This is a genomic window from Rhodoflexus caldus, assembly GCF_021206925.1.
GTDB lineage: Bacteria > Bacteroidota > Bacteroidia > Cytophagales > Thermoflexibacteraceae > Rhodoflexus > Rhodoflexus caldus.
This window is the reverse complement of sequence record NZ_JAJPRF010000009.1, coordinates 1-115343: the sequence shown is the minus strand read 5'-3', so window position 1 is coordinate 115343 and position 115343 is coordinate 1. Positions and strand designations below refer to the sequence as shown.

Below are 115343 nucleotides of genomic sequence, written 5' to 3'. Positions count from 1 at the left end.
TACCTGTTTTCAGGATGCTGTTCCAAATGCGATTGGCGCTGTCTAACAACTGCAAAGCCTGTGTGGGCTGATTGCCTTCGGTGTAAATCAGCGCAAGGTCTTTCAGCGCATCGGCATAAATGGGGTTGCGGCTGCCCAAATTGCGGGCGATAATTTGCCGCGATTCGTTAAAAAGCCGCTCCACGGTTTGCGGAGGTTCTTTGCTGAAATAGCGAATGAGGGCTTCCTGCCGCAACAAATTGGCTACGGCAATGTTGTTACGTCCGAAATTGCGCTCTTTTATCTGTCGCACACGCAGAATTTCGGCAATTGCTTTTTCGTAGTCGCCAATGGCGGTGTAAATAAGCACCTGTGTTTCAGCTATTTCGGAAGTTATAGCCGAACTGTCGCCAAAAGTTTCAGAAGCCAGTTTGAAGGCTTTGGCTGCGAAGTCATCGGCTTTTACGTAGTCGCCTGTTGCCAGATAGAGCCTTGCCAATTGGTTGTACGGATTTATCAGGAAACGACTGTTTTCACCGTAGCGGGTGCGGCGCACCTCAATGGCATCATTCAGCAGGCGTTCGGTTTGGGTAAAGCGCTCCATGGCAATGTAAAGCCCTGCCAAATCGTCAATGGCAGTAGAACTTGCAATGGAACTGTTGGAACGCTGAAACAGGCGGTCGGCCCGCAGCAGGGCAGCTCGCGCATCGTTGAAAAGCCCCATTGTGGCGTAATAAGATGCTGCCGTTTCTAATGCCTGCGAGTATTCCAGATTCAGCGTGCGGTTATAGGCCTTTTTGAAAATATCCAGAATGTGGGTGATGTTTTTGTCTGCGTCGGCAAAGCGCCCTTGCTGCATCTGCACTTTAACCAATTTCTGCAATTCAACCGCATAGCTGACATTGTTCTCACCAAAGCGTTTTTTGGCAATTGCCACTGCCTGATTGAGTTGTACCAAAGCCGAATCGTAACGGCCTGTCATTTGGTAATACGTAGCAATGTCGTTCAGAAAATCTACCCTGTCTTTGTGCTCCGGTGCAATTTTTTTGCTGATAAAGCCGTGATAGCTCTCGCGGATAATGCTATCGGTGGTGCTGAAGCGATTGGTAAAAGCGGCATAATAATTAGCCAGCTTCATGCGGGCATAATGATACGGCAGCGAATTTTTTCCCAATGCCTTTTCCGCACTTGCCACCTGTGCCTGCAAGTAAGTCTCTGCCTTGCCCAAATTGTCGGTTGCGAGGGCAAGTTCATAGGCCTGTTGCGTTAGTTTGCGGTATTCCTGATGCTCCACAGGTACTTTTTCGGGCAATTTCAGTGCATCGTTCAGCAGTTCTTGTGCTTCGCGGTAATTCTGAAACTTATAAGCGGTGCGCGCGTCCAATCGCTGCGAGATGGCATAGGGCATTTTGTTGCGCCCGTAGTATTTGAGCGTATTTTGCCGCAACTCCCAGCGCTGTTTGCTGCTTCGGCGGATAAATTTGCTTTCTATGTAGTTGTCTATCAGGGTTTCATGAATCGCCAGATAGGTTTTATGCACAGGGGTAAAACGCTTTTCGGCCGTGAAAATATGGCGGTCTAACTGCTTTTGCAGCGACTCTTTATTGTTGCCTCCCATATCTAAATTGAGCAGATTCTGAAAATGTTTGTTGGTAATCATTGCCGCATCGCGCGTGCTGAGATTGCTGCGAATCCAGTTTTCGGCTTCCGACAATTTATTGCCTGCATCGCCATATCGGCCTGCCTGCCGCAGCATGTCCCCCCAAGTGTTCAGCAGTTCGGCATATTGATTTTTGCGGCGGCGGAGTTCTATGGCACTTACCACTCTTGTTTTTTCCGCACGTTCAATTTCGTCAAAGTAGGTTTCCTCATTGACCAGTACTGCCTCTTGTGCTTTCAGCGCATTACCGATTTGCTGCTGAAATGCTGCAAAGTCTTGCCTAAGCACGGCAATGCGAATACCGGTATGCAACATCTCTGCCCTGATGAGCGGACTTTTCTCATTGGCCAATAATGCCTGTGCTTTGCCGAGATATTCTTCTGCCCGATTGGCATAGCTGTACTCGGCGTAAGCAGTGGCGGCATGGAGCAACCCAAGCCCGTAGCTACGGCTTTTATCGCTGTTAATCAGTCGCAGGTTCAGCATTTCCTGAATGGAGCGCTCAAAGTTCAGATACTGTCCCATTGCCTCCTGATACTTTGCCAAATACGGCAACGAGTAGGCTACTGCTTGCCCGTAAGAACCTTGTTTGAGGTTTCTTATCAGTTTCTCACACTTTTCAAGCGCTTTTTCGTAGTCGCCGTCGTCGTAATATTGCTCGCATACGGCAAGAGTGGCATAGGTTTTCTCGGCGGATTGAGCAAAAAGCATGGCACAGCAACTCGCTCCAAAGAGGAACGCTGCCAAGCAGTAGCGTAAGTAAACGTACATAGGTAGCACAAATAAAGTATGTCAAAGTTACGTAAATCAGGCCATCAGAATGTAGTATTCTTTGCCCGATTTGCAAAATCGTACTACTTTTGAACATGCAAACTGTTACCCATCGGCTTCAATCGCTGTTCGCTGCTAAGCGCAACATTTTGAATATTTATTTTACAGCCGGTTTTCCTCAATTGCAAGACACCGTGCGCATCATCCGAGCGCTTTCGGCTGCGGGAGCAGATATGATTGAAATTGGTATGCCTTTTTCCGACCCGCTGGCCGACGGCCCTACCATTCAGCAAAGCAGCCAGCAGGCACTTGACAATGGGATGAGCCTGCGACTGCTTTTTGAGCAACTGAAAGACATCCGCCAATATACGGACGTACCGTTGCTGCTGATGGGCTACCTGAATCCCGTGATTCAGTTTGGTGTTGAAAATTTCTGCCGTGCTGCACAGGAAGTCGGCATTGACGGGCTCATTTTGCCCGACTTGCCCATGCACGAATATCTGAGCGAGTACAAACCCGTATTTGAGCGCTACGGCCTGTTTAATATCTTTCTCATTACGCCGCAAACAGCAGAGGAGCGTATCCGCCAAATAGACGAACTTTCGCAAGAAAGTTTTATTTACATGGTGTCGTCTGCCAGCACAACCGGTGCTAAACAAGGCTTTTCGGACGAGCAACGCCGCTATTTTGAGCGCATAGCCGCCATGCAACTCAAAAGCCCCAAACTCATCGGTTTTGGCATTTCGGACAGAGCGACCTTTGAGGGAGCTTGTCGCTACGCAGAAGGTGCAATTATCGGCAGTGCCTTTATCAATCTGCTGAGCCAAAGCACCGACTTGGAGACAGATATACAGCAATTTGTGGCTGCTTTGCGGTAGTTTGTCTCTACTTGTATTTTTCCGCTATGCGGCGAATGGTTGCCAAGTCTTCCTCGTTGATATTCTTTGGCGAGTGAATTTGCAACGTTACGTAAAGGTCGCCGCGCTGTTCGGGGGTGTCGTACACAGGCATACCCTTGCCTTTCAGGCGGAAAACCTTGCCGCTGTCGCTGTTTTTAGGGATAGGAAAGGCTACTTGCGTACCCAGTACATCTATGGAAACCTTATCGCCCAGCAAGGCCGTAAAACTATTGACAGGCAAGGTGTAGTACAGGTCATTGCCCTTGCGCTCAATATTTTTGTGCGGCTTTATCTTGATTTTTACGAATAAATCGCCTTTGGTGCCGCCGGGAACATTGCTGTCGCCGCCATGCCCTGCCAGTTTGAGCACCTGTCCGTCTGCTACGCCGGGCTTGATTTTGATACGCAACTTTTTATCCATCACTGCCAAAATGCGTGATGCACCATGGGCGGCATCTTCCAATGAAATTTCCATTTCGGTTTCATAGTCCTGTCCGCGCATACCTGCGGCACGCCGCGAAGAGGTGCGTTCTTCACCGCCGAAAAACTGCCTGAAAAAATCGGAAAAGCCGCCTTCGCCGAAAATATCGCCGAAATTAAACCCGCCTTCTTCCTGTGGGCGGTATTGCTGTTGCCACGAACGACCGCCGCCGTAGCTTTGGCCGCGCATAAAGTCTTCGGGGTTACCGCCGTATTGGCTGTATTTTGCCCAATCGGCTCCCAATTTATCGTAATACTTGCGTTTTTCGGGGTCGCTCAGTACCTCGTTGGCTTCTGTGATTTCTTTGAATTTAGCCTCCGCGGCCTTATCGCCCGGATTTTTGTCGGGGTGATATTGTTTGGCCAATTTGCGGTAAGCCTTTTTGATATCGTCAGCTGTGGCATTTTTAGGTACGCCCAAAATTTTGTAATAGTCTTTGTAGTCCATGTTGTTTTAGTTAAAAAAATAGGCTTCGTTGTATTAACGAAGCCCGTGGGTTTTGGGTTCACTACAATCGCAGGATTTTCATTTCTACCCGTCGGTTTTTCTGTCGGCCGGCTTCCGTGCTATTGTCGGCAATTGGCATAGAGCCACCGAAGGCAGCGGTTTCAATTCGCTCTTCGCTGATGCCGCGCTGGGTCAGGTAGTTTTTAACTGCCGTTACGCGCCTTTCGGAAAGGGTCTGGTTTTTTTGCGGGTCGCCTACGTTATCGGTATGGCCGCGCAGTTCAATGGAAACGTTAGGGTTCTCTTTCAAGAAAGCCACCAATTTATCCAGCTCAGGGTACGACTCGCGGCGCAACAGGAAACTGCTCTGCTCAAACAAGATGTTGGAAAGTTGGATGGTTTTCCCGACTTCTACTTTTTCGTCTTTGAAAGTAATGCCACTCTCTTTACCGCCCGCATTGCCGCTGTTGGCTGTGTTGCCACTGCTGTTGCTGTTGGAAGAGTTATTAGTGGGGCGTTCGCCTTCGTTGTTGGGCTTAGGTTCGGGCTTTGCGGCTACTATCGGCTCTTCGGGTTCAGGCTTTTTGAGCCGCCAGAGTTTAATGCTGCCATCGTAGCTGCCCGAAGCAATCAAATCATCGGTAGGGCTGAAGCGCGACATGCGCACTATTTGCCTATGACCGCCCAGAGTGGCAATCAGTTTGCCGTTGTTCAAATCCCATATCCTTACCGATGTGCCATAGGCCGCAGTTACCATCAGTTTGCCGTCGCGGCTGAAAGATGCCCCGCTGTAATTTTCCGGGTCTGACACTTGGTAGCTGTTTAGAATGCGCCCGTTGGTGGCATTCCAGAAAGTAACTTTGCCGTCATAACTCCACGTAGCAATGCTGTTGGGGAAAGGCCCGTTTACCACATCGTTCAGGTAGTTGCCCTCGTAGCGGAAATAGCGCACCATCAGCCCGTCATTGAGGTCTATGAATTTTACCAAGTTGCCAACCGTAACCACCAAATATTTTTCGTCTTGCGATACCGTACCGCCTGTTACGGTGCTGTACCACCTGCCGCTGGGTTCGTTGGTAGAGTGAATTACCTCGGCGGGCTGCACCTTACCCGAAACCGCTGTTTTGATGTCGGCTTTCATAATGTAGCCATTGTCGCCGCTGAAGTAGATATGGCGGCTGTTAGGCGAAAACACAACAAAGGAAACCGATACTAAATCTTGTTTAAAAATGCCTGAGAACGTAGGGAAAGGCTTGTTTTGAAAGCACCCGATATTTTTTCCGGTGGCTACTTCCCATACGCAGGCTGTTCCTTCTTCGCCCGCACTGGCCAATAAGGAGCCGTCTTTATTGAACGTTACCTCATAAACTGTTTTGGCATGTCCTTTCATCTTGCGGATGATTCGCCCCGTGGCCACATCCCAGAGAATGATTTGCCCATCGGAGCCGCCGCTGGCAATCATTTTGCCGTTGGGACTGAACCGAATGTTTTGTACCTGCCCTTCGTGCCCTTGCAGGGTGCGCTCCAACTGAAATTCTTGCGCAAGGCTGCCATATGCCCCAAAAACAATCAAGGCCACTCGGAGAAGTAATTTGCTGAAGAATGTTGTTCTCATCACAATACAATCAAAATAATGCTATGTAAAAGACGTGCTTTTTTGGTGAAGGTTGAAATAACGCAATGACGCACGCAGTCATTAAGTAACTTTTAACAAATTTCCTGCCTAATAATAGCTATCTTCGTACAAGCAGGCAGCCGATACAATACATTACACAAGCACACTGAACGCGCCACGGATTTTGTCAGATAACATGGGAAAATGCGATGGAGATATTTGAATAAAAGAAAAATCTGCAAAAAATGCTGCATTTGCCCAAAAATGCCTGTACAAATATCCCAAGGCATACTGAATGGATGTCCGACTACCGTATATAAGCATATTCGCAAAAACAAATGATTTGATAATCAGTGCCTTATACGGGTTGCTTCTCTGCCGCAAATATGCGAACTTTGTGGTATGGAGATGTCTGTCAAACCCAAAATAGCCTCGTCTGTCGGTGTGGCTAAACCTGCTGCCAAAAAAGACCTTCGCAAAACGGCAGTGGCTGATTTACAGGCTTTTATGACTGCACAAGGTCAGCCTGCTTTTCGTGCCAAACAAATTCAGGAGTGGCTTTGGAAAAAATCCGTAACCGACGTGGCAGCAATGAGCAATCTGCCGCAAACGCTCCGCGAACAGTTAGCCGAACAGTTTGACATTCTTCCCGTAACTATTGCCCAGCAGCAAAAAAGCAATGACGGTACAATTAAACTCGGGCTGCAACTCCACGACAAGCATCTGGTAGAAGGTGTCCTCATCCCGACAGAAACGCGGATGACTGCCTGTGTATCTTCGCAAGTGGGTTGTTCGCTCACCTGTAAGTTTTGCGCAACGGGCTACATGGACAGGGTACGCAACTTGGATGCAGCAGAAATTTACGACCAAGTAGTTTTGATTGACCGTTTGGCAAAGCAAAACTACAATATGCCGCTGACCAACATCGTGTACATGGGCATGGGCGAGCCACTGCTGAACTATGCTAACGTGTTGGAATCTATTCGCCTGATTACTTCGCCCGAGGGCTTGGGTTGGTCGCCTAAGCGCATTACGGTTTCTACGGCAGGTATTGCCAAAATGATTCGCAAATTGGGCGACGACAAAGTGAAGTTCAATTTGGCACTTTCGCTCCACGCCGCCAACGACGAGAAGCGCAACCAAATTATGCCCATCAACGAAAGCAACAGTTTGGTAGCCCTGCGCGATGCGTTGAAGTACTTTTATGCCAAGACCAAAGGCGAAATCACGTTTGAGTATATCGTTTTCTACAAGTTTAACGACACTTTGCAGGATGCGGAAGAATTGTACCAATTCACCAAGCATGTGCCTGTAAAGGTCAATATCATTGAGTACAACCCCATTTCAGAGGCACAGTACGTCAATACCGACCCGCAAACGCTGGATAAATTTGCAGCTTATTTGGAAAAACGCGGTGTTGTTGTCAATGTACGCCGCAGTCGTGGCAAAGATATTGACGCAGCCTGCGGGCAATTAGCGATTCGGAATAAAAATTAATCGCTCAAAAACTGCAATAATTCTTTCAGTCCCGCATCTGTTATACTTGCTTTGGCTGGCTTATCGTAAATGGGAAGCAAGTAAACCAACTTAATTAAACCTGACGGGTTTCTCTCAGCCCCGTCAGGTTTGTGTGAAAGGATGCACCCACTCAAACAGAAATCATTTTCGTCCGAATAGCAGCGTTAAAACCAGCACGGCGACAAAATCCACTACCAATCCTACAATACCCCAAACTATCAGAAACAGGAGAAAGAGAAGAATGAGTGTGGCTCTACCCATTCATAGGCGATTTTGACGGATAAGAGCCAACAGGCAATTTTAACGATGATAGCCACTAAAGGCGGTGTTTGTTCAATAGACATACTTTTAATTAGTTTTTACGTTTGTTAATACCGCTTACCGCCAAACGTTCCCTCTGTTTCTAAAAAATAGCATGATTATTTACGCCGTAGGTGTTGCATATTTGTAAAAAAACAGGAATATGCAGCGCCTGACGAGGCAAAAAAAGGGGATGGGGTATCATTGTCCTGCCGATATACAGTGCCTATGGCATATAAGCGACTTGCAAACGGCACAGTATCATAGCGTGTAATGTGCTTGAGATAATGCATTTATACTCAAACCTGATAGGTTTTGAAAACCTGTCAGGTTTAAATAGCTGTTTTTCAAGAACTTACAAAAAGCATTTTGCAAACCACTTGCGCTTTTGTATAAAAACTGCTCAGTTACTTAAGTGCAGTGCTTTGTCATCGCGAATATCCGGCAACACTTTCATAAAATAACGCGAATTTTGCGGCAGAGTCTTGGAAAAATTTAATTCGGTTTTGTGTTGTACCCGTAGGGACAGGGCGCGATTTATCTCTACAAATTTACCTATATCGGAAAAATACAATTCGCGAAATCGCATTTTCGTGCAAGTGATGTTGTTTTGATTTTTTTCGTGCCAAACACGCTGATTTTCAATTAAATAGCAAATAATTCGCGTTAAAATATCAAAAGAAATTTAAGTTCGGCGTATAGAATTAGCCTGTTTCACCCTAATATACAACCCAAATTTCAGACACACACTCATGCGATTAGCTAATCATACACACCTGACCTACTGCACCAATATCCACCCGGGCGAAAGTTGGGCGGAGGTTTGGGCTGCCCTGCAACAACACATACCCGCCGTGCGCCAACAGGTTTGCTCCAATCAACCCTTTGGTATCGGTTTGCGCCTTTCCGATTTGGCAAGCAGGCAAATACTTGAAAATGAACACCTTGAACTATTCAAAGCATGGCTGCAAGCGCAAAATGCCTATGTGTTTACGATGAACGGCTTTCCGTTTGGCGGCTTTCATTATCAGCGGGTCAAAGATGCGGTGCACACGCCCGACTGGACAAGCAGGCAGCGGCTGGATTATACCGTCAGGTTGGCAAATATTTTAGCAGCGTTGTTGCCCGCCGGTATTGCAGGAGGAATTTCTACTTCACCGCTCAGTTATGCACCATGGCATCGTTCGGCAGCAGATTTGACAGCAACAACGCAAGAGGCAGCCAAGCAACTTGCGCGGGCAGCATTGGCAATGTTCAGAATTTTTGAGCAAACAGGTCAAATGATTCACATAGACCTTGAACCCGAGCCTGATGGCATTATGGAAGACCTTGCCACAACGCTGCAAACGTTCCGACAGTTTATCTTTCCCGCATCGGACAGGCTGGCGGCTGCCGAGGGTATCCCGCCCGAATTGCTGCGGGCACATCTGCAACTGTGCTACGATGTTTGCCATTTTGCCGTTGCTTTTGAGCCGCACGCCGAGGCACTGAAACAACTCTCTGCCGAGGGTATCCGCATCGGTAAGTTTCAGTTGAGTGCTGCGCTACGGGTGCAGTGGCAAGACACTCAACGCGAAGCCCAACGAAAAGTCCTTACAGCCTTTGACGAGCCTACGTACTTGCATCAGGTAGTGGCACGCAGTTATGAAGGCAGTTTGCTGCACTTCTCCGATTTGCCGCAGGCACTTGCTTCGGCAGAGGCTTCGGCAGCCGCAGAGTGGCGCACGCATTTCCACGTGCCGATTTTTTTGGACAACTACGGACTGATTCAATCCACGCAGCAAGATATTGTTGAGGTACTGCAATTGCAGCAACAGTACGACTATTCCCGACATTTGGAAGTGGAAACCTACACATGGACGGTACTGCCCGCCGATATGCAACTGCCTGTTGCCGAATCCATTGCGAGGGAATTGCAGTGGGTAAAAAATATTGTGGAACAGATGCCTTAGCGTGCACCTTTTTTTCGCTTCGTGGGTTTTTCCTCCCAAAAAACAGCACTGTGTGCCGTAGGGTAGGGGGCAGGCGGTTTATTTTCTGCCTGATTTTTTTGTTGCAACGATTTAATTTTTCGGTAAACTTCTTCCGACATATGCCCTGCTGCCTGCTGTTTGACGATGTGCGAGATAGAGTCTGCCCATTGGAATTTGGGTGCATAATAGATTTGCAACAGCGAATCTTGCGACAGAAAGCCCATCGGGCGCGGCTGTGCAAAACCAAGAGCGGAAACGAATAAAAAAACGACAAACAGTAATTTCATCAATTGATTTTGCGCAAAATCTGTGCACAACTTTACGTAAAAACGCTACATTTACGACCCATAACATCTGCAAACAAACCATTGCCCATGCGCCCCGAAACTGCTGCTATCCACGCCGGCTCACACATTGACCCCCAAACAGGTGCTGTTATTGCACCTATGGTGCTTTCTACCACTTTTGCCCGCAACGAGCAAAACGAACTTATCAGCGAATTTCATTATGCGCGGGCAGGCAACCCGAACCGCCGCGCACTTGAAGAGCGACTGGCGGCAGTGGAACAAGCCGCCGAAGCAGTTACTTTCTCATCGGGGCTGGCCGCTGCAATGGCTATTTTACACAGCCTTTCCCCGGGCGACCATATTGTCGTCTCTCCCGATATGTATTTTGGCATACGAGTTCAGTTGGAGGCGCTTTACAGCCGATGGGGGCTGCAATTCAGTATGGCCGATATGACTGACCTTGCGCAAGTAGAGGCCGCTATTCGCCCCAATACCCGCCTGATATGGACGGAAACACCCTCAAATCCATTGGTTAAGATTACGGATTTAAAACAGGTGGCCGATTTGGCACATCGTGTCGGTGCGCTGTGTGTGTGCGATAATACATGGTCGCCGCTGATTCAAAAACCGCTGGATTTAGGCGTTGATTTGGTGATGTATTCCACAACAAAATACATAGGTGGACACAGCGACTTGCTGGGCGGCGCAGTGATAGCACGCACCGACAGCGAAACGATGCAGCGTATTCGCTTCTTTCAACGCATGGGTGGCGCAGTGCCTTCGCCTTTTGAGTGCTGGCTGATGTTGCGCAGCATATCAACCCTGCCGCAGCGGATGGAGGCACACTGCCGCAATGCCATGCGTTTGGCAGAGTTTTTGGCACAGCATCCTGCCATAGAAAAAGTACACTATGCGGGTTTGCCTACCCATCCGCAACACGCTCTTGCAGCTGCGCAGATGTCGGCATTTGGAGGGATGCTTTCCATCGAGTTAAAAGGCGGTAAGGCGGCTGCCCTGAAAACCATTGCAGGGCTAAAACTTTTTGCGCGTGCCACAAGTTTGGGCGGCGTAGAAAGCCTAATCGAGCATCGGGCAACGGTAGAGGCTGCCCATGCCAATTTTTCTGACTCATTGCTGCGCGTATCGGTAGGTTTGGAGCATCCCGACGATTTAATTGAAGATTTTAGCAACGCACTTGCGGAACTTGTTGCACACTAAAATTGTATTTGATTCGTTTAGCATATAGCTTTGTAATACCAAATCCCATTTGCTTTGCGTCTCTTTATCATTATTTCTACATGGTTTCTGCTTGTATGGTCGATGCATACCGACCGTCAGGAATACAGACCTGTTTATGAAATACCTGATTATGAGGATTTTACAATTCAGGAAGACAACTTGCCGTCCTCGCTGATTTCATGGTTAGACAATAATCAGCCTAACACCACCGCAAGCAAACGGCAGCGTTTGCAGCAAGACGACGAGCGCCGTGCCGATGCTGCGCTTTCCGATGTTTTCGGCCGTTTGTTTGATGCTCTTCTAAATGCCGACAAGTCAAGCACATTGGCGGCAGGTGAACGCATCCATGACAATTTTTCTGTTAAAATCTTTATCCGTATTTGTAGGCTGAGATTGTAGCTCTTCTCCTGTTCATTCCTTGAACAATCCCAACCAAAAGTTCCGCTTACAGCGCCTGTATGTTCCCATGGGCAGTAATAGGTAAGTGAGCAGCTTAGCGCGCTCTTTTTTACCGCAAAGTGCGCAAAGGTTCAATCGCAAAGTGTGCAAAGGAAAGATTCATCATAAAAAACACTTAGCGCGTTCTTAGCGTAACACTTGGCGGTAGAAAATTTGAAAGGTCGTTTTAAACTACTCGCTTACTTAGGTGCTGACGGTAGGCCGTTTGTGAATGTTTTTTTCTTTGCTATTAGGCCTGCATTCTGAAAGCATTCGGAGTGGTTTTTTATTTTCAAAATTATCCCTAACAATTTTTATCAATCCAAAATGATTGACAAAATCATTGCATTTAGCGTACGCAATCCGCTAATGATTGGCGCTATGACGCTTATCATGGCAATAGCCGGCGGATATTCCCTAAAAAATCTGCCGATTGATGCAGTCCCCGATGTTACCAATAATCAGGTGGACGTAATTACTTACACGCCAAGTCTGGCATCGTTGGAAATGGAAATGTTCGTAACCTCGCCTATTGAAATGGCGATGTCGAACATTCCGGGGCTGCTGCAAACGCGGTCTATTTCCAAATTCGGGTTATCGGTAGTAAAACTCGTATTCAGCGATGATACTGATATCTACTGGGCACGGCAGCAGGTATTTGAACGCCTGCAACAAATCAAAAATGAGATTCCGGAAGCGGCAGGCGAACCGTACATGGGGCCTGTTTCAACCGGTTTGGGCGAGGTGTACCAGTATGTCATTCGCCCCCGCAACCTGACCGATAAGTCCTTTTCTCCGATGGAACTGCGCACCATGCAAGACTGGTTCATCCGCAAGCAATTGCTGGGCGTGCCGGGAGTGGCAGAGGTAAGCGGCTTCGGCGGCTTTAAAAAGGAATATCAGGCCAAACTCAAATTAGACCAAATGCGCTCGCTGGGCGTAACCATCGACGATGTGTACGATGCGCTTTCGCAAGGCAACAGCAACACAGGTGGTGCTTATATAGAGAAAGAAAACAAAGCATTTACTATTCGCGGCATTGGTTTGGCAACCAGTCTGGACGATATTGCCAACACTGTTGTCAAAAATAAAGGCACTGTACCGGTATTGGTAAAAGATGTGGCTGTGGTTGAGTTTGGTAATGCCATCCGCTACGGTGCAATGACCATGAACGGCGAAGGCGAAGTGGTAGGCGGCATCATTATGATGGTGAAAGGCGGAAACGGCAATGAAGTAATTACCCGCGTGAAGAAAAAAATGGCGGAAATTGAAAAACAATTGCCCTCATCGCTGGTGATTGAGCCTTTTGTTGACCGTTCTAAAATTGTAAACAATGCCATCAAGACAGTTGCTACGAATTTGATTGAGGGGGCGCTGATTGTGGTAGTGGTGATTCTGGTTTTCTTGGGCAACTGGCGGGCAAGTTTGCTGGCGGCTTCCGTTATTCCGCTGGCAATGTTGTTTGCTTTTATCTGGATGCAATATTTCGGGGTGGTGGGCAATATCATGAGCCTTGGAGCCATAGACTTCGGGTTATTAGTTGACCCTGCCATTATTGTAGTGGAATCGGTCGTGCTGTTTTTGGCGCTGGCCTTTCAGCGGCATCTGGAATTTAGCGGCAAAGGCGACAATGCCTCGCTTACTTACCGTGAGCGGCAGGAAATAGTCATACAGTCGGCCGTAGAAGTGAAAAAATCCGTGGTATTCGGTGGCGCAATCATCCTGATTGTATATTTCCCGATTATGACTTTGCAGGGCATTGAAGGTAAAATGTTTACGCCAATGGCGCAAACGGTGAGTTTTGCTATTTTGGGTGCGTTGCTGCTGGCCATTACCTATGTGCCGATGATGAGCGCGCTCGTGTTGCAGCCCCCCAAAGACCCGCATGACCACGGCTTTTCCGAAAAAATCGTACAGGCCGTTTTCAGCGTTTTCAAACCACTTATCAAACTCGGGTTAAGGTTTAAAACAGGTACAATTGCCGTGGCACTTTTTGTGTTGGCGGCCGGTATTTGGGGCTTCAAAATCATCGGGGGCGAATTTGTACCCAAGTTGCAGGAAGGCGACCTTGTGGTAGAAATGAACCTGCCCGTAGGTACATCCATGACCGAATCCATGAAACTTTCCGGCAAAGTAGAGAAAATGCTGTTGGAAAAATTCCCCGACGAGGTGGAGCGCGTTGTGTCTAAAATAGGTACGTCGGAAGTGCCTACCGACCCGCAGGCAATGGAGGCTATGGAAACCATCGTGGTGTTGAAACCCAAAGAGGTGTGGAAAAAGGCCAAAAAGCAGGAAGACCTCGCCGATTTAGTAGCCGATGAGATGAAAGCCTTCCCGGGTTTGGTGCTGTCTATCCAGCAACCGATTGAAAACCGCGTTAATGAGTTGATGGCCGGCTCACGTACCGACATTGTGGTAAAACTCTACGGCTACGATTTGGATACGCTGGTGAAGAAATCCAACGAAATTATCAGTATTCTTCGTACCGTACCCGGGGCGGTAGATGTGCAGGAAAGTAAAATTTTCGGTTTGCCGCAAATCAATATCCAATACGACCGCCGCCAAATGGCAACCTACGGCATCACCGTAGAGCAAATGAACCGCGCTTTGCAAATCGCTTTTGCAGGAGCGGCCACCGGACTTGTTTATGAGAAAGACAAGCGGTTCGATTTAACGCTCCGCCTGTCGGATGCTGACCGAGTACGCCCCGAAAACATCAAAAACCTGCTGATTGAAAGCAAAGACGGGAATCCGATACCGCTGAAAGAACTCGCTGACATTCAGGAAAGTATAGGCCCTTCCGAAATCGGGCATGAAAACTTAGGCAGGCGTGCCAATATCGGCTTTAACGTGCGCGGCCGCGATGTGGAATCGCTCGTATACGAGGCAATGGATTTGGTAGGCAAAAATGTGATATTGCCTGCCGGCTATCGGTTGGAGTTTGGCGGAGAGTTTGAAAACCTGCGCCGCGCTAAGCAACGCCTTGGAATCGTTGTGCCTATTGCACTGGCTATTATTTTCGGGTTGCTGTTTGCATCTTTCGGCAATATCCGCGACAGTTTGCTAATTTACGCCGTCGTTCCGCTTTCGGCAGTAGGCGGTGTGTTTTCATTGCTGCTGCGCGATATGAATTTCAGTATTTCGGCAGGTGTCGGGTTTATTGCACTTTTTGGTATTGCCGTGCTGAACGGTATTTTGTTGGTCAGCCACTTCAACGAACTGATGAAACGAGGCATGAGTGCCGATGATGCCGTGATGCAAGGGCTGAACGAGCGATTCCGCCCTGTACTGATGACCTCCGCCGTGGCTGCATTGGGCTTCCTGCCGATGGCACTTTCCACCAGTGTGGGGGCTGAGGTGCAAAAGCCATTGGCAACTGTGGTTATTGGCGGACTTTTTACGGCTACTGTACTCACTTTAATTGTCCTTCCTGTTATGTATGCTCTTGTAAACAAAAATCGCACATTCAGCAATCCGGCGGCAGCCGATGAAGAGGTAGAATATAACCACAGCCATATGATTGTGAAGACTTTGGCACTGCTGTTCTTGTTTGCAGCCACAGGTACGGTTGTGCAGGCACAAAATCAGCAGCCGCTGACTAAAAATGCGGTTACTATCAGCTTGGAGGAGGCCGTGCAGGTGGCAACTTCCAAAAACCCCGAAATGCGGCTGGCCGACCAGCGGATAGAGCAACAGCAACTGCTGAAACCGGCAGCTTACAATATTCCCAATTTGGACTTGCTATTTGAAGCCCCCACAGGCGAAGATTTACGCCCGGGCTTGTTGCAAACCTTTGAGTTCCCTACGGTATATGCCGCACAGGCACAGGCACAGCAAAAGCGGGTAGAGTTGGCGCAAGCCGAGAAGGATATTACCACCAACGGACTGATTTTCAGAACAAAAGCTGCTTTCAACGACTTGCAGTTTATGGTAGCCAAATATCTGCTGCTCATCCGTCAGGATACGATTTACGATGATATCATCCGCGTGAACGAGGTGCGTTACAGAGTGGGGCAAATCAGCAACTTGGAGCGCATCAACGGCGAAAGTCAGTACAAGCGCATTCAGTACAACCTCAAACAGGCACAGGCAGAACTGAAAGGTGGTCGGGCGCTGCTGGCATCTTTGCTGGGGCGTTCCGGCGATACAACCTTGCTGCCCGATAAGCCGCTTGCCAAACTGCCCGATATGGGGATATTGTACGCAACCGATACGCTGGCCTTCTCTGCCAACCCGATTGTAGGCTTTAATATGCGCAATGTGAGCCTGCAAAAGAGCCTGCTCAAAGTAGAGCGCAACAAAATGCTGCCCGGCCTGCAAATCGGCTTCCTCAATCAGGGAACTCCCGGCAGCGAGGCCTCCGGCGGTACGCCCTTAGGTTCGCGTATGCGATTCGGGCTTACGCTGCCGATTTGGGCATGGAGCTATAAGGCCAACATCGGCGCGGCCAAAAAAGGACTTGCCATCTCTCAAACACAGGCACAAATCACCAATTTGCAGTTGAGTGCAGAGTATGCCAAGGCCATAGCCATGTATCGGCAAGCCAATGAAAACCTGCAATACTTTGAAACTGTAGGCCTGCGCGAAGCACAGGAAATCGTTCGCGATGCCCGTACCAGCTATCGTTTAGGCAGCATTACCTACTACCAGTACTTGCAAAACCTCGAGCTTGCTTTCCAGTTGGAGATGAACTATCTCAATACACTGCGAGACTATAATTATTCCATCATTTACTTGAAATACCTGCGTGGCGAGCGATAAGCCGTCGCCCTGTTATGAATTTTAAATTCCCAATCGCAAATCACTGTATGAACCGTTTCATTTGCTATATTCTTTGTGGCATAGCCTTGCTGTTTACTGCTTGTACAGACAGCAAAGAAAAAGCCGCCACTGAACCCGAAATCCGTCAAGTGGACTTTGTGGAGCTCACTCCGCAAGAGCTCAAAACAATGGAAATTCAATTGACCGCACCCGGCACACAGCCCATTGTTTCCAATATCTACCTGAACGGCAAAGTAACTTCCCTGCCCAATTTGAGTGCCAGCGTCAGCAGCAATATTGAGGGGAAAGTAGAAAAAGTATTTGTTACCAAAGGAAGCCTTGTTCGCAAAGGGCAGCCGCTGATGGTATTGAGCAGTATGCAACTCATTGAGTTACAGAATGAATATTTGGCAGCCAAGTCTGAGATAGATTTCTACGCCGTTGAGTTTAGGCGGCAGGAAGAACTCCTCAAAAATAATGTAGGAGCATTGGCCGACTTTCAGGTTACAGAAGCCAAATACAATGCTGCCATCAGCCGCGAAAAGGCACTGCGTGCCAAATTACAACTCTTGGACATAGATGCCGACCAATTTAAGAACCCCAAAATATCGGTTATTACCCCATCGGTAACTATCAAGTCGCCGATTGACGGTTACATTACCGAACTGCCCGTTACGATTGGTATGTTGGCATCGGTGCAAACCAAATTGGCCGAAATAGTAGATAATAACCAGTTATACGCCGAAATTTTCGTCTATGAAAAAGACCTTGACCTCATCACGGAAGGTCAGGAAGTGGAAATAGACTTCATCAATTCGGCTTTTGAAAATGTGATGGGCAAAGTGATGAGCATTTCGCGGGCTATTAATACGGAAACCCGCGCCATTACGGCCTTTGTACAATTTTCAGCCCGCAAAGGCGATTTGGTATTGCCCGGTATGAACGTGCGCGCGGTTGTGCTCAACAAAGAAGGAACGAAGGGCGCCGTTACCGTACCTGTTTCGGCACTGATGAAAGAGGATGACCAAACCTATGTTTTTGCCGGTGAGAACAAACCCAACCCGCAAGGCAAGCTCAAAATTGTTAAGTACAAAGTAGAAGTAGGCAGCACCAGCGATACACTTGCCGAAATTATTTTCCCTAACGGCACACCACCCAACATTGTGGTTGCCAAAAGCAATGTGATGGTATTGGAAACGCAACGCCGCCAAATGAGCGGTATGAACGTTGGGGGAGAGTAGGAGAGAAAGTGTCCTTTGCGGCGCAAATAGTTGCCGCAAAGGACACCTATTCTGAACAATGACACAGCGCATATATGCAGCAACGGGTCATCGTTTCGGCTGTTTAGTATTTCAGCCCTACTTTGTTGTAGATAAAACTCAACAGCCACGCAGGGCCAATCATCAGGAACTGCAAATCCTTAAAGAACGAGGGTTTTTTACCTTCTACCTTGTGTCCCCAAAACTGCCCAATCCATGCCACCACAAAAATCGTCAGCGAAATCATCCACAAGGGCGCAATTTGTGCTGCTTCCAGTGCTTTTACGCCTATAACAACCGCTATGGAAACCAACAGCATCCCGATAAACATCCCGAATGAGAGTCGGAGGTAGAAAATCAGCCCCAGCAGCAGCACGATGGTTGCAAAATTGACATAGGGAGCAATTGCTGCGGGAAACAAACTGCTCAAAAACTCACTTGGAATGCTCCAAAGCAAACCGATAACGCTAAAAAAGATAGATGGCACACAAATCCAGTGCATCATTTTGTTAAAGCTGTTTTGATGACTTTCTCCGTACTCATCAAACCATTGTTGCATTGTTTTCATATTTACGCGGGTTTTAAATCTGATTGGCTAATTTAATCTATTTTTGATTGTTCCACATATCGCTTTTTGAAATATGTCATTTACCAACCGTCTGGCACAGGCCACCAGCCCTTATTTGCTGCAACATGCCCACAATCCTGTGGACTGGTACCCTTGGGGCGAAGAGGCACTTGCCAAAGCCCGCGCAGAAGACAAACCGATTATTGTCAGCATCGGCTACTCTGCCTGTCACTGGTGCCACGTAATGGAGCGCGAATGTTTTGAAAATGAGGCACTTGCCGAACTGATGAACCGCTACTATGTGTGCATCAAAGTGGACAGGGAAGAGCGCCCCGACATAGACCAGATTTATATGGATGCGTTGCACGCCATGGGGTTGAACGGCGGCTGGCCGCTCAATGTGTTCCTTACGCCCGATGCCAAGCCCTTCTATGGCGGCACGTACTTCCCGCCAAGAGCATGGGCAAATTTGTTGCAACAGGTCGCCAATGCCTTTGCCAATGAGCGCGAGAAAATCAGCGAATCTGCCGAGCAGTTCAACCGCGTACTGAACCGCAACGAAGAAGAGCAATACGGCCTGTCTGCCGCCATGATACAGGCAAAGGAAGCCGTTACTCTCGCACAGGCCGACGGTATGTTTGAACGCCTCAGCAAACAGTTTGACACCGAACTGGGCGGCATGAACCGCGCCCCCAAGTTCCCCATGCCGAGCATTTACCTGTTCCTGCTGCGCTATTGGCACATAAGCAGCAACGAGGCAGCCTTGAAACACGTGCACCTCACATTAGAAAAAATGGCACGCGGCGGCATTTATGACCAAGCAGGCGGAGGTTTTGCCCGCTATTCGGTAGATGAAAAATGGTTGGTGCCGCACTTTGAAAAAATGCTTTACGACAATGCGCAACTCATCAGCCTGTATGCAGAAGCCTATACCGCCACTCGGCGCCCGCTTTACAAGCAAATAATTGATGAAACCATTGCCTTTGCCCGCCGCGAATTGCTTTCGCCCGAAGGCGGCTTCTACTCTGCACTGGATGCCGACAGCGAAGGTATAGAAGGGCGTTTTTACATCTGGAAAGATGAAGAATTGGACGCAGCGTTTCAGGCAGCGGGACTTTCTGCCGATGAGGCGCGACTTTGCAAAGACTACTACGACTGCTACCCCGACGGCAACTGGGAGCACGGATACAATATCCTCAACTGCCCCGTGAGCGATGAGGAATTTTGCCGCACCCACCAACTCAGCCCCGAAACTTTACAGGAAAAAATCGGCCACTGGAAGAACTTGCTGTTAGAAGCCCGTGCGCCGCGCATCCGCCCCGGCTTGGACGATAAAATTCTTTCCGGCTGGAACGGCCTCATGCTCAAAGGTTTAGCCGATGCCTACGCAGCAACGGGCATTGCCGACTACCTGCAACAGGCCGTACAAACCGCCCGATTCATCCAAGAAAAAATGATAGCCGAAAATCAACTTTTCCGAAACTATAAAAACGGCAAAGCCGATATTCCGGCCTATTTGGAAGATTATGCGGCTGTGATTCAAGGGTTTGCAGCGCTGTATCAAGTAAGCGGCGATGCCTTCTGGCTGCAGCGCGCCGAGCAACTCACCGACCACGTGCTGGCAAACTTTGCCGATGAAACGGGCGAGTTGTTCTACTTCGTCGGCAAAGCACAGGCAGAAGAGCTCATTGCCCGCAAAAAAGAACTGTTTGACAATGTGATTCCTGCCTCCAACTCCATGATGGCGCACAACCTGTTTGCCCTGTCGCTGCTGTTGCCCAACCGAAGGGACTATGAACAAAAAGCCAAGCGCATGTTACTTTCCGTAGTGCCGCTGCTGCAAAAAGACGTGCGCTTTATGGCAAATTGGGCGGCACTTTTCCTACAATATGTTGCTCCGCCCGTAGAGGTAGCCATCACGGGCGCACAGGCAGAAACCTTTGCCCGCGACCTGCACGCAAAAGCCTACTTCCCGCACAAAGTAGTTGCTTTCAGTACAGTCGCAAGTACACTTCCGCTGTTGGAAAATCGCTTTTTTGAGGGGCAAACCAAAATTTTTATTTGTCGCCGACAAGCCTGCCAACGCCCCGTGGATAGTGTAGAAGAGGCTTTTGAGCAAATAAAAGCGCTTTAAAAAAGTTTCCAAAAATTTTTTTTGGGAAAAAATGAAAAAAAGCGAAAACCAAATCACATCTTTGCGTGTTATTGATTTGAAGTTTGTTTGTTAGTTTAGTTTATTAAAGTGGAATGGGACTCCTGACCTTCGGGAGTTTCATTTTTTTTTGACCTATCCGCACAAACGTTAGATAGCATGCAAGTCGTGCGCAGCATTTACTATGCTCACGCCGCCTGTTTCTTACCGTTAAGCACGCTTCTCAGGGAGGATAAACATAACCTGAAACAACAACCATATGCACAATTATCAAATCCTTGAAAAAGGAAAGCCGCTCCATCAGGCAGCAAAGGCTATTGTTTTATTGCATGGACGCGGCGCTTCTGCTAAGGACATCATCGGTCTTGCCGATGCGTTTTGCGACGATAGTTTCTACATAGCAGCACCACAAGCTACTAACCACACATGGTATCCTTACAGCTTTCTGGCACCCGAATCGCAGAATGAGCCTTGGTTGTCATCAGCAGTGGCAACGGTTAAGCGGCTGATAGACGAAATAAGCGTACGAATTCCTGCCGAAAACATCTACATTATGGGCTTTTCGCAAGGGGCTTGCCTGAGTTTGGAAGTAGCCACCCGATTTGCGCAACAATATGCAGGCGTGGCAGCCTTCACAGGCGGTTTGATTGGTGAGGTGCTGAAACCCGAGAAATACAGCGGCAACTTCAACGGCACACCTGTTTTCATCGGCAACAGCGATCGCGACCCGCACGTACCTGCCGAGCGCTCCGAAGCCTCAGCTCGGCTGATGGAAAGCATGGGGTCATTGGTTACGCATGTTGTTTATCCTGCCATGCCGCATACTATTACTACGGAGGAAATCAAAACCGTACAACGCCTTATGTTTTAGCAATTTTCTGCTTGTATATTTTTTACTTTTTCTTATTTTTATCTCAAAAAAACAATTTTAACATAGTTTTAAAAGTACTCAACAAACATATGCAACCTCTTTACAAGAATCAGTTTGTTAAAATCTCACTTGACAAAGCGCACGGCATTATTGAAATGGCATGGCTGCCCGCTGCTACTCATATGAGCGATGATGATTTTAAGCAGGTGTTTACCCGCTATGCCGAACTGACCGAGCAATATCATCCCACTTTTTATCTGACATACAGTGAAGGCGGGACTTACGTTATTATGCCACATTTGCAGGAATGGCTGGCAGAAAATATTATTCCGCGCACTTATCAGGCCGGTGTGGCTTTTACGGCAATTGTAGTCAGCGAAGATATATTCGCACAGGTGGCTGCCGAGCAACTGTTGGATGAAAAGAATGCGCAGGTGCTAACCTCGCGTTTTTTTGATAACCGCGAGCGTGCAATAGCTTGGCTGATGAAGATGTATGAAAGCAGAAAAGTAGGCCTGACTTCTTAACAATTTTTAATCGCCTGTTCAACGGGTAACCCCTCAAATCCGTCATATCTTTGTTAATATTTTGCAAATGGAATCAGGTTTGAACCTGAAAGGGTAGAGCCTTTGTTTGGAAATTATGAAAAAGATTTGGACGCGCCTGTTGGCATTATCGGTTTTAAGCCCTCTGTTATTTGCTTTTACGCCCGATGAGGGGTATCGCTCTTTGCCTAATAACAAGTTCAGTACCGGTGAAAAGCTGACCTACTTGGTGCACTACGGCTTTGTCAATGTAGGCGAGGCAACAGTTACGTTAGACCAGAAAATTCATACCATCAACAATCGCCCTTGCTACAAAGTGGACATTCAGGGAAAAACCATCGGTGTTTTTGGTATGACTATGAAGGTGGACGACCTGTGGCGTTCCTATATTGATACGGCTGCCATTGTGCCGCACAAGTTTTTCCGCGACATCAAGGAAAACAACTACAAAAAGGTTGAAACTATTTTCTTTGACCACCTGAAAGGTACGGCGCAAGTGCGACAAATTACCGGACAAGACCCCGAAAAGATTGACAATCATAAAATTCCGAAAAATGTGCAGGATATTGTCAGCGGCTATTACTACCTGCGCACATTGGATTTTACCAATATTAAAGAAAAAGATACGCTGACTATTCAGGGCTTTTTTGAAGACAAGGTATATGACTTACAGGTGGTTTACCTTGGCAAAGAGCGCCTGCAAACGCAATTCGGAAAAATTAAAGCTGCCATTATTTCCCCTGTAATGCCCGAAAACCAATTGTTCGACGGCAGAGATGCTATCAAAATGTGGATTTCGGACGATGAAAACCGCGTACCGCTGCGCGTAGAAGTGGCCATGTTTGTTGGTGCATTCGAGCTGGATTTGATTGAACATAAGGGATTGAAACACAAGTTCAATAAAAAATAGGCGGAGTGCCGTAAATTTGCCCCTTAGCATTTTATCGCATGTATAAAAATATTCGCGCTGTTGCCAAAACCGTGTACGGTGCAGGCAGTTTCAATCAGTTAGATGAAATCCTTGCCGAAAAACGTCGGCAGCCTTCCGATTTCATGGTGTTTATTGTAGATAACTACTTCAAAGGCAAGGAGTTGGAAAACCGCGTGCCTGCTCATGCGCAGGATATGGTTTTCTTTGTGGATGTAGACCCGCATGAGCCTACCACGCATCAGGTGGATGCCCTGCGCGATGAAATTCTGCAAACCAAAGGCTTGCCCGCCGGAGTAGTAGGTATTGGCGGCGGCAGTATCATGGACATTGCCAAGGCCGTTGCCCTGATGCTGACCAACGAAGGCTCATCGCAACTTTATCAGGGGCTGAACCTGATTAAAAAGCCGGGGGTATATCACGTAGGCGTACCGACTATTTCAGGAACGGGCGCGGAGGTAAGTACTACGGCCGTTCTGACAGGCCCTGAAAAGAAACTGGGTCTCAAATGCGAGTGGACAGTTTTTGACCAGATTGTATTAGACCCCACACTGACGGCTACCGTGCCGCGCAACCAGTGGTTCTACACAGGCATGGATACCTACATCCATTGCGTAGAGTCCATGACAGGACATCTGAAAAACGCATACAGCGAGGCCTACGGCTACAAAGCCTTAGACCTTTGCCGCGAGGTATATTTAGGCCCTAACAGCGGCCAAAACCCCGAAACAGATGAAAAACTAATGGTAGCCTCACTCTTTGGCGGCCTTAGCCTTACCTATTCGGAAGTGGGTGTTTGTCATGCGCTTTCTTACGGACTCTCTTACGTATTCGGTACGCGACACTGTTACGCTAACTGCATTATTTTCAACCAGTTGGAAGATTTCTACCCCGACGGTGTGCGCGAGTTCAAGGAGATGGTTGCCAAACATGACATCTACCTGCCGCAGAATTTGGCCAAAGACTGGACTAACGAGCAGATTGAGAAAATGGTAGATGTTACGCTGGCGCTTCATCACATGTGGAACCACGCCGTAGGGCCTGACTGGAAAGAAAAAATCAGCCGCTCACAAGTTCGTGAATTGTTTGAACGGATGTAATACCGAAATTCATTCGGGCACATTATACAAAAGCGCAAGTGGTTTGCGAACAAAAATTGTGTAAGTGGTTTAAAATCAGATAAATAAACCTGATGGAGTGCTAAACTCTATCAGGTTTATTTATATCTGCCGAAATCCTTGTGTTGATGCAATGCGTCTAAATTTGCTCAACTGCTTAACCAAGCTACTTCGGATTGGCTTAACTTTGTATGGCCCTTACAGGCTGCTTTCAAATCAAACTGTACTGAAATATGGCTTTTACTGTTGGTATCATATCTGCATCGCCGCAAAAAAACAGCAACTCACTGCGCTTTGCCAAAGCACTTCAACACCTGCTCGCCGAAAGAAGTTTTACGGAAGTTCAGATAGTGAATTTTGAAGACTATGACATTCCATGGGTAGGAGAAGGTAGCATTAATCCGAAGCAACTTACTGATTTTCAACACCATTTGATAAATGTATGGAGCAAAAGCGATGTTGTGTTCATTGTTTCGCCCGAATACAATTGGAGTTTCAGTCCGCAGTTAATCAATACCTTAGACCAACTTGGCGGTAAAGCATTTGCGCATTTGTTCGACAATAAGGTATTTGCACTCGCGGGGGTTTCTTCGGGGCGCGGCGGCAGGCAGCCTGCGCTCCAACTGACTACCGTACTGAACAAGCTCATCAATTTTTTGGATGGTAATTCGGTAATTGCGCCGCGTATTTTTGAGTCGCACGAAACAGACCAAATGCTGGATGCCGATGGCAATTTCATCGGTTCCGAAGCCTATATCAAAGGAGCAACGGCCTTTGTGGAATATGCGCTCCGCATTGCTCAACGTTGGTTTCGTTAGTGTGCAGCAAGATTAGACCTTGCTCAAAAAAAAAATCCTGTCAGATATGCGAACCTGACAGGATTTTTTGCTTTTACTCATACTCAATACCGCATTTATTCCTTCACAAACGGGCGGACAATCTGCCCTTCTCCGTTGCTGATTTGCAAGAAGTAGATGCCTGATGCCAATGCTTTCAGGTCTATCTCTTGCTCTACGGTAAAGCTGCGCTTTTGCACGCTGATATTTTGCAATACTTTACCTGTAATATCAGTAATGCGTATTTCTACGTCTGCATTGCCGCGCTCGCTGTAAGCTACTTTGATAGATTCTTGAGCAGGGTTCGGATATAGTTTTAATCCGGCAGTTTTAACAGCCTCTTCCGTTGCGGTCAATACAATAGGGTCAGATACAGCCGAACAGCCGTTGGATGTTACGCGTACCGTAAAAATACCTGCTTGGTCGGCATTGTAGGTTTGTCCGGTTGCTCCCGGTATAGGGTTGCCATTGAGCAGCCACTGGTTGCCGGTTGGTGAGCTGGACGTAAACACTTGCCCCTGCACGCTAACGGTAGGGCGAATGATGCTGACCACATTGACCCGAATGGGAGCAGAGGAGATGGAACAACCCGTCATATTGGTTACTACTACGCTGAACTCTCCTTCCTCGGCAGTGGCCAGTGTGGATTGGTTGGCATTGATGATATTAACGCCGTTTCTGCGCCACTGATAGTTTACGTTGGGGTCGCTCGAATTGGCGGTGAGTGTAACGGCTTCGCCTTGGCAAATGGGCAACTGTCGCGAAGGAGTAATGGTAACGGTTGGCGCATCGGCTTGTGAGGCACGCACCTCGGCTCTCGGCGTAGAGCATCCGAAAGCGCGCAGAGTTATATCGTAGAAGTAATACCAAAAGGCATTGGGGTTAGGCGTGGCGGTATTGCCCGTAATGGCAAATACGCCCGGTATTTGTGTTTGCGGATATGGGTTCTGCAATTCGGGGATGTTATTGTTCCGATAGATGGTCGTTCCCGTGCCATAGGCGATGGAAATTTCATAGTCGCCTGCGCGAGGGAAGGTGAGGTCTAAACGATACACCTGACCGGTATCTAACGGGTCATTGTCTTGTGCACCGGCAGCCGGAACGGTGCGTGTTGCACGGGCATTGATTAACACAGAAGAAACTTCTTCACGGGTGCGAACATCGGTTACGGTAAATTGCAGCAACCCTGCATTGCCAATGTACAACCTTGCCGATTCTATAACCACGGGCTGTTGCACGCGCACGTTGATAGAGGGGCTGAACTGATTGTAGCCGCCGCTTGCAAATGCTTCTTTGGTTTTAGGGCCGAATCCGGTGCGTACAAAATCGTTGATGGCGGCATAGTAGCGGCCGTTGGCAGGTCTTGCGTTCGTAACTACTCTGTTGCCTGCTCCAATCAGGTTGCCGCCTACAGGAGCATCGTACCAATACAGTCCGCTTCCTTCGGAGGCTCTGCTAAGGGTTACGGGGCCGTCGGTACCGCAGGCAACCACTGAAAGTCCGGTAGGTGCCGTGCCTGCATCCGCCGACCTGAATGTGCTGATATTCACGTTGTTGCTCGGGTCTGCATCGCCCTCAACGGTAAAGGTGCTGCGCACCGTATAGACTGTGCCGGCTTGCAAACGTAGCGGTTGGGGCAAGGTGATGCGTACAAAACTTGTTGCCAATGAGGGCAATCCTCCTGAAAAACTGAAAGTGCCCGAAAAATTGACCAATTGTTGGTTTTGAGGGTTGGTAATAGTCAGCGAAAAGTTACCGTTAGTGATATTGGTATTACCCAAGTTGCGTATGCCTACGGAAACAACGCTGACGGTTTGCTCCGGACAAATGCCTGAAACAGGGCTGATAAGTCCCGTAACAGCAATATCTGCTTGCGGACGCACAAAGGCAATCGTGTAGTCGCGGGTTTCACCTTTGGCATAGCTGCCGCAGGGTGCTATGTTGGCAGCGTTGTTGGTTTCGGACAGCACAATTCTCATGCGGGTAAGTCTTCCTACTTGTACCGAAGTTGGAACCTGTACGTTGGTTGTAAAGGTTTCTGTGCCATTAACTACGGCGGAAGTAGCCACCAACTCGCCTGCATCGGTGAAATTGCCGTTGCCGTTCCAGTCTATGTAAATGCGGGCAATTTTAGCAAAATTGGCTCCGCAAGTGCCCAGCCCGATTCTCAGGCTTGCCTGCTGCCCGGGAGCAAGGTTAGCGGTCAGATTGGTAAAATCCGAATAGGTACGGCAGGCGTTTTCCGGTGTGTGATTCAAATTGGCAAATACAACGCTTTCAATGCGGGAATCTGCATTGGATGCGGGCGCAGATGCACAGTAGGCAGCTCCGCCTATGCCGCTCATTACCAGTGAAAAGTTTTGAGAATTGCCGCGCATAGTGCCCTTGTGGCTCACGCGGATGGTGTAAGTTTTGCCCGGAATCGGGTTGTCCACAATCACCTGCTCCACGTTGTCGCGGATATTGTCGCCGCGGGTAGCCGCTGCCTCGGGCTGTGCAGGATTTAATACCCACGGCAGATGGGTAGTATTGCCTTCGGCAATGCGCAGGTCTAAGTCGTTTACCAACCTTGGGCTGGGGTTATTAACGTTCGCTCTGATAACAGGTAAAACCGTTCCCTCGGGGTCTGTCCATACGATGGTAGCTTTCAGCGGGCCGTTACCGCTGGCAATTACATCCAGCGAGAAGGTCTGATTTTGGTTGAGGGTTTCCTCACGGATGGCATGTGTGCGGTCGCGGTTGAGAATCACGATACCTGCCTGCTCAGCGTTCAGCAACCCCCATCCGAACTGATAGTCGGGGCCGGGGGCATTACCTGCTTCATTGGCTGTATGAATAGCCAGTGCTTTGAGAGTGGCAGCCAGCATAAAATTGCCCTGATTTTGCTGCCCATAGAGTTCTTGCAAAAGGAACATTGTACCCGAAACATTGGGCGTAGCCATAGATGTGCCTTGCAGCGAAGTATAAGCATTATTAGCCGAGTTTGTGGCTGAAACCACCGCAACACCATTACCCACTAAATCGGGTTTGATGCGGCCGTCATCGGTAGGCCCCCAACTGCTAAATGCCGACATAACCACGTCCGACGGGCGAGTATAACCATCGGCGATGGGGTTTACGGCTCCAACGGTCAGAATATTCTTTGCATTACTTGCCGTAGGGATGGTGTTATACCCTGTATTGGAGCTGATACTGTCGGGGCGCGCTGCTACTAATCGGTAGCCGCCTGATGCAGCAACATCGCGTTGCCAGTACGGTTGCCCTACGGCAGGGCCGGTGCTGGTTCGGTTGTTGGCGGCCGCAAAAACAGGGAGGTAATAGGGCGAAGCCTGTACCATGCGGTCTAAGTCGCGGCAGCGGGTGTCGTAAAATCCGAACTTCCAGTCTTCCGTACCGTTTACTGTTGGGTCTCCGTGCCATTCCCAGCGCGGGTTATCGGCCGTACCGGAACGCGAAGGGTTGTTGTACCAACCGGCAATTGCTCCGTAGGAGTGGTTGGAGACAAGCAGCCCGCCATTTGAGGCAGTTGTCATTTCGGTGATATCATTATTAGAACCGTAGGCGCGAAGCTGTGCACCAAATGCCATACCGCGTGCAATAGGGTTGATACCGGCTGCAATCATTGTTCCGGCCACGTGGGTGGCATGGCTGGATGGGGTGCGCTCATCATCGGCAATCGTTACGCGACCTGTCATTTCCTCGTGGGTGGTCAGTACGTTGCCGCCTGCTTCCCAAATGCCCAGTCTGCCGTTCATAAACTCGCTTCTGCCGCTCAGATTAAGCCCCAGACTGCCGCCCTGCCAAAGTGCGGTGGTGTTGGTAGTGGCTGCGGCACGCGTGTTGTTGTAGGTGATGAGGTATTCGGGGTAGCCTGCATCATCCAAACCGTTCAGCGATGCTACCGTGCCGTCAGGATAGCTGATTACTTCGGGGATGCCCCAGCGCTTGATAATGACACGCGCTTTTTCCATTTCGCTGTTGTGGGCTTGTTGGAAATCGCGAGCAAGGCGCTCTAACTCAACGGAATTGGTTTTGGGCGATTGTGCATACAGCATGCCGCTCATGACCAACCCTGACAAACCTGTGAGCAGGAGTTTTTTCATGTGAAAGTTTACTTGGTAATAATGAAACAATCCGATGTTCAATGAAGGTGTTTTGAAAACAAATTATCAATGCAAGATAATCAAAAAAAGCAAGACGACACAGCGATTGTGTCATCTTGCCTCAATGCAATAAATTCTTTGTTTTAGAGAATCATTTTTTCTATGGGCACAACTAATATGCCTTGCGCTCCTTCGGCCTGTAATTTTTCAATCACCTCCCAAAAATCGTTCTCATTGATAACCGAGTGCATGGAAACCCATCCGGGTTCTGCCAGTGGCAGTATGCTGGGGCTTTTCATACCCGGAATGAGGGATTTAATGACTTCTATCTTTGACTCGGGGGCATTGAGCAGGATGTATTTGTTGTTGCGCGCGGCCTGCACTGAGCGAATGCGGAACAGCAGTTTGTCTAACAGTGCCCGTTGTTCCCCTGCCATATCGGGGCGGCTGATAAGCACTGCTTCCGACTGGAAAATGGGCTGCACCTCTTTCAAACCGTTGGTAAACAGTGTACTGCCGGAGCTGACAATATCGCAAATGGCATCGGCAAGACCTATGCCCGGGGCAATTTCCACAGAGCCGCTGATTTCGTGTATTTCTGCCTGCACATTGTTATTGCGCAGGAATGTTTCCAGAATTTTCGGGTAGGAGGTGGCAATGCGCTTGCCGTCTAACTGGTGAACGCCTTCATAAGGCTCACTTTTGGGTATGGCGATGGAAAGGCGGCATTTAGAAAAACCGAGTTTATGGGCAACTACCACATCGCGTTGTTTTTCGGCCAGTACATTTTCGCCTACAATACCGATGTCGGCTACGCCGTCGGCCACATAGCCCGGTATGTCGTCATCGCGGAGCAATAAAAACTCCATGGGGAAATTAGTGGCCTCAGCTTTAAGCGCGCCTATGCCGTTTTTAAAGCTGATGCCACATTCTTTAATCATTTGCAGGGAGTCTTCGCTAAGCCGCCCCGACTTCTGAATAGCAATTCTGAGTTTAGCTGAGTTGTTCATGCGGCAAATTTATGCAAAAAAGCGCCGCATCATTTTTAACATACTGTCTATCTTCTCGCCGTAAGGAGGGTACAAGGTTTTGACGGTAGTAAAACCTACGCGCTGACGCAATACGGCGCGTGTGTTGGAGAAAGCCTCAAAGCCGTAAAAGCCGTGTGTTTTGCCGATACCGCTGTTGTTTACTCCGCCAAACGGCAGGTCGTGATTAACCAGATGCACCACACAATCGTTTACGCAAGTGCCGCCCGCAGAGGTTTCCTGCAAAATGCGGTTGATTTTTTCGTTACTCTTGCTGAATACGTACAACGCCAGCGGTTTTTCCATGCTGTTCACAAAGTCAATGGCCTCGCCGAGGTTGTCGTAGGTAATAACAGGCAGCACGGGGCCGAAAATTTCCTCCTGCATAATTTTCATATGCGTGGTAACATTGGTCAGAATTGTCGGCGCAATGAAACGTTCTTCGGCAATGGTTTTGCCGCCGGTTTCTATGTGAGCACCTTTTTCCAAAGCATCGGCAATGAGTTGGCTGATGCGCTGAAAGTGGCGGTCGTTTACAATGCGCGCATAGGATGAGGAACACTCAACCCCCTGACGGTCGGCATTGTAGTACTTTTCAATGACATTTTTCATTTCATTGATGAGCGCCTCTTGCCTTTCGCGCTTTACCAAAAGGTAGTCCGGTGCTACGCAGGTTTGTCCGTTGTTCACGAACTTACCCCAAACCAATTTTTCGGCGGCATCTTTCAGGTCGGTGCTTTCGTCTATGAAAGCGGGCGATTTGCCGCCCAGTTCCAGCGTTACGGAGGTAAGATGTTTGGCGGCTGCCTGCATCACTACCTTGCCGATGGCGGGGCTTCCTGTGAAGAAAATATGATTGAAAGGCAACTCCAACAAGGCGGTAGAAACTTCCACGCCTCCCTCAAAACAGGCTATTTCCTCCTTTCCGAAGGCTTCCGCTATGACGCGACCGATAACGGCGGAGGTGTTGGGCGTAAGTTCGGAGGGTTTCACCATTGCGGTACAGCCCGCGGCGATGGCATAAACCAATGGCCCGAAAACTAAATAAATCGGGTAGTTCCAAGGGGCAATAATCAGCGATACGCCTTTGGGTTCGTATTGCACGTAGGAACTTGCACCAAACAGCGAAGCAGGCGTGCCTACGCGCTTGGGTTTCATCCACTTGCGCAAATTGGAAATAGCGTGGCGCGTATCCATCAGCGTAGGCAGTATTTCGGTGGCTATCACCTCCTGACGAGGCTTGCGGAAATCGGCATACATGGCTTCAATAAATGCCGATTCGTATTTTTCTATGGTTGCGGCTAACTTTTTGAGCTTGGCAATGCGTTCATCAGCAGTGCTTTTGCGCAGCCTAATCGCTGTTTTTTGTTGGGCGGCAAATACATCCGTAATGGCTGCAATGCCTGCTTCAGCATAAGTTGTATTCATGGTTGTTGAGCAGTTTTTTTCAAATAAAACCCGGTGAGTAGCGCGTAAGTTACAATTTTTCCGACTCAAAAATGTAGTCTAAATCAATCACTAACTCAGGGAAAATATGCGGGCTTACTTTATCGCCCTTAATCATAGGTGCTTTGCCTACAAAAGATTCATTTTCAAGTACATATTGAAGGATGCTTTCGTTTTCAGGATTGACAATCCAATACTCACGAACGCCGCTTTCTTCGTAAATCTGGTACTTTTGGCGCATTTCGCGGGCCGAGTTGCCTGCCGAAAGAACCTCAATCACCCAGTCGGGGGCACCGAGGCAGCCTCTTGCATCTAACTTACTCAAATCGCAAATCACGCAAATATCGGGCTGCAAAACGGTGGTAATCTGTTCGTCGCTTGTTTCGTCTTTGCGACGCGGGAAGCGCACATCAAAAGGAGCGATATAGACTTCGCAAGTTTTTGATTCTAAGTATGTGCCTATTTTCAAGTATAATTTCCCTGCAATTTTCTGATGAATACGCAAGGGCGCAGGCGACATGGCAAGAATTTTTCCGCGCAGCAACTCTACATAGCTATCCAACTGCCACGTCAGATAGTCGGCATATGTGTAAATCTTATCGGCGACAGGTTGGTCTAATGTCGGGTTTAGCATAGCCGTAAAAAAGGTGTTAGCCAAAGTTACAAAAAAATACGACTAACACCCGTGCGAGTTACTCACCTTTAAAATTCGCCCGCCGCTTTTCAAGAAATGCTGTTACGCCTTCTTTGAAATCGTGGGTTTGAAAGCATTTGTACTGATTAACTGCCTCTGCATCAAGCGTTTCGGCCAGTGTTCCTTCCATGCCGACGCGGAGGTTGGCTTTCATTTGCCGGATGGCGACATAAGGCCCGTTAGCCAACTGATTGGCCATTTTCTGAACGGCAGCATCCAGCAAATCGCCCGCAAAAACCTGATTGACAATGCCCATGCGCAGTGCGTCTTCGGCTTTAATCATTGCGCCCGTTACCATCAGCTCAAATGCTTTGTGATAGCCTGTTAGGCGGGGCAGGAAGAACGCACCGCCGCCGTCGGAAGCCAAGCCGATGCGTGTAAAAATTTGGCTGAATGCGGCCTTTTCTTCGGCAAAAATCAGGTCGCAGGCAAGGGCAAAGTTGAAGCCGACACCCACACAAACGCCGCGCACCTTGGCAATAATCGGGATGTTGGTTTGCCGCATCATCAGGATGACGGGGTTTACTGCCGTGCGGAGGTATTCGGTAACGTTTTCGTTGCGCGGGTCTTCCGCACCGGCGGAAAGGTCAGCGCCCGCACTGAAATCGTCCCCCGCACCGGTCAGGATGATGACGCGGGTGCCGTCGGTTTCAGCTGCCTGCAAGGCTTGTTTCATGCCCTGCAAAATTTCGGGCGTTACGGGGTTTTTCTTATCGGGAAGGTTGAAAGTCAGGGTTTTAACAGCCCCTTCTTGTGTAACAAGCAAGTGTGGATTCATTTTTTGGATGGTTTTAACGGATGACTTTTTGAAACTACGGATTAGGCGTACCCGGCAAATGACGCGGATTTGCGTTGCTTTTTTACTCCGAAATCCCGAATCCGAAATGGCTCTGCATGATGCGTTTTTAATTTATCTACTCATGGCTGCTCTGTCAAGTTCTTGCCAAACTAAGGCGCTTGCGCCCAAAACGGCAGCGTTGCGGCCTTCCAGCGCCGAAATCAGCAACTTGACTTTGTTGCGGTAAATCGGGAAGAGGTTTTCCTCCATGTGTTTTTTGATGGGGTCTAAAAGCAGGTTGCCAGCCTTGGTAGGGCCGCCGAAAAAGATAATGGCTTCGGGGCTGGTGTAGGCTACTGTATCGGCTAATTTGATGCCCAAAATGCGCCCGGTGTATTCATAGGCTTCCAGTGCGATTTTATCGCCGCGCTTGGCTGCTGCCGTGATGTGTTCGCCCGTCATTTCGTGGAAACTCAGGTCGCGCAGTTCGCTTTCGTCGGGGTATTCGGCCAACAGGTGGAATACCGTCCGCTTGATGCCTGTGGCAGAAACATAGGTTTCCAGTGCGCCGCGCCTGCCGTTGATGTGCATTCTGCCGTTGGGGTCTACAATAATGTGCCCCAATTCGCCGGCAAATCCGTCATGGCCGTAAATCAGTTGCCCGTTGGAAACCAGCCCGCTGCCCAGCCCTGTGCCAAGGGTAATCATCACAAAGTCGCGCATGTTTTGTGCTGCCCCGAACCTCATTTCGCCGATGGCAGCTGCATTGGCATCGTTGGTGATGATAATGGGAATGTCTTTGAAATGCTTGCCCATCAGCCCGACTACGTCCACATCGCCCCAACTCAGGTTGGCAGGTTTTTCAATGCGGCCGGTGTAGTAGTTGGCATTGGGCGCACCCATACCAATGCCCCTCAAAACGATTTCATAGCCCAGTGTCCGACGGGTTTCTTCTACTGCCTGTACCAATCGTGCCAAAAAGTGGCTGAAAGGTTCATCGGCATGGGTGGGGATGCTGTTTTCGCCCACACATTCGCCCTGATGGCTTACAAATCCGTACTTAGTAAAAGTACCGCCTACGTCTATCCCTAAAACAAATTCAGGTGCGCCTGTCTGCATAATGAAGGAAATGCTTAAATGTTAATTGTCGTTTGGCAATATTGTGATTTTGCGGCGATTTATACAAATAATCTGCACTAAACCCGGCTGGTTTATTGGAGAGTGCCTGCCGATACATTCCCTGCCGAAATCTATGGCATATTGTGCGGATTCGTGCGATTTTGAATTTACTTTGTGGCTTCAAACAGCATTTCAATGGCACGCAAAGACCTTCCCGACCGCGAAAAGGGTAAAATCAATAAAAATACGCTCAAACATCTGGCGGGTATTTACCGCTTCATGTACCCGTATCGCGGACATTTTTTTGCAGGGATGTTCTTCCTGTTTTTTTCCAGTACGGTTGTGCTGGCTTTTCCGTTCCTGACAGGCAAGTTGGTAGATGCTGCCACAGGCAATGCGCCTGCTCTGTTGCAAAGCATCAATATGATTTCGCTGGCGCTGATGGGCGTATTGATTGTGCAGGCTGTATTTTCGTTTTTGCGCGTATATTTTTTCAGCCGCGTAAGCGAGCGCAGCATGGCAGATATTCGGCAAACACTCTATGACAAACTCATGCACCTGCCCATGCGCTTTTTTGACAGCCAGCGCACAGGCGAGCTGATGAGCCGCATTACAGCCGATATCGCCCTTTTGCAGGATACCTTTTCCATTACGCTGGCAGAGTTTTTCCGCCAATTTTGCATACTCATCATTGGGTTGGGCGTGCTGTTTTGGAATACGCCTAAACTCACATTGTTTATGTTGGGGGTAATTCCCGTGCTGGTAATTTCGGGCTTGCTTTTCGGCAAACGCATCCGCAATATGTCCAAACAAACGCAGGACGAACTTGCCAAAGCCAATGTGGTGGTGGAGGAAACGCTGCAATCCATCAGCATGGTAAAAGCATATACCAACGAGGCTTATGAAGTAAACCGTTACCATACGTCGCTGCAAAAAGTAATTGCAACAGCCCTGCACGCAGCGCGATATCGCGGGGCTTTTGTTTCATTTATCATTCTGGCATTGTTTGGCGGTATTGTGGCCGTGCTTTGGTATGGTGCCGGTTTGGTGTCCACGGGCGAAATCACCATCGGCGACCTAACCTCTTTTGTCATTTACACCATGTTCATCGGCGGCAGCATTGGCGGACTGGGTGATATCTACGGTCAGTTGCAACGTGCCGTAGGTGCATCGGAGCGCGTCCGTGAAATTTTGGAAATGGAGGATGAACTTACACATGCGAAAGCCGCAACAACAACAATGCCGCGCCTGAAAGGCGATATAACTTACCAAAATATCGTGTTCCGCTATCCTACCCGCGAGGACGTAACGGTGCTGAACGATTTGTCTTTCCACGTAAAAGCCGGTGAAAAGGTAGCCTTGGTAGGGCACAGCGGCGCGGGAAAATCTACCATCGTACAACTGCTGTTGCGTTTTTACGAGCCCCAAAGCGGGCAAATTATGGTTGATAATCAACCTGTTACGAACTACAACCTGACCGCTTACCGCAGCAATATCGGCATTGTGCCGCAAGAGGTTATCCTGTTTGGCGGTACTATCCGCGAAAACATTGCCTATGGCAAACCCAATGCCGGCGAAGAAGAAATTATAGAAGCAGCCCGCAAAGCCAACGCATGGAACTTTATTCAGGGCTTCCCAGAAGGACTAAATACCATTGTCGGCGAGCGCGGTGTGAAACTTTCGGGCGGACAGCGGCAGCGCATTGCCATTGCCCGTGCCATCCTGAAAGACCCCGCCATTTTGATTTTGGACGAAGCCACAAGTTCCTTAGATGCCGAATCGGAACACTTGGTGCAAGAAGCGCTGGAAACCCTGATGAAAGACCGCACCACGCTGATTATCGCCCACCGACTGGCAACCATCAAAAAAGTGGACAGAATCTACGTGATAGACAAAGGGCAAATCATAGAGCAAGGTACTCACGAAGAGCTCCTCAACGACGGCACAGGCACTTACAGCAACCTAATCCGCCTGCAAATGCTGGAAGTTTAGGGAACGTTTGGTCGGGTAGGGGTATTAAACGTCAAAAAAACCTCCCGACAATATGCGTACTTATATTATTGCTGCCGTTGCAACTGTTTTTGTGATTGCCTGTGTTGCTGCCTGTTATTGCTATTGGAGTCATCAAAATAATCGGAAAACAGGCAAAACAACCACAAAAGATATCGCCTTGCAAGATGCAGACCTTCCCTTGCTGCGCGGCTACGAATTGCATGGCATAGACGTTTCTCACCATCAGTATGATATTGATTGGCAGCAGGTAGTGCGGGAACCTGTCAATGGGAAGCCCATTAGTTTTGTATTTATAAAAGCTACACAGGCAAGTTGGCACGTAGATACCCGATTTCATTATAATTGGCAGCAAGCCAAAAATCAGGGCTTGATTCGGGGGGCTTATCATTTTTTCAAACCCGGTGTGGATGGCAAAGCTCAGGCACTGCATTTTATTCGGAACGTTCGGTTAGAGGAAGGCGATTTTGTGCCGGTGCTTGACGTGGAAGTTGCCGATGGCATGAGTAAAAAAGTACTGCAACGGGAGGTAAAAGAGTGGCTGCACACAGTGGAAAAGCACTATGGCAAACGTCCCATGATTTACTCAGGCAAGCGATTTTATGAAACTTCCTTGCAAGGGGCTTTTAACGATTATCCGCTTTGGATAGCCTATTATGCGCCTTTTGCACCCAATCATAATTGGGCGTTCTGGCAATATTCCGACAAAGGCAAAATAAGCGGCATCCGTGCATCGGTAGATTTGAATGTATTTGCAGGTACCGCAGAAGAATTAAGCAGCTATCTGATAGGCAGCAAGAAACAGCTTGTAAGGTTTTAAGCGTAAAATCATTAATTTCACGCCTGCCAACAACTAATTTCATGTGTAAAAATGAACACCATGCTTAAATTCAGCCGCCTGCTGACTGTACTTTCTCTGGCAGGGCTTATTTTACTGAATGCCTGTAACAACAAAAAAGATGAGTTTGTCCCTCAATTCCTGATAGAATCAACCACCATTGCCGATGTTAATAAGTCGGATGTTGCATCGCGGTTGCCGGGTATTCCTTTGATAGCCACGCTTACTTCTTTTGATGTGCGCGCCGTGCGTATTGTTTACCGCACCAAAGACCCTGACGGTCAGGAAGTTCGTGCTTCGGGTGTATTGATTTTCCCGATTAATCCCAACCGCCCGCTGGCACTGTTGAGCCACCAACACGGCACCATTACCAACGATAATCAGGCGCCTTCCAACTACACCAACCAAAGCGAAGCATGGTCAATCGGGACGGTGCTGGCTTCGGCAGGATATGTGGTTTCTGCTCCCGATTATCTGGGCTATGGCGTTTCCCGTAACATTCCGCATCCGTATGAGCACGCCAAAAATACGGCGCAGGTGTCGCTGGATATGCTCCGCGCTGCCAAGGAATATTGCCGCCTCAACAATATTCAACTCAATGAAAAATTGTTTCTGACCGGCTACTCACAGGGTGGCGGTGCAACCATGGCGCTCCACAAGAAAATTGAGGAAGAAGCTACTAACGAATTCCGAGTAACGGCAAGCGCCCCGGGTGCAGGTGCTTACAACAAAACAGGTTTTGCCAACTTTTTGGTAACAACCAATCAGCCGCAGGCTTCCATTAACCTCTACTTGTGGGTGTTGGATACCTACAACCGTATCTACAAAATCAATCGCCCGTGGACGGCCATGCTCACACAGCCTTCGGCAGCATCGGTGCAGGCAAATGGCGTGTTTACGCTGGTGAACCCCAATCCTCAACAATTATTTACTGCCGAATTTGCCGCAGGTATTCGCAACCGCACAGATGCTGCTTTTGTTAATGCCTTCCGCGACAATGACGTGCACGATTGGCGACCACAAGCCCCTATGCGTCTCTATCACGGCACTGCCGATACGACAGTACCGCCGTTTCACTCTCGCGATGCACTCAATGCCATGCGTCAGCGCGGTGCGGCCGATGTGCAATTGGTTGAAATTCAAGGAGGCGACCATATTACGGCCATTCAGCAGTACATATTCGGCATGTACTTCTTCTTTGCAGGTTTGCAATAAAAGGAGGCGGCAAGACGTTATAACAATGGCATAAACCCCGTATTCCGTTGCCCAAACACGATAAAATACCGCGTCCGCAAATTGGCACTTTTCACAGGCACGAACTGGCTGTGCTGGGCACGCCTTGCGGTAAAATAGAGCAACTGGCAAGCGCTTTGGTACAGGCACTGCCCGAACTGAAAACGGTATATGCCGATGCTGACCATCAGGCAGGCGATAATGACCGCACGGCTGCCATGCAGGCAGGCAGTTGGGGCATTTTTTCCGATAAAATCAGTTTTACCCGTTTGGATTTTACAGGCCAACTCACCGATTTTCAGAAAAAAGTCCTATTGCTTGATGCCGACTGGGTGTTGGTAAACGGCAATCACTTTGAGGCTGCTGCACAAATTGCCGTGATAGACCCTGCCAAACCTTTGGAAAAAAAGTTGCACAAACTGACCAACGTACAACTGCTGCTCAAATCTTCCGACGCTGTCGCAATCCCCGATTATCTGTCGGCACATCTGGAAGGGCGCAGCGTGCCCGTGCTTGCTTGGCAAGATACCGCCGCTATTGCCCAATGGGTAAAAGGCTACCTTGCAAGCCGCCGCGCACCGCTGTACGGGCTGGTGCTCACCGGCGGCAAAAGCGAGCGCATGGGGCAGGACAAAGCACAACTCAACTACCACGGCAAGCCGCAGCAACAACATACGGCCGACCTTCTGGCACAACACTGTGAGCGTGTGTTCATTTCCTGCCGCTTTGAACAGATGGCAGCCGTTCCGGTGGGTTACGAAGGGCTGCCCGATACTTTCACGGATTTAGGCCCTTTGAGCGGCATTTTATCGGCTTTCAGGCAATACCCCGATGCGGCTTGGTTAGTGCTGGCCTGCGACCTGCCGCTGATGCAAGCGGCTACTTTGGCGCAATTAGTAAACGAGCGCAACCCGCTGAAAATGGCGACAACCTTCCAAAGTCCGCATGACAATTTCCCTGAACCGTTAGTTACCATTTGGGAGCCAAAGGCTTATCCGATATTGCTGCAATTTTTGAGCATGGGCTATCAGTGCCCGCGCAAAGCATTGATTAACAACGATATAAAATTACTGCAACCTGTCTTTCCCGAACATTTGGCCAATGCCAACACGCCGGAGGAAGCAGCAGCCGTTTTGCAGGCACTCCATAAACAAACGGAACAAATTACTTAACTTGCTTCTTGTAACAGATTGAAGAGATTCGACCGTAATTTTTTGCCGGCATGGAAATTATTAGTACAGCACAGCCCGTCATGCGGGTAGCCATCCTCGATTTATACGACAATTTTCCCAATCAGGGAATGCGTTGTATCAAACAGATTATTCATGAACAAAGCGGCCTGAACGAGGGCGTGCAGTTAGACTTTGACGTTTTTGAATGTCGCTACCGGAACGAATTTCCCAACCCTGAACAATACGATATGTACATTTCTACGGGTGGCCCCGGCAGTCCATACGATGGAGAGGGTAAACAATGGGAAAAAAATTATTTTGGGTTGATTGAGAAGCTGTGGAGCCACAATCAGAACCACAACGAAAATAAAAAGCACGTGCTTTTTATCTGCCATTCATTCCAGATGCTGGTGCGGTTGTTTGACTTAGGACATGTTACACAGCGTCGTTCAACCTCTTTTGGCGTTTTCCCCGTGCATAAAACAGTGGAAGGCATGAACGACAGCATTTTGGGACTGCTGCCCGACCCATTCTATGCGGTAGATTCCCGCGATTGGCAGGTAGTACAGCCCAATTTTAACCGTATGCGCGAAATCGGGGCACAGATTCTTTCATTGGAAAAAATCCGTCCGCATGTGGACTTAGAACGCGCCGTAATGGCCATGCGCATTTCTAATGAGTTCTTTGGCACACAGTTTCACCCCGAAGCCGACCCGATTGGCATGAGTATTTACTTCCAGCAGGAAGAAAAGCGCGAGCAAGTGATTAAAAACCACGGGTTGCAAAAGTATGAGGACATGATTAACCACCTCAACGACCCCGATAAAATCATGCTGACTTACAGCACGCTTATCCCTGCCTTCTTGAATCAGGCCATCAACAGCTTGCAGGGGGAGTTAGTGAATGAGTAACCGTTAAACCGCAGCAAAAAAAACCTGACAAGTGAAGGCCTGTCAGGTTTTTTGTATCATAATCAGTTCCCGTATTTGAGCACCATAGCCAGTTGCCCCGCGTGGTAGGCGGTATGCGACACAATGCGCCCCAGTGCTTCGGCTTTGGTCTTTGTGCCAAATTCGGGGGTTGTGATGGTGCCGTCCCAATCGGCGGTTGCCTGAATAGCTGCCCGCAAATGCTCAAAAGCTGTTTGCTGATAGGCGAGCAAGTCGGTAAGGTTTGTCCATTCGCCTGTGTCGCGCTTGTCTATCACCGTGCGTGCAACTACCTGAACGTCAGACTTTTTAAATACATTTTTGGCAAACAACAATTCCACGTCGGCAATGTGGCGAATCAGAAAACCCGCGCTGTTGGGGCTTGTGCCGAGTTTTTTATGCAAATCCTGCGCGGTAACGGCTTGCAACTGATTGGAAAAACGCGTACGGGCTTCCTGCCAAAGTGCGAGATAGTGAGCGGTGGTCATAAAATCATATTGAATAAGTAGCCAGAAAAGATGATAAAAACGGCAACTACGCCAAAGAAAATAGCAATCAGTTTTACCGACATTACTTTTTTTAACAAAGTTGCTTCGGGAACAGACAGCCCTACTACGCCCATCATAAATGCGATGGCAGTGCCCAAAGGGATGCCTTTTTGTACGAGCACCTGTACAATCGGCAGCACACCCGCCGCATTGCTGTACATCGGTACGGCTAAAATAACAGCAATCGGCACAGCCAGCGGATTGTCGCGGCTGATGTAGTGTTCAAAAAATCCGGTCGGAATAAAGCCGTGCATCAGCGCCCCGATACCGATACCGACAATCACATACAGGAAAACGCTTTTCACAATGTCCCACGATTCTTTGGCGATGTCGGGCAGGCGCTGCATGAAAGGGCGTTCTTCTGTTGGCATTGCCTCTTCGGCTTTTGCCTGCGCCAATATGCCCTGTACCCATTCGGAAAGGTACTTTTCCAGCCCCAGTTTGCCGAGCAACATGCCGCCGAACGTACCGAGTAAAATACCGCTACCGGCATAAATCAGCGTGCTTTTCAGCCCGAACATACCGATAAACATCGCTACGGCTACCTCATTGACCAACGGTGAGGTTATCAGAAAGGCAAAAGTTACCCCTAACGGAATGCCGCCTTTGACAAAACCGATAAACAGCGGCACCGACGAACAGGAACAAAACGGCGTAACAGCACCGAAAACAGCCGCCAGCAAATATTCCAAGCCGTAAAGTTTGTTTCGTGATAAAAAATTGCGGATACGGTCAATCGGGAAATAAGAATTGACAATGCCCATCAAAAAAGTTATCAGAAAAAGCAGCAGCAGAATTTTGAGCGTATCGTAAACAAAAAAATTGAGGGAACTGCCGAGGCGCGAACCTTCGGCAATTCCCAGTGCCCGATACACTAACCAATCGGCAAAGTGTTGGATATAATCAAACATGGCAAAAAACAGAAAAGCCTATGCCAGCAGTTGCTTGACCTCTTCTACCGTAGCAACTCTGCCTTTGATTTTGATTTCCTCATCTATTACCAGCACGGGCGTAGTGAGCACATCATATTTCATGATTTCCTGCATGTCTTCTACTTTGATGATTTCGGCAGGAATGCCGCTTTGCGCAACGGCTTGGCGAACATTTTCTTCCGTAGTTTTGCACTTAGGGCAACCTGAGCCCAGAATTTTGATGGTTTTCATGGTTGAAAAAGGTTTATCGGTGATGAAAAAATAATTGTGTCAATATCGCAGTTTTTTTTGATTGCCACAGATTAAGTGATTTGCGCCATTTGACGTTGTTTTTGTTGAAAGTGCTGTTAGCGTCTAAGACGACTAACAGGCGACGTGCAACAGGCTCTTCCGAATTCCTAACGGCGGTCGTTAGACCCTGTGAAAGGATTTGGATAAAACTGTTCAATCACTCAATCTTTCAACGAGGCAAACATATAAAACATTTCCCTTGCAATCAGGCGGCAGGTGGCATCGTAAGTCGCTGATTCTTCGGGGCTTCCGTCCGATTTTTTGGGGTCTTCATAGCCGTGATAGATGCGTTCCGATGCGCCGCGCACCATCGGGCAGGCTTCGTCGGCTTGCGAGCAGACCAACACTGCGGCGTAATCCTTTTGCGGATTGGCGGCATCGTCGTACACTTTGGAAAACAGCAGCAACGGGGCTTGCCCTTCGGCAAAAGTGAGTGCGTAAATCGGGTTGGTCGGGCTGATTTCCCCCGCCTTACTTACCTGAAAACCGGCACGTTGCAAAGCCGCTACGGTGCGTTCGTTGCAGGCGGTTGCTTCCGTTCCGCCCGAAAAAGTTTCCAATTTTTCGGGGGCAATGCCGTAGTACATACCCGCTGTTTTTGCCCACACTTGCCCCAGTTGGCTGCGGCGCGAGTTATGGGTGCAAATGAAGGTCAGGCGGATGGTTTCGCCTGCATCAGCTTTGGCTTTCACATAGGCAGCAATTTTATGCAAACTTTCTTTGCGTTCATCGCTGATTTGGTTGAATTCAGCTTCAATACTTTTGCAATAGTCTTGCAGCGCAGGCAATAGGTTTTGTGCAGAACCTGACATGATGCTTGTAAGAAATAGTGAAACGGTCAGTAAAACGGTTTTCATGATAAAATCAGCAATTGCAGTCAAAAGATGCGGTGGTTTGATTGAAAAGATGTTCAAAATATTGTCGGGCTTCCTGCCATTTTTCCGTATTGAGGCAGTAATTGACGTTCAACCCGCAAATTTCGCCTTTGATAAGCCCGCCCTGTTTGAGTTCCTGCAAATGTTGGCTGACAGTTGAGCGGCTCAACGGCAGTTCTTCGGCAATATCGCCCGAAATACACTGCTTTTTTTCTGCCAACAGGCGGATGATAGCTACCCTTGCAGGGTGCGACAACAGCCGTGCGTATTGCGCAATAGCCTGTAAATCAGCGGAAAATTGTTCAGTCTTGGCTTGCATAACATTTCGTATGCCGTAAACATACGAAATAAAGCCTAATATTGCCAAACACTCTGACCAAACTTAATTTTTTACCACTTCATCATCGTAAGGAATCACGGTTGTAATGCGGCAGCCGCTGCCCGGTGAGGTTTCAATGTGTAGGCTGCCGTTGAGCAGGCGGGCACGCTGTGCCATATTGGCAAGGCCTTGTCCACGGCTGACGGTTTCCGGGTCAAAACCTTTGCCGTCGTCTTCAATGATGAGTTCCAAGCTGTTGCCTTCGTCGCGCAGTTCCAAATAGAGATGGTGTGCTTCGCTGTATTTGAGGGTATTGTTAAAAATTTCTTGGGCAATGCGAAAAATACAGGTTTCAATGGCGCTGTCGTAGCGGTTGTTGTCAATAAAAATACGACGTTCTATCTCAATAGAACTGTTTTGCTCGGTGGTGTGGCAGAGAAATTCCAGTGCTTCGGCCAGCCCGAAATCGTTAAGAACGCTTGGCATCAGATTGCGTGAAATGCGGCGGATTTCCTGTTGCACCCGTACGATACCGTCAACAATTGCTTGCAGGTTTTGCTGTTGTTCACCGGAAAGGACGGTGTTTTTCAGGTAGTCGGCTTGCAGGCGAAGTGCGGTCAGCGATTGGCCTACGCCATCGTGCAAATCCATTGCGAGCCGCTTGCGTTCGTCCTCCTGCCCCTGAATAATGGCCAGCGAACGGATGCGTTCCTGTTCCCGTTCCTGTTCGCGAAGTTTTTCTTCTATGCGCCGCTTTTCGGTAACATCTTCCGATGTAACGAGGATGCCCAAAATTTGCCCGATGCTGTCGCGTAGGGGGACTTTATTGCTTTGTAACCAGAATTTTTCGCCGTGTGAGGTAACAAGGGGCTCTATCACCGAAGCAAACACTTTTCCCGTGAGCACTTCTGCCAACTCGCTCCGCGCTTTTCTTGCCCATTCAGCGGTAATCGGCAGGTCGGAGAAAGCCATGCCGATAAGGTCAGAGGGCTTTTCAAAGTTCATCGCCTGTGCAAAGTTGCGGTTGCAGCCTATTATTTCCAGTTCCCGGTTGAGCATGTAAATCCAGCCCGGGATGTTGTCAAAAAGCAGGTCTAAGGTTGTTTTCCACTTGTCGGCCTGTTCTTCGGCTGCAAAATAGGCGGAGATATCCGTTGTGGAAATCAGGATATCGGGCAGTTCATCGGGGCGGGAGGTGGGCAGCAATCGCATGGAGAGTTGTAAGGAACGCTGTTTGCCGCCTTGCACACGCTGTTTAACTTCTCCTTGCCAAAATTTTTTTTGCAGCAAATCTTCGTGTATTTGTTCAATGGGTTGCCCGTATCGGAACTGTGTGGTAATCAAATCTGTCCATTTTTCACCGATGGCCTCCGAGGCACTGATGCCGTACATCTGTGCGGCGGCTTCATTCCAAAATTCTACAACAAATAGCGCATTGGTTACTACAATGGCTTCATTGGTATTTTGCAGCAGTTGTTGCAGGCGTTGGCTTTGGGATTCATCGGCGGGCGAATCGGGCAATATTTCCCGCATGATTCCTCTGTAAATCAGGGGTTTATGGCTGCTTGCATGAGCGCGAAGCCCGATATGCCGCACCTTACCGTCAGGCAGTAGGATGCGATATTCCACTGCCAGCGGTTGTTGGCGGTCGGTTGCTTCTTTGAGTTGCTGCATGACCGAAGCCGCATCTTCGGGGTGAATGGTATTAAAAAAGTAGTTGCCCGGCAAAGAGGCATGAGTAGCAAAAGAAAGCCCGAACAGACGGTAGGCTTCCTCTGTCCATCGGATTTTACGTGCCGTGAAGTCAATTTCAATGGCAGCCGTACCCGTAAGCGCTTGTAAATCCCGCAGTGTTTGCTCGGCGGAGGCCAATTGCTGTTTCAGGCGAATGATTTCCTGGTCGGGTTGATTCATGCGCTTATTTGGCTTACTGGTTGGGCTTGGCTATCCATGCTGCCGGTACAAGTTCCAACAACTCCTCGCGCTTGCTTTTTGCGGCAGCTTCGCTTAAACCCGTGATGGCAATGCGATAGGTTTTTCTTTCGCTGTTGTAAATAATTTCTGTTTCTATACCTTTTTCGGCAAGTTCTTTTTGTACTTTTTGGGCAGCCGACTCTTTGGCAAGGCTACCAAGAACTACCATATAGCCGCCCTTAGATTCGGTAACGGCAGGTTTGACGGGTTCGGGTTGCGTTTCGGGTTCGGGTTCTGCAAGGGTGCTGTTGTCGGAAAAATTATTGTCGCTTCCGCTGTTAATGTCGGTATTTTCATCAACGGGTATATTGCCGCCCGTGTTCTCTTCTTGTGGAAGTTCGGTGATGACTTGTTCCTGCGAGTCCCCGCTCACCCACGCACGGAATTGCAACTGTGCGGTTTCATCCACCATCAGGTAGATGAGAAAAACAAACAGCATAATCAGCGGAATCATGGCTAACCACCACACCTTATCGGCATTGTTGTTTTTTCCGCTACCGGCGGCAGGGATGGTTTGAGCGCTTTCTTGGGCGGTTTGTTGCGTATGGTCGGGTTGTTCCTGAGCGTTTGTTTGCTGTGCGGGTTCATCTTTAACAGGCTTGCCCTTTTGCGGCTCTGCTGCCTGAATCGGGCGGGCGGCCAGTTTGGGCAGGCCGTAACCGCTGTCGAGCAGGTTGTAGTCGGTGTTGTTTTCAATCAGCAGCTTGCCGTCAGCGTTGCGTTTCAGATAGCCTACACCCGGAATTTCATAGAGGCCGTATCGGCTGATTTGCTCATTGATTTTATTGACATAGGCTTCCAAGTTTTTGTTAAATTCATCAACGCCAATCTGTTCCGTTCTGATGACGTAGTTTTGAAAAGCATTGCTGCTGTCTTCCTGTTCCGTATCGTCAAATGTTACTTGTTTGCGCGGCGGAAGAATAACCCCATCATCTTTGAGAATTTGAGCGGTGATATGATGCGCAGCAAACGTGCCTAACCTTGGCACGGTTAGGTGGTTTTCTTTACTCAACAGTTGGCGAATATGGTTGTCCATTGTCAATCTTGTTTAGGGGGTACATAGAGTACGGCAGTGTCTGCCAGGGACTTTGACTGCCGAACAAGGCAATATTGTTTTCAAATTAAGCCAATCAGCGCCTAAAAAGCAATTCCGACCCCTCCTAATACGGTCAGTTGGCGCATATCGTAGTTCAGGAACCGCTGGTAGCGCTGCGAAAACAGGTTGTAACCTCCCAGAAATACGGAGAACTGATTGTTAATAAAATAGTCAATCTGTAAGTTGAGGTCAAAAATCGGCTTCAGGCTGATTTGAGCGCCTGTGCGCGGGCTGAATGCCCTGATGCCGGCCAAGTGGTAAAACTCCGAACTGACGCGCAACTTGTTCTCTATCAGGTAAGAAGCATTCAAATTGGCAGTGAATAGCGGACGATGCCAAGGGCGCGCCAAGTCTTGCGTGTTATAGCCGAAAAATCCTGTTTTGCCGATGAGTTTCAAGCCGCCCGTGGCATAGCTCAGTTCGCCATGTACTTGAAAAACAGGCACTTTGCTTCTGTCATACAGGATGTTAAACTTGCTGGAATCTGCCGCGCTGTTGGCAAAAAAGTGCAGGTTGCGATAAACGCCGTAGCTTCCTTTTATCTGAAAGCCCAATTGTGCGGAAATGTTGCCGCGTAGGCCGCCCGTAGCTTCCCACAATTGGTTCGTATGAGCCAGTCCTACATTGGGGCCTAAGAAGGAGTTTTCTTCTGCCATGCTGCGAAAGGTGCGGCGGATAGTGTTACCTTCCAATGAGGCAAACGCTGTCAGGCGGTCTTCCACCAAATCGGCAGAGGCATGAATAACGGGGTAGAATCTGCCTTTGGGTTGGTTGGTAAGCGAGTCGCCGTCTGCTACGGCACGCACGCCCGCGCTGATGGTGAAACCTTCCTGCCGCATTTCATATTTGGGTGTGAAAATGAACAGGTTGCGTGTTTGCCCGCCGACCTCGTCGCGGCGGTTGATGAGGTCTAATGAAAGGTCGGTGGTCAGATAAGAGGTTTCGCCGAGTTTTGCGTCTAAGTTGCCCGCAAGTTGAAATGCTGCCTCATTGGCCTTGTAGCGGTCAGTAAACAGGTAAAAGCCGCCCTCGGCTTTGTAGCGGAAAGTTGCGTCGGGGTCTGTGTTTTCATAGCCGGCTCTGATTTCGGTCAGCGAGAAAGTTTGGCGGATATCGCCGCGTTCAACGGTGCCGCTGCGCAAGGGGCTGTAGCCGTAGAAATGCAGCCCGTCGCGGCGGTAGGTGGCGCTGCCGTAAATTTTGCCGTTGTCCATAAATTTGGCAAGCTCGCCGTGAATTTGGTTCAGGCTGTTACCTGAGTTTTTACCGTCCACAGGACCGGTTTGTGAGGAAAAATGCAGTCCGTGCACCTTATACTGCCAATCGGCATCTTTTGGTGCGGTCAGGAATAGTTCTGCATAGGGAGAATTGTAATTCCCAAAACCCGCCTTGGCAAGGTTGCGGAAGGGGTTTTCATCCTTTTTGGGCGCTACTTGCTGGCGCAAGGGCGAAGTATTGACTGCCAGCAAAGGCAAGGCATAGTTAAAGCGCGGCAACTGGTATTGCTGAGCGGTGTTGCCTTCGGAAAGTTCCGTCTTGGGCATTCGCTCAAAGCTGCGCGATGCTTTGGAAAGTCGCAGTACGCGCTCTTTTTCTACCTCAAATTTTCCTTCGTCTAATTTCTGGGCGGCTGCCGAAAGCGGCATAACCAACCACAATATTATCAAAATTTTTTTCATGGCATATTGTTGTTTTGAACGCTGATTGCGGCCGGGTTGCACGAGTTTACGCCGATTTTGTGTGTTTGCTTTCCAAGTAAAATCCGTTTTGATTGGCGCAATCCGCTGTTTATGTGCTAACCGTCATAGTTCGCTCAGGCGCTTGCGTGCACGTTGCTTAATGGTTTCGTCTTTGGTGTAGTCTATGATGGAGTTGAGCGTGGCGCGTGCCTGAAAGAGATTGTTCAGGTCAATGTAGTTCTCGGCAATCAGCAGGAAGGCCTCGGCCACCCAATCGGGATGATGCTCGAACTGTGTTTTCATTTTGGTCAGTTCGTTGATGGAAGCATTGTAATTTTTTTGCAGCCGCAAGGTCGTGCCTGCCAAATACAACGCCTCGGCACCACTGGCATCGGTGTAGTTGTTGGCTACCTGACGAAACTGTGCCAGTGCACGGTCGGGTTGTGTGCGTTCCAGCATGATTTTGCCAAGGTGCAATTCTGCTACGGCACGCGCTCCTCCGACAGACAGGTTGCGGGAAATCACATCGTTGCAGTAGGCTTCTGTTTGGGCAGTTTGACCTATTTGGAACGAGGAGCGGATAAGGCCTATCATCACACGTGCCAAATTGCGGTTATCGGTAGCCTGTGGCTGCAAGCTGCGGTAGCGGTTAAATGCAGCCTGTGCATCGCCAAGTTCAAGTTCCAGCTCGGCGGCGCGCAAACCCGACCGAAGGCTGTTGCTGCCTCTCACAAGGCTGTATTGCTGAATAGCGCCGCGTTTATCGCCTATTTCGTCCATTGAGAAAGCAAGCATGAATCGTGCCTCATCGGTGAAGGCGGAGGCCGGATATCGTTTGATAAAGTCGTTCAGCGTATGAATGGCTGCGGCATAGTTGCCGTTGTCATAAGGCACGCGTGCGCTCTTGAAGTCCAATTGTATAGATGTGTTACTCTCCGGATTATTGCGGATGTAGGCCTGTTTATAGCGCTCAAAATCGGGCACAGGTACGCCTCGGTCATTCATTTCCTGTAAGGAATTTATGGCCTCCGCTGCATTCGGGTGCATGGGGAAACGGTCTAAAATGGCTTTGTAGTCGGCAATGGCCTGATTGTTTTGCCCTAAAATGCCGTATGCCATTCCCCGTTTAAACAGCGCATCGGGCACCTGTTCGCTGTTGGGGTGGTCGGCAATAAGCTGTGAATAGGTACGGACTGCTAAATCTTTGCGCTCGGCCTCAAATTGCAATTCGGCTTTTACAAATATTGCCGAAGCTGCCATGCGTGAACTGCGGTTGGCTATAATACGGTCTAAAATGCGGATGGCTTCATCGCGACTTTGCAAGCCTACGTTACACAGTGCTATCTGATAATTGATGTAGTCGGTGTCGGCTCCGGCTCCTGTCAATGCCTGATTGTAGAACGATAGCGCATCCCTGAAATCGCGGTTGATGTAGCGGCAGTCGCCTATGCGGGTTTGGGCATCGGCGCGGTTCTGTCGGCTGTTCAGGTTGAGAAACTGCCTGAACAATTGTTCTGCCTGTGCATAGTTTTCTTTGTTGAAGGCGATGTAACCCAAGGCATAAACAGCGGTGGGATATTCTTTGGCGGTGTTGGCTACCTGATTGTAGGCGCGGGTAGCCTCATCCGGCTTATCCTGACGAACGAGGCTTTCTCCCATCCAGAAGTGTGCTGCCTGCACCAAGTCGCCGGCTATCGGCCTTCGCAGCGACTTTTGCAGCGCTTCAATGGCTTGTGCAAACTTTTCTTCGTTGTACAAAACGGCGGCATAGTTAAAGGCAATGCGCTGATAAGCGGCTTGCAGGCGTTGATTCGGGTTGCGAATCTGTTCGATGTATCGCAAAGCTCCCGCATAATTGCCGCCGCTGATGTACGCTTCACTTTTCAGATAAGAGATTTCGTCCATGTACTCGCCTTGCGGAAATTGCTGTTCGTAGAAGGTAGCGCCGTCAATCACATCGGAGTAGTTTTTCATCTCAAAATTGGCCTTGACGAAGTTGTAAGCCCCCAGTTCGCGCAGGCGACGGTCAAAGTTCAGGTCGCGGGCACGTTTGAAAGCATTGGCCGCTGCCTGTTGCTGCCGCAAATCAATATAGTTAAGTGCCATTTGGTAGGCAGCCATTTGTGCGAGCGAATCGTTGCCCTCTGCCACTCTGCCGTAAGCATTAGCGGCTTGTTGCGGCTGCTTGCTGAGCGTGTAGCAATGCCCCAGCCTGTAATACATGGAGCGGTCGTTGCTTTTCTGACGGGCGAGTGCTTCCAGTAAAGGCAGGGCTTTATCGCAGCGGTTGGCAGCATAATAGCTGTCGGCAAGAGGTGCTTGCAGGTTGGCAGGAACTTTTTTGCCTTGTCGCTCCAATTGTTCGGCAAAACCGATGACGCGGTTATAGTCGCGGCGGAGGTAGTGGATGGTGAAAATCAGTGCATTAGCCTCGTCTGTGTAGCGGCTGTCGGTGGCGGCGCGCTCCAAGTCGGGCAGCGCTTCCTGATAGCGCTTGTCCTGAAAGGCAATGTAGCCTGCGTAATAGCTTGCTGCGGTTGCGTAGCTGCTGCCACCGCTTTTCAATCGGTTGAATACGCCTTGCGCCAGTTGGTATTTTTGTTCGGAAAAATAACTGTAACCTAATTTAAAGGCTATTTCAGCATCTTCTTCCGACTTGCCCGCAGGCCGATAAACGCGCTCTAAGTATTGGTATGCTTCCGTGTACACGCCCTCGTCGTAGTACGAAAGCCCGATGGTGCGATAAGCATTGCGTGCCATCAGGTGCGTGGGATATTTGCGCACAAAGTTTTCTAACATCAGGTTGAAGTCGGGGCTTTGCTCTTTCATGGCACACATGCAGGCATAGTATTCCGCCTCAATTTGGCGTTCATCCTGCAAATTGCGGCGGATGTAGGCCTCAAATTGTTGTCTTGCGCCGACATAGTGGCCGCGTTCGTACAAGTCCATTCCTTTGCGGAAGTCAAGCGAGGGGTCGGTGAAGTTGAGTGTTTGTTGCGCAGGGGCCGTCAGGACAATAAACATCCAGCTCAACAGCAACAAGTACATACGTATTGCCTGTTTTTGATACATCTGATTGTCAGCTAATTATGGTTTAAACACAAATTCGGCAGTGCACGCAGCAGGTGCGGATTGCTCAGGGTAATTGTTACAGGTAAATCTGTGTCATGCGCGAGTATTTGAGAGCCGATACGCCACTGTTCGGCAGTATCTGTTTGAGAATCTGTCAAAAATTGAGCAAAACTAAGAAAAGTTACTATTTTTAAGCGAAATTTCACCTAATCACTCTTTCATCCGCATGTCATACGAAGCAAAAGGAAAGCTTACAGTTATTTATGATACGCAACAAGTAACCGAAAAATTTCGCAAACGCGAATTTGTGGTAGAATTGCCTAATGGCGCGTACAGTGAATTTATCAAATTTCAACTCACACAGGACAAATGCAGTTTGCTGGACGGCATGTCGGTCGGTGATGAAGTAAAAGTAAGTTTTACCCTTCGTGGCAGACCTTATACCAAAGACGGCAATACAACCTATTTCACCAACTTGGAGGCATGGCGCGTGGAAAGTGCTGCTCCTGCTGCCACGGGCGGCCGCGATGTTCCGCCACCGGAGGAAGACTTTGGCGGCTTTCAGTTGGTTTCCGGCGGCGATGATGATTTGCCTTTTTAATGCGACGTAGCAGCCGGCCTGCTGCGGCGTGTTCGTTTTTTATTTATTCCATTACAAAATTGCCATGCATCTTTTTGACGTTTATCAACTGAACCGAATTGCACCTGTGCGTGCGTTGGGCTCATACCTGTGGGATGAAGCGGGCAACCAATATCTGGATTTGTACGGCGGCCATGCCGTTATTTCCATCGGGCACACGCATCCGCACTATGTCAAACGAATTACCGAACAACTGAATAAAATCGGGTTTTATTCCAATTCCATTATTAATCCTGTGCAGGAAGCCCTTGCAAAAAAGTTAGGCGAAATGTGCGGACATCCCGATTTCGCGCTGTTTATGTGCAACTCGGGCGCAGAAGCCAACGAAAACGCACTGAAAGTGGCTTCCTTCTACAACGGGCGCACCAAAATTGTGGTGCTGAAAGGCTCATTCCACGGGCGCACGTCGGGAGTAGTGGCGGCAACGGATAACCCTGCCATTGTTGCGCCGATTAACTTTAATCAGCACGTCGTTTTTATTCCCCACAACGATATTGCCGCTTTGGAGGCAGCCGTAGATGACCAAACCTGCGCCGTTATGATTGAAGGTATGCAGGGAGTCGGCGGCGTTCATGTGGCAAGCGATGAGTTTTGGCAAACCGCCCGCCGCCTTTGCGACAAGCATAACGCTGTTCTCATTTCCGACAGCGTGCAGTGCGGCTACGGACGCTCCGGCAAGTTCTTTTCGCACCAATTCAGCGGCGTAGAACCCGACCTGATTTCCGTTGCCAAAGGCATGGGCAACGGCTTCCCCGTAGCAGGTTTGCTGATTCACCCCAAATTCAAGCCCAAATACGGCATGTTGGGAACAACTTTTGGCGGCAATCATTTGGCTTGTGCGGCTGCGCTGGCAGTGTTGGAGGTAATGGAAGCCGAAAACCTGATGGCTCACGCTGCTCAAATGGGCGAATACCTCAAAACCGCTATCAGCCAAATGCCCGGCGTGGCAACTGTGCGCGGCAGAGGGCTGATGCTCGGCGTGGTGCTGGAAATGCCCTGCAACCCCATCCGCGATGAATTGCTCTATGAACACCGCATTTTCACGGGTTCATCGTCCGATAAATTCACCATGCGCCTGCTGCCTGCACTCAACCTGAAAAAAGAGGATGCAGACTTGTTCCTTGAAAAATTCAGGTTGGTGATGCAGAAACACGTGGCGGCTGTGGCCTAATTTTGCGGTAACATCTTCCAAACCTGTCAGGTCTTGGAAACCTGACAGGTTTTTTTATCAAAATTAACAGGCCATGCTAATCGTAGGACAAACCGTATTGAGCGACGACATCGCAGAAAAGTTTTTTGTATGCCACATTGAAAAATGCAAAGGTGCATGTTGCGTGGAAGGTGATGCCGGTGCTCCTTTGTCCGAAGACGAGTTGCCTGTGCTGGAACAGATTTTTGACAGTGTCAAACCTTTTTTGACTGCGGAAGGCATTGCGGCCATAGAATCACAAGGTACACACGTGATAGACCAAGATGGGGAACATGCCACCCCGCTAAAACCTTCGGGGGCGTGTGCCTATGCTGTTACCGATGAAAAAGGTATGCTCAAATGCGGCATTGAGCAGGCATATTTGGCAGGCAAAACAAACTTCCGCAAACCGATTTCCTGCCATTTGTACCCTATTCGCGTCAGCAAGTTTGGGGAGTACGACGCATTGAACTACCACCGCTGGCACATTTGCGGCGATGCCTGCACCTTAGGAGAGCATCTCGGCATACCTTTGTATGTTTTTTTGAAAGATGCGCTCATTCGCGCCTACGGCGAGGGCTGGTATCAGGACTTGGTGCAAGCAATCCAAGAACGGGAGCGCCAAAAATAGGGTAGCAGCAGTACGCGCTCTCTCTTTCAGCATATCACAAAATCCCGATATGATGAATTGGGATTTATAACGCGAATTATTTGTGATTAGTTTGATAATCAACCTCTTACAGGTAAAAAATAAAAAAAGTAAGGGTTTGCAAAAAAGCATATTTTTATATTGCACTTTTCAAAGAAACTGCTTTTCGCCATGCTAACCCTTACTGAAGACAATAATACAAATCTTCATTGATGTGCATGATTTCCTGAAAAATTTTCAGCACCATGCACAACCTCACTTGATAGGACAAGCCAAACAACCACATTCCCAACTGCATCCCTCCGAAATTATCACCATTTGCATCTGCTATCATTTCAGCCGTATGGACTGTTTCAAAACCTATTACAACAAACTGCTTATGTGTCAAAAGTTCCGCACGCTTTTTCCGCATCTGCTCTCTTATAAGCGATTTATCGCCTTAAAAAAATACTATTTCTTTGAACTGTGTGCCTTCCTTTTTTTTACCAATGGCATCACCCCGTCCCCCATGCCAATTACATTGACAGCAAAAAGTTAGAGAGTTGTCATGTCAAACGTGCCGCTCAACACCGCACCATGAAAGGACTTGCCGGCAAAGGTAAAACCTCCGTCGGATGGTTCTATGGGCTCAAATTGCATCTCATTGTCAATCAATACGGTCAATTGTGCAACTTTATGATAACCCCGGGTCATGTAAGTGACAACAACAGCAAAGTATTGCAAACCCTGTTCAAAAACCTGCAAGGCATATTCTTTGGCAGTAAAGGCTACCTGACAAGACAAAAGCAAGCCCTTGCCGACAAAGGCGTGAAGCTCATTACCAAAGTAAGGCGCAATATGAAAAAAGTACTATATTCGGCACAAGAGAAATACTTTCTCAAAAAAAGAGGCATCATTGAAACCGTCTTTGGTTTGTTGTCCTTTCAGGCAGATATTGACCATACCGGATATCGTTCCCAATCAGGTATGTTCATCAACCTATTGAGCGGACTGGCTGCCTATACTTATTTTGATAGCCTGCCAGCCGTCAAGGATTTTACACCCCTGACAGAAATTGAATTTTTTCAATATTTAATCGCGTAACTCGCGTTGTCAACGTATTGAACAAGAACTTCCCTCCGACTATAACGCAGATGGTCAGTCCGGCAAGCAGTATGAAAGGCATTGGTAAGAAGACTGCCACACGTCTCATCTTTCTTTTTCTTACCAAAGGTTTTAAGCAATTTGCTAACCACCGACAACCGGCAAGATATGTTAGCATAGCCCCGAATCTCTACCAAATCGGGACGAACGGTTAAAAAAGGTATCATTTGCCGACAGGGGGCGGCGCTGCTCAGGTCTTTGCTGTACAACTGTGCCAAATCAGCCAAACGCTACAATGCCGCCTGTAAAGAAGCCAAAGACAAGCCACATAAAGTAGCTATGCCCTTATGCATAAGCTCATCCGACAAGTATTCGCTGTGGCTAAAAGCGGACAAGCCTATCGTAAACGATTGCCACATAACATATCCGGCTACTTGATACGAATATTTAACCACATACTCTTGCATTTGAACACAGTTCCTAACAGCGGTTAAGCAGACATATAACTTTCCTAATAGCAAGCAGATAACTCGCATCAACTTAACTAATTTACATTAATTTTGCGCTAAATGTGAATCAGATACGCATGAAATATTTGCATAATAAAATTTGTATTTTATTTATTTTTTTAGTATCTATTTCTCAATCTTACGCGCAGAACGGCGGTTCGGAAAAGGGATTTTACATAGACCAATCAGGCAAATACTATCACCGATTGGATTTACCTATTTATGTTCGCATCGCTTCTTCGCCCGATGATTCGGGCGTATTGCTTTCGGGCAGAAAAAATAACGAAGGTCGGATTCAGACTGTTCCGATTCAACTTGACGGGCACGGAATACACTATTTGCGACATTTTGACGCCACCGACCCGCAAAATTCGTTCTGGTACGTTATTCATGCCGACGGAAAAGCACCGCAAACCAAGTCGGTTTACATTACGCCCAATTATTTTTTCGACGGCAAAACGCATTTTTACGGTAAAGACCTCGTAGTGGAACTACAAACAAGCGACGACATGGCGGGCGTGGAAAAAGTTTTCATCGCACGAGACGGCGGAGGAGAAGCTGTTTACGAATCGCCCGTACCCGTCGGTCAGGAAGGTGACCGGCAGGTTAGCTACTACGCCGTTGACCGCGTGGGGAATCGCTCGAATGTAGTTACCGAAAAATTTGTGGTGGATATTACCCCGCCGCAAACTCGCCTGCAAGTAACAGGTATATCCGAAAGTAAGGTGGTTTCCGTTTCCACGCGCTTTTATTTTTTTATGGAAGACAACATAGTCGGCGTGAACAAAACTTTCTATAAAATAGATGAAGGACCTTGGATAACTTACGCACCCGGTCAAATACTTCCGATTGAAAAACTTGCTGAAGGCGAACATACCGTTTATTTTTATTCGGTGGATAAAGTCAACAACCGCGAAGAAGAGCAAAGTTTTACCTTTTTTATGGACCGCACCGCTCCCATTATGTCGGCAGATATTCTGGGCGATAAGTTCATCGTGGGCAATCAGGTCTATTTCTCGGGTAGAACTAAGTTGAAACTTACGGCTTTGGACAATAAAGCCGGCGTAAAAAACGTGTTCTATTCCATCGACAACGGTTCTTTGCAAAAGTACGAAGACCCGTTCTATATGCCCGAAAAACCCGGATTGCACATTGTCCGCTATTTTGCAGAAGACAATATCGGCAATTCGGGCGTTTACCTGACCGATACCAAAACCAAAGCCTTTGACGAAATTCGGCAGAATGTCAGTGCCGTTTACGTGGACCTGACCGGACCGGTAGTTAAAAGCCGCTATGTGGGCAAAACCTTCCAACGCGCCCGTCAGACGTTTACTGGTCAGCAGACATCGATAGAAATTACTGCCTCCGATATTGAATCGGGGTTGCAGCGCATTGCCTATCGTTTCGAAGACCAATCGGAAGAACAACCCTACAACGGACTTATCGGCTTAACCGACCGCACGGGCAGGCAGCGCCTCGAATTGATTGCCTACGACAACGTAAACAACCGCAATGCCGTTTTCATTGAATTCTGGGTGGACGGCAATCGCCCACAAATTACGCATCGGTTCAGCGTGGCGCCCGTAGGCGAAAACACGTATCCGAGTTATGCCAAACTCTTTTTGACCGTGCAAGATGAAGACACTTCGCCGCAAAATATCTTTTACTCCATAAACGGTGCGCCGCCCCTTGCCTACCGAGCGCCTATCGAAGGATTTAAGAAAAATACAAGCTACGAAATCAGGGTATTTGTGGAAGATGCTGTAGGCAACCGCACCGAAGAGGTTATTACGTTCCAAATTGCCGATTTCTGACGTGTTGTTTCGCATTGCCATATTGTTAAGTTTGTCGGCTTGCCTTGGTGCTTGTCCGTTGCATGCACAAAACTATTTGAGCGCAGCCGATTCGGCGAAAATTGCCACCTATTTACAGCAAGCCGAGCGACAAAAGGCGGTCAAAGACTGGCGCGGCGCAAGCGATTTAATCAACAAAGCGGCTTTGACCTATTGGGACGCCCGCGAATTTCAAAAAGCTGTTAATTTGTTTCATCAATCGCTCGTACTCAATCGGTTGGTTAATAATCAGAGCGGCATATTCGGTATTGATAACAACTTGGCTTTTTTGCACGCCGATTTGCAGGAATACGATTCGTCGGTGTATTACTTCCAAAAGGTATTGGAAGGGCGCCGCAGGCAACAGACGAGCGAACCGATTATTTCGGCATTAATCAACCTATCGGTCGTATATAATAAGCTCAAGCGCTACGAGGAAGCGACGCGGGTATTGGAAGAGGCGCTGGAAATTGCGCGCAGTGAAAACAACTTGGAGCGCGTGCGCACCTGCTATGCCCTGCTGGCAGAAACTTATGAGAAAAACGGCGACTTAAAAAAAACGCAGGAATATTTTGAGCAATATAAAGAGGTTGTAGAAACTTTAAATAGTCTGAAAATCAAGGTACTAAGCGAAAATTTGGAAGATGAACACGAACGGCTGCGCAGAGCGGAAGAACAAAAAAGAATAGCCCAAATGGAAGCGCGCCTGCAAGAGGAAGCACTTGGTCGCGCCGCCCTCAGGCTTACCGCACAGGATTCGGCAATTGCCGCTCTTAGCGAGCGCTATACCAAAAATCAAATGGCATTAGAAATTTTGCGCCAAGACAGTATTATCAAATCTTTTGAAATAGAGCGACTTCGTTATGAAGCCCGATACAGGCAAGGGCGCTTCTACTTTTATTTCACCATTGGTATTGCGGCAATCGTCATTGCGCTGACCGTGATTGCTTTTCTATATCGTTTGAAAGAAAATAAAGCCCGCGAGGCACGTCTGTTACAACTCAAAAATGAAGAATTAGCAACTCAAAAAGCTGAAATTGTGCGGCAAGCCGAAGAACTCCGCGAATTAAACACACGCCTTAAACAACTTTTTGCCATTATCGGGCATGACTTGCGCTCACCGGTGATTTCTTTGCGGGGCGTGCTGGATTTATCACTCACGAATACCATCACCTCTGAAGAATTTAATGCCTTATTACCCACTTTGCACAATAACGTTACGCAACTGATGGTAACACTAGATAATTTGCTGCTTTTTGGAAAAAAGGAAGATTGGATGCAAAACCTGTCCAAAGAAAATCTATCCCTCTTTGTAATAATACGCGATGTTATCGACCTGCTTGTAATTGCAGCACAGCAAAAACAAATCATGTTACACAATCGGGTGTCATCCGAAATTCGGGTATATTTTAATCCGATTTCAATGCAAACCATACTGCGCAATCTGATTAACAATGCCATTAAATTTACGCCCGAAGGTGGTAATATTTTTATCGATTCGGAAATACAAGATACAGAATGTATCGTGTCTGTGCGCGATACAGGCATAGGCATTCCGCCCGAAAAACTGGCAATTATTTTAGAAGAAGGCTATACCTCGCACGGCACGGCTGGAGAAGTTGGTACAGGACTGGGTATTCGGCTAATCAAAAACTTATGTGTCTACAATAATGCTCGACTAACCGTTGAAAGTAAAATCGGAGAGGGTAGCACCTGGCGAATACATATAAAATCATGCTCTTGATACAAATTATTTGCTATTCATTGATAACTGCTATATTTTATTTGAAAAATAAAAAAACATTGATATAATTTTTTTGTCTTTTAGTTGTATTTTTTGTAAGTATATGTGTATTAATAAGCCGTCTCCTTTTCATGTAGGTATGACACCAAATTCAATAAAACTTTTCCGATAAACTATCGCATAATTTTTATTATATACGCAAAATTACAAAAGGTTTGTGAAAAATGTTTGATGTAAACTCTTGGAAAATAGGTGTTTAAGCCTAAAAAGTCTTGGATTTTTGTCAGGTTTGCGTATAAAAAACAACGCTTCCCCGCCAAACGGGGAAGCGTTGGGTCGCACGAATTACGTGCGTTGCAGCTTTTGCTTATTGCTCAAATTTTAGCCATTCCATAGCAATCATGGGTTGCGCTTTTACTTCTTTGATGCGGCAAACCAAAAACACCGAATGAATGCCTGTTTGCGGCTGAATGGCAATTTTCGGCATCTGGAACATCGGCTCCGAGCCAATGGCTGCTTCACCGAGGAGTTTACCATCGGGTGAACCAAGACGCACCTCAACTACCGCACTGGTTCCCTGCGTGGCCGCACCCAGCGTGATGTTTTTGATACCTGTCAGGTCTATGTTTTTGTATTCCGCAAAGGCGTTATTGCCCAAAATGGCAAAATCCTTTCCGTTGAAATTGACTTTCATCAGTGCCGCAGGTGCATCGGCTGCCACTGCTTTAAGCATAGGCGAACGCAGTACGATGGTTTGGCTGCCTGTGATAGGCCCCACGCCGTTTGCGCCTTTGTCAGTATAAGCGGCACGTATAATGTAAACGCCTTTTTCATTTTTGTCAATGTGTTTATCAGGCATAAACTCACCTTTCAGCGGCAGTACGTTGTCCTTTTTCTCTTGTGCAAGGCTGAGGATGTAGCGCGACATCTCGGCAGCCTGCTCCAAGGAGAGTTGCGGGTGGGCGGCCATTCCTTTGTCGCCCCAAACGCCCGAACCACCTTTGACAATTTTTTCTGCCAGATAGATGGCGGCATTGTTGTCTTTGTGGTAGCGCTTGGCTATGTCCATATAGCTGGGGCCTACCGATTTTTGGTTCATGGCATGGCAGGCGCGGCAGTCGCTGTCGTCAATCATGCGCTTGCCTGCCATAAAGCCTGTTACCTCGCTGCTGTTGGTTTGGTGCCCTTTTGCGATAACAGTCAGGTCTTTGCCTTCGGGCAGGTAGTCCATGCTTACAACAACTTCTTCGGGATTGACACCGCCGCTTTCCACAGTGCCATCTTCCTTGTCTTTCACGCTTGCGGTGTAGCTCCGTTTGTCGTTGTCAAAATAGAAGGTTTGATTGCCGCTTAGTGTCAGGCTTACCTCCGGCGGTGCATTGCCTGCCCGTACTTCTATCTGCTGCTGTGCGGTGCCGCCTTTACCGTCAGCAATGCGCAACGTAACCTTGTACACACCGGGTTTGGTGAAGGTATAGCTTGGATTGGCGGCTGTTGCCTGTGCTTTTCTTGCATCCGGAGTGAAGAACCATTCGTAGCGCAGCGCATCGCCGTCGTAGTCCACCGTTCCTTTGGTGTCAAACTTTACGGTAAGCGGCACAGCACCCACTACCTTGTCGGCATTGACTTTGGCGATAGGCTTCCGATTGCCGGCGCTGTATTCAATGCGCACCAAGCGAGCATCCTCGTTGCGGCTGAACCAGTTGGTGCCGTATTCCAGCATATACAATGAACCGTCAGGCGCAAATTCCATATCCATCGGGTTGTTAAACTTGGTGGAAGGCATAAAGCGCGACAGGCTTTTCATGTTGCCCTGCTCGTCAAAAGTAACGGTCATAATCCAGCCGCGCATCCATTCGTAAATGAACAATTTGCCGTCAAAATAATCAGGGAAGCCGACATCGGACTTGCGGTAGCGATTGGCGCGGAATACTTCACCGGCCATTGGGTTGCGTCCGCCCGTGCCCACCATCGGAAACTCTTTGGACTCTCCGTAAGGATACCAAATCATCGGCTTTTGTGCAGGCGGCAGTTCTTTCAGCCCTGTGTTGTTCGGCGAGAGGTTCATCGGTTTTTCAGGATTGAAGAAACCCAGCGATTTCTTTGTTGCAAAGTCGTAGCGCTGATAGGCCTTGTTATCGGCTACAAAGTGCGGCCAGCCGAAGTTGCCCGGCGCTTTGGCCTGATTGAACTCGCAGTGTCCTTTGGGGCCTCGGTCAGGGTTGTCCTCACCCGCATCGGGGCCTACATCGCCCCAGTAGAGGTAGCCCGTTTGCTTGTCCACCGAAATGCGATACGGATTGCGGCAACCCATCACATAGATTTCGGGGCGTGTATTCGGGGTTCCTTTGGGGAACAGGTTGCCTTCGGGGATGGTATAAGAACCGTCGGGTTGCGGCTTGATTCTCAGGATTTTACCGCGCAGGTCGTTGGTGTTGGCAGATGATTTCTGTGCATCCCACGGCGCACGGTCGGGGCGTTCGTCGGAGGGCGAGTAACCATCGGAGGCAAAGGGGTTGGTGTTATCGCCCGTGGAAAGGAACAGGTTGCCCTGCCCGTCAAAGGCGATGGAGCCGCCCGTGTGGCAACATTCCTGCCGCTGCACGGGTACGCTGAGGATTTTCACTTCTGTACTGCGGTCAATGCTGTCGCCTTTCATGGTGAAGCGTGAGAGTTGATTCACCGACTCAACGGGGTGCGAGTAATAGAGATAAATCCATTGATTTTGCGCAAAATTGGGGTCGGCGGCAAGCCCCATCATGCCGTCTTCGTGGGTGGTGTTTACTTTAAACCGATTGACTTCTTTCACCTTGTTTTCATCCGGCCGATAGATTTTGACAGCGCCTTTGCGTTCAATAAACAGCACGCGACCATCGGGGAGCACGGCCAGTTCGGTAGGTTCGTCCAAATAATTTTCCAGAACAACCTTAGTAAATCGGTTTTCTTCGGGTACGCGTTTGCTTTTGGCTTTTTGGTAGTCCAAAGGCACGGCATTCCTGATGACGTATTTTAAACCTCCGGCAATGTGGCGCAGGAAGTCCGGCTCCGAAAAACTCTCTTCCGTATGCCCGCCGGCGGTGTACCACGCTCTGCCGCCGTCAAATTCGTGATACCAAGCAATGGCATGTTGGTTGTTCATGTTGGAGCCGATGTAGGATTTTTCATTGATGCGCATCAGCACCTTTACGCCCGGGTACATGTTGCGGTAGTCGTACCACTCGTCGGTGCGTTCCAGCGTATCGGGCAGGTGCTCGGTGGAAGGGTGTTTCTTATCTACCACAAAAATCTGCCCGCGCTGCACGTTGGAGGGCGTAGAAGGGTGGCCGTTGAAGTAACCGCCGACCAATTGCCCGTACCAAGGCCAGTCGTATTCTGTATCGGCTGCGGCGTGAATACCGACATAGCCGCCACCTGCTTGTATATATCGCTCAAAATCAGCCTGTTGTACATCGTCCAGCACGTCGCCTGTGGTGCTGAGGAAAACGACCGCCGCGTACTTTTTCAAATTCTCTTCGTTGAAATTGGCGGCATTTTCAGTTGTATCCATCAGATAGCCGTTTTGTTCGGCTATTTTTTTCAGTGCTGCAATGCCGTTGGGAATGGAAGAGTGGCGGAATCCTTTGGTTTTGGAAAATACCAAAATTCGGATGGGGTCTTTGAATCGCATAAAGCAACTGTCTGCTACCCAAACAAGGGCGAACAGCGCGGCTGCTGCAAGTAATTTTGTTTTCATTTTCATGAGGGAGAATTGGGTGGGTGTTTTATCAAAGTTCGGAAAAATCCGTTACAAAAAAATCCTGAGGCATATAATAAATGCGCTCAGGATTTGACAAGCCGTTACCCGACAATTTACGCAAAAATTTCCTCTTCAATTGCTTCCTCATGCTTCACCGCAATAGGGTCTGTGAGGAGTGCGAAGCGGTTGGCGGTAAACGCAGGCTCAACCATGCCTTTTACCATGTCAATGTAAACGGGCGGATTGTGTATTTCTTCAAGCAAAATGCGGTAGCCCATGCCCTCAATGTACTGTTTTTGGCGCACGGTGTAAACCTCATCGCGCTTGGGCAGTTGTTTAAAAACGTCAAAAATGTTGGGATACATGGAAAAATCCGCGTTGATGCAAACGACTTTATCTCCGGGTTTGAACATAGGTGATTAAATTAACTGACTAACTCAAACATTCGTTGCGCTTTATCAAACCGAAAATCGCTGATAATAGTTTCAATTTTGCGTTTGATTTCGCTGTTGCACAGGTTGCCGATGCTTCCCTCATGCGTATGTGATAACGTTGTTTCGGGGTGAAAATTGCCTTCTTCTATGATAAGTCCAATTTTTTTGTAAGCATCGCGGAAACTCATGCCTGCCAGTACTTCCTTATTCACTGCTTCTACGCTGAACAGGTATTTGTACTTTTCCTCGCTGATGATGGTTTCACGCACAATCACGCGCTCCAGCATGTAAGAGGCAAGGTCAATGCAATCGTTCAGTTCTGCAAAAGCAGGTAACAGGTTTTCCTTGATTAATTGCAAATCGCGATGATAGCCGGAAGGTAAATTGGCCAATATCATGCCTATTTCGGCAGGCAGCATTTGCAGGCGATTGCACTTGGCGCGAATCAACTCAAACACATCGGGGTTTTTCTTGTGCGGCATAATGCTCGAGCCGGTTGTCAGTTCGCGCGGGAAGGTCAGGAAATCCATGTTTTGGCACATGTACAGGCAGACATCGGCCGCCAGTTTGCCCAAGGTAGCCGCTACGCTGCCCATAGCTACCGCCGTGATGCGCTCGGTTTTACCGCGTGTCATTTGTGCATATACGCTGTTGTAGTTCAGGTCGGCAAAGCCCAGCAACTCGGTTGTCATGCGTCGGTTCAGCGGAAATGAAGAACCATAGCCCGCCGCAGACCCCAGCGGATTTTGGTCGGCGGTGCGGTAGGCAGCCTGTACGGCCAGCAAATCATCGGCAAGGCTCTCGGCATAGGCCGCAAACCAAAGCCCGAAACTGGACGGCATGGCCAATTGAAAATGTGTATAACCGGGCAACAATACGTGTTTATAAGTTTCGCTTTGCCTGATGAGCAAGTCGGCAAAAGAGGCGATATTTTCAACCAGTTTCTGCAACTCGGCGCGAATGAACAACTTGATATCGGTTAGTACTTGGTCGTTGCGCGAGCGGCCGCTATGGATTTTTTTGCCTACTTCACCCAGTCTTTCGGTAAGCAGCAACTCTACCTGCGAGTGGACATCTTCCACACCTTCCCTGATAATAAACTGCCCGTTTTCAATTTCGCGGTAAATTTCTTTCAGTCCTTGTTGCAGTTGTTGCAGTTCCGCCGCAGTCAGTAAACCCACACTTTCCAGCATCTGAATATGTGCCAACGAACCGAGAACATCGTAGCGGGCGAGGAGTAAATCGGTTTCACGGTCGCGCCCTGTGGTAAATCGCTCTATTTTTTCGTGTATATCAAAGTTCTTCTGCCAGAGCTTCATGGAGTGTTTTTTATTGTTTCAGACCAATTTGTACAACAAAGATGAGAAACTTTGCGTCAATTACCTGTAAATTTCCAACACAAACAATCATACACTATGAACAACACTGCTATCCGCTATGGGCTGATTTTGGCTGCCATTGGCATCGTTTCGCAATTGGCCATCTACATGGTTAATGTTGAATTAATGGCAAGCATGAGCTCCGGCCTGATTATGCTGGTCATCAGCATTGTTCTTATCATTTATTTTGCGCGGCTGTTGCGACAAAGTCGCGGCGGCTTTGCCACTTTCAGAGAGATGTTTGGCGATATTTTTACCATGCTGATGATTAGTGCTCTTGTAGGTGCAATTTTTAACTATATCCTCTTCAATTTCATTGACCCCGAATTGGCGACAACGATTAAGAACCTGACCATTAAAAACAGTGAAGCCATGTTTGTCAAATTAGGCATGAGTGCCGAGCAAATAGATTTGGCACTGGCCGAAATTGAAAAGCAGGATATGAGTATGACTATCGGCAAATCTGTACAGCAGTTAGCTGTTTCCGGCATTGTATATGCCATCATCAGTGCTATTTTGGCAGCTATTTTGAAGAAAAACAAGCCTGAAGAAGTTTTCTAATGCGCTATACCAAGTATCTTTTACTGCTCCTGATCGTGTTCTTTGCCATCCGTTTGTGGTGGCAAAGAACCGTTGAGCAACGCGAAACCGAGCGGCTCAACGCAACTACCGGCTTTGAACAGTACCAGCCTCAAACTGTCAGCAGCTACAAATACATCGTCAAAGAATCCGACACGCTCAAAAAGCTCGGCGACCCGGGCGATACGCTTTGGCACAAAGAAAAATCGGCTGCCTTGTGGAATTTGCTGCGCAATGTAGCATACGAAAAAAACAATGTTTTTTATGAAGCCCGTTTCTCCGACGAATTGCAGGCCTTAGAGGGCAAAGAAGTAAGCCTCAAAGGATTTGTTATTCCTTTAGAAAGCAGCGAAAACACACATTTTGTTCTTTCTTATTTCCCTTATGCTTCCTGTTTTTTCTGTGGCGGCAGCGGCCCCGAAAGTGTGGTTGAAGTACATGCACAAAAGCCCATTGCTTTTACTGACAAACCCGTAGTTATCAGAGGAATACTGCGTTTGAACAATGATGACCCCGAACAACTGTTTTTTGCATTAGAAGATGCAGTCGTAGAAAAGGCCGCCAATTGATTAGTGCAGGTGAGCAATCAAAACAAACGGCATTTCGGGATTCGGTTTCACGGTTTTTTATACAATTATCCGTATTAGTTCAGCAAACATCCATTTTAATCACCCAATTGCTTACTTTGCTCCATGCTGCCGAATTGGCAAGTTACTGCCAACAGGCATTGTTACAGCATACGGTTTCGGGCTTGCTTCCTGCATATCAACTGCTCTCAATCCTTAAAAATACTTATCACTACTTTTTGACATTCCATCATCTTTTCTGTATCATTAGGGTAAAAGCACGCATCTATGCAGCGTATTTTTCGGTTAATAACCCTTACAGACCATCGGATGCAGTCGCGCCAAACATTATTATTTGCCGTTGCCGTGGTGAATTTGATGCTTTGGGTAATGCTTGCCGTAGAATTGGTAATTGACTTACAGTCTCTTCATGCCCCTATCCTTTGGGTAGGCATGGCAGCGGCAGCACTAATTGCCCTGTTCGCTTACTATAAGGGCAACCATCTGATTGTCAGCAACGGGCTGGTCATACTGATTTACGGTATTACAGAAGCCCACATGATAACCAATCCTAAAATTTTTACCACCATTGTTTATTGGCTCCCTTTTGTTCCGCTGGTTGCATTAGTAACACAGGGGCTGAAATCTGCCCGCTGGTGGATTCTCATTGTGCTGTTCACACATTTTTTTAACGGCTGGTATTTATACCAAGCCCATGGCAAGTCGTATGATTTACAGGTCAGCACTTATTCTTATGTCATATCGGGTGTCATCTTTTTTCTGGTTTTTCTGAGCGGCTGGTTTTTGCTGTATAAACTGCTTGGCGATGCCTACACCGCTGCCGAGCGAAAAAATCAGGAGTTGGAAACCCTGAAAAATGAAATTGCAGACAGCAAAAAACAATTGGAATATTATCAGTCGCAGCTAATATCCCTCACTCGCAACCCCTCGCTGTTTGAGTGGGATACCGATGTGTTTTATGCACATGTTTGCGAAATTGCCGGGCACGCGCTCGGGGTAAGTCGGGTCAGCGTTTGGCATTTAGAAGACAATTATCAGAAGTTAGTATGTCAATACCTGCTGCGGCGAGGCGAGGAAAAAACCTACGAATCAGCCATTTTGCTGCGGGAAGATTCTGAACCCTATTTTGCGGCATTGCTGACAATGCCCTACATAGCCGCTGCCGATGCGCAAACAAACGAAGCCACTGCTTGTTTTACCGAAACTTACCTCAAGCCTTTGGATATTTATTCCATGCTGGACTGCCCCATATTGGCGGAAGGAAAGCCGATAGGCGTTATCTGCTGTGAGCAACAAAAAAGCCGCAAAGAGTGGCAAACACAGGATATTTTGTTTCTGCAATCCTTGGCCGATTTAATTGCACTGCACTATAAAAACAAGCGTATCAAGCATTTATTGCAGGAAATCCGCCATCAGAATTTGGAGCTTGTTGCCAAATCCAATGAAGTAGAAACCATGAATGAGGAGCTAAACGCCCTTAACGAGGAACTCCAAACCATCAACGAAACACTGGAACAACGCGTAGAAGAACGCACACATCAATTAGAGATTCAAAACCAACAACTGCGCGAATACGCTTTTATCAACTCGCATGTTTTGCGTGCACCTTTGGCGCGTATCAGAGGTCTGTTATACCTGATGACACACGACCCCAACGCCACCAACGACTGGGAACTCATCCGCATACTGATTGCGGAAGCCAATGAGTTGGATGCCATTACCACCAAAATCAGCGACATTTTATACGACGGCAGCAACCTCACGCGCGAAGACATTCTGCGCATGTTGGAAAACAAAGAATCTGCCTCTAAGGATATTGAAATAGAATAAAAAAACGGATTGCCGTTTTTCAACAGCAACCCGTTCAGTTTTTCGGGATTCTCAAAATCAAACTTTGATTTCTACATCCACACCGCTTGGCAACTCCAATTTCATCAGCGCATCTACTGTTTTTGAGCTGGTAGAATAAATATCCACCAATCGCTTATAAGTGCACAGTTGGAACTGCTCGCGTGATTTTTTGTTTACGTGTGGTGAACGCAGTACAGTGAATTTTTCCTTTTCGGTAGGTAAAGGAATAGGACCGCTAACCACAGCGCCGGTAGCCTTAACGGCTTTCACGATTTTCTCCGATGACTTATCCACCAGATTGTGGTCGTAAGACTTCAGTTTTATTCTTATCTTTTGATTCATGACTCTGTTGATTAAACGGTTGCACCTTTCAATTCAGCAATGATACCCTCGGCCAAGTTTTGAGGCACTTCTGCATAATGAGAGAACGTCAAGGTAGCAGAAGCACGGCCTGAAGAAATAGTACGCAGGTCGGTTACATAGCCGAACAACTCAGCCAGAGGAACATCAGCTTTGATAACCTGAGCGCCACCTTTGGTATCCATACCCTTCATCATACCGCGACGACGGTTCAAGTCGCCGGTTACAGGGCCTGTAAACTCATCAGGTGTAACTACTTCTACGCTCATGATAGGCTCTAACAAGCGTGGCTTACACTTCTTACCTGCCTCTTTGAAGCCCAAAATAGCGGCCATTTCAAATGACAGAGAGTCAGAGTCCACATCATGGTAAGAACCGTGGAACAGACGCACCCTCATTGAGTCAATCGGGAAGCCTGCCAGTACGCCGTTCTTCATGGCAGATTCAAAACCTTTCTGAACGGCAGGGATGAATTCTTTAGGAATTACACCACCCACGATGGCGTTTTCAAACAGAAGTCCTTGCTGACCGTCTGTACGTGGCCCGATTTCAAATACGATATCGGCAAACTTACCGCGACCACCGGACTGCTTCTTGTACACTTCGCGGTGCTCGGTGCTGGCAGTGAAGTGCTCTTTGTAAGCTACCTGAGGTGCACCTTGGTTGATTTCAACTTTGAACTCGCGCTTCATGCGGTCAATGATGATTTCCAAGTGCAACTCGCCCATACCACGCAGGATGGTTTGTCCTGTTTCTTGGTCGGTGAAGGCTTGCAGCGTAGGGTCTTCTTCCAACAGTTTGGAAATAGCCAAAGACAATTTGTCTTGGTCGGCGGCTTTCTTAGGCTCGATAGCATAACCGATTACAGGCTCAGGGAATGTCATAGATTCCAGAACGAGCTTGTGGTTTTCGTCGGTCAGCGTATCACCTGTTTTGATATCTTTAAAACCAACACCTGCACAGATATCGCCTGCTTCTACCAACTCTATTGGATTTTGCTTGTTGGCGTGCATCTGTACCAAGCGAGAGATACGCTCTTTGTTGCCGGTACGTGCATTGTAAACATAAGAGCCTTTATCTAATTTACCTGAATACACGCGCATGAAGCACAGACGACCCACGAAAGGATCGGTCATAATTTTAAATGCCAAAGCAGTGAACGGCTCGTTGATATCTGCTTTGCGCTCTTCTTCTTGCTCTGTATCAGGGTTGATACCTTTTACCGGAGGCAAATCCAGCGGTGAAGGCAAATAAGCAACAACGGCATCCAGCATTGCTTGCACACCTTTGTTTTTGAAGGCAGAGCCGCACAAAACAGGTGAGAAAGACATATCGATAACGGCCGCGCGAATAGCTGTCATCAGCTCTTCTTTTGTGATAGAATCAGGGTCTTCGAAGAATTTCTCCAGCAATTTGTCGTCATACTCAGCCACTGATTCAATCAGATTTTGACGCCACTCAGCCACTTCGTCTTTAATGTCATCAGGAATAGGAATTACTTTGTAGGTTTTTCCTTTGTCTTCCTCGTTCCAGATGATGGCTTCGTTAGTAATCAAATCTACCACGCCTTTGAAAGAATCTTCAGCGCCGATAGGTACTTGCAGAGGAACAGGCTTAGCGCCGAGTTTTTCTTTGATTTCGCGAACAGCCTTGAAGAAGTCAGCACCTGCGCGATCCATTTTATTTACAAAACAGATACGAGGTACTTTGTACTTGTCAGCCTGACGCCATACGGTTTCAGATTGCGGTTCAACGCCCGATACGGCACAAAATAGCGCAACTGCACCGTCCAAAACGCGCAAAGAACGCTCTACTTCTACAGTAAAGTCCACGTGACCCGGCGTATCGATAATGTTGATTTGGTACGAACGGGTGTCGGGAGTAGTTTCACCTTGTACGGTAGGGTAGTTCCAGTTGGTTGTAACAGCCGCAGAGGTAATGGTGATACCACGCTCTTGCTCCTGTTCCATCCAGTCGGTAGTAGCTGCGCCTTCGTGTACCTCACCGAGTTTGTGAGTCAAACCGGTATAGTAGAGGATACGCTCGGTAGTTGTCGTCTTACCGGCATCAATATGCGCCATGATACCGATATTGCGAAGGTATTTAAGATCCTTTGCCACGTTTTATTAAAATCTAAAGTGTGAAAATGCCTTATTAGCTTCTGCCATACGGTGGGTGTCGTCTTTTTTCTTAACGGCTGCACCTTCACCTTTGGAAGCGGAAATGATTTCACCGGCCAGACGGTCGGTCATGGTTTTCTCGTTGCGAGAGCGTGCGTAGCGAATCATCCACTTGATACCCAATGAAATACGACGGTCAGGACGTACTTCGGTTGGTACTTGGAAAGTAGCACCACCTACACGGCGGCTGCGTACTTCTACGGAAGGCATTACGTTGTTCAATGCTTTGCGCCATACTTCCAGTCCGTTTACCGGCTCGCCGCCTTTTCCGAGGCGTTGTTCAACCTGCTCCAGAGCGCCATAAAAAATTTGGTAGGCTAAAGATTTCTTGCCTCTTTCCATCAGGTTGTTTACAAAGCGCGTAACCATTACATCGCCGAACTTAGGGTCAGGCAGCAGATAACGCTTTTTAGGTTTTGCTTTTCTCATGTCTTAACTAAACGTTCGATTGATTACTTTTTCTTTCCGCCTTTTCCTGCCGGAGCTGCTGCTTGTCCCGGTTTAGGACGTTTCGCACCGTATTTAGAACGACGTTGTTTGCGGCCGTTTACACCGGCGGTATCGAGTGCACCGCGAACGATGTGGTAACGTACACCGGGAAGGTCTTTCACACGACCGCCGCGAATCAGCACGATAGAGTGCTCTTGCAGGTTGTGTCCTTCGCCCGGAATGTAAGCGATTACTTCAATAGAGTTGCTCAGGCGAACTTTGGCAACTTTTCTCAGCGCCGAGTTGGGCTTCTTGGGGGTAGTGGTGTACACTTTGGTACATACCCCTCTCTTTTGCGGGCATGAATCAAGCGCAGGCGACTTAGATTTGTAAGTCAATTTTTCCCTGCCTTTACGCACTAACTGTTGTATGGTTGGCATTATTTCAAAGAATATATGAATTGTCTGTTCATAATTGGAACGCAAAATTAGGTGATAAGCGAACTTTTTACAAGGATGATTTCAAAAAAAATTTTTTTTGCGTTTTGATTTTGTCTGTTATAAATTTGTGCCCGCAAATCAACGGGGTGTAGCGCAGTCCGGTAGCGTATCAGCATGGGGTGCTGGTGGTCGCAGGTTCAAATCCTGTCACCCCGACATAATTGCAGTAAGCAGTCTGAACTTTTTCAGGCTGCTTTTTTATTTTTCCCCCGTTGTACGCAATCTTGACAAGCTTAGCGTTTTTTTGTTTTTAAATATTTGATTTTGAGAGTTTTACATAAAAAATCTTTCTGAATCGCTTGCGTTTTTTCTATTAAGAAGTCGGGGCAAGGTGCGTGCTTTCGCGGCAAAATGAGCGCTTCATTTTTTGAAAGTTGGTATTATTAAAAACTTTTACGAACTTGGGAGCCCCAATTTCCTCTTCCGGAGGCAACATACACACACTTAAATAGCACTTGCTCTACTACCTTTTTTATCTAACATTGTTTTGTTTACCTGTTTATCATGGCAAAAATTAATTTTGGTGGAGTAATTGAAGACGTAGTAACACGCGAAGAATTTCCTTTGGAACATGCCCGCAATGTGCTGAAAGATGAAACCATTGCAGTTATCGGGTATGGGGTGCAAGGCCCCGGCCAAGCGCTGAACCTGCGCGACAATGGTTTTAACGTGATTGTAGGGCAGCGCAAAGGCACTAAAACATGGGAAAAAGCGCTTGCCGACGGTTGGGTAGAAGGTAAAACCCTCTTCACTATTGAAGAAGCCTGCCAACGTGCAAGCATTATCCAATACCTGCTTTCCGATGCGGGACAAATCGCCCTTTGGCCTACTGTCAGCCAATATCTCACCGCAGGAAAAGCGCTGTATTTTTCACACGGGTTTGGTATTACGTACAGTTCGCAAACGAACATTATTCCGCCCAAGGATATAGATGTCATTTTGGTTGCTCCCAAAGGCTCAGGAACAAGTCTGCGCCGCCTGTTTTTGGCAGGTGAAGGGCTGAATTCCAGCTATGCCATCTATCAGGATGCCACAGGGCGCGCCAAAGACCGCGTAGTAGCGCTCGGCATAGGCGTTGGTTCGGGCTATTTGTTTGAAACCACTTTTGAAAAAGAGGTATTCAGCGACCTGACCGGCGAGCGCGGCGTTTTGATGGGTGCCATTGCAGGCATCATGGAGGCACAATACAATCTCCTCCGCGAAAAAGGACACAGCCCAAGCGAGGCATTTAATGAAACCGTAGAAGAACTGACGCAAAGCCTCATCCGTTTGGTGGGCGAAAATGGCATGGACTGGATGTATGCCAACTGTTCTACCACTGCTCAGCGTGGTGCATTAGATTGGAGACATCGCTTCCGCGAGGCAACTGCCCCGGTCTTCCGCGACCTGTACGAAAGTGTAGCCAGCGGCAAAGAGGCCGAAATTACCATCAAGGCCAACTCGCGCCCCGACTATCGCGAAAAACTGGAAGAAGAACTTGCAGCCATTCATAATTCCGAAATGTGGCAGGCAGGCCGCCAAGTGCGTGCGCTTCGCCCGAAAAACGGTTGATTGGAAAGCCGCTATACACAAACCCGACAGGTTTCGGAGACCGGTCGGGTTTATTTAGTTAAATCGCTACTGCGGCATTCAGACTTGAGACTTTGGATTAAAAAAGCGAAAAATCGTGTTATCCGCAACAGTCCGTGTGCTTATCTCATATGGTGAAATTTGTTTGACCACTTACTGCCCGCAGCAGTTTTATTTTTTGAGCAAATCTCTGATTTCTGCCAGCAGTTTTTCTTCGTTGGATGGTGCAGGAGGCGGTGCAGGCGCTTCGGCTTCTTTCTTCTTGGCTGCGTTCATTGCTTTCACTACCAAGAACATCACGAATGCGACAATAATAAATTCAATAGTTACGGAGATGAATGTACCGTATTGGACGGCCACTTCGGCTATCTCTTTGCCGTCGGCACCCGTTTCGGCAGGTTTCAGCACAAGTTTCCAATCGCTGAGGTCTTTGCCCTGAATCAGGCCGACGAAAGGCATCACTACGCCGTTGATAAAGGCATTGGTTACTTTGCCGAAGGCAGCACCCATTACAAAGCCTACTGCCAAATCTACCAGATTGCCACGCATGGCAAAATCCTTAAATTCTTTTAGAAATCCCATAAGCATTTAGTTTAGGTTTTTCCAAAGATGGCAGGAAAACGTTTGCCAAGCAAAAAATGGCGGTAAAATCAGTTGGGGTGCTGTTCAAAGTATTCGTCGGGCGGAAGTATCGGCTGGTCAGCTGCCATAGTGGCCAGTTGGTCGCATCGCTCGTTTTCCGGATGCCCCGCATGACCTTTTACCCACTGAAACCATACTTTGCGCTGTCGGCGATAGGCAGCCAGAAAACGCTGCCAAAGGTCGGGATTTTTCTTGCCTTTAAAGCCTTGTTTTTCCCAGTTGAACACCCAACCTTTTTCTACGGCATTGACCACATATTGCGAATCGGAGTAGATGACCACCTCATTGTCGCCGCTCTTTAAGGCTTCCAAACCCGTAATGACAGCCAGTAATTCCATACGGTTATTGGTAGTCAGCCTGAAGCCGCCGCTGAGTTCTTTGCGCACTTTGTGAGCAGGAGAAATCAGAATTGTTCCGTAGCCGCCCGGGCCGGGATTGCCGCGCGAAGAGCCGTCGGTATAAATAATGATGGTAGCCATAAGAGGCGCAATACTAATCAGAAAAGGTCAAAAAAGAGTTGATAATTTTATTGTTATTTTATGACTATTTTTTAAACCATAAGATTACTAATTTTTTTGTCAGAAACTTGCAACTGAATAGCATTTATGCTTACCTTTGCACCTGAACTATAAGGATTCGTTTGTGTTGCGGACACTTGCCATATTTTGCGCATTGGTAGTGCTCAATCAGAGCCTGAACCGCGTATGGGTATGGGTCTCCTTTCAAGTGAACCGCGAGTATATCGCTAAGTATCTTTGCGAAAACAAAGACCGTCCGGAAATGAAATGCGCCGGTACATGCCACCTGATGAAGCAAATGGCGGCTGCCGAGCAGCAAGATGCAGAAATCCCCCCTCTGAAAAACCACTTTGAGGTTATATTCTTCATTACATCGTTTACCCTTTATTTTCAATTAAATACTGTTTTGCGACAAGTTGAGCCGATTTTTTTCCTGCCTTATCAACTCGGCAACGTGCGCACTTGCAGCACCGGCATTGACCACCCGCCCCGTATTTAACAATCTGTTTGTGCCTCATTTGCGCATACGATGACTGACGCTGTCAGTGTCTGCTCATCCGTTTGCCTGTATTGTTTCATCCGATTTTTTAGGTCTTCTTATCGCACTGTGTTTGGCAGTTCGAGTGGTGTGTTGCAGGCTTGCCGTAATGCCATCACCTGATGAGTCCAATACAGCGTGTAGTTAATTTATCTGATATTTTGTTAAAATATCAGACGTTTAAAATATTGTCAAAATTTTAACTTTTAGCCCCAATGAAACTCCATTATCGCTTCATAATTACGGTTTTACTGGCAGGTTTCACAGCTCTGAGTGCCTGCAAAAATGAAATTGCTCCCGAATTTGATGTTACAGCCCGCGGCACTTTATTGCTGGAATTTGACAACGTGGTTGGCACGAGAGATTTGGAACTGAACCGCGGCACATACCGCAATGCCGCAGGTGAGGAGTTTAGTGTGAGCCTGCTGCAGTATTATATCAGCAATATTCGCTTGAAAAAATCTGACGGCAGCGAATATGTTGTTCCGCAAGACTCCGGCTATTTTTTGGTGCAGGAGCATAAACCCGAAACGCACATCATTCGCCTGAGTGTGCCGCAAGGCGACTATACGGGTGCTTCATTCATTTTGGGTGTGGACAGCCTGCGCAATACAATGGATATCAGCCGCCGTCAGGGGGTATTGAATCCGTCGGACATGAGTGGCGCGGAAGGCATGTACTGGACATGGAACTCAGGCTATATTTTCGTGAAGCTCGAGGGAACTTCGCCGCAGATAGCCCCTGACCCATCGGGTAATCGCCGATTCCGCTACCACATCGGTGGATTTGGCGGAGGTTTCGGCAACCCGCCTGTGCGCACCATTAATAATATCAAGAAAATTGACCTCTCTTTTGGGCGCGATGTGGCAAAAGTTCGCAGTAAAAGCACTCCGCAAATGCACATCATTGCCGATGTGTTGAAAGTCTTCAACGGAAGCACCAACATCAGCCTTGCCCAAAACCCGACGGTGATGTTTTCGCCTTTTTCGGTAAATGTGGCCAATAACTATGCAAATATGTTTGAGTATCACCACATGCATACGGTTGTGGCGAGGTAAGTAACACCATTTCATTGAAGCCGCGTTAGGGTCTAACGACCTCTAACAGGTCGATAGAGCATCCCTGACGGCGGTCAAAGACCCCGTCAGGGGATTTGTATAAAGCATGACTTAAATCTCTCAACTGTTTACAGCCGATAAGCCACCTTTCTACCAAAAGCAAACCATTACGGCAGCTATGAAAAAAACAGCCTTTTTTTCCGTTTCGTTTCTGATGTTTCTGACGGCAATTGCGATTTCGTGCGGGCAGCGCGACGTAAACCCGACCGTAGAGGTGAAAGCACCACCGCATTTTCCGCCAATGGTTTATGACCTGAGTAAAAACCCTGTTACACAAGCAGGTTTTGAACTGGGCAGGGCTTTGTTCTACGAAGGCGCGCTTGCGCGGGACGGCATGGTCAGTTGCGGATTTTGCCACCAGCAGAGTGCGGGCTTTACGCACCACGGGCACGATTTGAGCCATGGCGTAGATGACCGTTTGGGCAAACGCAATGCGCTGCCTATTCAGAACTTGGCATTTTACCACGATTTGATGTGGGACGGTGGTATCCATGACCTTGATTTACAGCCGCTTGCACCGATTGAAAACCCCGTGGAAATGGACGAATCCATGCCCAATATTTTGGAAAAACTGCGCAAGCATCCCGACTATCCGCGCATGTTCCAGCGCGCCTTCGGAACCCCCGAAATTACCGGAGAACGCTTGCTGAAAGCCCTTTCGCAATTTATGGTTGCGATGGTTTCTGCCAACTCACGCTACGACAAGTATCTGCACGGAGAAGAGCAACTCACCCGCGACGAACTGCGCGGGCTGCAACTGTTCAAAGAAAAAGGCTGCGAAAACTGCCATTCAGGCGGGCTGTTTACCGACCAAACCTACCGCAACAACGGGTTGAGTTTGGAGTTCAACCAAGACTTGGGGCGCTACGAAATCACGCTTAACGAACAAGACAAATACAAATTTCGCGTGCCAAGCCTGCGCAACGTAGAGGTTACGCGCCCCTACATGCACGACGGGCGATTTCGCAATTTGGAAATGGTGCTTGACCACTACTCGGAGGGCATGGAGGACATCCCGACACTTGACCCGCTGTTCAAACGACCCGACGGCAGGCGCGGTATCCCGATGACTGCCGAAGAAAAACGCCTGATTATCGCATTCCTGAAAACCCTCACCGATGAAGATTTTTTGACCGATAAGCGATTCAGCGAATTGTAAAACGGACAGGGCGCGTGCCCCGTTCTTGCCATACACATATCATACACAAAACCTGACATTCTTCAAGACCTGTCAGGTTTAAAAACTTGATTTTCAATTATTTGCACAATAGTTTTTCGCAAACCTCTTGTGCTTTTGGATATAACCATTTTTTGTTCAAAAACCTAAGCTATGAAAAAGACTTTAACCCTTTTTGCGCTGCTGATTATCGGCCTGAACGCCTTTGCCTGTGAAATATGCGGCTGCGGAGTAGGCAATTTTTATATGGGCATTACGCCGCAATTCAACCGCCATTTTATCGGGGTGCGCTATCGGCAAATCGCCTACGATTCACATTTGGGCATAGGCGGCACAAAAAGCCACCTGACCACACATGAACTTTTCCAAACTGTCGAACTCTGGGCGCGGTTTTATCCTACGCAGCGCATTCAGGTAATGGCATTTTTGCCCTACCACGTAAACCGACAAACCGATTACAACCAAACATTCAGCAAAACGCTGTCCGGCTTGGGTGAGGGGACACTGTTGGCCAATTATCGCCTGTTAGACAATACACACGATACCTTGCCGCGACATTTTCGCCATAACCTGCTCATTGGCGGCGGGGTAAAATTGCCAACAGCACGGTTTCGTTTTGACGTATCTGATAATCAGCAAGTTGCCAACCCAAACTTCCAATTAGGCAGCGGCAGCACCGATTTTCTGGCAAATCTTGTGTACGTTGTCCGTGCAGGCAAGTGGGGATTAAGTACGGATTTAAACCTGAAAATAAACACGACCAACGCTGACGGCTATCGCTTCGGCAACCGCATCAGCGGGCAGGCGGCGCTGTTTCATGCACGCAACGTGCGCGGCGTTTCGGTGATGCCCTATGTCGGTGCTTTTGGCGAATACAACCTGCAAGACAACAACAACGGCGTGGTAATTTCCAACACGGGCGGCCGCGCGGCTTTTGCCGTTGGCGGCTTGGAGCTCTACATCGGGCGCGTTTCCATCGGCGGGAACTTTCAGCAGCCCCTGCGGCAGGATTTCGCCAACGGAACAATTAAAACCTACGGAAGAGCAGTTGCCCACTTGACCATCATGATATGAAAAACGTAGAAAAATCCGGCACATTTGTAGACAAACACGGCGAACTGATTTGCTATGTATCGCGGGCAGAGAGAATATGGCTCTACATACGCGCGATATTTCAGGCTTTGCCTTTTGTGGCCGTATTTGTCATATGTGGTTTGTTTATTGTAGAATTTGCCTGTGTTTTAGGATTATTTGCATCGCTCAGTCAAGCTAAACCCGTTTCGGAAGAGTTTTTACTGTACTTTTTTGTATTTTTTGTCAGTAGCATCATCCAATTTGCCGGATTGGGTATCGGTTGGTGGCTGGCAGAGCACAAAGGACTTCGCATACAAGTCTATCCTCAAACGCATAAATTTTCCCTTCCCATCAAAAAAATCACCAACAAACCATTTTTGTTATGAAGCAAATCCATAGAAAAAGCGTGCCTTTTTTCCTGCTGTTCTTTTGCATGGCAATAACAGCACAAGCACAGTCCATTTTTGACCAATGGGCAGAACTGAACTCTTTCCATCAGGTCATGTCGCAAACATTTCATCCTTCGGAGGTAGGGGATTTAAAGCCCATCAAAGCGCGTTCTAAGGAAATGGCAGATAAGGCAAAAATATTGGCGCACTCGGCTGTTCCCCAAAAATTTGATACGCCCGAAATTCGCCAAGCCGTGCAACAACTTGCCAAAGACAGCAAAGCGCTTCACCGATTGGTGAAAAGTTCCAAAGCCACCGATGAGCAAATCAAAAAAGCGCTTGCCGACCTGCACGATGTATTCCATCGGATTGTCGGGCTTTGCAAGCACGAGAACCATTGAGTAGCCCAATAGCAAATAAACCTGACAGTCTTCTATGGTCTGTCAGGTTTATTTATTTGATTTTCAAAAGTTTACACAAAATACTTTTCACAAATCACTTGCGCTTTGGTATAGTGGCTCAATTGACTTCGTTTACCACCATACCGCCTTTCAGGCGAATAATGCGTTGTGTGCGTTGCGCCAGTTCAAGGTCGTGAGTAACTACCACAAGCGTAGTACCTGTTTCGCGATTCAGGTCAAAGAGCAACTGTTGGATTTTACCACTGGTAGCCTCGTCCAAATTGCCCGTCGGTTCATCGGCAAAAAGGATTTTGGGCTCGTTGGCAAAGGCACGCGCGATGGAAATCCTTTGTTGTTCGCCGCCTGAAAGTTGGGCAGGGTAGTGGTCGTGGCGGTCGGCAAGGCCTACTTTGCCCAGTAATTCCATTGCCCGCTGACGGATGTTTTTCATGCCTTTGAGCTCCATAGGCACCATTACGTTTTCCAGTGCGGTCAGGGTCGGCAAGAGTTGAAAATTTTGAAAAACAAAGCCTACATCGCGGTTGCGCAGGCGTGCACGGGCATCTTCGCTCATGGCTTCCAGCGGCTGGCCGTTGAGCATCACAGAACCGGTTGTGGGGCTGTCCAAACCTGCACAAAGCCCCAAAAGCGTGGTTTTTCCGCTGCCGGAAGGGCCTACGATGGCAAAAGTATCACCCGGAGCAATGCCAAAACTGATTTCGTGCAAAACTGTCAGCGCTTTTTGGTTACTATAGTAAGTTTTGCTTAATTTTTGTGCCTCTAAGATGTAATGCGACATAAAAAAAGGGAATGTTCAAAGTTAAGCAAGTCTTCTTAAAAGCAACAATTTTATTGTTGCCTGTATTTTTTCATGCAGCTACTGCCTGTGGTCAAGTAAAAATTGTACAACGGCCGCTTGCCGACAAATGCTCGCGCGCGCGCGACAAAGACAAGCCCGTTACCCACCTGATGATTCATTTTTGCAGCGTTTGCATTGAACAACCTCAAAATCCTTACGATTTAAACGCTATTTGCAAAGTGTTTGAAGACTACGGCGTTTCTGCGCACTACCTCATCGGGCGCGACGGCACGGTTTACCAATTAGTGGACGAAAGCCGCGTGGCGTATCATGCAGGCAAAGGAAAACTGCCCTTCCCGCCCTATTTGGAAAACAGTTTTAACGGCAGTTCCATTGGCATTGAGCTGATGGGTATCGGTACGCAGAAAGAAATGGCCGTTTTCATGGATGCGGAGGCTTACGCACGCATTGCTAAGTCGGATATAGGCTTTACGGAGGAACAATACGCCAGCCTCAAACAACTTATAGCAGATATTCAAAAACGCCACCCCGAAATTAAAATGGACAGGCAGCACATTGTCGGGCACGATGAATATGCTCCCACCCGCAAAACAGACCCCGGCAGCCTTTTTGACTGGAAAAAAATAGGGCTTTGATATTTTCACTAAACGGAAAACTACTATGACGCTCAATGACCTTAAAACAAAAATCAAATCCTACCTGATTACCAGCATAGAATCCGGTAATTTTACGCTGAACGATGAGTTTCGCCCCGAATTACAGCAAGAGGCACGCCGGTTGGGGCTTTCCGATGCTGACTTACAGCGGCTGATAAATATTGTGAGCAAGGAGTTGAATCCCGACGAAATTCTGGAACAGGCTCGTCGCCGTCGGTCGTTGGAAGAAGCACCGACTCCTCCTCCGATTCCGGAGGTGGTTGCATCGCCTGTTGTTGAGCCTGAGGCTGCTCCGCCCCCCATTACCGATGAAGATGAGGCCGCCAATCGCCGCTATGAAGAAGCCTTGGCAGTATTGGCCGCATTGGAGCAAAAAGAAGAAAAAAACGAGCAAGCACCTGAACAACCGCAGGAGGAAGAAGATATTTTCAAAATAGACTGGATTGCCTCAGAGCAACCTCAACAAGAAGACGACGCAGCAGTGGAAGAAGCCCGAAAGCGTGCAGCGGAAGAGGAGGAAGAAAAGCGCCGCATGGAAGAGTTGCGAGCTCGGGAGGAAGCCATTGCCCGTAAAAAAGCCGAGGAGGAAGCCGTGGAGCGGCACAACCGTTTGGTAAGAGAGAAGCAGCAGGCAGAAAACCACGAATTGCCGCCCAAACCGTCATCGGGCGAAACATTGTTTATAGAAGCCAAAAAACCAACTTTTGAAGGCAAAAAGAAATCCTCCGACACCGATACGGCAGCAGGCAGCGGTTTAGCCAAGAAAATCATACCTCTTGTGATTGCATTTGTGGTTTTAGGCGGCGGAGGCATCGCAGCGTTTTTCTGGTATAAAAACAACCATTCCTCAGGCAGTGCGCCTGCCAAAAAAACAGAGACGATTACTTTACCCTCATTTACGGGCAGCAGCAACCTGATAGAAACCGATGTAACAGGCAATTACAGCGGCACTGTTACCAATCGCGGCGAAACAGAACCGGTACAAATTGAAATATACGATATTAAAACGGCTGTTAATCAGCGTCTTAGGTTTCAGTTCAGGGGCGAATTGCAACAGCGCCGACAAAACATGCAAGGCTTTGGCGAGATGGAACTTTCCAAAGGAACGATTTACATGGGACACCGCCTCATGGGCGACGCTGCCATCAGCAAAGCCGACGACGGCACCGTTACAATTCAGGGGGCTAACTTCCAACTCACCAAAAAGCCCTAATTTTGCAGCCTTGAACCCTGTAAGCATGTACGCCAACGACCCCGAACTTAGCGGAAAGTACTTAGGAACTATCAGTCAAGACTTTGTAAAAGTGGCAGATACGCTGCGGGAAGCGGCCTATCAGATTAAAAAACGAGGCATTTCGGACTATCCCATATTTCCTATTTGCAAAATAGAGCAGGCAGTAGGTGCATTGCTGATTCCTCGCGGGCAGATGGAAAACAAATGGAATTACTATGCCTCATTCCTCAGCGAATTTGTTGAACGCGGGCTGGTGGACTTTGAGTTGGAAGAGGAATTTAAAGCCGCTTACAAAGACCCCGAGGAGTTTGCCTGCCTGTTTGTGATTGATTACGACTTCACCAACTTTGTTTTTATTCCCTATCCCGAGGACTAACAGTTTTTATGTACGCCTATATCACCGGTAAATTGGCACATCGCGCCCCGGCAGTTGCCGTCATAGAAAACAACGGTATCGGCTATGAGTTGCGCATTTCGCTGCAAACCTATTCGCAATTGCAGGAAGGGGCTGCGTGCAAACTGTACACCTACTTGCACATCAACAGCAATGATTTTTCGCAAACGCTGTTCGGCTTTTTCTCCGAAGACGAAAAGTCGTTATTTCTGATGCTCATCAGCGTGTCGGGGGTAGGGGCAGGCACAGCGCTGAATATCCTTTCCTCGCTCAGCGCACAGGAAATCCGCGAAGCCATCGCCCGCGAAGATTTGCGTACCCTGCAAAATATCAAAGGAATCGGTTCTAAAACCGCACAGCGGCTCATTCTGGAACTGAAAGACAAAATCCGCAAAGAAGAAGGCGTGGCAGCGGTAGAAAAGGCAAGTTTTGCGGCCATTATCAACCCGCAGTTGCAATCGGAAGCCCTTGCTGCCCTGATGATTATGGGGGTGGCCAAACCTGCTGCCGAAAAAAGCATCGCTGCCGTATTAAAGAAATTCGGCAGCGATATCAGTTTGGAAGAACTCATCCGTCAGGCACTCAAAACAGGTGGCTGACAATTCGCAGGCTTGACTTTTTTGCTGTTCAAAATCCGAATGGCAGCGCCTATTCGCTGAGCAACTTCTTCACAAATCGGTCAAATTCTTCTACATACTCGGTGTAGTAATGCCCTGTGCCGGGGCCGCTGAAGCCCGTATGAATTTTGCGCACCTTGCCTTTTTTGTCAATAAAAATGGTGGTCGGGTAGGCCATTACTGCGTTGAGCATGGGCAGCGTTCTGTTAGCCTCCTCTTTATCGGTTGAGCCGGCAAAAAGCACTTCGTAGTTTACTTTCAGGCGCTTCATCATTTTTAAAATGCGGGGCTGCGCCTCTTCAAATTTGGACGAACGCTCATAGGAAAGGCCTATCATTTCTAATCCTTTGTCTTTGTTGGCATCGTAGTAAGGCGCTAAAAATGCAGTTTCATCCATACAGTTCGGGCACCAAGAGCCGAGCAACTGCACCACTACTACTTTGCCTTTGTAGCGCTCGTCATCTATGCTGACCATTTTGTTTTCCATATTCGGAAAGCGGAAACTCAGGCGGTCATAACCTTCTTTCAGAAAAGTAAGTTTTTCGGGGTCGGGCAGTTGTGCGTTGTCGTTGCGCTTTGCCTGCCAGCGACGGTTGCCGCTAATACCCGACCATGTTTCACCTGTAATTGCATCGCCGCTGACAGTGCCTTCAAACAGCAAAATGCTTTCTCCGTTGAAGGTTGAAAGGCTGAAGCGATTGTCGCTCACCTGACCTTCCAAAAAGCGATAGTCGCCTGTGGGGGTTAAAAATGTACCTGTCAGGTGATTTTCCTGCTGTGTAAAAACACCTACCGCTTGCGAGGTGCGCCCGTCGGCATTGGTGAAGGTAACATCCCATTTGCCCGACATTTGCACCGTAGCTTTATCAGGATTCTTATTGAATCTGTGTGTTTCGCCGTGTTGAGCCTGAAAAGGTACGCGATAGATGGCATTGCCGGGCAAATTTTTGCTGAAAACACCTGTCAGGCGGTTGCCTTCGGCTTTGGCAATAATTTCCGAATCAAAAACGGGCATGTTGATAACCAGCGAATCGTTGCGATAGCTGATATCGGTGGCTTCTATGCGCTCCTCGCCGTTGCGAATAACAAACATCGGCAGTGTATCCTTACGTGCCGTTACCTCCATCAAAAAAGGAACTTCTTTGTTCTGAATAGTCAAAACGGCGCGCCAGATGCCCGTTGGGACATTCTGTGCCTGCAAACCAAGTGTAGTTGTAAGCGAAAAGATGGCAAATGCAAGTATTTTTTTCATGGAAACCGATTAATAGTGTTGTTTAATAAATCCGTTAAAGCCCTTGGCTTTTAGCTTGGCAACAAGTTCGCGAGCCTGTTCGGGCGTACCTTCACCTGCTATCACGCGGAAGATGCGGGTTGAGCCTGACCATCCCGTTTGTATGTAAACATCGGCAAGGCGGGTTTGTTCTACATTTCGCCCGATTTGGATAGCCGTTTCTAACTTGTTGTAAGACCCTACTTGTACGCCGTGCCCGTTCGGATAGGTGATTGTGCCGTCTAATTTGTAGGTATTAATTCCTGCAAAAGTTTCGGCATCAACCGGTTTGCCGGCAGGCGTTTCTTTGTTTTCCGGTTTGGGTTTGTTTTCCTGAACGGGCGGTTTTTGTTCCCGCTTCGGCTCAGGTTTGGGCTCCGGTTGCGGCTGTGTTTCGGGTTTGGGTTGCTCCGGTTGCGTAGTATTGCTTTCCTGCTGATTTTCAGGAGCTTTTTCACGCTTGCCTAACAGGCGGCGGATGCGTTCCAATACCGAACGGCGTTTGTTTTCCTCACCCTCGGCAGGTTCTTCCTTCGCGGGCGGATGTGTCCTGATGCCTTTTTCTTCCTGTTTGCGGATGCGTTCTTCGTTGGCTTTGCGCTCGCGCTCGGTTACAGGGCCTGTTTCTACATAAATCACCTCCAACAGAACGGGGGCTACACCGCTCCGAAGCATATCAATTTTTGCCGCAGCCGCTTTTGATAAATCTATGATGCGGTCGCCGACATAAGGGCCTCTGTCGTTAATCCGCACAATAACGGATTTGTTGTTGCGCGTGTTTGTAACCCTTAATAGGGTATGAAACCTGATGCGCGGATGAGCCGCAGTCAGTTCGTTCATGTCAAACCTTTCACCATTGGCTGTTTTGCGGCCATGGAACTGCTCGGCATAGTAGGAGGCTTCGCCGCGCTGGGTGTAACCCACCCGATTGTATGACTGGTCTAAAGGCGCTACTGTCAGTTGCAGGGGTAGCAACAGAATGAGTAATAGGAACAAATGTTGTTTTCGCACGTGAAGTCAGGTTAGGTTTGGGGTAAGTTTTAGGCAATAGGGCTTATAAATGCGGTTTAATGATGGCTTGCAATTGATGTTTGGTTTTCATCTCTTTGGCTGCTTTTTCGGCTGCACCTTTGTTAGGATATTCTCCTACAATCACGCGATAACTTACCTTGCTTCCCGAGCCGGCAACTTGTATGTACACCTTGCCTAATTTTTTCTTCTCCAAATTGACGGCTTCTTTAACGGCTTTGGCAGACTCGTTAAATGCGTGCAGTTGCAGTCCAAAACCTTTTACGGCAACTTTTATGCCGCGAGTATTGTAAGTGCCTGCTTGTGCAAAAGGTTCTTGCTTGCCTGTTTTCCCTTTGGTTTTATCGGGCATATTTTTCCCTACGCTCCGAGCCGACGAAGCGGATGACTTACTGTTGTTCTTGGCTGGGGGTTTGGTTGTTGTTGCCACGGGTTGCGCCGATGTTTCCTGCGACGGCTGTGTGGCAGGCGCAGCAGGTATTTCCTCGTTGTCGTAATATACCCGTTCCTTTTTGTCGGTTTGCGGACGGTTGGCATTCACTTCGCGGTAGGCATCGGCAACCACTTGTCCGCTTCTGGGAAGTTTGGCGGGGCTGTATTCTATGCGGAGTGTGGCTTCCGCTCCGGTAATGCCCAGCGAGTCGGCTGCTGCTTGCGAAATTTCCATGGCATAGGGCAGGTTTTTGGGTAATTTTCTGACCACTTTTAGCACTACCTGCCTGTTATTGGCCGCATGGCTTGCATGAAGTACCGTACCGGGCGGCAGGCTGTTATGTGCGGCTGCATTCCAGTTGTCGGATGCGCCGAGGGCTACCACCTTTGCACTGACCGTCGCCGATTGGCGCTGGGCGGCCAATGGCAAAAATGCCATGCCCGATACCGTCCATGCAACAAATAATATTGCTATCCGAAAAACCTTTCGCATTTGCGCAGATTTTACACTATTTTAACACCCGACTTTTGAAAGCCTTATTAAAACAACAACCCAATCACTGGTTACATTATTTTGCTCCTTCCATCCGTTTGAAGATGAAAAAACAATTTCCGGTCAAATTAACACAAAACAAAATAAAGTTACTACTCAGCAGTGTGCTGATGTTAGCTTTTGTGTCTAATGTATCGGCGCAGGGCAGACAGCCGCGCAGTGCCGCCGGGCAGCAGACTATTAGCAAAAAACCGCTCCACCACGGCGTTTATGACAGTTGGAAAGAAATTGCCGAAACACAAATAGCCAACAACGGGCAATTTGCGGTTTTTGCCATCAATCCGCAAGAGGGCGACGGGAAACTGCTCATCAAAAACCTGACCAACAATCAGGAAGACTCTGTGCCGCGGGCTTCGGGTTCGCGCATCAGTTTTGATGGAACACATGTGGTTTTTCGCATCAAACCGCCGTTTGAGCTGATGAAAAATCTGCGCCGACAAAAGAAAAAGCGCGAAGAAATGCCGCGCGATACGCTGGGCATCTACGATGTAGCAAGCCGCCGTACCGTTCGCATCGGAGAAATGCAATCGTTCAAAATACCTGAAAAAGCGGGCGGATGGTTGGCCTATCAGTTAGAGCCTGCACTGCCTGCCAAACCTGCTGCCAACAACGCCAAAGCCGATACGGCCAAAGCGGCAAAACCTACCAAAGCTCCCAAAAAAGAGAGTGCCGACAACGGCTCCAAATTGGTGCTTCGCAACCTGAAAACGGGCAAAGAAACCGTTTTCCCCTTCGTTACGGACTATAATTTTGCCGTGTATGGTCAGGCGCTGACCTTTGCCACCACAGGCAACGACAGCACACTGCTGCCCGGCGTATATCGCTACGACTTGGCCAAAGAGCAATTGCAGCGCATTGCATCGGGCAAAGGCAAATACAAAGGGCTTTCCATCAGCGAAGACGGCGCGGGCATCGGCTTTATGGCTAACCGCGACACAGCCAAAAATGCGAAGTACAGCTATGCGCTTTGCGTTTGGCAAAACGGACAGGACACGGCGCGGATAGTTGCCGCACAGGGTGCGGATTTTATGCCCAAAGACTGGATTATCAACGAAAATGCCGGCCTCCGCTTTTCTAAAAACGGCAAACGCTTCTTCTTCGGCACATCGCCCAAGCCTTTGGAAGCCGACACGACGCTATTGCCCGAGGAGGTAGTACAGGTAGATATTTGGAACTGGCAGGACGGCTACATTCAGCCGCAGCAAAAAGTGCGCTTAGAGCAGGACAAAAAGCGCAGCTACATGGCCGTTTACCATTTGCCCGAGAACAAATTGGTACAACTTGGCGATGCTAACTTTCCCACTATCAACGTAGGCGACGAGGGCAACTCCGTATGGGCAATAGCCGAAAATAATCAGCCCTACATTACCGAGGTAAGCTGGAACTGGAACGCCGACAGCGATATTTACCTCATCAATGTTACCGACGGCAGCCGTAAACTCCTTGCCAAAGGTGTGAAAGCCAACCCTGCCCTTTCGCCGCAGGCTACCTATGCGTACTGGTTCAATGCCACCGACACGGCACTCTACGCCTACCATATCGGCAGCGATAAACTCTTCAAAGTTTCTAATGACAAGCGTTGGGTAGATGAAGAAAATGATTCGCCTGATTATCCGCGCCCGTATGGTGTAGCAGGATGGACAGAAAATGACCGCGAAATATGGGTAAATGACCGCTACGATATCTGGGCGATTAATCCGCAAAACGGCCAGATGCGTAACCTGACCAAAGACGGCAGAACCAAGCGATTGACCTATCGCTATGTGCGCTTAGACAACGAAGAACGCTTCATTGACAGCACAAAACCCGCTTTGCTGCGCACTTTCAGCGAAATATCAAAAGAAAACGGCTTTGCCCGCATGGAGTCCGGTTGGCAGCCTGTGGCACTGCTAAGCTCCGAACACACATTCGGCAACATAATAAAAGCCAAAAATGCCGATAAACTGCTGGTTACTCGCGGCAACTTCAACGAATTTCCCGATTTGTATGTAACCGATTTGAGTTTTGCCAATTTGCGCCGCGTCAGCAATGCCAACCCGCAGCAGGCAGCCTATCTGTGGGGAACAGTGGAGCTGGTAAAATGGACTTCCGATGACGGCATTCCATTGGAAGGGCTGCTCTACAAGCCCGAAAACTTTGATGCAACAAAGAAGTATCCGATGATTGTTTATTACTACGAGCGCAATTCGGAAAACCTCTATCAGCACCATGCGCCTTCTCCGGGGCGTTCCATTATCAATTTCAGCTACTATACAAGCAACGGCTATGTGGTTTTTGTACCCGATATTGTCTATAAAATCGGCTATCCGGGCGAAAGTGCATACAACTGTATCATGCCGGGCGTAATGAAGATACTTGCCAAAGGTTTCATAGACCCGCAGCGCATCGGTTTGCAGGGGCACAGTTGGGGTGGCTACCAAACGGCTTACATGATTACGCGTACCAACCTGTTCCGCGCGGCAGAAGCGGGCGCACCTGTGGTAAATATGACCAGTGCCTACGGCGGCATTCGTTGGGAAAGCGGCCTGAGCCGTATCCACCAGTATGAACATACGCAAAGCCGTATTGGTGGCACTTTGTGGGAAAAACCGCTCCACTTCCTCGAGAACTCTCCGCTGTTTTATGCGCCCAAAGTGAATACTCCCGTACTGATGATGCACAACGACGACGACGGTGCAGTACCTTGGTATCAAGGCATTGAGTTCTTCATGGCATTGAAGCGCCTGCAAAAGCCCGTATGGATGCTTAACTACAACGGTGAAAAACACGGCCTTACCCAGCGCAAAAACCGCAAAGATTTCACCATCCGCATGTCGCAATTCTTTGACCACTACCTAAAAGGTGCTCCCATGCCTGCATGGATGGAAAAAGGCGTGCCCATGACGGAAAAGAGCATTAATCTGGGCTATTAGGCATTAAACCTCCGAATGAAAACCTGAAAATCAGGTGTTAAAAAAATCCCGACGGCTTTAAAAAACCATCGGGATTTTTCCATTCGGGCCAATTTAAATGCGCTACATAAAAGCGCAAGTGTTTTGCGAAAAATGCCTTTTGTATGCAGATGCTTTTAAATCCAAAATCCTGAATCTGTATTCTGAGCCGCTTTTGTTCGCCTGCTTACAAATAAAAAACCCGTTGGCCGGAGTTGGCAACGGGCAGGTTTATTTAAACAGTCATGATATCTTTTTCTTTCAGCTCCAACAGGTCGTCAATTTGCTTGATGAACTTGTCGGTGAGGTTTTGCACTTTGGTTTCCGCTTTTTTCACATCGTCCTCGGGTACTCCCTCTTTTACCAGCTTGCGGAGACTTTCGTTGGTGTCCTTGCGGATATTGCGGATGCTGATTTTGCCGTTTTCGGCTTCGTTTTTAGCTTGTTTTACCAATGCACGGCGGCGTTCTTCGCTCAACGGCGGGAGCACGATACGTACCACTTCACCGTCGTTGGTGGGGTTTACGCCCAAGTCGCTGTTTTTAATGGCTTTTTCAATTTCAAACAACATGGACTTTTCCCATGGCTTAATCACAATGGTGCGCGCATCTGTGGTGTTGATGTTTGCCACCTGTCCGATAGGAGAATTAGAGCCATAGTAGTTCACATAGAGGCCATCCAGCATGGAAGGAGTTGCCTTGCCTGCACGGATTTTAGTGAACTCCTGTTGCGTATGTTTGACCGCCTTTTCCATTGATTCGGCAGCGTCGTCCAGATACATATTAATCTCTTCCATGATATTGAGATAGATTTAGAATGATGACAAACTAAGAAATGAGTGTTCCGACTTCTGCGCCCTGTACTAACCGGAGCAGGTTGCCGGGCATATTCATGTCAAATACAATAATGGGCAGGTTGTTCTCTTTGCAAAGCGTGAAGGCGGTCATATCCATCACATTCAGCCCTTTGGCATACACTTCGTCAAAAGAGATGTTGTTGTAGCGCTGTGCATCAGGGTTTTTTTCGGGGTCGGCTGTGTACACACCATCTACGCGTGTGCCTTTGAGTACCACATCAGCCTCAATTTCAATGGCACGGAGGCTGGCTGCCGAGTCAGTAGTAAAGAAGGGGTTGCCTGTTCCGGCACCAAAAATCACTACGCGACCTTTTTCTAAGTGGCGCACAGCACGGCGGCGAATGTACGGTTCACAGAGTTGCTGCATTTGAATGGCAGACATCAGGCGGGTCTGTACGCCGATTTTTTCTAATGCGCTTTGCAGTGCCATGCTGTTAATCAGCGTTGCCAGCATACCCATATGGTCGCCCTGTACGCGGTCTATTCCCGATTTTTCAGCCTGAATACCTCTGTAAATATTCCCCCCCCCAATAACAATGGCAACTTGAATGCCTGCATCTACTACTTTTTTTATTTCCTGCGTGTATTGTCCGAGGCGTTCGGAATCAATGCCGAACTTTTGTTCGCCCATCAGGGCTTCTCCGCTCAATTTGAGGAGGATACGCTTGTATTTCATGCTAAAAGTGGTGTAAGGCGCGGCAAATATAAACAGAATTTTACCTGCTTGCATATTTCCGCTGCGAACAGTTTACAAACCGCCCTTTGTGGCATAGTAGGCGTTTGTTGCGGCTACTGTTTTTCGTCCGGTGAGGGTGGGGTAACGGCAGCGCGGGTGATGTAGAAAACCCGTTTGCGTCCGAAAGGAGTTTCAGGCGAATTTTGTTTCATGTCCTGCTTGCCAAACAGAATAAAATGGTTACCGTACCACCATGCAGCCTGCTCGTTCTCGCGGTCGCCGATAAGGTTTTTCTCTTCTGCCTTAATGGGTACTTGGGTAGTGAGCAGCGTATCTACGGGCAGACTTTTGTAGGTTCGTTTGTAGTACAATTTATCCTTGTTGTAATGAATCATTTGGAGGCGGTCGTTGTCAAAGTTGATTTTGACCAACTCCTCAGGCAGGCGCGTTTCCGTGTCTTTATACTCAAAGCTGTTGTCCCACAGCAGTTTACCCGATTTGTCAAAGGCGCAGATAATGGCGTGCTTGTAGCGATACGATGAGGGCGTGCGATTACCTTCGCGCGGGCGCACTAAGTTTCGGTCAAGCCAGAACAGATTATTGTAGCTGTAAAATACCGGATTCATGGTGTTTACTACGTAAGAATTGAACAATTGCGGCGAGTTAAAACTATTGAACCGCGATATGTTGTTTTCCATGAACACCGGAATATAGGACTCGGCCACAAACAAAATACGGTCTTGCGTAACGAGGAGGTTGCGGGCAAAAAAGTGATAGTCTAATTTCGGAATTTTGCCGTCTTCGCGTTTGTCTTTCATGCGCATAATGGTACGTTCGCGGCGGCGTGGCGGCATGTAATTGAAAAAATTTTTCAAAAAACCGAAGTCATAAAACTTGATGTCCTGTCGTTCGTTTTTGTCAAATGTTGCTACGTAAACCCCTTGTGATTTTTCTTTTCCCGTCAGCGAATACAAGCCCAGCAACAATTGTTTTTCCTGACTGATAAAGTACGGGCGGAAATTGACGATACCGTACTCGTCTTCGGTAGGAACAACGCGCTTATGCAGCAACTGCCCCTCGCCGTTGTAGATGTAGTAGTAAAAGCTGGCTTTTCGGCGCACGCTGCTCGACACAATCACACTGATGGCGTTTGTTTCGGGGCTGACATCCATGCGGGAAATCTGCCCTTTCAACTGGCTCAGCGAAGGTAGGATTTTGGGTTTGCTGCGCATGTAGTCATAGTGAATCACTGCCGGGTCGCCATTGACTTGACCGCCCATCAGAATCACGTCGTTCATCACGGCAAACTGGCTGACCTGCATATCTACGATTTTATCGTAGCGAATCATGGAAAGTTGCCCGCTGACCGTATTCAGTCGCAAAATATCGTATTTAAAATCTGCTTTGGGAATCAAAAAAAACAGTTTTTCACCCTGCCATGCGTAAATATTCATGTTAGAACTTGCATCCAACACATAGCGTTGTGCCCACTGCAAATTGAGCGCGGTATCGTACTTGGCGATGGTCATCTCCTTGCGTAGGTTGCGCAGTACTTCCTCGCCTTCAATAAACACCAGTAAGCCATCTATACCAAGCGGCATAACGCGATATTCGGCCATACGGCGGCCTGTCAAATCAAATTCTATCCGTTTTTCTGCCGTTACAAGGGTTGAGTCCAACTTTTCGGGCATAGCCTGCGAAAAGACAGTCAGCGGTAACAGCCATCCGAGCGCAATAATCAGGTAGCGGTGCATGTTTTTGAGTTTGTATGTGTTGCGATTTTATACACAAACCTGACAGGTTTAGAGATTTGTCAGGCTTAAATACCTGTTTTTCATTGATTTATACAAAGCGATTTTCGCAAATCATTTGTGCTTTTGTATGACCCGACGAGCCTTAAAGCCCCGTCGGGTTAAAATGGTTCTCTTGTAAATATACTGATAAATACGACCAAATGTTTACAGCCTTTTGAGCCATTCGTAGGCTTCCCGTTCCAATTGCTCCTGATGCATGGGGTGTGCAATGCGGATGAGTTCAACGGCACGCTGGCGGCGGCTCTTGCCGAACAGGTTGGCAACGCCGTTTTCCGTAACTACATAGTGCACGTGCGCCCGCGTGGTCGTAACCGAAGCGCCGGGTTTGAGGTAGGTAACAATCTTGCTTTCGCCTTTGGCAGTGATGGAAGGCATGGCGATAATTGGTTTGCCGCCTTCGGAAAGGGCAGCCCCGCGGATGAAGTCCATCTGTCCGCCTACGCCCGAAAATTGCTGATTACCAATGGAATCCGCACATACTTGCCCTGTGATGTCAATTTCAATGGCGCTGTTAATTGCCGTTACTTTGGGGTTGCGGGCTATCACAAACGTGTTGTTCGTAAAGCCCGCGTCGCGCATCTGAATCGTAGGGTTGTCGTGTATGAAATCGTAGAGGCGGCGGCTGCCCAGCGCAAACGAGGATACGATTTTTTCGCGCATACTGTTTTTCAGCCTGCCCGTAACTACGCCGCGAAATACCAAATCCATCAGCCCGTCGGAAAACATTTCGGTATGGATGCCCAAATCCTTGTGGTGAATCAGCTCTGCCAGCACCGCATCGGGGATGCTGCCGATGCCCATTTGCAGCGTTGCGCCGTCTTCCACCAATTCAGCAACCAATTTGCCGATTTTGCGGTCGGTATCGGAAAGTTGCCGCGGCTTGGGTTCATAAATCGGTACGTGGCTTTCTATGGCAGCATGGATGCGGCTCATGTGCAGCGAACCTTCGCCGTGGGTACGTGGCACGTTCGGGTTCACCTCTGCAATGATGTATTTAGCCGTTTGCACCGCAGCCAAGCTCACATCTACCGAAACACCGAGGCTGCAATAGCCGTGTCGGTCGGGTGGCGAAACTTGCACCAGTGCCACATCCACCGGCCATATTTTGTTGCGGAAAAGCGTCGGCACATCGCTCAGAAACACGGGGATATAGTCCGCCGTGCCGTCATTGACTGCCTGCCGCATATTGCCGCCCGTAAAACAGGCGAAGGTTTGGAAACTGCCGCGCATTTCGCGTTTGGCGTAGTCGGCATTCCCTTCGGTATGGATGTGAATAACTTTGACGTTTTGCAGGCGCGGTGCTTCGGCTACCATAGCGGCAACGAGCGTTTGCGGGGTCATGGCGGCGCTGTGTACAAACACACAATGGCCGGATTGAATGCAGGAAACCGCTTCCTGTGGTGAGGTAAAATGAAGCATTATTTTGTTAGCGTTTTGGGCAAATATAAAACTTGGGTAAATCAATTTTTTTGTGTAGTTTGGTAAAAATGAACCGACAAGATATGCGAACACTCAATATTTCTATTTCCGAAGTAGAGTTCAATAAGTTCGGTCTTAAAAAAGACAACCTGACTTTTACAGAGTTTGTTGACCTCATTAGCAAAGAGTTAATGAGGCAAAATCTCAATAAATGTGTGGAATTAGCTGAAAAATACGGGCTATCTTCCATGACAATGGATGAGATAAGCGAAGAGGTAAAGGCTGTACGCGATGCAAAAAATCGTCATTGACACGAATGTTATTGTTTCTTCGCTCATTCAACGGAGCTATCCTTATAGAATCATCTACGAATTATTTATAGATGACAAATTCCTGCTGTGTGTTTCAGAGGAATTGATGTCAGAGTATTATGAAGTATTATCAAGACCTAAGTTTACGAGATTCCCTGATTTTTTTGGCAAGGCAGAAAGTCTGCTTGTAGACATTGAATTAAAGGCAAAGAAATTTACACCAAAAGAAAGAGTTGACCTTATTTCTGATAAGGACGATAATATGATTTTGGAACTTGCAAGTGAATGTGAAGCTGATTTCATAATCACAGGTAATACCAATGACTTTACTTTTTTTACTTACAGAAATACTAAGATTGTAAGTCCCAAAGATTATTGGGAAAACTATTTGCCGGAATAAAAATACCAACCCGCTGATTAACAGCAGGTAAATTATTGTAACAACACAACAAACAAACCTCAAACAAGCCATGAAGCTGCTTGCCTGTATCCTATTTTTTGCGCTTCCGTGGGCTTTGGCTGCGCAGCCGCTGACCGCAGAAACCATCGTGCGCCGGGCAGATTCGGTCATGCGGGGGCAAACCATGCAGACCGAAATCATCATCAATACCATCCGACCCGCGTGGAAACGCAGCATGGAACTCAAAGCATGGGCAAAGGGAACGGATTTTTCCATGATTCTTATCACCTCACCTGCCCGCGACAAAGGCATTACTTTTTTGAAGCGGAAAAAGGAAGTCTGGAACTGGCATCCGTCGCTGGAACGCATCATCAAACTGCCGCCTTCCATGATGAGCCAAAGCTGGATGGGCACGGATTTTACCAACGACGATTTGGTCAAAGAGTCATCCATCGTGAATGATTATCAGCATACCTTGCTGGGCGATACGCTGCTGCAAGACCGCAAATGCTATATCGTGCAGATGGTTCCCAAACCGCAAACCGCCGTTGTCTGGGGTAAAATCATTGCCTGCATTGACCAACAGCACTACATGGAACTGCATTCGCGGTTCTATGACGAAGAGGGCGTACTCATCAACGTGATGAACGGCTACGAGCCCAAGCTCATGGACGGACGGCTGATTCCTACGCACATAGAAATGATTCCGATGGACAAGAAAAATCAGAAAACCGAAATGATTTACAAGTCAGTGCGCTACAATCAACCGATTGACGATAATTTTTTTACTACTGAAAAAATGAAATCCATCCGATAATGTGGCTTTTAGCACTTGCATGGAAAAATATGTGGCGTAACCGCAGCCGGACGCTTATTTCTATGGCTGCCGTTTTTTTCGCCGTCGTGCTTTCAGTTTTTGCCGAAAGCCTGAAAAAAGGCGTTTTTGATAATCTGGTCAAAAATGTGGTTGGGTTTTATGTGGGCTACATGCAGGTGCATCGCAGCGGCTATTGGGACGAGCAAACTCTGGACAACGCCTTTGCCGATGAACCCGCACTGGCGGCACGTATTGTGCAACAGGGCAATCTGGCGGCTGTTGCGCCGCGTCTGGAATCGTTCGCGCTGGCATCTTCCGAGGCCACTACCAAAGGCTGCCTTGTTGTAGGCATTGACCCCGCGCAGGAAAGCCGCGTAACGGGTTTGGAACAGAAAGTAGCCACAGGAAGCTACCTGCAAGCCAATGACCGCGCCGTTTTGCTGGGCGAAGGGTTGGCGAAACGGCTGCAATTGGGCATCAACGATACGCTGGTGCTCATTGGGCAGGGCTATCACGGGGCAACGGCAGCGGGCAAATACCTCATCAAAGGGCTGCTCAAATTCGGTGCGCCCAACCTGAACGACCAAGTGCTGTTTATGCCACTGGCCGCTGCGCAGGACTTGTACGCTGCCGAAGGACTGATTACTTCTTACGTTCTGCTGCCGCAAAATTCCAGTGATTTACAGACACTTGCAGCAAAATTGCGCCAGCTGCTGGGCAAAGACTACGAAGTGATGAACTGGGGCGAAATGCTGCCCGACATTAAGCAACACATAGAAACGGACAGCAACAACATGAAATATGTGCAGGGTGTGCTTTACATGCTGGTTACATTCGGTATTTTCGGCACTTTGCTGCTGATGATGATGGAACGCCGCTTTGAAATGGGCATGTTGGTCGCAATTGGCATGAGCAAGGTGCGGCTGATGGCGCTTGTAGTGGCTGAAACGGTGCTGACGGTGCTGGCAGGATGCGTGCTGGGGCTGCTGGCAAGTCTGTTGCCTGTGTATTATTTCAGCCTGTACCCGCTGCGCTTTGGCGGCGAAACTGCCGAAGCCTATAAACGCTTTGGCTTTGAGCCGATATTCCCGACGGCAACGCATCCGTCCATTTTTTTGGGGCAGGGACTGACCGTACTCATCATCGGGTTAGTGCTGGCAGCCTATCCCGCATGGAAGGCGCTGCAATTAGACCCTGTAACCGCAATGAAGCGCTAAACTTTTACCGCAATGATTATTTGGTTGATGGCATGGCGAAATATTTGGCGCAATAAAATGCGCAGTTTAGTGATTATGTTTTCCATTGCGCTGGGATTATTTGCAGGCATTGCGGTGCTGGCACTCTACAAAGGCATGATGAAAAGCCGCATCCGAACGGTGATTGACGAGGAAATCGGGCACTTGCAAATCCATCAGCCGCAGTTTAAGGATGACTACGAACCTGTTTTCCTCATTCCCGATGCGGAAAAAATTGTGCGGCAATTGCAGGCGCTGCCGCAGGTGAAGCAAGTCGCTTTGCGCAGCCTTGCACAAGGGATGCTTTCCACGCCGACAGGCAGCACGGGCGTACAAATCAACGGCATCGTACCCGAAGAGGAATATGATTTTTCATCATTGAGACAAAAAATAGCGGAAGGTGAAGGTTTCAACCCCGAAAAGCGCAATCAGGTGCTGATTGGCAGGAAGTTAGCCGATAAAATGAAGCTGAAAACAGGCAGTAAATTAGTGCTTACTTTCACCGACACTGCCAATAACATCGTAGCGGGGGCTTTTCGTGTGGCGGCTGTTTTCCAAAGTACCAACACCGCCCTTGACGAGCGCAACGTGTATGTGCGCCAAAGCGAACTGAACGCACTGCTAGGCATCGGTGAGGGGGTGCATGAAATAGCTGTGCTGCTGCATCGCGACGAAGATGTAGCGCCTGTGCTGACCCAAATCAGGCAGCAAACCGCGCCGCTGCGCTGCGAATCGTGGCAGGAAATTTCACCTGAAACCAACCTGATGGTCAAAACGGTGGACGATTATTCTTACATTATTATGATTATCATCATGGTTGCACTGGCGTTTGGCATCGTCAATACCATGCTGATGGCAATTATGGAACGCACCCGCGAAATTGGTATGATGGCGGCGCTGGGGACGGGTAGGCTGCGCATTTTTCTGCTGGTATTGACCGAAACCGTGCTGCTCACGCTGGCAGGTGCACCCGTCGGCATCGCGATTGGCTGGGCGGTAAGCACCTATTACAGCTACAAGGGGCTGAATCTGGCAGGTATGGGCGAAGACATGATGGGCAGTTTCGGCTTCCGCACCATGGTTTACCCCGAATTTCCGGGCGAAAGAATCGTCAGCGTTCTAATCATCGTGGTAGCTACCGCACTGATTGCAAGCATATTACCGGCCGTCAAAGCCCTGCGCATGAAACCGATTGACGCATTGCGCAATTGAATTTTGAGCATGCGGATGGTGCACAAACCCGACGGGGCTATAAGGCCCGTCGGGTTTAAAGGTCTCTTTGCGGTAAAAAACTAACAAACACAAGCTATGACAAACACAGTAATTGACGCACACAACATCAGCAAAATTTACAATGCCGATACCATCCCCGTTTATGCAGTCAATAATGTGCATTTGCACATCAATCGGGGGGAATTTACCGCGCTGGTAGGGCCTTCGGGGTCGGGTAAAACGACGCTGCTCAACCTAATCGGCGGATTAGACAGCCCCAATCAGGGCAATATCTTTATCAATGGCGTAGATATTACCCGCATGAGCGCCGGCGAACTTATCAACTTTCGGTTGCATAATATCGGCTTTGTATTCCAATCCTTCAACCTCATTCCCGTGCTGACCGCCCGCGAGAATGCCGAGTTTGTGATGCTGCTGCAAGGTGCGGACAAAACCCAACGCGAGGCACGCATGAAGCAACTGTTCCGCGAAATCGGGATGGAAGACAAATTAGACAGCACCCCTGCGCAACTGTCGGGCGGACAGCAACAGCGCGTGGCGGTTGCCCGTGCGCTGGCTTCCAAGCCACAGTTCGTACTGGCAGACGAACCAACCGCCAATCTGGATTCCAAATCTGCCGCCAATTTGCTGGACATCATGGCGCGGCTCAATCAGGAAGAAAACATCACGTTTCTGTTTTCCACCCACGACCCGCGAGTGATTGAGCGGGCGCGGCGCGTCATCACGCTGGTGGACGGGCGTATTGTGTCAGATTCGGCAGTAGTGGATACCGCACACGCGCATTAGTCATGAAATACCTTTGCTTACTATTGCTCTGGCTGGCAGGGCAAACGGCAGCGGCACAGGACAGCCTGCCGCCTGCGCCGAAATTCACACTCAACGGCTACCTAAAAAGTATGCAGTCGCTTTCCTATCCGAAAAATTTTGAGCCGCTGACTGCCAACAATCTGATTCACAATCGGTTGAATATGCGCTGGAAGCCTGTCGGCGGCTTGACTTTCGCGCTGGAACTGCGCAACCGCATCCTGTGGGGCGATGAAGTACGCGCCATCCCCAACTATGCGGAACAGTTGCGCAATACCAACGAGTCGGTCAATTTGTCGTTGGTGCCTGTCAATACTGCGTCGTTAGTGATGCACCTCAATACCGAGCGGCTTTGGGCAGAATACAAAACCGAACGCTGGCAACTGCGATTAGGCAGGCAGCGGCTCAATTGGGGCATCACGACCACATGGAATCCCAACGATATTTTTAACACCTTCAACTTTTTGGATTTTGACTACGAAGAACGCCCGGGCAGCGATGCGGCACGGCTGCAATACAACATCAGCGACTTTTCCAATGTAGAAGTCGCTTTTGCGCCGGGCAGCAAGCAAGGACAGGCGGTAGGTGCTGTCAAATATTTCATTAACAAAGGCGGCTACGATTGGCAACTCATTGCAGGCGTTTATCAAAATCGCTTGACGCTGGGCGGTGGCTGGGCGGGTAATATCAAAAACGCAGGCTTCAAAGGCGAAGTACAGTTTTTTGCTGCCCATCGCAACCCCCAAGCGCATGTGAATGTGAGCCTTGAAAGCAATTATGTATTCGCCAACGGCTGGTTCATCAGCGGCGGGCTGCTCTACAACAGCGAGGGCATCAGCGAAATCCCCACCGATTTGCAGCAATTGAATTTCAATTTTTCGCCGCTGCACCTCATGCCGACGCGGTGGAATTTTTTGGCAGGAATGGGCAAGGAAATCACCCCGCCGCTGTCGGCAAACCTTTCGGTACTCTATGCGCCCGGCCCCAACCTGACACTGCTGCTGCCTTCCCTGCGCTACAATCCGGCTACGAATCTGGATGTGGACATTGTCTGGCAGAGTTTTTTTGCGTCCCTGCCTGCCTACGAAGCCCTGAATCATCGGGCATTTATGCGCTTCAAGTGGAGTTTTTAGGGGGCATTGCTTATATTGGAAAACTTTGGAAATGCTGATAAAAGCTGTCCGCACGAACAAAAGTGAAGCTGTTGTGCGTGCCAATCTGCCAAACCCATAAAATCAACCTTGCAAAACCATTAGTATAAGAGCGTACAATGAAAACAAACACTCTGTTGGCAATCGGTCTTCTGATAATCGGATTGACAAATTGCACCCCAAAAAAACAAGAAACTGCTGCACAGGCGCAGCCTTGGTGGAAAGAAGCCGTGATTTACCAAATTTATCCACGAAGTTTCAAAGATTCCGACGGCGACGGCGTAGGCGACCTGAAAGGCATCATCAGCGAGTTGGACTACATCAAAAGCCTGGGCGTGGATGCTGTTTGGCTCAACCCGATTTATACATCGCCCAATGCGGACAACGGCTACGACGTGAGCGACTATCGCGGCATACAGCCCGAGTTTGGCACCATGGCAGATTTTGACCTGTTGCTTGCCGAAATGCACAAACGCGGCATCCGTTTGATTATGGACATGGTCGTGAATCACAGCAGCGACGAGCACGAGTGGTTCAAGCAGTCGCGCAGTTCGCGCACCAATCCTTACCGCAACTACTACCACTGGTGGCCTGCCGAAAAAGGCACGCCGCCCTACCGTTACAGCCTGTTTGACGAAAAAGGCGACGCATGGCAGTACGATTCGCTGACCAATGCCTACTACCTGCACTATTTCGCCGACAAACAGCCCGACTTGAACTGGGAAAACCCCAAAGTGCGCCGAGAAGTGTACGACATCATGAAGTTTTGGGCAGAAAAAGGCGTGGACGGCTTCCGCTTGGATGCTTTCCAGTTTGCCGCCAAAGACACCACTTTTCCCAAATTCCCCGACGGATTTGAGAAAAATTTTATGCAATACTACGCCATGCAGGGCAATTTGCACGAGTATTTAAAAGAAATGAACCGCGAGGTATTGAGCAAATACAACCTGATGAGCGTAGCCGAAGGCGCAGGCAATAGCTTTGAAGATGCGCACAATTTAGTGGACGAAGACCGCCAAGAACTCAACATGGCTTATGCCTTTGACGGTGTGGATATTCCCAAGCGCACGGGCTACGATTTGCTGCACCTGAAAGATGTTTTTTCCCGTTGGGACAGCGCTTTTGCCCAAAAAGGATGGATTTCAATTTTTCTTGCCAACCACGACCAAGCGCGGATGGTCAATCGCTATGCCACCGATGCGCCCCAATTCCGCGAGGCTGTCGCTAAAATGCTGAATACCTTCATTTTGAGTATGCGCGGTACGCCTTATTGCTACTACGGCGACGAGTTGGGCATGACCAACATAGGCTTTGAAAAAATTGAACAATACCAAGATATTGCTGCCATCAACGGCTATAAAAAAGTGCTCAACAGCGGCGGCGACGTGGTAGCCTATATGGCAGACCTGAAATTCGGTTCGCGGGACAACGGCAGAACGCCGATGCAGTGGAACAGCAATCCGCAGGCAGGGTTTACCACAGGCACGCCGTGGTTGCCCGTAAATCCTAACTATGTGGAAATCAACGTAGCCAAGCAAGACAAAGACCCCAACTCTGTGCTGAACCATTTCCGCCGCATGGTGCGCTTGCGCAAAGAAAATCCTGCGTTGATATACGGTGCGTATCAACTCTTGCAGCGCGAACATCCGCAGGTATATGCCTATACGCGCACACATGAAGGCAGCCGTTTGTTGGTGTTGCACAATTTCAGCGACCGCGAAGCAAGCATCAGCCTGCCCGAAGCCGTCAGTGCCAAGCAGGTGCTCATCAACAACTACTCCGCTGACATTCCCGAAGGGAAAGATATTCGCTTAAAACCCTATCAATCAGTTATTTATAAGATGAAATAACGTGTCTTGCCTCTCTGCACAACCAAGCGGGATTTTAGCAAATTATTGGCGGGATTCACAATATTGGGAATAGCAGGCATTTTTGCGGCACACTGCGCAATGCCGAATTTAAAAACCCCGACAAGTATCACCTGTCGGGGTTCAATTTTTATGTGGTTTTACTGCTTACCAATCAGTTACCGATTAGTTGTGCAGGTCAAAACGGTCGAGGTTCATCACCTTATTCCATGCAGCCACGAAGTCTTTAACAAACTTCTCCTGACCATCGGCAGCGCCATACACTTCGGCAATGGCGCGCAGTTCGCTGTTAGAGCCGAAAATCAGGTCGGCACGAGTGGCAGTCCACTTCAACTGGCCTGTTTTGCGGTCAAAGCCTTCAAAAGTTTCCTGTGCATCGGAGGTTGCTTTCCAAGTAGTTCCGAAATCCAGCAGGTTTACAAAGAAGTCATTGGTCAGCGTTTCAGGGCGCTTAGTGAATACTCCGTGCTTAGAGCCGTCATAGTTGGTGTTCAGCACGCGCATACCGCCTACCAGCACGGTCATTTCAGGTGCGGTCAGGGTCAGCAGTTGAGCTTTGTCCACCAACAGTTCTTCGGCAGTTGCCAAATAACCGGTTTTTGACTTTTTGTAGTTGCGGAAACCATCGGCAACAGGCTCAAGTACAGCAAAGGATTCAACGTCTGTTTGTGCTTGCGAAGCATCGGTTCTTCCCGGCGTGAATGGTACCGTGATGTTATGGCCGGCATCTTTGGCCGCTTTTTCAATGGCAGCGCAACCGCCCAATACAATCAGGTCGGCCAATGAAACCTGCTTAGCAGTGTTGGCAGCGTTAAATTCTTTCTGGATGCCTTCCAGCGTATCCAGCACTTTTGATAACTGTACAGGATTGTTTACTTCCCAGTATTTCTGTGGAGCCAAGCGAATGCGGGCACCGTTAGCACCACCGCGCTTATCCGAACCGCGGAAAGTAGAAGCAGAAGCCCATGCGGTGGCTACTAATTGTGCCACAGACAGCCCCGAAGCAAGGATTTTGCCTTTCAGAGCGGCAATGTCTTGTTCGTCAATCAGTTCATGTGTAACCGGTGGAACGGGGTCTTGCCAGATGAGTTCTTCGGCAGGCACCTCAGGGCCAAGATAACGTGCACGAGGCCCCATGTCGCGGTGTGTGAGTTTGAACCATGCGCGTGCGAAAGCATCTGCAAACTCGTCGGGGTTTTCATAGAAACGGCGAGAGATTTTTTCGTAGGCAGGGTCAAAACGCAGCGCCAAGTCAGTGGTGAGCATCATTGGTGCATGGCGTACGTTGGGGTCGTGCGCATCGGGAACAGTGCCTGCGCCTGCATCGCCTTTGGGTTTCCATTGCCAAGCACCCGCCGGGCTTTTGGTCAATTCCCACTCATAACCAAACAGGTTTTCAAAGTAGTTATTGCTCCACTTGGTTGGCGTAGTTGTCCATGCACCTTCCAAACCGCTGGTGATGGTGTATTGCGCATTGCCTGTGCCGAATGTGTTTTTCCAGCCCAAACCTTGCTCTTCAATGCTTGCACCCGCAGGTTCACGACCTACGTATTTGGCGGGGTCTGCCGCGCCGTGTGTTTTACCGAAAGTATGTCCGCCGGCAATCAGAGCCACCGTTTCTTCGTCATTCATTGCCATGCGGCCGAATGTTTCGCGGATGTCGCGGGCAGCAGCAATCGGGTCAGGTTTGCCGTTGGGGCCTTCAGGGTTTACGTAAATCAAGCCCATTTGTACGGCACCAAGCGGATTTTCCAGCTCGCGGTCGCCGGTGTAGCGCTTATCGCCCAGCCATTCGGTTTCAGAACCCCAGTAGATATCCTCCTCAGGCTCCCAAACATCTTCACGACCGCCGGCAAAGCCAAAGGTTTTAAAGCCCATAGATTCCAGCGCACAGTTGCCGGCCAAAATCATCAGGTCTGCCCATGACAATTTTTTGCCGTATTTCTGCTTGATAGGCCACAGCAACAGGCGTGCTTTGTCCAAGTTCGTGTTGTCAGGCCAACTGTTCAGAGGGGCAAAGCGCTGTGTGCCTGTGCCTGCGCCGCCGCGTCCGTCGTGAATACGGTAAGTGCCCGCGCTGTGCCATGCCATACGAATGAACAACGGCCCGTAATGACCGTAGTCGGCAGGCCACCAGTCTTGCGAAGTTGTCATCAGTTCATAGATATCCTTCTTCACAGCTGCCAAATCAAGGCTTTTGAACGCCTCTGCATAGTTGAAGTCCTTATCCATCGGATTGGAAAGCGACGAGTGCTGGCGGAGGATGTTCAACTTCAACTGATTAGGCCACCAGTCGCGGTTAGTTGTGCCACCACCTGCGCCGGTTCTCAACATGCCATTGGTAAAGGGACATTTGCCCTGACCGTTTGCACCGTTTACGTGGTGCGAGGTTACAGTGTGTTCCATATGTGAAAAATAAATAATTAATGATTTGCTGTGATTTTAGATGCGCAAATTACTTAATTATGGTCAAAATTAGTTGTTATCACAACTAATTTTTGCATTGTTCTCCAATTCTTTTTTATTGCCATCTGCGGCGAAATGATAAATTCGCATCAAAATAAGCATAAATTTTCAGACCTTTCGTAAGCAAACAATTATACTGACTTTTCTAATGAACAACATTACTAAATACCCGATACAGCAATTGGGCTATCGGTTTATTCCTGCGGAATACTTACCGGAAGGCAAAGACGAATATTATCTGCGTTTTGAACAAAACCCTAACGGCAACTATCGCCATCTGACCGCCTACGAAATTGAGGCATTGGTGCGCAACAACAACACCAGCGACGATTGGAATCAGATTTGGGTCAGTGATGCCTTTGATGCGCGCTTGGTTAAAAATTGTCAGTTTTTCGGGCTGATTCGCATCGGCAAATTAGAGCCTTATTATCTGGAATACCACAACTTGCGGATGCGGGTCGGTTTGTACAACAGCACCATCATCAGCTGCGATATCGGCGACAATGTAGTGATTGACAATGTTAATTACCTGTCGCACTATCTAATTGGCAATGAGGCTATTATAGCTAACGTAAACGAAATGGCAACAACTAACTACGCCAAATTCGGCAACGGCATTGTCAAAGAAGGCGAAGACGAGAGCGTGCGCATCTGGTTAGAACTGTGCAACGAAAACGGCGGGCGGAAAGTGCTGCCTTTCAGCAATATGCTCCCGGGCGATGCGTGGATGTGGACGCGCAACCGCCACGATGAGGAACTGATGGAAAGTTTTCGGAAAATGACCATACGCGAATTCTCCCCCAAACGAGGATTCTATGGCAGAATCGGCAATCGGTGCATCATTAAAAATACAAAAATCATCAAGGATGTCAATATGGGCTCCGACGTGTATATTAAAGGAGCAAACAAGCTGAAAAACCTGACCATTCACTCGTCTGCCGAAGCCCATACGCAAATTGGTGAGGGTTGTGAGCTTGTCAATGGCATTATAAGCGAAGGCTGCCGCATTTTTTACGGTGTAAAAGCCGTTCGCTTTGTGATGGCTTCTCATTCGCAACTCAAATACGGCGCGCGCCTGATTAACTCTTATCTGGGAAATAATGCGGTGATTTCGTGCTGCGAAGTGCTGAATTCACTCATATTCCCTGCACACGAGCAACACCACAACAACTCCTTTCTCTGCGCTGCACTGTTGCAGGGGCAGACCAATATGGCAGCGGGTGCTACCATTGGCAGCAATCACAACAGCCGCGGGGCAGACGGTGAAATGATAGCAGGACGGGGCTTTTGGCCGGGGTTGTGCGTAAGCATTAAGCACAACTCGGTTTTTGCCTCCTTTACCATTCTGGCAAAAAGCGACTTCCATTACGAACTGAATATTCCGCTGCCTTTTTCGTTGGTCAGCAACGACTTGGATAAAAACCGACTGCTGGTAATGCCCGGCTACTGGTTTTTCCACAACCTCTATGCGCTGGCACGCAACGCATGGAAATATGGCGACCGCGACAAGCGTACCAAAAAAGTACAATTACTGGAATACAACTATCTTGCCCCTGATACGATTAATGAAATGATTCACGGGCTGGATATTCTGGCAGAAGCCGTTGCAAAAGCCCGTCTGCGCGAACAAAACAGCCATTGGAGTGAATATACCCATGAAGACCTTTTACCGCTCGGTCATAAACTATTGCAAGAAACTCCCGATGAAGTACAAAAAATGACCGTATTGGCCGAGGGTTTTGAAAACAGCAAGCGCCCCGTTGTGATTCTCAAAACAGCCAAAGCCTATGCCCTCTATCGCGAACTTGTAGCCTTTCACTTGGCAAAGCAACTGACCGTTTTTGCGGAAGGACAGGGCATCCGTTCGCTCAACGAACTGCTCGCACGTTTACCAAACGACTGCCGGTTATCGGAGTGGGACAATGTAGGTGGCCAACTCATCCGCCGCGATGCCCTGCAACAGTTACTAACCGACATTAAGCATAAGAAAGTAACCACTTGGGAAGAAGTGCACCGATTCTATCGCGAACAGGCGGCAACCTATCCGATGGATAAACTCAAACATGCAATAGCGGCTTATGCGCATGTTTTCGGGCAGCCGATAGACAGCAAAGCAGCCTTGGAACAACTGTTGGAGCAGAGCCTTTTCACCGACGAAAAAATTACCAAAGGCATTATGGAAAGTCGTCGGAAGGACTATACCAACCCCTATCGCAAGGCCGTTTATGCCAATGAGAAAGAAATGGACACGGTTTTGGGCAGTTTTGCCGAAAACAGTTTTATCCGTTGGGCAGAAACATCCCATCGGGACTACCGTCAGCAGGTGATGCAACTGTTGTCATAATACTCAAAATCAAGTATTTAGCCTACGCATCCTCCAAACGCTGCGCGGTTTGCGTATATCCGCATAGCCAAACAAAATCCCGACAGATTGTCAAAACCTGTCGGGATTTTTTACAGTAGATAGTCCTTTATGTAAGGCATTATTAAGCCTCGCAGAACTCCTGAAAAGCATCTACCAAGTGCTCGGCAATCATTTGTGCCGAACGGCCTTCAATGTGGTGGCGCTCAATGAAATGCATCAAATCACCATCCTTAAAAATAGCGATAGAAGGCGAAGAAGGCGGATAAGGCAACATGTATTCGCGTGCTTTGGCAACCGCCTCTTTGTCTACGCCCGCAAAAACCGTAACCAAGTGGTCGGGCTTTACGGGTGCGTGCTGAAGCGCCAATTTTACCCCCGGACGCGCTGCGCCTGCTGCACAACCGCACACGGAATTGACAACAACCATTGTAACGCCTTGGCGTTTCATGGCTGCTTCTACCTTTTCGGGTGTATCCAAATCTTCAAAACCGACCGAGGTAAGGTCGTGCTTCATGGGGTCTGTAAGTTCTTTCGGGTACATACTCAAAAGCTGATTATTGGGTGAATAAAAAACGAAAAATTATAGAAAGCCCAGCTCTAACTTGGCAACTTCCGACATCATCTCCTGCGTGTAGGGAGGGTTAAATGTCAGTTCTACCGTCACCTGATTAACGCCGGGAATGGCACTGACTTTTTCTTTGACTTCGCCCGGAATCTGCTCTGCCGAAGGGCAAGCGGGCGAGGTAAGCGTCATTAAAATGAAAACATTATTGACCGGATAGACGGTAATTTCGTAGATAAGCCCCAATTCGTAGATATCAACAGGAATTTCGGGGTCATAAACCGTTTTGAGCGCTTCTATGACCTTGTCCCGAAGGTTTTCTATCGGCACTACGTTCGTAGCTTCTGCCGAAGCGGAGGTGTTGTTTTCTGCCGCCTGTGAGGTGTCAATCAGTTCCATAAGCCGATTCAGTTAGGAGTATCCGTAGATGTATAAGCCAATGCGTAGAGTTTGAGCTGTTTTACCATAGCCGCCAAACCATTGGAGCGGTTCATGGAAAGCATCTGTCTCATGCCGATGCGGTCGATGAAATACAAATCCGCTGCAGCAATTTCGCGGGCAGGCTGACCCGAAAGCACCCGCAGCAATAGGCTCACAATGCCTTTGACAAGGGTAGAGTCGCTGTCGCCGTAGAATACAAGGTTGCCGTTTTGTATTTCGGGCTTTATCCATACCTTCGACTGGCATCCTTTGATAAGGAAATCGTCCGTTCGGTAGGCTTCCGGATAGGGTGCTAATTTTTTGCCCAATTCTATGATATAGCCGTAGCGGTCTTCTTTGTTGTCGAACAAAGCAAACTCATCTATGATTTCGTCCTGAATTTCCTGAATGGTCATAATCTGAAAAGCTATCGCAGGGTTTCGGCAGCCTTGCGCAATTCTTTGGCAAAAGTATCTATTTCCGCTTCGGTGTTGTAAACAGCAAAAGAGGCGCGAACAGTTCCGTCTATGCCCAAGCGTTCCATGAGCGGCATGGCGCAATGGCTGCCTGTCCGCACGGCAATACCTTTGGCATCCAGCATCATGCCCAAGTCTAAGGGGTGAACACCGTCTATGAGGAAGGAAAGTACGCTTGCTTTTTGGTGTGCTGTACCAATCAGGCGGATGCCCGGGATGGTAGCAACCGCATCGGTGGCATAGGTGAGCAAATCCTGTTCGTGCTTGGCAATTGCTTCTTGCCCAATGCTTTGCATGTAGTCAATGGCGGCTTTCATTGCCACCGCATCGCCGATGTTGGGCGTGCCCGCTTCAAACTTGTAGGGAATTTCGTTGTAGGTTGTCCCTTTGAAGCTCACTTCTTTAATCATTTCGCCGCCACCCATATAAGGAGGCATGGCTTCCAGCAACTCGCGCTTGCCGTAGAGGATGCCCATGCCCGTGGGGCCGTACATCTTATGCGCCGAAAAGGCGTAAAAATCAACGTCAAGAGCCTGAACGTCAATACGATAGTGCGGAGCTGCCTGTGCGCCGTCAATCAGCACTTTTGCGCCTTGTTCGTGCGCCAATCGGATAATTTCCGCTACGGGATTGACTGTGCCCAAAGCATTGGAAACGTGCATGACGGCAACCAACTTGGTGCGCGGTGAAAGCATTTTTAGGTACTCGTCCATCAAAAGTTCGCCCGCATCGTTGATGGGGATGACCTTCAAAACGGCGTTTTTTTCCTGACAAAGCATTTGCCAAGGCACAATGTTGGAATGGTGTTCCATTGTGCTGACGATAATTTCATCGCCTTCGCCGATGAAAGTGCGCCCATAGCTGGCAGCTACCAAGTTGATGGATTCGGTTGTGCCTCTGGTAAAAATAATTTGCTCTTTGGAAGGCGCATTAATCATTTTGGCGACAGCTTCGCGGGTATTTTCAAAGGCTTCCGTTGCTTTTTCTGCCAAAAAGTGAATACCGCGGTGAACGTTGGCATTGATTGCCGCGTAATAGTGCGTCAGCGCATCAATCACCTGACGCGGTTTTTGCGACGTAGCGGCATTGTCAAAATATATCAGCGGCTTTCCGTTGACTTCTTGTTGAAGAATCGGAAAATCCTGCCGAATGGATGTGATGTCAAGCATAGCAATTTCCTTGCGGAACGGAATGAATAGGCTGCAAAATTAGCGCTTATTTAAATCAATTCTAAACATAAACTCGTTTGCGGGCGATTTTGTTCAGCAAGAAATGAATTGCCGCCCCAATTGATGGGTATTTTGCAACTTTGCAACATGATTTTGCATACAAACGACCCCATCGGGCGCACGTTGCGCACCGAATGCGGCGAAATGCGCTATTTCAGCGGTACGTCTTATCTGGCATTGCCTTCTCATGCGGGTTTCCGCCAATTGCTTGCCGAAGGCATGGAACGGCACGGGAATAACTTCGGCGGCTCGCGCACTGCCAACCTGCGGCTTGCGGTTTATGAGGCGGCGGAGCAATTCTGGCAGCAATACACGGGCGCTGAAAAGGCAATTCTGCTTTCTTCGGGCTTTATGGCAGGGCAACTGACGGCTTGGTGGTTGCGCCAACACGTACACAAACACCCCGAAACGGTTGTTTTCTATGCGCCCCGTACGCATCAGGCGCTTTGGTCGGGGCTGGAAACCCGCGAAGACGGCGCGTTCGGGCAATGGCTGGAAACTATGGTGGCAAAGGTGCAGCGCGAACCAAACCGCCCTTATTTACTGGTTTGCAATGCTTTAGACTCGGTAAAAGCCGAACTTTATGACTTTTCGCCGCTGGCAGACTTGCCCGAAGGGGCACAAGTTACGCTCATTGCCGACGACTCGCACGGCATCGGCATTACGGGCGAAGCGGGCAAAGGCATTTTCCCGACCTTACAACGGTTTGCGCAGGTGCAGCCCGTTGTAGTGGCTTCGTTGGCAAAGGCTTGCGGGCTTGCCGCAGGGCTGATTCTGACCAATGCACACTACGGTCGTTTGCTTTCGCACAATGCCTTTTTTGCCGGAGCATCCCCTTGCGCGCCTGCCTGTGCGTATGCCATGCTGCACGCCGCCCCGATTTGGGAAACGCAGCGCCTGCAATTGGCTGAAAATGTGGCGTTGGCAGCCAAAAAACTGCATCCCTTCGGAATTTTTAAGTTTACCGAAGGCTATCCTGTATTTTACACCGATGTGCAAGGGCTGTATGAATTTTTATTGGAAAAGGGAATACTGATTTCGGCATTCCCTTATCCTGATATCAACGGCCCGACGGTTACTCGCGTGGTTATCCATGCGGCGCATACCCCCGCCGACATTGATTTTCTGGCAAGTGCAGTGGAAGATTTTTTGAGCCAAAAGTGAAAATTATTCTTCGTAAGCCCACTCAATACGGTCTTTCATGTCTTTGACAACGATGCCCAACTCCTTAAACTGCGCGCGGAGAGTATCTACCATGCCGAAGTCTTTGTTGAGTTTAGCTTCGCGATAAACGCCCAACAATACACTCATGATGCGGTCTATGTCGGTGCGGACTTCTTCGCGCAGCCCAAAAACATCCTCCACAAAGGCAATGTAGGTAGCAATCATTTTTTGGAATGTTGCCTCATCCAGCATGGCCGCTTTCATTTGCCCGTTGTGAATGGAGTTGATTTTTTTCAACAAATTCAACAATGCCGAAAGCGCAACGGCTGTGTTGAAGTCATCGTTCATGCCTTTGTAGATGGAAGCAATGATTCGGTTGATTTCTTCAACAGCTTTGCTGTCCACTGCAACAGAGTCATCGGCTGCATACTGCATTTTTTTTGCAATTCGCAAGCCGTTGATAACTTTCATATAGCCCTTTTGAGCGGCTTTGAGTGCATCGTTGGAAATATCCATCGTGCTGCGATAGTGGGTTTGCAGCAGGGCATAGCGGAAAGTCATCGGGCTATAGGCCTGCTCCAACAGCGGGTGGTTGCCCGTAAACAATTCCTGCGGCAAAATGCCGTTGCCTGCGCTTTTGCTCATGCGCGCGCCGTTCACGGTCAGCATGTTGGTGTGCAGCCAATATTTCACGGGTTCTTCGCCGCAATAGCCGACCGACTGTGCAATTTCGCACTCGTGGTGCGGGAATTTTAAGTCCATGCCGCCGCCGTGGATGTCAAACTTTTGCCCCAGATATTTCTGACTCATTACGGAGCACTCCAAGTGCCAGCCGGGGAAACCTTCGCCCCAAGGGGAGTTCCAGCGCATGATATGCTCGGGTGATGCTTTTTTCCAGAGCGCAAAGTCTTCGGGGTTGCGTTTTTCGCCTTGCCCGTCTAATTCGCGTGTGCCGGATACCAACTCATCCAATATGCGTCCCGATAATTTGCCGTACTGATGCTGTAAATTATATTTGCGTACATCAAAATAAACTGAACCATTGACTTCATAAGCCAAGCCGTTGCGCATAATGGCCTGCGCCATTTCTATCTGCTCTACTATGTGTCCGGTTGCTTGCGGCTCAATGGAAGGCGGAATATTATTGAGTTGCTCCATTACCACGTGGAAGTTGTTGGCGTAGCGCTGCACCACTTCCATCGGCTCTAAATTTTCTAATTTCGCTTTTTTGGCAATTTTATCTTCGCCTTCGTCAGCATCGTTTTCCAAATGGCCGACGTCGGTAATATTGCGCACGTAGCGCACTTTGTAGCCAATGTGAGTCAGGTAGCGATAGATAATATCAAAACAGGTAAAAGTGCGGCAATTGCCTAAGTGTACAAAGTTGTAAACGGTTGGCCCGCATACGTACATGCCTACAAAGGGCGGATGCAGGGGCTCAAAAGGTTCTTTTTCCCTTGTGAGCGTATTGAAGACTTTCAGGTCTTGGTTCATCATGGGGCAAAGGTAAACAACCTGTATAAAAGTTGGTAGCTGTTGGTCGGTTGCCAAATTTGTTTTTAGCAAGGCTGCAAACCTATTACCAATATATCATCGGTTTGAGGCAACATGCCTTGCCACGTTCTCAACTCATTGACTATCATCGTTTTTTGCTTATCCATCGGGTGTTGAGAGGTATTCAGCAATAACTCGCGGAAACGGCGAGAGTAATATTTGGTGTTTTCTGCTCCGCCGAATTGGTCTTGGAAACCGTCCGTATAGGCATAAATTTTATCGCCGGGCTGTAAAGCAATTTCAATGTCGGGATAAGTGCGCTCTGTTTTAATCTGGAAGCTACCGATGGGCAGTTTGGCACTTATCAAACGTTCAATGGTTCCGTTGCGCACCAAGCAGATGCTGCTGTTAGCTCCTGCGAAGGTAAGTGTCTGTTTATCCGTATCAAAAACCAGCAGACTGATGTCCATGCCGTCATTTACGGGTTTGCTTGCGCCTTTGCCCTGTAAAATTTCAATGATGCGATGATGTAACTTATGCAAAACGACGGAAGGAGTTGTCAGATGCTCAATTTTGATAATTTGATAAAGTGTGGTAATCCCAACCATTGTCATCAGAGCGGCTGAAACGCCGTGTCCGGTACAATCGCCTACGGCCAGAATTTTGTACTGCTCGCGTTCGGTGTACCAATAAAAATCGCCCGAAAGCATGTCTTTGGCTTTCTCAAAAACAAAGCAATCGGGAAAACTTTCTACCAATCGCTGCGGGTCGGTGCGGAAGGATGCCTGAATCCGCGTAGCATACATGATGTTTTCGGTAATATGCCGATAGGCCTCGCTGATGAGCTTTTGTTTGGTTTCCAAGCGCTCATTTTGCATTTTTTGCTCTTCGGTCAGCATCTGCAACTCTTCCTGCTTGGCTTTCAACTCTTCGTTTTGTTCTTGCAGTGAGTCTTGCAGTACAATCAGTTCGTGGTTTTGCTTTTCTATCTGCTCGGTTGCCAGCGCTGCGTCCCTGATTTTTTCATCTAATTTCTTAAACGTCGGATACACTAAAAACAGGTTTTGGAACAGTAAAATGCTGCCAACAATCAGCAATACCGCCCACAGGTAATTAGATGCATCGCGGTTGTGCGCACGGTGCAATCCGGCATAGTGGATATCCGTTAGTTCGCTGATTTGAGCGACAAGCGTATTGGCTGTTTTTATAACCTCCTGAACAGCAGTTGTATCCGTGTTAATCATGCGGACATATTTTACCAAAGTAGGTGTTATTTCAGCCAAATCTTTTTCTATCTCGGGCGTGTGATAAAGTTGTGCTTTGGAAAAGGTATCCGTCTTGTTGAGCAGGTTGTAGTGAGTGTTTTCCAGAAGTGTTACCAGCGAATCAATCGTACGGTGTGCCTGCATTCGCTCGGATATGCTCTTTGCCTGACGGTTAAATAACCAAGCGGCCTGCAAAGACCTGACCAATGTTCTCTGGCGGCCGGCCATGTTGGAAATGCGGTTCAGTTCGTTCTTTTGCTCCACGTGCTGAATGGCAAAACTGAGCCCTAATACCAACGTAAAAAAGCCGATGATAAAGGAAATGATAAGACTTGACGCCAGCCGCCGAGTAGATACCATGGGGGTGATGTAATAATTGAGATGCAAATTTAGAAAATATCACATGTTCGGCAAAAAACGATGTTTTTAGCATCCGGTGGGAGTCAATGCGCGTCTTCCCGCAGAAAATCTGCCAGTGCAAGTGCAGGATTTGCCGTTTTCATGAAATTTTCACCCATCAGAAAGCCTTGAAAACCAAATTGTTGCAGTTCAATAACCTCTGAAAGGCTGCTGATACCGCTTTCCGAAACGCTTGGCACGCCCGAAGGTATCAAGCGGCTCAATCGCTTGGAAACCTCCAAACTCACTTCAAAAGTTTTGAGGTTGCGGTTGTTTACGCCCACCATGTCTATTTCGGGGAAAAAACTGCGCTCCAATTCTTCCTCGCTGTGTACTTCTAAGAGCACTTCCAGCCCCAATCCGTGTGCAGTGCGCGTAAATTGGCGAATTTCGGCAGGGGTGAGCGCGGCGGCAATCAGCAGGATTAAATCTGCACCTAATGCCTTGGCCTCAACAATCTGATAATCCGAAACGGTAAAATCTTTTCGCAAAATCGGGATTTCAACGGCAGCGCGGGCAGCTTGTAAGTCTGCATTGCTTCCGCCAAAAAAACTTACATCTGTAAGTACCGATATTGCTGCTGCGCCTGCCTCTTGATAGCCGCGGGCAACTTCGGCAGGCTGTGCATGGGCGTTAATCACTCCTTTGGAAGGTGATTGTTTTTTAAACTCGGCAATGATATGCGGCAGCTCCGAAGGGCTTTGCAGGCGTTTTTTCAGCGAAACCGTCGGGCGGCCAAACAGCGGGCTTTGCTCCAATTGTGCCGAAGTAACCGCCTCCATGGCAGCGGCTACTTCGGTCTTTTTATGGGCAATTATCTTTTGTAGGATGTCCATTTTTTATGCAAATGAGTACTCGTATTTCTGTAGTGTTGCGTTGAATTTGAAAGTGATTTTTCGCCCGTCGGCTTCTTTGAGAATTTCCAGTAGCTTTTTTAAGCCGAAAGCGTTGTAAAAATTGCCCAAAGGCTGTGCGTCGGGATGAATTCGGATGTACTGTTGTTCGGCTGCCTCAAATTGGTGCAGCAATTCCATGAATTGTTCCATAATTTTTTTGAGTTTATGATTGATAATTGACAAGTTTTTTAAACGAATGGAGTGCTTTTTTGCCCATCAGCGAATCGGTGGCCTGTGCTACGGCATCGGCAACAGACAGCGCAGGGTTTACGGTTCGCAGCCCCATGGCGGCATTGGCTATCACGACTTCGTTTTGCGCCTGTGTGCCTCTGCCTTCCAGAATTTCAGTGAAAATTTTGGCTGCTTCTTCTACGGTTTTGCCGCCGTAGAGGCTTTCCTGCGTTTTGGCACTGAACCCGAAGTCTTGCGCCTGCACTACGCGCTCGCCTTGTGCATCAATGACTTTGCAGGGCGAGGTGAGCGAGATTTCATCGTAACCGTCTAAACTGTGAACAACGGCGAATTTTTTGCCCGTTTGCTGGTACAAATAGCCGTATTTGCGTGCTAATTCAAGGCTGAAAACTCCGACAAACTGGTAATCGGGGAAAGCAGGATTGACCATTGGCCCCAACATATTGAAAAATGTTTTGACACCCAGTTCGCGGCGAACGGGGGCTACGTTCTTCATAGCGGGGTGGAACATCGGCGCGTGCAGGAAGGCGATATTGGCGCTGTCCAACATGCGCAGCAAATCATCTTGGTTGTTGGTGAACCGATAGCCGAAATATTCCAGCATGTTAGACGAGCCCGACACCGAAGAAACGCCGTAGTTGCCGTGTTTAACCACTTTCACACCTGCACCAGCTACTACAAATGACACCAGCGTGCTAATGTTGAAGGTATCTTTGGCATCGCCGCCCGTGCCGCACACATCAATGGCGGGCATACCTTGCGTATCGAACGGGATGCAGAGTTCCAGCATGGCATCGCGGAAACCGCCGAGTTCCTCTACGGTAATGCTGCGCATGAGGAAAACGGTCATAAAAGCGGCCATTTGGCTGTTGTTGTATTGCCCCTGCGCCAAATTGATAAACACTTCGCGGGCAGTGGCTTTGTCTAAGGTTTTGTGTTCAAAAAGATGGTTGAGAATTTCTTTCATGGTCGTCAGATTAATTTTTCAGCCAGTTAGCCAGCATCTGTTGCCCGTAGTCTGTGATGTAGGATTCGGGGTGGAACTGTACGCCCTGCACGTCGTATTGGCGGTGGCGCAGCGCCATGATGTTGCCCGCCGCATCTTCGGCAGTGATTTCCAGCACTTTGGGGAAATCTTCGCGGCGCACAATCCACGAATGGTAGCGGCAGGTCTTAACGCTGTTGGGGATGCCTTCAAACAGCGTGTTTTCGTGTTTGAGCACAGTAGTTTCGGTGGCTATGCCGTGCACTACCTCGCCCAGATTGACCAATGAGCCGCCAAAAGCCTCACCGATGGCCTGATGCCCCAAGCATACGCCCAAAATGGACTTTTCGGGGGCATAGCGGCGAATCAGTTCGGGCATGATACCCGCATCGGCAGGCAGCCCCGGCCCGGGCGACAGCAGGATTTTGTCGTAGGCCGCCACCTCGTCCAAACTGATTTTGTCGTTGCGGTGCACATCGGGTGCAGCGCCCAGCACTTTGAGCAAGTGCACCAGATTGTAGGTAAACGAATCGTAATTGTCTAAAACCAGAATTTTCATGCGTTTAAGGGCAAAACAAAAAGGCTTGCTGCGGTGAACAGCAAGCCTTTTTGGGTTTTCAATCTATCATCAGTTGCGACAATAGGCTACTGTTCACACGGGTTTCCCATGTGCCAGAACCAATAGCCAAAGAATATCGCGCCTCGATTTTTCATTACTTCGCAAAGTAGCGGAACGATTTTGTCAATTCCAAATTTCTCGGTTTAATTTTTTGTTTCATAGCGCTGCTGACAGGCAGATATCGCAGGTTCGCACGGAATTGATTTTTAAAAGAGAAGCAATCAGCGTTCGTCCTTGGCATCCTTTAAAAGTTTGCGTGTTTAAGAAGGTACTTGATACAAAAAAAGAGGCCGTCCGAAAAGGGGCGGCCTTTTTCATTAAGTACTAGCCAATAACAGAGTTTGGTTGTGCTTTATGGGCAAGCATGGCTTGTAAAACAGGGTTGTTAGCCTCCGCAAGGCGCG

Annotated in this window: 98 protein-coding genes and 1 tRNA gene (1 of these 99 running past the window's edge); 51 read left to right on the top strand and 48 right to left on the bottom strand. The window is 48.5% G+C overall.

Going from position 1 to position 115343, the window contains the following annotated elements; translation table 11 throughout:
- Window positions 1-2410: the 5' portion of a CHAT domain-containing protein gene (locus NDK19_RS11265; protein ID WP_250631983.1), read on the bottom strand. 1823 nt of this gene lie to the left of the window's left edge; the window shows 2410 of its 4233 coding nt (coding positions 1-2410); it begins with the start codon at window positions 2408-2410; its stop codon lies beyond the left edge, outside the window.
- A 95-nt stretch (window positions 2411-2505) separates the two neighbouring features.
- Between NDK19_RS11265 and trpA the strand changes: the two genes are divergently transcribed.
- Entirely contained in the window at window positions 2506-3288 is a 783-nt protein-coding gene (gene trpA, locus NDK19_RS11260) for a tryptophan synthase subunit alpha (protein ID WP_250631982.1), read from the top strand.
- 7 nt (window positions 3289-3295) lie between these two features.
- Here the strand turns inward: trpA and NDK19_RS11255 are convergent, their stop codons facing one another.
- Together NDK19_RS11255 and NDK19_RS11250 are read right to left on the bottom strand one after the other, a co-directional pair.
- Window positions 3296-4237, bottom strand: coding sequence for a DnaJ C-terminal domain-containing protein (locus tag NDK19_RS11255; protein ID WP_250631981.1), 942 nt, complete (start codon window positions 4235-4237; stop codon window positions 3296-3298).
- Between the two features lie 61 nt (window positions 4238-4298).
- Window positions 4299-5852, bottom strand: a complete 1554-nt coding sequence (locus NDK19_RS11250; RefSeq protein WP_250631980.1) for an OmpA family protein — start codon at window positions 5850-5852, stop codon at window positions 4299-4301.
- A gap of 402 nt (window positions 5853-6254) precedes the next feature.
- Here NDK19_RS11250 and rlmN point away from each other — a divergent pair, with 402 nt between their 5' ends.
- Window positions 6255-7349 (top strand): 23S rRNA (adenine(2503)-C(2))-methyltransferase RlmN, encoded by a 1095-nt coding sequence (rlmN, locus tag NDK19_RS11245; RefSeq protein WP_394801683.1) that lies wholly within the window; start codon window positions 6255-6257, stop codon window positions 7347-7349.
- Between the two features lie 1073 nt (window positions 7350-8422).
- Complete coding sequence (eboE, locus tag NDK19_RS11240) at window positions 8423-9622, top strand: metabolite traffic protein EboE (protein ID WP_250631979.1); 1200 nt, start codon at window positions 8423-8425, stop codon at window positions 9620-9622.
- Here eboE and NDK19_RS11235 read toward each other — a convergent pair.
- The gene (locus NDK19_RS11235) at window positions 9619-9930 is read right to left on the bottom strand and encodes a hypothetical protein (RefSeq protein WP_250631978.1); all 312 of its coding nucleotides are present in this window, start codon (window positions 9928-9930) and stop codon (window positions 9619-9621) included. The two genes, eboE and NDK19_RS11235, sit on opposite strands and share 4 nt — an antisense overlap.
- A gap of 87 nt (window positions 9931-10017) precedes the next feature.
- On the opposite strand from NDK19_RS11235, the gene NDK19_RS11230 reads away from it, so the two are divergent.
- The 4 genes from NDK19_RS11230 to NDK19_RS11215 all read left to right on the top strand — a co-directional run bounded on the left by NDK19_RS11230 (window position 10018) and on the right by NDK19_RS11215 (window position 17609).
- A complete protein-coding gene (locus NDK19_RS11230) occupies window positions 10018-11148 on the top strand; it encodes a trans-sulfuration enzyme family protein (RefSeq protein ID WP_250631977.1) in 1131 nt (376 codons plus the stop codon).
- Between the two features lie 54 nt (window positions 11149-11202).
- Entirely contained in the window at window positions 11203-11568 is a 366-nt protein-coding gene (locus tag NDK19_RS11225) for a hypothetical protein (protein ID WP_250631976.1), read from the top strand.
- A gap of 366 nt (window positions 11569-11934) precedes the next feature.
- On the top strand, window positions 11935-16368 hold the full coding sequence (locus NDK19_RS11220) for a CusA/CzcA family heavy metal efflux RND transporter (protein ID WP_250631975.1): 4434 nt from the start codon (window positions 11935-11937) through the stop codon (window positions 16366-16368).
- 47 nt (window positions 16369-16415) lie between these two features.
- A complete protein-coding gene (locus tag NDK19_RS11215; protein WP_250631974.1) occupies window positions 16416-17609 on the top strand; it encodes an efflux RND transporter periplasmic adaptor subunit in 1194 nt (397 codons plus the stop codon).
- A 103-nt stretch (window positions 17610-17712) separates the two neighbouring features.
- On the opposite strand, the gene NDK19_RS11210 is transcribed toward NDK19_RS11215, so the two are convergent.
- Window positions 17713-18195, bottom strand: coding sequence for an Mpo1 family 2-hydroxy fatty acid dioxygenase (locus NDK19_RS11210; protein ID WP_250631973.1), 483 nt, complete (start codon window positions 18193-18195; stop codon window positions 17713-17715).
- 73 nt (window positions 18196-18268) lie between these two features.
- Between NDK19_RS11210 and NDK19_RS11205 the strand changes: the two genes are divergently transcribed.
- The 6 genes from NDK19_RS11205 (at window position 18269) to NDK19_RS11180 (ending at window position 24627) form a co-directional block, all read left to right on the top strand.
- Window positions 18269-20329 (top strand): thioredoxin domain-containing protein, encoded by a 2061-nt coding sequence (locus tag NDK19_RS11205; RefSeq protein WP_250631972.1) that lies wholly within the window; start codon window positions 18269-18271, stop codon window positions 20327-20329.
- Between the two features lie 277 nt (window positions 20330-20606).
- Entirely contained in the window at window positions 20607-21218 is a 612-nt protein-coding gene (locus NDK19_RS11200; RefSeq protein WP_250631971.1) for an alpha/beta hydrolase, read from the top strand.
- Between the two features lie 89 nt (window positions 21219-21307).
- Entirely contained in the window at window positions 21308-21745 is a 438-nt protein-coding gene (locus NDK19_RS11195; RefSeq protein ID WP_250631970.1) for a hypothetical protein, read from the top strand.
- Between the two features lie 115 nt (window positions 21746-21860).
- Entirely contained in the window at window positions 21861-22673 is an 813-nt protein-coding gene (locus tag NDK19_RS11190; RefSeq protein ID WP_250631969.1) for a DUF3108 domain-containing protein, read from the top strand.
- A gap of 38 nt (window positions 22674-22711) precedes the next feature.
- Window positions 22712-23791 (top strand): iron-containing alcohol dehydrogenase family protein, encoded by a 1080-nt coding sequence (locus tag NDK19_RS11185; RefSeq protein ID WP_250631968.1) that lies wholly within the window; start codon window positions 22712-22714, stop codon window positions 23789-23791.
- Between the two features lie 251 nt (window positions 23792-24042).
- The gene (locus tag NDK19_RS11180; protein WP_250631967.1) at window positions 24043-24627 is read left to right on the top strand and encodes an NADPH-dependent FMN reductase; all 585 of its coding nucleotides are present in this window, start codon (window positions 24043-24045) and stop codon (window positions 24625-24627) included.
- A 95-nt stretch (window positions 24628-24722) separates the two neighbouring features.
- Here the strand turns inward: NDK19_RS11180 and NDK19_RS11175 are convergent, their stop codons facing one another.
- The 6 genes from NDK19_RS11175 to NDK19_RS11150 all read right to left on the bottom strand — a co-directional run bounded on the left by NDK19_RS11175 (window position 24723) and on the right by NDK19_RS11150 (window position 33813).
- Complete coding sequence (locus NDK19_RS11175; protein ID WP_250631966.1) at window positions 24723-28748, bottom strand: S8 family serine peptidase; 4026 nt, start codon at window positions 28746-28748, stop codon at window positions 24723-24725.
- A 143-nt stretch (window positions 28749-28891) separates the two neighbouring features.
- Window positions 28892-29758, bottom strand: coding sequence for an ATP phosphoribosyltransferase (gene hisG, locus NDK19_RS11170; RefSeq protein WP_250631965.1), 867 nt, complete (start codon window positions 29756-29758; stop codon window positions 28892-28894).
- Window positions 29759-29767: 9 nt separating this feature from the next.
- Window positions 29768-31204, bottom strand: coding sequence for an aldehyde dehydrogenase family protein (locus tag NDK19_RS11165; RefSeq protein ID WP_250631964.1), 1437 nt, complete (start codon window positions 31202-31204; stop codon window positions 29768-29770).
- A 49-nt stretch (window positions 31205-31253) separates the two neighbouring features.
- Window positions 31254-31856: a Uma2 family endonuclease gene (locus NDK19_RS11160; protein ID WP_250631963.1), complete on the bottom strand. Its 603-nt coding sequence runs from the start codon at window positions 31854-31856 to the stop codon at window positions 31254-31256.
- 58 nt (window positions 31857-31914) lie between these two features.
- On the bottom strand, window positions 31915-32694 hold the full coding sequence (locus tag NDK19_RS11155) for an enoyl-CoA hydratase/isomerase family protein (RefSeq protein ID WP_250631962.1): 780 nt from the start codon (window positions 32692-32694) through the stop codon (window positions 31915-31917).
- Between the two features lie 132 nt (window positions 32695-32826).
- Window positions 32827-33813, bottom strand: a complete 987-nt coding sequence (locus NDK19_RS11150) for an ROK family protein (protein WP_250631961.1) — start codon at window positions 33811-33813, stop codon at window positions 32827-32829.
- 195 nt (window positions 33814-34008) lie between these two features.
- Here NDK19_RS11150 and NDK19_RS11145 point away from each other — a divergent pair, with 195 nt between their 5' ends.
- Genes NDK19_RS11145 through NDK19_RS11125 form a run of 5 tightly spaced genes read left to right on the top strand, consistent with a single transcriptional unit; the run spans window position 34009 to window position 39977 of the window.
- A complete protein-coding gene (locus NDK19_RS11145) occupies window positions 34009-35805 on the top strand; it encodes an ABC transporter ATP-binding protein (protein WP_250631960.1) in 1797 nt (598 codons plus the stop codon).
- A gap of 52 nt (window positions 35806-35857) precedes the next feature.
- The gene (locus tag NDK19_RS11140; protein WP_250631959.1) at window positions 35858-36643 is read left to right on the top strand and encodes a glycoside hydrolase family 25 protein; all 786 of its coding nucleotides are present in this window, start codon (window positions 35858-35860) and stop codon (window positions 36641-36643) included.
- Window positions 36644-36694: 51 nt separating this feature from the next.
- On the top strand, window positions 36695-37876 hold the full coding sequence (locus tag NDK19_RS11135) for an alpha/beta hydrolase family protein (RefSeq protein WP_250631958.1): 1182 nt from the start codon (window positions 36695-36697) through the stop codon (window positions 37874-37876).
- Between the two features lie 47 nt (window positions 37877-37923).
- The gene (locus NDK19_RS11130; RefSeq protein WP_250631957.1) at window positions 37924-39066 is read left to right on the top strand and encodes an NTP transferase domain-containing protein; all 1143 of its coding nucleotides are present in this window, start codon (window positions 37924-37926) and stop codon (window positions 39064-39066) included.
- A gap of 50 nt (window positions 39067-39116) precedes the next feature.
- On the top strand, window positions 39117-39977 hold the full coding sequence (locus tag NDK19_RS11125; protein ID WP_250631956.1) for a type 1 glutamine amidotransferase: 861 nt from the start codon (window positions 39117-39119) through the stop codon (window positions 39975-39977).
- Between the two features lie 62 nt (window positions 39978-40039).
- Here NDK19_RS11125 and NDK19_RS11120 read toward each other — a convergent pair whose 3' ends face one another.
- From NDK19_RS11120 to NDK19_RS11080, 9 genes are all read right to left on the bottom strand, one after another.
- A complete protein-coding gene (locus NDK19_RS11120; RefSeq protein ID WP_250631955.1) occupies window positions 40040-40483 on the bottom strand; it encodes a DinB family protein in 444 nt (147 codons plus the stop codon).
- Window positions 40480-41454, bottom strand: a complete 975-nt coding sequence (locus NDK19_RS11115; protein WP_250631954.1) for a permease — start codon at window positions 41452-41454, stop codon at window positions 40480-40482. Before NDK19_RS11115 ends, NDK19_RS11120 begins: the two co-directional genes overlap by 4 nt.
- Before the next feature lie 18 nt (window positions 41455-41472).
- On the bottom strand, window positions 41473-41706 hold the full coding sequence (locus tag NDK19_RS11110; protein WP_250631953.1) for a thioredoxin family protein: 234 nt from the start codon (window positions 41704-41706) through the stop codon (window positions 41473-41475).
- Between the two features lie 221 nt (window positions 41707-41927).
- Window positions 41928-42623 (bottom strand): low molecular weight phosphatase family protein, encoded by a 696-nt coding sequence (locus NDK19_RS11105; protein ID WP_250631952.1) that lies wholly within the window; start codon window positions 42621-42623, stop codon window positions 41928-41930.
- Window positions 42624-42630: 7 nt separating this feature from the next.
- Window positions 42631-42960: an ArsR/SmtB family transcription factor gene (locus tag NDK19_RS11100; RefSeq protein ID WP_250631951.1), complete on the bottom strand. Its 330-nt coding sequence runs from the start codon at window positions 42958-42960 to the stop codon at window positions 42631-42633.
- Window positions 42961-43023: 63 nt separating this feature from the next.
- Complete coding sequence (locus tag NDK19_RS11095; protein ID WP_250631950.1) at window positions 43024-44874, bottom strand: PAS domain-containing sensor histidine kinase; 1851 nt, start codon at window positions 44872-44874, stop codon at window positions 43024-43026.
- A 13-nt stretch (window positions 44875-44887) separates the two neighbouring features.
- Complete coding sequence (locus tag NDK19_RS11090) at window positions 44888-45970, bottom strand: HU domain-containing protein (RefSeq protein WP_250631949.1); 1083 nt, start codon at window positions 45968-45970, stop codon at window positions 44888-44890.
- 101 nt (window positions 45971-46071) lie between these two features.
- The gene (locus NDK19_RS11085) at window positions 46072-47709 is read right to left on the bottom strand and encodes a TonB-dependent receptor (RefSeq protein ID WP_250631948.1); all 1638 of its coding nucleotides are present in this window, start codon (window positions 47707-47709) and stop codon (window positions 46072-46074) included.
- Window positions 47710-47832: 123 nt separating this feature from the next.
- Window positions 47833-50781: a tetratricopeptide repeat protein gene (locus NDK19_RS11080; protein WP_250631947.1), complete on the bottom strand. Its 2949-nt coding sequence runs from the start codon at window positions 50779-50781 to the stop codon at window positions 47833-47835.
- A 226-nt stretch (window positions 50782-51007) separates the two neighbouring features.
- Between NDK19_RS11080 and NDK19_RS11075 the strand changes: the two genes are divergently transcribed.
- The 7 genes from NDK19_RS11075 to NDK19_RS11050 all read left to right on the top strand — a co-directional run bounded on the left by NDK19_RS11075 (window position 51008) and on the right by NDK19_RS11050 (window position 58427).
- Window positions 51008-51382, top strand: coding sequence for a DUF3127 domain-containing protein (locus NDK19_RS11075; protein ID WP_250631946.1), 375 nt, complete (start codon window positions 51008-51010; stop codon window positions 51380-51382).
- 64 nt (window positions 51383-51446) lie between these two features.
- Window positions 51447-52592: an aspartate aminotransferase family protein gene (locus NDK19_RS11070; RefSeq protein ID WP_250631945.1), complete on the top strand. Its 1146-nt coding sequence runs from the start codon at window positions 51447-51449 to the stop codon at window positions 52590-52592.
- A 73-nt stretch (window positions 52593-52665) separates the two neighbouring features.
- Window positions 52666-53241, top strand: a complete 576-nt coding sequence (locus tag NDK19_RS11065) for a DUF3109 family protein (RefSeq protein ID WP_250631944.1) — start codon at window positions 52666-52668, stop codon at window positions 53239-53241.
- A gap of 483 nt (window positions 53242-53724) precedes the next feature.
- Complete coding sequence (locus NDK19_RS11060; protein WP_250631943.1) at window positions 53725-54342, top strand: IS982 family transposase; 618 nt, start codon at window positions 53725-53727, stop codon at window positions 54340-54342.
- 186 nt (window positions 54343-54528) lie between these two features.
- The gene (locus NDK19_RS17015) at window positions 54529-54780 is read left to right on the top strand and encodes a transposase (protein ID WP_394801684.1); all 252 of its coding nucleotides are present in this window, start codon (window positions 54529-54531) and stop codon (window positions 54778-54780) included.
- Between the two features lie 148 nt (window positions 54781-54928).
- The gene (locus NDK19_RS11055) at window positions 54929-56665 is read left to right on the top strand and encodes an OmpL47-type beta-barrel domain-containing protein (RefSeq protein ID WP_250631942.1); all 1737 of its coding nucleotides are present in this window, start codon (window positions 54929-54931) and stop codon (window positions 56663-56665) included.
- A gap of 76 nt (window positions 56666-56741) precedes the next feature.
- On the top strand, window positions 56742-58427 hold the full coding sequence (locus NDK19_RS11050) for an ATP-binding protein (protein ID WP_250631941.1): 1686 nt from the start codon (window positions 56742-56744) through the stop codon (window positions 58425-58427).
- A 367-nt stretch (window positions 58428-58794) separates the two neighbouring features.
- On the opposite strand, the gene NDK19_RS11045 is transcribed toward NDK19_RS11050, so the two are convergent.
- From NDK19_RS11045 to argH, 3 genes are all read right to left on the bottom strand, one after another.
- Complete coding sequence (locus NDK19_RS11045) at window positions 58795-62166, bottom strand: ThuA domain-containing protein (protein WP_250631940.1); 3372 nt, start codon at window positions 62164-62166, stop codon at window positions 58795-58797.
- A gap of 110 nt (window positions 62167-62276) precedes the next feature.
- Window positions 62277-62576: a hypothetical protein gene (locus tag NDK19_RS11040; protein ID WP_250631939.1), complete on the bottom strand. Its 300-nt coding sequence runs from the start codon at window positions 62574-62576 to the stop codon at window positions 62277-62279.
- An 11-nt stretch (window positions 62577-62587) separates the two neighbouring features.
- Window positions 62588-63916 (bottom strand): argininosuccinate lyase, encoded by a 1329-nt coding sequence (gene argH / locus NDK19_RS11035; RefSeq protein ID WP_250631938.1) that lies wholly within the window; start codon window positions 63914-63916, stop codon window positions 62588-62590.
- A gap of 96 nt (window positions 63917-64012) precedes the next feature.
- Between argH and NDK19_RS11030 the strand changes: the two genes are divergently transcribed.
- From NDK19_RS11030 to NDK19_RS11020, 3 genes are all read left to right on the top strand, one after another.
- Entirely contained in the window at window positions 64013-64537 is a 525-nt protein-coding gene (locus NDK19_RS11030) for a DUF4199 domain-containing protein (RefSeq protein WP_250631937.1), read from the top strand.
- Complete coding sequence (locus tag NDK19_RS11025) at window positions 64537-65124, top strand: DUF3299 domain-containing protein (protein ID WP_250631936.1); 588 nt, start codon at window positions 64537-64539, stop codon at window positions 65122-65124. The genes NDK19_RS11030 and NDK19_RS11025 overlap by 1 nt, the downstream gene beginning before the upstream one ends.
- A gap of 285 nt (window positions 65125-65409) precedes the next feature.
- Window positions 65410-66972 carry a GAF domain-containing protein gene (locus tag NDK19_RS11020; RefSeq protein ID WP_250631935.1) on the top strand — a complete coding sequence of 521 codons (1563 nt, stop codon included), beginning with the start codon at window positions 65410-65412 and terminating at the stop codon, window positions 66970-66972.
- Window positions 66973-67029: 57 nt separating this feature from the next.
- Here NDK19_RS11020 and rpsJ read toward each other — a convergent pair whose 3' ends face one another.
- From rpsJ to rpsL, 4 genes are read right to left on the bottom strand one after another with little or no spacing between them, the layout of a single operon-like run.
- Window positions 67030-67335, bottom strand: coding sequence for a 30S ribosomal protein S10 (gene rpsJ / locus NDK19_RS11015; protein WP_250631934.1), 306 nt, complete (start codon window positions 67333-67335; stop codon window positions 67030-67032).
- An 11-nt stretch (window positions 67336-67346) separates the two neighbouring features.
- Window positions 67347-69473, bottom strand: a complete 2127-nt coding sequence (gene fusA / locus NDK19_RS11010; RefSeq protein ID WP_250631933.1) for an elongation factor G — start codon at window positions 69471-69473, stop codon at window positions 67347-67349.
- A 6-nt stretch (window positions 69474-69479) separates the two neighbouring features.
- On the bottom strand, window positions 69480-69962 hold the full coding sequence (rpsG, locus tag NDK19_RS11005; protein ID WP_250631932.1) for a 30S ribosomal protein S7: 483 nt from the start codon (window positions 69960-69962) through the stop codon (window positions 69480-69482).
- Between the two features lie 23 nt (window positions 69963-69985).
- Window positions 69986-70402 carry a 30S ribosomal protein S12 gene (gene rpsL / locus NDK19_RS11000; RefSeq protein WP_250631931.1) on the bottom strand — a complete coding sequence of 139 codons (417 nt, stop codon included), beginning with the start codon at window positions 70400-70402 and terminating at the stop codon, window positions 69986-69988.
- A gap of 142 nt (window positions 70403-70544) precedes the next feature.
- Between rpsL and NDK19_RS10995 the strand changes: the two genes are divergently transcribed.
- Both NDK19_RS10995 and ilvC read left to right on the top strand, forming a co-directional pair.
- Window positions 70545-70618, top strand: a tRNA-Pro gene (locus tag NDK19_RS10995).
- A 348-nt stretch (window positions 70619-70966) separates the two neighbouring features.
- The gene (gene ilvC, locus NDK19_RS10990; RefSeq protein WP_250631930.1) at window positions 70967-72013 is read left to right on the top strand and encodes a ketol-acid reductoisomerase; all 1047 of its coding nucleotides are present in this window, start codon (window positions 70967-70969) and stop codon (window positions 72011-72013) included.
- 189 nt (window positions 72014-72202) lie between these two features.
- On the opposite strand, the gene mscL is transcribed toward ilvC, so the two are convergent.
- Window positions 72203-72613 (bottom strand): large-conductance mechanosensitive channel protein MscL, encoded by a 411-nt coding sequence (mscL, locus tag NDK19_RS10985; protein WP_250631929.1) that lies wholly within the window; start codon window positions 72611-72613, stop codon window positions 72203-72205.
- Between the two features lie 68 nt (window positions 72614-72681).
- Window positions 72682-73152, bottom strand: coding sequence for a ribonuclease HI (rnhA, locus tag NDK19_RS10980; RefSeq protein ID WP_250631928.1), 471 nt, complete (start codon window positions 73150-73152; stop codon window positions 72682-72684).
- Between the two features lie 136 nt (window positions 73153-73288).
- Between rnhA and NDK19_RS10975 the strand changes: the two genes are divergently transcribed.
- The 6 genes from NDK19_RS10975 to NDK19_RS10950 all read left to right on the top strand — a co-directional run bounded on the left by NDK19_RS10975 (window position 73289) and on the right by NDK19_RS10950 (window position 77888).
- Window positions 73289-73690 carry a hypothetical protein gene (locus NDK19_RS10975; RefSeq protein WP_250631927.1) on the top strand — a complete coding sequence of 134 codons (402 nt, stop codon included), beginning with the start codon at window positions 73289-73291 and terminating at the stop codon, window positions 73688-73690.
- A gap of 254 nt (window positions 73691-73944) precedes the next feature.
- Window positions 73945-74787, top strand: coding sequence for an MbnP family protein (locus NDK19_RS10970; protein WP_250631926.1), 843 nt, complete (start codon window positions 73945-73947; stop codon window positions 74785-74787).
- 178 nt (window positions 74788-74965) lie between these two features.
- On the top strand, window positions 74966-76006 hold the full coding sequence (locus NDK19_RS10965) for a cytochrome-c peroxidase (protein ID WP_250631925.1): 1041 nt from the start codon (window positions 74966-74968) through the stop codon (window positions 76004-76006).
- Between the two features lie 171 nt (window positions 76007-76177).
- Entirely contained in the window at window positions 76178-77098 is a 921-nt protein-coding gene (locus NDK19_RS10960; protein ID WP_250631924.1) for a hypothetical protein, read from the top strand.
- Complete coding sequence (locus tag NDK19_RS10955; RefSeq protein WP_250631923.1) at window positions 77095-77484, top strand: hypothetical protein; 390 nt, start codon at window positions 77095-77097, stop codon at window positions 77482-77484. Before NDK19_RS10960 ends, NDK19_RS10955 begins: the two co-directional genes overlap by 4 nt.
- Complete coding sequence (locus tag NDK19_RS10950) at window positions 77481-77888, top strand: hypothetical protein (RefSeq protein WP_250631922.1); 408 nt, start codon at window positions 77481-77483, stop codon at window positions 77886-77888. Before NDK19_RS10955 ends, NDK19_RS10950 begins: the two co-directional genes overlap by 4 nt.
- A gap of 118 nt (window positions 77889-78006) precedes the next feature.
- Here the strand turns inward: NDK19_RS10950 and NDK19_RS10945 are convergent, their stop codons facing one another.
- Window positions 78007-78687: an ABC transporter ATP-binding protein gene (locus tag NDK19_RS10945; RefSeq protein WP_250631921.1), complete on the bottom strand. Its 681-nt coding sequence runs from the start codon at window positions 78685-78687 to the stop codon at window positions 78007-78009.
- A 53-nt stretch (window positions 78688-78740) separates the two neighbouring features.
- Between NDK19_RS10945 and NDK19_RS10940 the strand changes: the two genes are divergently transcribed.
- From NDK19_RS10940 to ruvA, 4 genes are read left to right on the top strand one after another with little or no spacing between them, the layout of a single operon-like run.
- On the top strand, window positions 78741-79343 hold the full coding sequence (locus tag NDK19_RS10940) for an N-acetylmuramoyl-L-alanine amidase (RefSeq protein ID WP_250631920.1): 603 nt from the start codon (window positions 78741-78743) through the stop codon (window positions 79341-79343).
- Window positions 79344-79368: 25 nt separating this feature from the next.
- Window positions 79369-80577: a flagellar basal body-associated FliL family protein gene (locus NDK19_RS10935; protein WP_250631919.1), complete on the top strand. Its 1209-nt coding sequence runs from the start codon at window positions 79369-79371 to the stop codon at window positions 80575-80577.
- A 10-nt stretch (window positions 80578-80587) separates the two neighbouring features.
- On the top strand, window positions 80588-80974 hold the full coding sequence (locus tag NDK19_RS10930; protein ID WP_317207168.1) for a hypothetical protein: 387 nt from the start codon (window positions 80588-80590) through the stop codon (window positions 80972-80974).
- 8 nt (window positions 80975-80982) lie between these two features.
- The gene (gene ruvA / locus NDK19_RS10925) at window positions 80983-81591 is read left to right on the top strand and encodes a Holliday junction branch migration protein RuvA (RefSeq protein WP_250631918.1); all 609 of its coding nucleotides are present in this window, start codon (window positions 80983-80985) and stop codon (window positions 81589-81591) included.
- A 49-nt stretch (window positions 81592-81640) separates the two neighbouring features.
- Here ruvA and NDK19_RS10920 read toward each other — a convergent pair whose 3' ends face one another.
- From NDK19_RS10920 to NDK19_RS10910, 3 genes are read right to left on the bottom strand one after another with little or no spacing between them, the layout of a single operon-like run.
- Window positions 81641-82861 carry a TlpA disulfide reductase family protein gene (locus NDK19_RS10920; RefSeq protein WP_250631917.1) on the bottom strand — a complete coding sequence of 407 codons (1221 nt, stop codon included), beginning with the start codon at window positions 82859-82861 and terminating at the stop codon, window positions 81641-81643.
- Window positions 82862-82870: 9 nt separating this feature from the next.
- Window positions 82871-83890 (bottom strand): septal ring lytic transglycosylase RlpA family protein, encoded by a 1020-nt coding sequence (locus NDK19_RS10915; RefSeq protein WP_250631916.1) that lies wholly within the window; start codon window positions 83888-83890, stop codon window positions 82871-82873.
- Between the two features lie 43 nt (window positions 83891-83933).
- On the bottom strand, window positions 83934-84833 hold the full coding sequence (locus NDK19_RS10910; RefSeq protein WP_250631915.1) for an SPOR domain-containing protein: 900 nt from the start codon (window positions 84831-84833) through the stop codon (window positions 83934-83936).
- A 170-nt stretch (window positions 84834-85003) separates the two neighbouring features.
- Here NDK19_RS10910 and NDK19_RS10905 point away from each other — a divergent pair, with 170 nt between their 5' ends.
- Window positions 85004-87805 (top strand): S9 family peptidase, encoded by a 2802-nt coding sequence (locus NDK19_RS10905; RefSeq protein WP_250631914.1) that lies wholly within the window; start codon window positions 85004-85006, stop codon window positions 87803-87805.
- A 253-nt stretch (window positions 87806-88058) separates the two neighbouring features.
- Here the strand turns inward: NDK19_RS10905 and frr are convergent, their stop codons facing one another.
- The 4 genes from frr to NDK19_RS10885 all read right to left on the bottom strand — a co-directional run bounded on the left by frr (window position 88059) and on the right by NDK19_RS10885 (window position 92588).
- Entirely contained in the window at window positions 88059-88619 is a 561-nt protein-coding gene (frr, locus tag NDK19_RS10900) for a ribosome recycling factor (protein ID WP_250631913.1), read from the bottom strand.
- A 31-nt stretch (window positions 88620-88650) separates the two neighbouring features.
- The gene (gene pyrH, locus NDK19_RS10895; protein ID WP_250631912.1) at window positions 88651-89355 is read right to left on the bottom strand and encodes a UMP kinase; all 705 of its coding nucleotides are present in this window, start codon (window positions 89353-89355) and stop codon (window positions 88651-88653) included.
- Between the two features lie 113 nt (window positions 89356-89468).
- Entirely contained in the window at window positions 89469-91109 is a 1641-nt protein-coding gene (locus NDK19_RS10890; RefSeq protein WP_250631911.1) for a hypothetical protein, read from the bottom strand.
- Window positions 91110-91313: 204 nt separating this feature from the next.
- Complete coding sequence (locus tag NDK19_RS10885) at window positions 91314-92588, bottom strand: acetyl-CoA hydrolase/transferase family protein (RefSeq protein WP_250631910.1); 1275 nt, start codon at window positions 92586-92588, stop codon at window positions 91314-91316.
- A gap of 83 nt (window positions 92589-92671) precedes the next feature.
- Between NDK19_RS10885 and NDK19_RS10880 the strand changes: the two genes are divergently transcribed.
- The 8 genes from NDK19_RS10880 to NDK19_RS10845 all read left to right on the top strand — a co-directional run bounded on the left by NDK19_RS10880 (window position 92672) and on the right by NDK19_RS10845 (window position 100389).
- A complete protein-coding gene (locus NDK19_RS10880; protein WP_250631909.1) occupies window positions 92672-92899 on the top strand; it encodes a hypothetical protein in 228 nt (75 codons plus the stop codon).
- Window positions 92880-93299, top strand: coding sequence for a putative toxin-antitoxin system toxin component, PIN family (locus NDK19_RS10875; RefSeq protein WP_250631908.1), 420 nt, complete (start codon window positions 92880-92882; stop codon window positions 93297-93299). The genes NDK19_RS10880 and NDK19_RS10875 overlap by 20 nt, the downstream gene beginning before the upstream one ends.
- A 70-nt stretch (window positions 93300-93369) precedes the next feature.
- Complete coding sequence (locus tag NDK19_RS10870; protein WP_250631907.1) at window positions 93370-94116, top strand: outer membrane lipoprotein-sorting protein; 747 nt, start codon at window positions 93370-93372, stop codon at window positions 94114-94116.
- On the top strand, window positions 94116-95333 hold the full coding sequence (locus NDK19_RS10865) for an ABC transporter permease (RefSeq protein WP_250631906.1): 1218 nt from the start codon (window positions 94116-94118) through the stop codon (window positions 95331-95333). Before NDK19_RS10870 ends, NDK19_RS10865 begins: the two co-directional genes overlap by 1 nt.
- 12 nt (window positions 95334-95345) lie before the next feature.
- On the top strand, window positions 95346-96563 hold the full coding sequence (locus NDK19_RS10860; protein ID WP_250631905.1) for an ABC transporter permease: 1218 nt from the start codon (window positions 95346-95348) through the stop codon (window positions 96561-96563).
- Window positions 96564-96659: 96 nt separating this feature from the next.
- A complete protein-coding gene (locus tag NDK19_RS10855) occupies window positions 96660-97370 on the top strand; it encodes an ABC transporter ATP-binding protein (RefSeq protein ID WP_250631904.1) in 711 nt (236 codons plus the stop codon).
- 2 nt (window positions 97371-97372) lie between these two features.
- Entirely contained in the window at window positions 97373-98521 is a 1149-nt protein-coding gene (locus NDK19_RS10850) for a hypothetical protein (protein ID WP_250631903.1), read from the top strand.
- 137 nt (window positions 98522-98658) lie between these two features.
- Window positions 98659-100389, top strand: a complete 1731-nt coding sequence (locus NDK19_RS10845) for a glycoside hydrolase family 13 protein (protein WP_250631902.1) — start codon at window positions 98659-98661, stop codon at window positions 100387-100389.
- Between the two features lie 183 nt (window positions 100390-100572).
- On the opposite strand, the gene katG is transcribed toward NDK19_RS10845, so the two are convergent.
- The gene (gene katG, locus NDK19_RS10840) at window positions 100573-102813 is read right to left on the bottom strand and encodes a catalase/peroxidase HPI (RefSeq protein WP_262910316.1); all 2241 of its coding nucleotides are present in this window, start codon (window positions 102811-102813) and stop codon (window positions 100573-100575) included.
- A 208-nt stretch (window positions 102814-103021) separates the two neighbouring features.
- Between katG and NDK19_RS10835 the strand changes: the two genes are divergently transcribed.
- Entirely contained in the window at window positions 103022-105217 is a 2196-nt protein-coding gene (locus NDK19_RS10835) for a DUF4954 family protein (protein WP_250631901.1), read from the top strand.
- A 142-nt stretch (window positions 105218-105359) separates the two neighbouring features.
- On the opposite strand, the gene NDK19_RS10830 is transcribed toward NDK19_RS10835, so the two are convergent.
- The 4 genes from NDK19_RS10830 to NDK19_RS10815 are packed head-to-tail and all read right to left on the bottom strand — an operon-like array spanning window position 105360 to window position 107865.
- Entirely contained in the window at window positions 105360-105779 is a 420-nt protein-coding gene (locus tag NDK19_RS10830; protein WP_250631900.1) for a BrxA/BrxB family bacilliredoxin, read from the bottom strand.
- Between the two features lie 39 nt (window positions 105780-105818).
- Window positions 105819-106199, bottom strand: coding sequence for an SUF system Fe-S cluster assembly protein (locus NDK19_RS10825; protein ID WP_250631899.1), 381 nt, complete (start codon window positions 106197-106199; stop codon window positions 105819-105821).
- Between the two features lie 8 nt (window positions 106200-106207).
- Complete coding sequence (locus tag NDK19_RS10820; protein ID WP_250631898.1) at window positions 106208-106636, bottom strand: SufE family protein; 429 nt, start codon at window positions 106634-106636, stop codon at window positions 106208-106210.
- 11 nt (window positions 106637-106647) lie between these two features.
- Window positions 106648-107865 carry a cysteine desulfurase gene (locus tag NDK19_RS10815; RefSeq protein ID WP_250631897.1) on the bottom strand — a complete coding sequence of 406 codons (1218 nt, stop codon included), beginning with the start codon at window positions 107863-107865 and terminating at the stop codon, window positions 106648-106650.
- A gap of 147 nt (window positions 107866-108012) precedes the next feature.
- Between NDK19_RS10815 and NDK19_RS10810 the strand changes: the two genes are divergently transcribed.
- A complete protein-coding gene (locus NDK19_RS10810) occupies window positions 108013-109089 on the top strand; it encodes an aminotransferase class I/II-fold pyridoxal phosphate-dependent enzyme (RefSeq protein WP_250631896.1) in 1077 nt (358 codons plus the stop codon).
- Window positions 109090-109092: 3 nt separating this feature from the next.
- Here NDK19_RS10810 and cysS read toward each other — a convergent pair whose 3' ends face one another.
- The 6 genes from cysS to NDK19_RS10780 form a co-directional block, all read right to left on the bottom strand.
- Window positions 109093-110586 carry a cysteine--tRNA ligase gene (gene cysS, locus NDK19_RS10805; protein ID WP_394801682.1) on the bottom strand — a complete coding sequence of 498 codons (1494 nt, stop codon included), beginning with the start codon at window positions 110584-110586 and terminating at the stop codon, window positions 109093-109095.
- Between the two features lie 62 nt (window positions 110587-110648).
- Window positions 110649-112208: a SpoIIE family protein phosphatase gene (locus NDK19_RS10800; RefSeq protein ID WP_250631895.1), complete on the bottom strand. Its 1560-nt coding sequence runs from the start codon at window positions 112206-112208 to the stop codon at window positions 110649-110651.
- Between the two features lie 83 nt (window positions 112209-112291).
- On the bottom strand, window positions 112292-113083 hold the full coding sequence (gene trpC / locus NDK19_RS10795) for an indole-3-glycerol phosphate synthase TrpC (protein WP_250631894.1): 792 nt from the start codon (window positions 113081-113083) through the stop codon (window positions 112292-112294).
- Window positions 113084-113086: 3 nt separating this feature from the next.
- Window positions 113087-113293 (bottom strand): hypothetical protein, encoded by a 207-nt coding sequence (locus NDK19_RS10790; protein ID WP_250631893.1) that lies wholly within the window; start codon window positions 113291-113293, stop codon window positions 113087-113089.
- A 13-nt stretch (window positions 113294-113306) separates the two neighbouring features.
- Window positions 113307-114302: an anthranilate phosphoribosyltransferase gene (trpD, locus tag NDK19_RS10785; protein ID WP_250631892.1), complete on the bottom strand. Its 996-nt coding sequence runs from the start codon at window positions 114300-114302 to the stop codon at window positions 113307-113309.
- A gap of 10 nt (window positions 114303-114312) precedes the next feature.
- Window positions 114313-114879, bottom strand: coding sequence for an anthranilate synthase component II (locus tag NDK19_RS10780; protein WP_250631891.1), 567 nt, complete (start codon window positions 114877-114879; stop codon window positions 114313-114315).
- Window positions 114880-115343: the final 464 nt, after the last annotated feature.

Bases quoted from the DNA above. Each gene is read 5' to 3' on its own strand.
- NDK19_RS11205 (WP_250631972.1), top strand. From the start codon at position 18,269: ATGTCATTTACCAACCGTCTGGCACAGGCCACCAGCCCTTATTTGCTG.
- NDK19_RS11040 (WP_250631939.1), bottom strand. From the start codon at position 62,576: ATGTTCAAACCCGGAGATAAAGTCGTTTGCATCAACGCGGATTTTTCC.
- NDK19_RS11150 (WP_250631961.1), bottom strand. From the start codon at position 33,813: ATGCAGACAGGCGCACCTGAATTTGTTTTAGGGATAGACGTAGGCGGT.
- NDK19_RS11055 (WP_250631942.1), top strand. From the start codon at position 54,929: ATGAAATATTTGCATAATAAAATTTGTATTTTATTTATTTTTTTAGTA.
- NDK19_RS10850 (WP_250631903.1), top strand. From the start codon at position 97,373: ATGAAATACCTTTGCTTACTATTGCTCTGGCTGGCAGGGCAAACGGCA.
- rpsJ (WP_250631934.1), bottom strand. From the start codon at position 67,335: ATGAATCAAAAGATAAGAATAAAACTGAAGTCTTACGACCACAATCTG.
- NDK19_RS10815 (WP_250631897.1), bottom strand. From the start codon at position 107,865: ATGCTTGACATCACATCCATTCGGCAGGATTTTCCGATTCTTCAACAA.
- eboE (WP_250631979.1), top strand. From the start codon at position 8,423: ATGCGATTAGCTAATCATACACACCTGACCTACTGCACCAATATCCAC.
- NDK19_RS11120 (WP_250631955.1), bottom strand. From the start codon at position 40,483: ATGACCACCGCTCACTATCTCGCACTTTGGCAGGAAGCCCGTACGCGT.
- NDK19_RS11230 (WP_250631977.1), top strand. From the start codon at position 10,018: ATGCGCCCCGAAACTGCTGCTATCCACGCCGGCTCACACATTGACCCC.
- trpD (WP_250631892.1), bottom strand. From the start codon at position 114,302: ATGAAAGAAATTCTCAACCATCTTTTTGAACACAAAACCTTAGACAAA.
- rpsG (WP_250631932.1), bottom strand. From the start codon at position 69,962: ATGAGAAAAGCAAAACCTAAAAAGCGTTATCTGCTGCCTGACCCTAAG.
- NDK19_RS11080 (WP_250631947.1), bottom strand. From the start codon at position 50,781: ATGTATCAAAAACAGGCAATACGTATGTACTTGTTGCTGTTGAGCTGG.
- NDK19_RS11235 (WP_250631978.1), bottom strand. From the start codon at position 9,930: ATGAAATTACTGTTTGTCGTTTTTTTATTCGTTTCCGCTCTTGGTTTT.
- argH (WP_250631938.1), bottom strand. From the start codon at position 63,916: ATGAAGCTCTGGCAGAAGAACTTTGATATACACGAAAAAATAGAGCGA.
- NDK19_RS10970 (WP_250631926.1), top strand. From the start codon at position 73,945: ATGAAACTCCATTATCGCTTCATAATTACGGTTTTACTGGCAGGTTTC.
- NDK19_RS10890 (WP_250631911.1), bottom strand. From the start codon at position 91,109: ATGCACCGCTACCTGATTATTGCGCTCGGATGGCTGTTACCGCTGACT.
- NDK19_RS11045 (WP_250631940.1), bottom strand. From the start codon at position 62,166: ATGAAAATGAAAACAAAATTACTTGCAGCAGCCGCGCTGTTCGCCCTT.
- ilvC (WP_250631930.1), top strand. From the start codon at position 70,967: ATGGCAAAAATTAATTTTGGTGGAGTAATTGAAGACGTAGTAACACGC.
- NDK19_RS11100 (WP_250631951.1), bottom strand. From the start codon at position 42,960: ATGCAAGCCAAGACTGAACAATTTTCCGCTGATTTACAGGCTATTGCG.
- NDK19_RS11255 (WP_250631981.1), bottom strand. From the start codon at position 4,237: ATGGACTACAAAGACTATTACAAAATTTTGGGCGTACCTAAAAATGCC.
- trpC (WP_250631894.1), bottom strand. From the start codon at position 113,083: ATGGACATCCTACAAAAGATAATTGCCCATAAAAAGACCGAAGTAGCC.
- NDK19_RS10910 (WP_250631915.1), bottom strand. From the start codon at position 84,833: ATGCGAAAGGTTTTTCGGATAGCAATATTATTTGTTGCATGGACGGTA.
- NDK19_RS11020 (WP_250631935.1), top strand. From the start codon at position 65,410: ATGCAGCGTATTTTTCGGTTAATAACCCTTACAGACCATCGGATGCAG.
- NDK19_RS10845 (WP_250631902.1), top strand. From the start codon at position 98,659: ATGAAAACAAACACTCTGTTGGCAATCGGTCTTCTGATAATCGGATTG.
- NDK19_RS11025 (WP_250631936.1), top strand. From the start codon at position 64,537: ATGCGCTATACCAAGTATCTTTTACTGCTCCTGATCGTGTTCTTTGCC.
- NDK19_RS11030 (WP_250631937.1), top strand. From the start codon at position 64,013: ATGAACAACACTGCTATCCGCTATGGGCTGATTTTGGCTGCCATTGGC.
- NDK19_RS10780 (WP_250631891.1), bottom strand. From the start codon at position 114,879: ATGAAAATTCTGGTTTTAGACAATTACGATTCGTTTACCTACAATCTG.
- NDK19_RS11200 (WP_250631971.1), top strand. From the start codon at position 20,607: ATGCACAATTATCAAATCCTTGAAAAAGGAAAGCCGCTCCATCAGGCA.
- rnhA (WP_250631928.1), bottom strand. From the start codon at position 73,152: ATGGCTACCATCATTATTTATACCGACGGCTCTTCGCGCGGCAATCCC.
- NDK19_RS11105 (WP_250631952.1), bottom strand. From the start codon at position 42,623: ATGAAAACCGTTTTACTGACCGTTTCACTATTTCTTACAAGCATCATG.
- NDK19_RS11195 (WP_250631970.1), top strand. From the start codon at position 21,308: ATGCAACCTCTTTACAAGAATCAGTTTGTTAAAATCTCACTTGACAAA.
- NDK19_RS11135 (WP_250631958.1), top strand. From the start codon at position 36,695: ATGAACACCATGCTTAAATTCAGCCGCCTGCTGACTGTACTTTCTCTG.
- NDK19_RS11125 (WP_250631956.1), top strand. From the start codon at position 39,117: ATGGAAATTATTAGTACAGCACAGCCCGTCATGCGGGTAGCCATCCTC.
- NDK19_RS11155 (WP_250631962.1), bottom strand. From the start codon at position 32,694: ATGAATCCACACTTGCTTGTTACACAAGAAGGGGCTGTTAAAACCCTG.
- NDK19_RS11145 (WP_250631960.1), top strand. From the start codon at position 34,009: ATGGCACGCAAAGACCTTCCCGACCGCGAAAAGGGTAAAATCAATAAA.
- rpsL (WP_250631931.1), bottom strand. From the start codon at position 70,402: ATGCCAACCATACAACAGTTAGTGCGTAAAGGCAGGGAAAAATTGACT.
- katG (WP_262910316.1), bottom strand. From the start codon at position 102,813: ATGGAACACACTGTAACCTCGCACCACGTAAACGGTGCAAACGGTCAG.
- NDK19_RS10870 (WP_250631907.1), top strand. From the start codon at position 93,370: ATGAAGCTGCTTGCCTGTATCCTATTTTTTGCGCTTCCGTGGGCTTTG.
- mscL (WP_250631929.1), bottom strand. From the start codon at position 72,613: ATGGGATTTCTAAAAGAATTTAAGGATTTTGCCATGCGTGGCAATCTG.
- ruvA (WP_250631918.1), top strand. From the start codon at position 80,983: ATGTACGCCTATATCACCGGTAAATTGGCACATCGCGCCCCGGCAGTT.
- NDK19_RS10810 (WP_250631896.1), top strand. From the start codon at position 108,013: ATGATTTTGCATACAAACGACCCCATCGGGCGCACGTTGCGCACCGAA.
- NDK19_RS10905 (WP_250631914.1), top strand. From the start codon at position 85,004: ATGTTAGCTTTTGTGTCTAATGTATCGGCGCAGGGCAGACAGCCGCGC.
- frr (WP_250631913.1), bottom strand. From the start codon at position 88,619: ATGGAAGAGATTAATATGTATCTGGACGACGCTGCCGAATCAATGGAA.
- NDK19_RS11140 (WP_250631959.1), top strand. From the start codon at position 35,858: ATGCGTACTTATATTATTGCTGCCGTTGCAACTGTTTTTGTGATTGCC.
- NDK19_RS10875 (WP_250631908.1), top strand. From the start codon at position 92,880: ATGCAAAAAATCGTCATTGACACGAATGTTATTGTTTCTTCGCTCATT.
- NDK19_RS11215 (WP_250631974.1), top strand. From the start codon at position 16,416: ATGAACCGTTTCATTTGCTATATTCTTTGTGGCATAGCCTTGCTGTTT.
- NDK19_RS11070 (WP_250631945.1), top strand. From the start codon at position 51,447: ATGCATCTTTTTGACGTTTATCAACTGAACCGAATTGCACCTGTGCGT.
- NDK19_RS10880 (WP_250631909.1), top strand. From the start codon at position 92,672: ATGCGAACACTCAATATTTCTATTTCCGAAGTAGAGTTCAATAAGTTC.
- NDK19_RS11090 (WP_250631949.1), bottom strand. From the start codon at position 45,970: ATGGACAACCATATTCGCCAACTGTTGAGTAAAGAAAACCACCTAACC.
- rlmN (WP_394801683.1), top strand. From the start codon at position 6,255: ATGGAGATGTCTGTCAAACCCAAAATAGCCTCGTCTGTCGGTGTGGCT.
- NDK19_RS10955 (WP_250631923.1), top strand. From the start codon at position 77,095: ATGAAAAACGTAGAAAAATCCGGCACATTTGTAGACAAACACGGCGAA.
- NDK19_RS10820 (WP_250631898.1), bottom strand. From the start codon at position 106,636: ATGACCATTCAGGAAATTCAGGACGAAATCATAGATGAGTTTGCTTTG.
- NDK19_RS10960 (WP_250631924.1), top strand. From the start codon at position 76,178: ATGAAAAAGACTTTAACCCTTTTTGCGCTGCTGATTATCGGCCTGAAC.
- cysS (WP_394801682.1), bottom strand. From the start codon at position 110,586: ATGATGAACCAAGACCTGAAAGTCTTCAATACGCTCACAAGGGAAAAA.
- NDK19_RS11075 (WP_250631946.1), top strand. From the start codon at position 51,008: ATGTCATACGAAGCAAAAGGAAAGCTTACAGTTATTTATGATACGCAA.
- NDK19_RS11190 (WP_250631969.1), top strand. From the start codon at position 21,861: ATGAAAAAGATTTGGACGCGCCTGTTGGCATTATCGGTTTTAAGCCCT.
- NDK19_RS11085 (WP_250631948.1), bottom strand. From the start codon at position 47,709: ATGAAAAAAATTTTGATAATATTGTGGTTGGTTATGCCGCTTTCGGCA.
- NDK19_RS10945 (WP_250631921.1), bottom strand. From the start codon at position 78,687: ATGTCGCATTACATCTTAGAGGCACAAAAATTAAGCAAAACTTACTAT.
- NDK19_RS11250 (WP_250631980.1), bottom strand. From the start codon at position 5,852: ATGAGAACAACATTCTTCAGCAAATTACTTCTCCGAGTGGCCTTGATT.
- NDK19_RS11180 (WP_250631967.1), top strand. From the start codon at position 24,043: ATGGCTTTTACTGTTGGTATCATATCTGCATCGCCGCAAAAAAACAGC.
- NDK19_RS11065 (WP_250631944.1), top strand. From the start codon at position 52,666: ATGCTAATCGTAGGACAAACCGTATTGAGCGACGACATCGCAGAAAAG.
- NDK19_RS11185 (WP_250631968.1), top strand. From the start codon at position 22,712: ATGTATAAAAATATTCGCGCTGTTGCCAAAACCGTGTACGGTGCAGGC.
- NDK19_RS10830 (WP_250631900.1), bottom strand. From the start codon at position 105,779: ATGTACCCGAAAGAACTTACAGACCCCATGAAGCACGACCTTACCTCG.
- NDK19_RS10855 (WP_250631904.1), top strand. From the start codon at position 96,660: ATGACAAACACAGTAATTGACGCACACAACATCAGCAAAATTTACAAT.
- NDK19_RS10800 (WP_250631895.1), bottom strand. From the start codon at position 112,208: ATGGTATCTACTCGGCGGCTGGCGTCAAGTCTTATCATTTCCTTTATC.
- NDK19_RS11095 (WP_250631950.1), bottom strand. From the start codon at position 44,874: ATGAATCAACCCGACCAGGAAATCATTCGCCTGAAACAGCAATTGGCC.
- NDK19_RS11165 (WP_250631964.1), bottom strand. From the start codon at position 31,204: ATGAATACAACTTATGCTGAAGCAGGCATTGCAGCCATTACGGATGTA.
- NDK19_RS11160 (WP_250631963.1), bottom strand. From the start codon at position 31,856: ATGCTAAACCCGACATTAGACCAACCTGTCGCCGATAAGATTTACACA.
- hisG (WP_250631965.1), bottom strand. From the start codon at position 29,758: ATGAACAACTCAGCTAAACTCAGAATTGCTATTCAGAAGTCGGGGCGG.
- NDK19_RS10825 (WP_250631899.1), bottom strand. From the start codon at position 106,199: ATGGAACTGATTGACACCTCACAGGCGGCAGAAAACAACACCTCCGCT.
- NDK19_RS11210 (WP_250631973.1), bottom strand. From the start codon at position 18,195: ATGAAAACAATGCAACAATGGTTTGATGAGTACGGAGAAAGTCATCAA.
- NDK19_RS10920 (WP_250631917.1), bottom strand. From the start codon at position 82,861: ATGAAAAAAATACTTGCATTTGCCATCTTTTCGCTTACAACTACACTT.
- NDK19_RS11115 (WP_250631954.1), bottom strand. From the start codon at position 41,454: ATGTTTGATTATATCCAACACTTTGCCGATTGGTTAGTGTATCGGGCA.
- NDK19_RS10790 (WP_250631893.1), bottom strand. From the start codon at position 113,293: ATGGAACAATTCATGGAATTGCTGCACCAATTTGAGGCAGCCGAACAA.
- NDK19_RS11220 (WP_250631975.1), top strand. From the start codon at position 11,935: ATGATTGACAAAATCATTGCATTTAGCGTACGCAATCCGCTAATGATT.
- NDK19_RS10865 (WP_250631906.1), top strand. From the start codon at position 94,116: ATGTGGCTTTTAGCACTTGCATGGAAAAATATGTGGCGTAACCGCAGC.
- pyrH (WP_250631912.1), bottom strand. From the start codon at position 89,355: ATGAAATACAAGCGTATCCTCCTCAAATTGAGCGGAGAAGCCCTGATG.
- NDK19_RS11110 (WP_250631953.1), bottom strand. From the start codon at position 41,706: ATGAAAACCATCAAAATTCTGGGCTCAGGTTGCCCTAAGTGCAAAACT.
- NDK19_RS10965 (WP_250631925.1), top strand. From the start codon at position 74,966: ATGAAAAAAACAGCCTTTTTTTCCGTTTCGTTTCTGATGTTTCTGACG.
- NDK19_RS11175 (WP_250631966.1), bottom strand. From the start codon at position 28,748: ATGAAAAAACTCCTGCTCACAGGTTTGTCAGGGTTGGTCATGAGCGGC.
- NDK19_RS10950 (WP_250631922.1), top strand. From the start codon at position 77,481: ATGAAGCAAATCCATAGAAAAAGCGTGCCTTTTTTCCTGCTGTTCTTT.
- NDK19_RS10835 (WP_250631901.1), top strand. From the start codon at position 103,022: ATGAACAACATTACTAAATACCCGATACAGCAATTGGGCTATCGGTTT.
- NDK19_RS10935 (WP_250631919.1), top strand. From the start codon at position 79,369: ATGACGCTCAATGACCTTAAAACAAAAATCAAATCCTACCTGATTACC.
- NDK19_RS10860 (WP_250631905.1), top strand. From the start codon at position 95,346: ATGATTATTTGGTTGATGGCATGGCGAAATATTTGGCGCAATAAAATG.
- NDK19_RS10885 (WP_250631910.1), bottom strand. From the start codon at position 92,588: ATGCTTCATTTTACCTCACCACAGGAAGCGGTTTCCTGCATTCAATCC.
- trpA (WP_250631982.1), top strand. From the start codon at position 2,506: ATGCAAACTGTTACCCATCGGCTTCAATCGCTGTTCGCTGCTAAGCGC.